The 115,343-nt window shown below is 33.2% G+C and carries 104 protein-coding genes and 1 pseudogene (2 of these 105 only partly in view); 42 read left to right on the top strand and 63 right to left on the bottom strand.

Annotated features, from left to right (window positions below; translation table 11 throughout):
• The 4 genes from OF897_RS08135 to OF897_RS08120 form a co-directional block, all read right to left on the bottom strand.
• A protein-coding gene (locus OF897_RS08135; protein WP_267265195.1) for a DUF2911 domain-containing protein crosses the window boundary here: on the bottom strand, window positions 1–295 show its 5' portion. Its footprint begins 224 nt before the window's first position; only the first 295 of its 519 coding nucleotides appear in the window; it begins with the start codon at window positions 293–295; the stop codon falls past the left edge of the window.
• 49 nt (window positions 296–344) lie between these two features.
• A complete protein-coding gene (locus OF897_RS08130) occupies window positions 345–2,036 on the bottom strand; it encodes a sodium:solute symporter (RefSeq protein WP_267265194.1) in 1,692 nt (563 codons plus the stop codon).
• Between the two features lie 100 nt (window positions 2,037–2,136).
• Complete coding sequence (locus tag OF897_RS08125) at window positions 2,137–4,641, bottom strand: PIG-L family deacetylase (RefSeq protein WP_267265193.1); 2,505 nt, start codon at window positions 4,639–4,641, stop codon at window positions 2,137–2,139.
• Window positions 4,642–5,055: 414 nt separating this feature from the next.
• Window positions 5,056–5,832: a glycosyltransferase family 32 protein gene (locus OF897_RS08120; RefSeq protein ID WP_267265255.1), complete on the bottom strand. Its 777-nt coding sequence runs from the start codon at window positions 5,830–5,832 to the stop codon at window positions 5,056–5,058.
• A 223-nt stretch (window positions 5,833–6,055) separates the two neighbouring features.
• Between OF897_RS08120 and OF897_RS08115 the strand changes: the two genes are divergently transcribed.
• On the top strand, window positions 6,056–7,390 hold the full coding sequence (locus tag OF897_RS08115) for an alpha-amylase family glycosyl hydrolase (protein ID WP_267265192.1): 1,335 nt from the start codon (window positions 6,056–6,058) through the stop codon (window positions 7,388–7,390).
• An 11-nt stretch (window positions 7,391–7,401) separates the two neighbouring features.
• Here OF897_RS08115 and OF897_RS08110 read toward each other — a convergent pair whose 3' ends face one another.
• The 4 genes from OF897_RS08110 to OF897_RS08095 all read right to left on the bottom strand — a co-directional run bounded on the left by OF897_RS08110 (window position 7,402) and on the right by OF897_RS08095 (window position 10,576).
• Window positions 7,402–7,755 carry a response regulator gene (locus OF897_RS08110; RefSeq protein WP_267265191.1) on the bottom strand — a complete coding sequence of 118 codons (354 nt, stop codon included), beginning with the start codon at window positions 7,753–7,755 and terminating at the stop codon, window positions 7,402–7,404.
• Window positions 7,756–7,936: 181 nt separating this feature from the next.
• The gene (locus OF897_RS08105; RefSeq protein WP_267265190.1) at window positions 7,937–9,403 is read right to left on the bottom strand and encodes an OmpA family protein; all 1,467 of its coding nucleotides are present in this window, start codon (window positions 9,401–9,403) and stop codon (window positions 7,937–7,939) included.
• A 269-nt stretch (window positions 9,404–9,672) separates the two neighbouring features.
• On the bottom strand, window positions 9,673–9,912 hold the full coding sequence (locus OF897_RS08100; RefSeq protein WP_267265189.1) for a hypothetical protein: 240 nt from the start codon (window positions 9,910–9,912) through the stop codon (window positions 9,673–9,675).
• A gap of 211 nt (window positions 9,913–10,123) precedes the next feature.
• Window positions 10,124–10,576, bottom strand: coding sequence for a PA2169 family four-helix-bundle protein (locus tag OF897_RS08095; protein WP_267265188.1), 453 nt, complete (start codon window positions 10,574–10,576; stop codon window positions 10,124–10,126).
• Between the two features lie 233 nt (window positions 10,577–10,809).
• Here OF897_RS08095 and OF897_RS08090 point away from each other — a divergent pair, with 233 nt between their 5' ends.
• Entirely contained in the window at window positions 10,810–12,597 is a 1,788-nt protein-coding gene (locus OF897_RS08090) for an FAD/NAD(P)-binding protein (protein WP_267265187.1), read from the top strand.
• A gap of 81 nt (window positions 12,598–12,678) precedes the next feature.
• Here OF897_RS08090 and OF897_RS08085 read toward each other — a convergent pair whose 3' ends face one another.
• From OF897_RS08085 to OF897_RS08070, 4 genes are all read right to left on the bottom strand, one after another.
• A complete protein-coding gene (locus OF897_RS08085; RefSeq protein ID WP_267265186.1) occupies window positions 12,679–13,164 on the bottom strand; it encodes a DUF4385 domain-containing protein in 486 nt (161 codons plus the stop codon).
• 10 nt (window positions 13,165–13,174) lie between these two features.
• Window positions 13,175–13,360, bottom strand: a complete 186-nt coding sequence (locus OF897_RS08080; protein ID WP_267265185.1) for a hypothetical protein — start codon at window positions 13,358–13,360, stop codon at window positions 13,175–13,177.
• A gap of 112 nt (window positions 13,361–13,472) precedes the next feature.
• Window positions 13,473–15,473, bottom strand: a complete 2,001-nt coding sequence (locus tag OF897_RS08075) for a PAS domain-containing sensor histidine kinase (RefSeq protein ID WP_267265184.1) — start codon at window positions 15,471–15,473, stop codon at window positions 13,473–13,475.
• Between the two features lie 158 nt (window positions 15,474–15,631).
• Complete coding sequence (locus tag OF897_RS08070; protein ID WP_267265183.1) at window positions 15,632–15,913, bottom strand: hypothetical protein; 282 nt, start codon at window positions 15,911–15,913, stop codon at window positions 15,632–15,634.
• Window positions 15,914–16,015: 102 nt separating this feature from the next.
• Between OF897_RS08070 and OF897_RS08065 the strand changes: the two genes are divergently transcribed.
• Window positions 16,016–17,146, top strand: coding sequence for a serine hydrolase domain-containing protein (locus OF897_RS08065; RefSeq protein ID WP_267265182.1), 1,131 nt, complete (start codon window positions 16,016–16,018; stop codon window positions 17,144–17,146).
• A gap of 170 nt (window positions 17,147–17,316) precedes the next feature.
• Here the strand turns inward: OF897_RS08065 and OF897_RS08060 are convergent, their stop codons facing one another.
• Window positions 17,317–17,808: a phosphatase PAP2 family protein gene (locus tag OF897_RS08060; protein ID WP_267265181.1), complete on the bottom strand. Its 492-nt coding sequence runs from the start codon at window positions 17,806–17,808 to the stop codon at window positions 17,317–17,319.
• 275 nt (window positions 17,809–18,083) lie between these two features.
• Window positions 18,084–18,653 carry a CinA family protein gene (locus OF897_RS08055; RefSeq protein WP_267265180.1) on the bottom strand — a complete coding sequence of 190 codons (570 nt, stop codon included), beginning with the start codon at window positions 18,651–18,653 and terminating at the stop codon, window positions 18,084–18,086.
• Between the two features lie 252 nt (window positions 18,654–18,905).
• Between OF897_RS08055 and OF897_RS08050 the strand changes: the two genes are divergently transcribed.
• From OF897_RS08050 to OF897_RS08035, 4 genes are all read left to right on the top strand, one after another.
• Window positions 18,906–21,032 (top strand): ATP-binding protein, encoded by a 2,127-nt coding sequence (locus OF897_RS08050; RefSeq protein ID WP_267265179.1) that lies wholly within the window; start codon window positions 18,906–18,908, stop codon window positions 21,030–21,032.
• A gap of 213 nt (window positions 21,033–21,245) precedes the next feature.
• On the top strand, window positions 21,246–22,754 hold the full coding sequence (locus OF897_RS08045) for a sensor histidine kinase (protein WP_267265178.1): 1,509 nt from the start codon (window positions 21,246–21,248) through the stop codon (window positions 22,752–22,754).
• Window positions 22,747–23,112 carry a response regulator transcription factor gene (locus tag OF897_RS08040; RefSeq protein ID WP_267265177.1) on the top strand — a complete coding sequence of 122 codons (366 nt, stop codon included), beginning with the start codon at window positions 22,747–22,749 and terminating at the stop codon, window positions 23,110–23,112. The genes OF897_RS08045 and OF897_RS08040 overlap by 8 nt, the downstream gene beginning before the upstream one ends.
• 142 nt (window positions 23,113–23,254) lie before the next feature.
• Window positions 23,255–25,762 (top strand): hypothetical protein, encoded by a 2,508-nt coding sequence (locus OF897_RS08035; protein WP_267265176.1) that lies wholly within the window; start codon window positions 23,255–23,257, stop codon window positions 25,760–25,762.
• 103 nt (window positions 25,763–25,865) lie between these two features.
• Here OF897_RS08035 and OF897_RS08030 read toward each other — a convergent pair whose 3' ends face one another.
• Window positions 25,866–28,619, bottom strand: a complete 2,754-nt coding sequence (locus OF897_RS08030; RefSeq protein ID WP_267265175.1) for a fibronectin type III domain-containing protein — start codon at window positions 28,617–28,619, stop codon at window positions 25,866–25,868.
• 175 nt (window positions 28,620–28,794) lie between these two features.
• Between OF897_RS08030 and OF897_RS08025 the strand changes: the two genes are divergently transcribed.
• Window positions 28,795–29,235, top strand: coding sequence for a contact-dependent growth inhibition system immunity protein (locus OF897_RS08025; RefSeq protein WP_267265174.1), 441 nt, complete (start codon window positions 28,795–28,797; stop codon window positions 29,233–29,235).
• Between the two features lie 51 nt (window positions 29,236–29,286).
• Here OF897_RS08025 and OF897_RS08020 read toward each other — a convergent pair whose 3' ends face one another.
• Both OF897_RS08020 and OF897_RS08015 read right to left on the bottom strand, forming a co-directional pair.
• Window positions 29,287–29,868 carry a TetR/AcrR family transcriptional regulator gene (locus tag OF897_RS08020; RefSeq protein WP_267265173.1) on the bottom strand — a complete coding sequence of 194 codons (582 nt, stop codon included), beginning with the start codon at window positions 29,866–29,868 and terminating at the stop codon, window positions 29,287–29,289.
• A 73-nt stretch (window positions 29,869–29,941) separates the two neighbouring features.
• Window positions 29,942–30,643: an SDR family oxidoreductase gene (locus OF897_RS08015; RefSeq protein WP_267265254.1), complete on the bottom strand. Its 702-nt coding sequence runs from the start codon at window positions 30,641–30,643 to the stop codon at window positions 29,942–29,944.
• A gap of 321 nt (window positions 30,644–30,964) precedes the next feature.
• On the opposite strand from OF897_RS08015, the gene OF897_RS08010 reads away from it, so the two are divergent.
• Both OF897_RS08010 and OF897_RS08005 read left to right on the top strand, forming a co-directional pair.
• Window positions 30,965–31,252 carry a mismatch-specific DNA-glycosylase gene (locus OF897_RS08010; RefSeq protein WP_267265172.1) on the top strand — a complete coding sequence of 96 codons (288 nt, stop codon included), beginning with the start codon at window positions 30,965–30,967 and terminating at the stop codon, window positions 31,250–31,252.
• Complete coding sequence (locus tag OF897_RS08005) at window positions 31,249–31,467, top strand: uracil-DNA glycosylase family protein (RefSeq protein WP_267265171.1); 219 nt, start codon at window positions 31,249–31,251, stop codon at window positions 31,465–31,467. The genes OF897_RS08010 and OF897_RS08005 overlap by 4 nt, the downstream gene beginning before the upstream one ends.
• 21 nt (window positions 31,468–31,488) lie before the next feature.
• On the opposite strand, the gene OF897_RS08000 is transcribed toward OF897_RS08005, so the two are convergent.
• A complete protein-coding gene (locus tag OF897_RS08000) occupies window positions 31,489–32,094 on the bottom strand; it encodes a DNA-3-methyladenine glycosylase (protein WP_267265170.1) in 606 nt (201 codons plus the stop codon).
• A gap of 258 nt (window positions 32,095–32,352) precedes the next feature.
• On the opposite strand from OF897_RS08000, the gene OF897_RS07995 reads away from it, so the two are divergent.
• The 10 genes from OF897_RS07995 (at window position 32,353) to OF897_RS07950 (ending at window position 42,103) form a co-directional block, all read left to right on the top strand.
• Window positions 32,353–32,829, top strand: coding sequence for a Dps family protein (locus OF897_RS07995; protein ID WP_267265169.1), 477 nt, complete (start codon window positions 32,353–32,355; stop codon window positions 32,827–32,829).
• Between the two features lie 54 nt (window positions 32,830–32,883).
• Entirely contained in the window at window positions 32,884–33,579 is a 696-nt protein-coding gene (locus OF897_RS07990) for a LytR/AlgR family response regulator transcription factor (RefSeq protein WP_267265168.1), read from the top strand.
• Window positions 33,580–33,839: 260 nt separating this feature from the next.
• Window positions 33,840–36,047: a hybrid sensor histidine kinase/response regulator gene (locus OF897_RS07985; protein ID WP_267265167.1), complete on the top strand. Its 2,208-nt coding sequence runs from the start codon at window positions 33,840–33,842 to the stop codon at window positions 36,045–36,047.
• Between the two features lie 163 nt (window positions 36,048–36,210).
• A complete protein-coding gene (locus OF897_RS07980) occupies window positions 36,211–36,759 on the top strand; it encodes an antibiotic biosynthesis monooxygenase (RefSeq protein ID WP_267265166.1) in 549 nt (182 codons plus the stop codon).
• 411 nt (window positions 36,760–37,170) lie between these two features.
• Entirely contained in the window at window positions 37,171–37,728 is a 558-nt protein-coding gene (locus tag OF897_RS07975; RefSeq protein WP_267265165.1) for a hypothetical protein, read from the top strand.
• A 455-nt stretch (window positions 37,729–38,183) separates the two neighbouring features.
• Window positions 38,184–39,230: a cupin domain-containing protein gene (locus OF897_RS07970; RefSeq protein ID WP_267265164.1), complete on the top strand. Its 1,047-nt coding sequence runs from the start codon at window positions 38,184–38,186 to the stop codon at window positions 39,228–39,230.
• A 25-nt stretch (window positions 39,231–39,255) separates the two neighbouring features.
• Window positions 39,256–39,957, top strand: a complete 702-nt coding sequence (locus OF897_RS07965) for a YoaK family protein (RefSeq protein WP_267265163.1) — start codon at window positions 39,256–39,258, stop codon at window positions 39,955–39,957.
• A gap of 4 nt (window positions 39,958–39,961) precedes the next feature.
• Window positions 39,962–40,423: a redoxin domain-containing protein gene (locus OF897_RS07960; protein ID WP_267265162.1), complete on the top strand. Its 462-nt coding sequence runs from the start codon at window positions 39,962–39,964 to the stop codon at window positions 40,421–40,423.
• 3 nt (window positions 40,424–40,426) lie between these two features.
• A complete protein-coding gene (locus tag OF897_RS07955; RefSeq protein ID WP_267265161.1) occupies window positions 40,427–40,945 on the top strand; it encodes a DsbA family protein in 519 nt (172 codons plus the stop codon).
• Window positions 40,946–41,281: 336 nt separating this feature from the next.
• Window positions 41,282–42,103 (top strand): alpha/beta fold hydrolase, encoded by an 822-nt coding sequence (locus OF897_RS07950; protein ID WP_267265160.1) that lies wholly within the window; start codon window positions 41,282–41,284, stop codon window positions 42,101–42,103.
• A gap of 248 nt (window positions 42,104–42,351) precedes the next feature.
• Here the strand turns inward: OF897_RS07950 and OF897_RS07945 are convergent, their stop codons facing one another.
• Window positions 42,352–42,543 carry a cold-shock protein gene (locus tag OF897_RS07945; protein WP_129536735.1) on the bottom strand — a complete coding sequence of 64 codons (192 nt, stop codon included), beginning with the start codon at window positions 42,541–42,543 and terminating at the stop codon, window positions 42,352–42,354.
• 555 nt (window positions 42,544–43,098) lie between these two features.
• Here OF897_RS07945 and OF897_RS07940 point away from each other — a divergent pair.
• Window positions 43,099–45,189, top strand: a complete 2,091-nt coding sequence (locus OF897_RS07940; protein ID WP_267265159.1) for an outer membrane beta-barrel protein — start codon at window positions 43,099–43,101, stop codon at window positions 45,187–45,189.
• Window positions 45,190–45,272: 83 nt separating this feature from the next.
• On the opposite strand, the gene OF897_RS07935 is transcribed toward OF897_RS07940, so the two are convergent.
• From OF897_RS07935 to OF897_RS07925, 3 genes are all read right to left on the bottom strand, one after another.
• Entirely contained in the window at window positions 45,273–46,439 is a 1,167-nt protein-coding gene (locus tag OF897_RS07935; RefSeq protein ID WP_267265158.1) for a zinc-dependent alcohol dehydrogenase, read from the bottom strand.
• Between the two features lie 30 nt (window positions 46,440–46,469).
• Window positions 46,470–48,611: a catalase gene (locus OF897_RS07930; protein WP_267265157.1), complete on the bottom strand. Its 2,142-nt coding sequence runs from the start codon at window positions 48,609–48,611 to the stop codon at window positions 46,470–46,472.
• A gap of 144 nt (window positions 48,612–48,755) precedes the next feature.
• Entirely contained in the window at window positions 48,756–48,980 is a 225-nt protein-coding gene (locus OF897_RS07925; RefSeq protein WP_267265156.1) for a hypothetical protein, read from the bottom strand.
• Between the two features lie 184 nt (window positions 48,981–49,164).
• Here OF897_RS07925 and OF897_RS07920 point away from each other — a divergent pair, with 184 nt between their 5' ends.
• Both OF897_RS07920 and OF897_RS07915 read left to right on the top strand, forming a co-directional pair.
• Window positions 49,165–50,433 carry an NAD(P)/FAD-dependent oxidoreductase gene (locus tag OF897_RS07920; RefSeq protein ID WP_267265155.1) on the top strand — a complete coding sequence of 423 codons (1,269 nt, stop codon included), beginning with the start codon at window positions 49,165–49,167 and terminating at the stop codon, window positions 50,431–50,433.
• Window positions 50,434–50,459: 26 nt separating this feature from the next.
• Window positions 50,460–50,867: a hypothetical protein gene (locus tag OF897_RS07915; RefSeq protein WP_267265154.1), complete on the top strand. Its 408-nt coding sequence runs from the start codon at window positions 50,460–50,462 to the stop codon at window positions 50,865–50,867.
• A 141-nt stretch (window positions 50,868–51,008) separates the two neighbouring features.
• On the opposite strand, the gene OF897_RS07910 is transcribed toward OF897_RS07915, so the two are convergent.
• Window positions 51,009–51,605 (bottom strand): Crp/Fnr family transcriptional regulator, encoded by a 597-nt coding sequence (locus tag OF897_RS07910; RefSeq protein ID WP_267265153.1) that lies wholly within the window; start codon window positions 51,603–51,605, stop codon window positions 51,009–51,011.
• 356 nt (window positions 51,606–51,961) lie between these two features.
• Here OF897_RS07910 and OF897_RS07905 point away from each other — a divergent pair, with 356 nt between their 5' ends.
• Window positions 51,962–52,426: a PA2169 family four-helix-bundle protein gene (locus OF897_RS07905; RefSeq protein ID WP_267265152.1), complete on the top strand. Its 465-nt coding sequence runs from the start codon at window positions 51,962–51,964 to the stop codon at window positions 52,424–52,426.
• Window positions 52,427–52,445: 19 nt separating this feature from the next.
• Window positions 52,446–52,676 (top strand): hypothetical protein, encoded by a 231-nt coding sequence (locus OF897_RS07900; RefSeq protein WP_267265151.1) that lies wholly within the window; start codon window positions 52,446–52,448, stop codon window positions 52,674–52,676.
• Window positions 52,677–52,747: 71 nt separating this feature from the next.
• Here OF897_RS07900 and OF897_RS07895 read toward each other — a convergent pair whose 3' ends face one another.
• Entirely contained in the window at window positions 52,748–53,500 is a 753-nt protein-coding gene (locus OF897_RS07895) for an SDR family oxidoreductase (protein ID WP_267265150.1), read from the bottom strand.
• A gap of 327 nt (window positions 53,501–53,827) precedes the next feature.
• Between OF897_RS07895 and OF897_RS07890 the strand changes: the two genes are divergently transcribed.
• On the top strand, window positions 53,828–54,415 hold the full coding sequence (locus OF897_RS07890) for a YciE/YciF ferroxidase family protein (protein WP_267265149.1): 588 nt from the start codon (window positions 53,828–53,830) through the stop codon (window positions 54,413–54,415).
• 175 nt (window positions 54,416–54,590) lie between these two features.
• Window positions 54,591–56,045: a cytochrome c oxidase accessory protein CcoG gene (gene ccoG / locus OF897_RS07885; RefSeq protein WP_267265148.1), complete on the top strand. Its 1,455-nt coding sequence runs from the start codon at window positions 54,591–54,593 to the stop codon at window positions 56,043–56,045.
• Window positions 56,046–56,109: 64 nt separating this feature from the next.
• On the opposite strand, the gene OF897_RS07880 is transcribed toward ccoG, so the two are convergent.
• Both OF897_RS07880 and OF897_RS07875 read right to left on the bottom strand, forming a co-directional pair.
• Window positions 56,110–56,709: a hypothetical protein gene (locus tag OF897_RS07880; protein ID WP_267265147.1), complete on the bottom strand. Its 600-nt coding sequence runs from the start codon at window positions 56,707–56,709 to the stop codon at window positions 56,110–56,112.
• Window positions 56,710–56,854: 145 nt separating this feature from the next.
• Complete coding sequence (locus OF897_RS07875) at window positions 56,855–56,980, bottom strand: hypothetical protein (protein WP_267265146.1); 126 nt, start codon at window positions 56,978–56,980, stop codon at window positions 56,855–56,857.
• Between the two features lie 1,131 nt (window positions 56,981–58,111).
• Between OF897_RS07875 and OF897_RS07870 the strand changes: the two genes are divergently transcribed.
• The 4 genes from OF897_RS07870 to ade all read left to right on the top strand — a co-directional run bounded on the left by OF897_RS07870 (window position 58,112) and on the right by ade (window position 61,720).
• A complete protein-coding gene (locus tag OF897_RS07870; RefSeq protein ID WP_267265145.1) occupies window positions 58,112–58,705 on the top strand; it encodes a hypothetical protein in 594 nt (197 codons plus the stop codon).
• An 82-nt stretch (window positions 58,706–58,787) separates the two neighbouring features.
• Window positions 58,788–59,501: an ABC transporter ATP-binding protein gene (locus OF897_RS07865; protein ID WP_267265144.1), complete on the top strand. Its 714-nt coding sequence runs from the start codon at window positions 58,788–58,790 to the stop codon at window positions 59,499–59,501.
• Window positions 59,502–59,589: 88 nt separating this feature from the next.
• Window positions 59,590–60,024: a hypothetical protein gene (locus OF897_RS07860; RefSeq protein WP_267265143.1), complete on the top strand. Its 435-nt coding sequence runs from the start codon at window positions 59,590–59,592 to the stop codon at window positions 60,022–60,024.
• A 67-nt stretch (window positions 60,025–60,091) separates the two neighbouring features.
• A complete protein-coding gene (gene ade, locus OF897_RS07855; protein WP_267265142.1) occupies window positions 60,092–61,720 on the top strand; it encodes an adenine deaminase in 1,629 nt (542 codons plus the stop codon).
• 178 nt (window positions 61,721–61,898) lie between these two features.
• Here ade and OF897_RS07850 read toward each other — a convergent pair whose 3' ends face one another.
• From OF897_RS07850 to OF897_RS07755, 20 genes and pseudogenes are all read right to left on the bottom strand, one after another.
• Window positions 61,899–62,705, bottom strand: a complete 807-nt coding sequence (locus OF897_RS07850) for a patatin-like phospholipase family protein (RefSeq protein ID WP_267265141.1) — start codon at window positions 62,703–62,705, stop codon at window positions 61,899–61,901.
• An 87-nt stretch (window positions 62,706–62,792) separates the two neighbouring features.
• Entirely contained in the window at window positions 62,793–63,248 is a 456-nt protein-coding gene (locus OF897_RS07845; RefSeq protein ID WP_267265140.1) for a hypothetical protein, read from the bottom strand.
• 473 nt (window positions 63,249–63,721) lie between these two features.
• Entirely contained in the window at window positions 63,722–64,336 is a 615-nt protein-coding gene (locus OF897_RS07840; protein ID WP_267265139.1) for a PH domain-containing protein, read from the bottom strand.
• A 138-nt stretch (window positions 64,337–64,474) separates the two neighbouring features.
• Entirely contained in the window at window positions 64,475–65,863 is a 1,389-nt protein-coding gene (gene lpdA, locus OF897_RS07835; RefSeq protein WP_267265138.1) for a dihydrolipoyl dehydrogenase, read from the bottom strand.
• Window positions 65,864–65,945: 82 nt separating this feature from the next.
• Window positions 65,946–67,262: a PQQ-dependent sugar dehydrogenase gene (locus OF897_RS07830; RefSeq protein ID WP_267265137.1), complete on the bottom strand. Its 1,317-nt coding sequence runs from the start codon at window positions 67,260–67,262 to the stop codon at window positions 65,946–65,948.
• 262 nt (window positions 67,263–67,524) lie between these two features.
• The gene (locus tag OF897_RS07825; protein WP_267265136.1) at window positions 67,525–67,785 is read right to left on the bottom strand and encodes a hypothetical protein; all 261 of its coding nucleotides are present in this window, start codon (window positions 67,783–67,785) and stop codon (window positions 67,525–67,527) included.
• Window positions 67,786–67,894: 109 nt separating this feature from the next.
• Window positions 67,895–70,552, bottom strand: coding sequence for a glycoside hydrolase family 3 N-terminal domain-containing protein (locus OF897_RS07820; RefSeq protein WP_267265135.1), 2,658 nt, complete (start codon window positions 70,550–70,552; stop codon window positions 67,895–67,897).
• On the bottom strand, window positions 70,552–71,994 hold the full coding sequence (locus OF897_RS07815) for an alpha-L-fucosidase (RefSeq protein WP_267265134.1): 1,443 nt from the start codon (window positions 71,992–71,994) through the stop codon (window positions 70,552–70,554). Before OF897_RS07815 ends, OF897_RS07820 begins: the two co-directional genes overlap by 1 nt.
• A gap of 484 nt (window positions 71,995–72,478) precedes the next feature.
• Window positions 72,479–73,375, bottom strand: coding sequence for a TIGR01777 family oxidoreductase (locus tag OF897_RS07810; protein ID WP_267265133.1), 897 nt, complete (start codon window positions 73,373–73,375; stop codon window positions 72,479–72,481).
• 88 nt (window positions 73,376–73,463) lie between these two features.
• Window positions 73,464–74,182, bottom strand: a pseudogene (locus OF897_RS07805) (YqjF family protein).
• Between the two features lie 33 nt (window positions 74,183–74,215).
• Window positions 74,216–74,674 (bottom strand): SRPBCC family protein, encoded by a 459-nt coding sequence (locus tag OF897_RS07800; RefSeq protein ID WP_267265132.1) that lies wholly within the window; start codon window positions 74,672–74,674, stop codon window positions 74,216–74,218.
• 1 nt (window position 74,675) lies between these two features.
• On the bottom strand, window positions 74,676–75,458 hold the full coding sequence (locus OF897_RS07795; RefSeq protein ID WP_267265131.1) for a fatty acid desaturase: 783 nt from the start codon (window positions 75,456–75,458) through the stop codon (window positions 74,676–74,678).
• A 537-nt stretch (window positions 75,459–75,995) separates the two neighbouring features.
• On the bottom strand, window positions 75,996–76,400 hold the full coding sequence (locus tag OF897_RS07790; protein ID WP_267265130.1) for a hypothetical protein: 405 nt from the start codon (window positions 76,398–76,400) through the stop codon (window positions 75,996–75,998).
• A 7-nt stretch (window positions 76,401–76,407) separates the two neighbouring features.
• A complete protein-coding gene (locus OF897_RS07785) occupies window positions 76,408–76,752 on the bottom strand; it encodes a hypothetical protein (protein WP_267265129.1) in 345 nt (114 codons plus the stop codon).
• Window positions 76,753–76,823: 71 nt separating this feature from the next.
• Window positions 76,824–77,327: a GbsR/MarR family transcriptional regulator gene (locus OF897_RS07780; protein ID WP_267265128.1), complete on the bottom strand. Its 504-nt coding sequence runs from the start codon at window positions 77,325–77,327 to the stop codon at window positions 76,824–76,826.
• A 116-nt stretch (window positions 77,328–77,443) separates the two neighbouring features.
• Window positions 77,444–79,030 carry a vWA domain-containing protein gene (locus OF897_RS07775; protein ID WP_323809033.1) on the bottom strand — a complete coding sequence of 529 codons (1,587 nt, stop codon included), beginning with the start codon at window positions 79,028–79,030 and terminating at the stop codon, window positions 77,444–77,446.
• Between the two features lie 48 nt (window positions 79,031–79,078).
• Window positions 79,079–83,638, bottom strand: a complete 4,560-nt coding sequence (locus OF897_RS07770) for a TonB-dependent receptor plug domain-containing protein (protein ID WP_267265127.1) — start codon at window positions 83,636–83,638, stop codon at window positions 79,079–79,081.
• A 3-nt stretch (window positions 83,639–83,641) separates the two neighbouring features.
• A complete protein-coding gene (locus tag OF897_RS07765) occupies window positions 83,642–86,407 on the bottom strand; it encodes a porin family protein (protein WP_267265126.1) in 2,766 nt (921 codons plus the stop codon).
• 67 nt (window positions 86,408–86,474) lie between these two features.
• Window positions 86,475–88,928: a vWA domain-containing protein gene (locus OF897_RS07760; protein ID WP_267265125.1), complete on the bottom strand. Its 2,454-nt coding sequence runs from the start codon at window positions 88,926–88,928 to the stop codon at window positions 86,475–86,477.
• A gap of 11 nt (window positions 88,929–88,939) precedes the next feature.
• On the bottom strand, window positions 88,940–89,458 hold the full coding sequence (locus OF897_RS07755) for an RNA polymerase sigma factor (RefSeq protein ID WP_267265124.1): 519 nt from the start codon (window positions 89,456–89,458) through the stop codon (window positions 88,940–88,942).
• A gap of 366 nt (window positions 89,459–89,824) precedes the next feature.
• Here OF897_RS07755 and OF897_RS07750 point away from each other — a divergent pair, with 366 nt between their 5' ends.
• Window positions 89,825–91,027 (top strand): C1 family peptidase, encoded by a 1,203-nt coding sequence (locus tag OF897_RS07750; RefSeq protein WP_267265123.1) that lies wholly within the window; start codon window positions 89,825–89,827, stop codon window positions 91,025–91,027.
• Window positions 91,028–91,472: 445 nt separating this feature from the next.
• Here OF897_RS07750 and OF897_RS07745 read toward each other — a convergent pair whose 3' ends face one another.
• Complete coding sequence (locus tag OF897_RS07745) at window positions 91,473–92,534, bottom strand: NADH:flavin oxidoreductase (RefSeq protein WP_267265122.1); 1,062 nt, start codon at window positions 92,532–92,534, stop codon at window positions 91,473–91,475.
• 218 nt (window positions 92,535–92,752) lie between these two features.
• Here OF897_RS07745 and OF897_RS07740 point away from each other — a divergent pair, with 218 nt between their 5' ends.
• Window positions 92,753–93,142, top strand: a complete 390-nt coding sequence (locus OF897_RS07740) for a winged helix-turn-helix transcriptional regulator (protein WP_267265121.1) — start codon at window positions 92,753–92,755, stop codon at window positions 93,140–93,142.
• 27 nt (window positions 93,143–93,169) lie between these two features.
• On the opposite strand, the gene OF897_RS07735 is transcribed toward OF897_RS07740, so the two are convergent.
• Together OF897_RS07735 and OF897_RS07730 are read right to left on the bottom strand one after the other, a co-directional pair.
• Window positions 93,170–93,904, bottom strand: a complete 735-nt coding sequence (locus OF897_RS07735) for a class I SAM-dependent methyltransferase (protein WP_267265120.1) — start codon at window positions 93,902–93,904, stop codon at window positions 93,170–93,172.
• A gap of 108 nt (window positions 93,905–94,012) precedes the next feature.
• Window positions 94,013–96,445, bottom strand: a complete 2,433-nt coding sequence (locus tag OF897_RS07730) for an alpha-ketoacid dehydrogenase subunit alpha/beta (RefSeq protein ID WP_267265119.1) — start codon at window positions 96,443–96,445, stop codon at window positions 94,013–94,015.
• 137 nt (window positions 96,446–96,582) lie between these two features.
• On the opposite strand from OF897_RS07730, the gene OF897_RS07725 reads away from it, so the two are divergent.
• Complete coding sequence (locus OF897_RS07725; protein WP_267265118.1) at window positions 96,583–96,879, top strand: hypothetical protein; 297 nt, start codon at window positions 96,583–96,585, stop codon at window positions 96,877–96,879.
• Between the two features lie 186 nt (window positions 96,880–97,065).
• Here OF897_RS07725 and OF897_RS07720 read toward each other — a convergent pair whose 3' ends face one another.
• From OF897_RS07720 to queA, 5 genes are all read right to left on the bottom strand, one after another.
• On the bottom strand, window positions 97,066–98,043 hold the full coding sequence (locus OF897_RS07720) for a polyprenyl synthetase family protein (RefSeq protein ID WP_267265117.1): 978 nt from the start codon (window positions 98,041–98,043) through the stop codon (window positions 97,066–97,068).
• A 72-nt stretch (window positions 98,044–98,115) separates the two neighbouring features.
• Entirely contained in the window at window positions 98,116–98,994 is an 879-nt protein-coding gene (locus OF897_RS07715; RefSeq protein ID WP_267265116.1) for a hypothetical protein, read from the bottom strand.
• Between the two features lie 69 nt (window positions 98,995–99,063).
• The gene (locus OF897_RS07710; RefSeq protein WP_267265115.1) at window positions 99,064–99,354 is read right to left on the bottom strand and encodes a hypothetical protein; all 291 of its coding nucleotides are present in this window, start codon (window positions 99,352–99,354) and stop codon (window positions 99,064–99,066) included.
• A gap of 137 nt (window positions 99,355–99,491) precedes the next feature.
• Entirely contained in the window at window positions 99,492–100,526 is a 1,035-nt protein-coding gene (gene rlmN, locus OF897_RS07705) for a 23S rRNA (adenine(2503)-C(2))-methyltransferase RlmN (RefSeq protein WP_267265114.1), read from the bottom strand.
• A 74-nt stretch (window positions 100,527–100,600) separates the two neighbouring features.
• Window positions 100,601–101,650: a tRNA preQ1(34) S-adenosylmethionine ribosyltransferase-isomerase QueA gene (queA, locus tag OF897_RS07700; RefSeq protein ID WP_267265113.1), complete on the bottom strand. Its 1,050-nt coding sequence runs from the start codon at window positions 101,648–101,650 to the stop codon at window positions 100,601–100,603.
• A gap of 197 nt (window positions 101,651–101,847) precedes the next feature.
• Here queA and OF897_RS07695 point away from each other — a divergent pair, with 197 nt between their 5' ends.
• Window positions 101,848–102,540 carry an AIM24 family protein gene (locus tag OF897_RS07695; protein ID WP_267265112.1) on the top strand — a complete coding sequence of 231 codons (693 nt, stop codon included), beginning with the start codon at window positions 101,848–101,850 and terminating at the stop codon, window positions 102,538–102,540.
• Window positions 102,541–102,606: 66 nt separating this feature from the next.
• On the opposite strand, the gene OF897_RS07690 is transcribed toward OF897_RS07695, so the two are convergent.
• The 7 genes from OF897_RS07690 to OF897_RS07660 all read right to left on the bottom strand — a co-directional run bounded on the left by OF897_RS07690 (window position 102,607) and on the right by OF897_RS07660 (window position 108,493).
• Window positions 102,607–103,098, bottom strand: a complete 492-nt coding sequence (locus OF897_RS07690) for a DNA-deoxyinosine glycosylase (RefSeq protein ID WP_267265111.1) — start codon at window positions 103,096–103,098, stop codon at window positions 102,607–102,609.
• 176 nt (window positions 103,099–103,274) lie between these two features.
• The gene (locus tag OF897_RS07685; RefSeq protein ID WP_267265110.1) at window positions 103,275–105,269 is read right to left on the bottom strand and encodes a S9 family peptidase; all 1,995 of its coding nucleotides are present in this window, start codon (window positions 105,267–105,269) and stop codon (window positions 103,275–103,277) included.
• A gap of 200 nt (window positions 105,270–105,469) precedes the next feature.
• Window positions 105,470–105,769 carry a hypothetical protein gene (locus tag OF897_RS07680; protein WP_267265109.1) on the bottom strand — a complete coding sequence of 100 codons (300 nt, stop codon included), beginning with the start codon at window positions 105,767–105,769 and terminating at the stop codon, window positions 105,470–105,472.
• Window positions 105,770–105,964: 195 nt separating this feature from the next.
• Window positions 105,965–106,939, bottom strand: a complete 975-nt coding sequence (locus OF897_RS07675) for a 2-hydroxyacid dehydrogenase (protein ID WP_267265108.1) — start codon at window positions 106,937–106,939, stop codon at window positions 105,965–105,967.
• Between the two features lie 146 nt (window positions 106,940–107,085).
• Complete coding sequence (locus OF897_RS07670; RefSeq protein WP_267265107.1) at window positions 107,086–107,481, bottom strand: DUF1801 domain-containing protein; 396 nt, start codon at window positions 107,479–107,481, stop codon at window positions 107,086–107,088.
• 37 nt (window positions 107,482–107,518) lie between these two features.
• Window positions 107,519–107,800 carry a hypothetical protein gene (locus OF897_RS07665; RefSeq protein ID WP_267265106.1) on the bottom strand — a complete coding sequence of 94 codons (282 nt, stop codon included), beginning with the start codon at window positions 107,798–107,800 and terminating at the stop codon, window positions 107,519–107,521.
• A gap of 42 nt (window positions 107,801–107,842) precedes the next feature.
• Complete coding sequence (locus OF897_RS07660; protein ID WP_267265105.1) at window positions 107,843–108,493, bottom strand: protein-L-isoaspartate(D-aspartate) O-methyltransferase; 651 nt, start codon at window positions 108,491–108,493, stop codon at window positions 107,843–107,845.
• A 121-nt stretch (window positions 108,494–108,614) separates the two neighbouring features.
• Between OF897_RS07660 and OF897_RS07655 the strand changes: the two genes are divergently transcribed.
• From OF897_RS07655 to OF897_RS07625, 7 genes are all read left to right on the top strand, one after another.
• Complete coding sequence (locus OF897_RS07655) at window positions 108,615–109,577, top strand: Gfo/Idh/MocA family protein (protein WP_267265104.1); 963 nt, start codon at window positions 108,615–108,617, stop codon at window positions 109,575–109,577.
• Window positions 109,578–109,633: 56 nt separating this feature from the next.
• Window positions 109,634–110,074 carry a DUF5362 family protein gene (locus OF897_RS07650; protein WP_267265103.1) on the top strand — a complete coding sequence of 147 codons (441 nt, stop codon included), beginning with the start codon at window positions 109,634–109,636 and terminating at the stop codon, window positions 110,072–110,074.
• A gap of 65 nt (window positions 110,075–110,139) precedes the next feature.
• A complete protein-coding gene (gene bla-A, locus OF897_RS07645) occupies window positions 110,140–111,018 on the top strand; it encodes a CGA/CIA family class A beta-lactamase (RefSeq protein WP_267265102.1) in 879 nt (292 codons plus the stop codon).
• 30 nt (window positions 111,019–111,048) lie between these two features.
• The gene (locus OF897_RS07640; RefSeq protein WP_267265101.1) at window positions 111,049–111,474 is read left to right on the top strand and encodes a hypothetical protein; all 426 of its coding nucleotides are present in this window, start codon (window positions 111,049–111,051) and stop codon (window positions 111,472–111,474) included.
• The gene (locus tag OF897_RS07635; RefSeq protein WP_267265253.1) at window positions 111,474–112,364 is read left to right on the top strand and encodes a 3-hydroxybutyryl-CoA dehydrogenase; all 891 of its coding nucleotides are present in this window, start codon (window positions 111,474–111,476) and stop codon (window positions 112,362–112,364) included. Before OF897_RS07640 ends, OF897_RS07635 begins: the two co-directional genes overlap by 1 nt.
• Before the next feature lie 115 nt (window positions 112,365–112,479).
• Entirely contained in the window at window positions 112,480–113,763 is a 1,284-nt protein-coding gene (locus tag OF897_RS07630; protein ID WP_267265100.1) for a hypothetical protein, read from the top strand.
• A gap of 39 nt (window positions 113,764–113,802) precedes the next feature.
• Entirely contained in the window at window positions 113,803–114,042 is a 240-nt protein-coding gene (locus OF897_RS07625) for a hypothetical protein (protein WP_007845674.1), read from the top strand.
• Window positions 114,043–114,098: 56 nt separating this feature from the next.
• On the opposite strand, the gene OF897_RS07620 is transcribed toward OF897_RS07625, so the two are convergent.
• Window positions 114,099–114,509, bottom strand: a complete 411-nt coding sequence (locus tag OF897_RS07620; RefSeq protein WP_267265099.1) for an META domain-containing protein — start codon at window positions 114,507–114,509, stop codon at window positions 114,099–114,101.
• Between the two features lie 147 nt (window positions 114,510–114,656).
• Window positions 114,657–115,343, bottom strand: the 3' portion of a protein-coding gene (gene pheT, locus OF897_RS07615) for a phenylalanine--tRNA ligase subunit beta (protein WP_267265098.1). It continues 1,749 nt past the right edge of the window; only the last 687 of its 2,436 coding nucleotides appear in the window; its start codon lies beyond the right edge, outside the window; it ends in the stop codon at window positions 114,657–114,659.

The raw sequence follows: 115,343 nt of genomic DNA, 5'->3' as shown, positions 1-115,343 counted from the left end.
TGTATTTACCAGCAGGAAGTTTTTTACCCTGAACAGTAATGTCTTTACTGGTCTCAAAAGTCGTTGCTTCATTGGCACCTGCACGCCAAACTTTATCATAAGGTACCAAATCACCCCAGATTGTACGACCTTTTACAGACGGACTGTTGTAGGCAATCGTAATATTGGCGTCTTTAATTTTTCCTGTTGCAGTTGCAGGAGGGCTTGCAGGTTTTTTAGTTTCCTGTGCAAATGCGTTCACTGAAATCGTAAGAGCAGCTACAAGAACAGTAGCAGATTTAAGCATTGTTTTCATATAATTTTTGATTGTTTAAATTTCTGAAAAATGTATGATTAATTTTCGGTTACGAATTTACGGCTTTCGGCTTATAAAACAGCAAACCGATGGAAGAAAATAGAATCACCGCCGCTGCACCGATTACGTTAAGCCAAAGGAAGGAAACGATATCGAACTGATAAACGGCAATCACCGCAATTTCTGATAGAATTGCAGAAATAAATACAATCGCCCCGTTGACTTTTTTATAGTAAAATGCAACGAGAAAAATCCCCAATATCGGACCGTAGAAAAGAGAACCTAATACGTTAACCGCTTCAATAAGGGAGCCCATTTGAGTGGCAAACATGGCTACACCGATTGAGAAAACACCCCACGCTAAAGTGTGTAGGCGACTGTACTTCAGTTCGGTGGCTTCATCAGGAATTTCTTTTTTAAATATCAAATGAACATCTTTTAATGAGCAGGCAGCAAGTGAATTCAGCGCTGCGGAAATGGAACCCCAGCTTGCCAGAAAAATAACAGCGAACAGTAATCCAATCATCCCCACAGGCAAAGTGTTTTTTACAAAATACAGGAAAATATAATTCGTATCTGTTTTCTCCGCATTAAAATTTGAATTATTAATAGCTTCCTCTACCCTTCCGTGCAGATATTTCACCTGGATTTGAGTATTTTTAAAATTCTGAATTGTGTTGTTAAGTTGAGGAGACTGAGTTTCTTTTAATTTTAAAATTTCTTTTGATTCTTCATTAAATTTTGCCTGCAAATCCCGATGCTCTTTTTCAAAAACTGCGGCCTGTTCAGGTTTTGTTTCCTTTAAATGTTGGTAAGACCTTACATTAAAATAAATCGGAGCCGGTTTAAGGGAAAAGAATGCAAAAAGCAAAGCTCCAATCAAAAGAATCGCAAACTGCATCGGAATTTTGACCAAACCATTCAGCAGTAAACCCATTTTTGCATTAGTGTTGTCTTTCGCAGTAATGTACCTCCCGACCTGACTCTGGTCTGTACCGAAATAAGAAAGTGCCAGAAAAAAGCCACCAATCAATCCGCTCCAGATGTTGTATTTATCTTTCCAGTCGAAGTCTGTGGTGATGACATTGAGCTTTCCTGATTTCCCTGCCAGATAAAGCGCATCTTTAAATCCAATTCCATTCGGCATATTTTCAATGAGAAGATATCCCGCAAAAGCCATTGTTCCTAGAATAATTAGAAACTGTAATTTTTGAGTGTGAGCAATTGCTTTTGCACCGCCAACGTAAGTGTAAATCAATAAAATTCCACCTGTTAAAACATTTGTAAGATAAATATTCCAGTTTAAAACGCTTGATAAAATAATACTCGGAGCGTAAATACTGATTCCTGTCGATAAGCCTCTTGAAAAAAGAAAAAGGAGCGAAGTCAGTACTCTTGTTTTTTTATCAAAACGGTTTTCTAAATATTCATAGGCCGTGTAGACATTTAAGCGTTGAAAAATGGGAATAAAAGTGATACAGATCACAATCATTGCCAAAGGCAGACCAAAATAATACTGAACGAATCGCATTCCATCTGTGTACGCCTGTCCAGGTGCCGAAAGAAATGTAATCGCACTCGCCTGAGTTGCCATAATCCCGATCAGCACGATGTACCAAGGCATTTTGTTGTCTGCTTTCAGGTAAGATTCGTTGCTTTTCTGTCCACGCCCGATGAATATGCCGTAAACAACCACTGCAACCAGTGTCAAGATAAGAACTGTCCAGTCTATATTACTCATGCCCAGAATTTAGTAAACAAATAATAAAATACAATCTGACCTAATAATGCAATTGCTAATAGCAGGTACCAGATATTCCAGTTTTTAAGTTGATTGTTCATCAGTTTTTCTGTGCAGATAAAAAGTTTAAAAATAATCTTGCCGCTCCCACATTTCCCGCAGGTAACTGTCTAAAAAATGCCAACGGGGTATAAATAAAATTACCCTTCCCGTATTTCGTATATAAAGTTGATCCCTGCAGAGGCTCTTCACCCGAATCGTGCATTTCAAAAAGCGGTTCGTACGCCTTATCCCATTGAACAGGGAAATAAGCACCACGCTCCTGTACCCAACCATTGAAATCTTCCGCAGTAATTTTGTTTGGAAAGTTCAGTAATTTATGATTAGGATTTAAAAACTTAACCTCAGCATTTTCTTCGGTAACACGTTTATTGGCAATGTTGAAACTGTACATTCCCAATTGGTCAACGGTTGTATCTTGATTGGTGTTGTACTGCATTACCAAATTACCACCTGTTTTTACATAAGACCATAAAAACGGCATCCAACGACCCAGTTTTTTCTCTGTATTATTGGCACGAACACCAAGAACGATGGCATCATATTGCGAAAGTCTGTTTAGACTGCTGTTTCCGGCTGATTCATCAGGATTTCCATAAAAATCTTCATCTTTCAGAACATCTACCTGAATACCTGCAATTCTTAGGAACTCAGGAATGAAATCACCTGCACCCTGAACATAACCCACTTTTTTCACTTTCATCTGAATATCACCTTTCATGACAGCAACTGTAGAAGGTGCAAAATATTGTAGTGAAGGCAAATGCGGATACTGAATTAACACCTGTTTTTTATTGTAAGTGACTCCATCTGAAACAAAATTAGCTTCCAACTGTAACTGATTTGATTTTATTGAGGCTAATTTAGCTTTTGGAATGACGTAATCTACTGTAAAATCTTTTCCATTAACTGATTTTAAATCACCACCGCATACTCTTTCTCCGTTAAACATCAGATTTACTTTTCCATTATTGAATTGTTTATCGGAATTCACCTTAAAATTTAAGCTTACATTCAGATCTACATTTTCTTTAACTAAAAACAGCGGTTGGGTAAATTTCAATTCCAAGGCAGGAACAATGCGCAAAGCTTCCACTACATCGCCACGTACAGGATCTAATTTTTTGAAAGATAAAGGAAGTTTAACCTCAAATTTTTCAGAACCTATTTTTAAATCCAGCAAAACATTTAATGGTGATTCTTCTTCGGGCAAACCGACTAAAGTATCATTTGGAACAGAAAATATTGCCGCGTTCGTTGGAGCTTTTGCCAACCAGTAAGGTTCTGTAAGTGCTGCATCAGCTGGAATCTGAATATCGTGCTGAATGGTAATTAAAGAGTCTTTTGACAATTTTCTATTCAAGTTTTCGGATTGACTTAACCATCTTACATTTTCTAAAACGACAGGATTTGTAGCTCTTGAAATCAGATTTAATCTAAAATTGTAATTGTCTCCGGCAACTGCTTCAGCCTGATTGGTCACCACCTCGCCCATGAAGCCTGCACAGCTTAAAATGATATGATCAAGAGATTTAATTTTATCCTTTTTTAAGTCTGTATCTTTTAGAGCCATGACTTTTTTTCGCAAATCAAGCAAAGCAGGTAAGCTGAGATCAGGATTATTGAAATTAAAAGTGGAAATAATTTTATTTAAAGATTGGTCGATATCAGTATTTCCTTTTGAAGTCCATGTTTTAGCTACACCATCAAGAAGAGTTACTTTTGCAGTTTCACCAAGAACGTGGCTGAAATATTCTGTTTTGATGCCGGCTACAGATTGTGTTCCCGCACCCTGACTTTTATGTAAACTTCTGCTTAATCCAGCTAGTTCACCATAGCCCATTCCCAATTGCGCATCGTATTGCCCAACGGTAACTTTCAATTGATTTTCGGCAGTCGTATTTACCGAACCAAAGCGGAAAGTATTCCACAACAAACGTTTTGGTTGCCATACATTGACATATTTTAATTGATCCGGAAAAGCATTTTTATCGCCTGCCAGCTTAAAAGCTTTTTGCGCAAGCACAGCCGAAGCCGCATGTTGTCCGTGACCCGCCGCAGCAGTAGGCGGAAAACGACAAATGATCACATCAGGACGGAATTTACGGATGACCCAAACGACATCTGCTGTAATGAGATCCGCATCCCATTGTTTAAAGGTATCAGTCGTATTTTTAGAGAACCCGAAATCAATCGCCCGGGTAAAAAACTGTTGGGCACCGTCTAACTTTCTTGCCTCTAAAAGCTCATGCGTTCTGATTAAACCCAATGCAGCACCTTGTTCAGTCCCTAATAAATTCTGACCACCATCACCTCTGGTTAAAGACAAATATCCCGTTTCTACATTTTGGTCATTGATTAACCAGGATAGTAATCCTGTATTTTCATCATCGGGATGAGCAGCCAAGTATAAAACTTTAGGCAGGTGTTTAAGGGTTTTGAGTTCACGATAAATTTCAGATGATTTTGAAGGTCGAACCTGTTGGGCCGAACAAAATACCGTAAAAAAGCCAAGAATAAATACAGTGATTGCTTTGTCGAACATTTGAATTTGCTTTGCGGGCAAATATAAGTAAATCGTTTATCTTTCAAACGTAAAAGAAAAAGCAGTTGGTGACTGCAAAAACTCTATAATATAATTTTCCTAAAATCTTTGTATGAAGGTAAAAAGACAATCAAAATAAACTAAAACCAAATTATGACAATTTAGATTGTTCCAAATTCTTAAAATTATATTGCAAAAACTTTATAACTACAAGAAATCCTAAGTGTTAAATTCATGAGAGTCAATTCTTTTTAATATGACTAAAACAAGCTAAGTTATCTATAAAATTGTTGTATAACATGTTTCAAAGTCAAAAATCAACAAATGTCTCCAACTAAAGACAATTGGAGACATTTGTTAATTCCAACACAATAAATAAATCTTATATCAGAGTTAACTTAAAGTACAACAAAACTAATCTTCCAAATATTCTCTAATTTTCTCCTTTGGTAAAAGATCCAATATCTTTGTCACATCAATAATTTTGTGCTCATTGATAATACTGTGAACAGCTTTTTCTGCATTCTTTTCATTCACGAGTCTTTCTAATAAACCGTAAATATTTACCATCGTTTTATGGGTATTTTCTTCATCACCTCCAAACCAAGATCCGTTGAAATGATGACTCACATAATTTTTTGGTAAGTCTTGCGAAAAATAAACTGATGGATACAAAGTTACCCCATGTTTAAGCTTTTGAATGGTATCTGAAAATCGGTCTGCTCCATAATCTTTCTCGAGCATTTCGGAAAAAATATCTGTATTGATTCTTTCTTCAAAACCATCTTGTTTATCGTAATAAGTTACAAAATCTTTTGAAAGCTGATGTCCCGGTTCTGCCATCCAAAATGCCGAGTACGGAACGCCTTTTACTTCAAAACCACATACTGCTTTTTCGTTGAGAAATTCGTCTAAAGGAAGCTTCAATTCCATATCAGTGTCCATATATATTCCACCATGCTCAAGCATTACTTTGGAACGCACATAATCTGAAACAAAAGCCCATTTTCCTTCCTCAAAAGCTTCTTTCACATAGTTATTATCTTGAATCGGAGCATTAGATTCGTTCCATTCTATAATTTCGAAATCAGGGTGAATTTTTCTCCATGTTGCAAAGCAATGTTTTGCCAATTCATCTTTTTCGTTACCGCCAAACCAGCAGTAATGTATTTTTTTTGGTATCATAAAAATATTATTTGGTGTTTCTTCAAGAAGACAAACGTCTCATCAATGTTCAATTATTTACAAAAATTAAACCTAAGTGTCTTTTTAAATATCTTATTTAATTTTTAAATGAAATTTGATTCCTATTGAATAAAATCATTGAAAAAAATTCAATCCCATAAATTGGGTGATTAATTGGTACAGTTATTTCTTGCACAATATTATTCCAGCAAAATCTCCCCTATTATTTATGAAACAAATTACCAATTCCCGATACGAACCAAAAAATTATGTGGAAATTATCACTCCGGAATGGGTGAAAAATGCTACAATTTATGAGCTGAATATACGTCAGTTTTCTAAAGAGGGAACTTTTCAGGCAGTCATTAAACAGCTTTCAAGGTTAAAAAAAATGGGTATTGATATTATCTGGCTTATGCCAATTCACCCGATTGGTGAAGTTCATCGTAAAGGAACATTGGGAAGTTACTATTCTGTAAAAGATTATTACGGAATCAATCCTGAATTTGGCTCAGAAAAAGATTTTAGAGATCTCATAAAGGCAATTCATGAAGCTGGAATGTTTGTTATCATCGATTGGGTGGCAAACCATACAAGTTGGGACAACGAATTGGTTGAAAAACATCCTGACTGGTACATGAAATCCAGAAAAAACACCTTTCAATCTACCCGATGGAGAGATTATGATGATATTATAGAATTTGATTATAAAAATCCTGCTTTAAGAAAATACATGACCGACGCATTAAAATATTGGGTAAAAGAATTTGATATCGACGGTTATCGTTGTGATATTGCAAGCTTTGTTCCGATAGATTTTTGGGAAAATGCAAGAGAGGAATTAGATGCTATAAAACCAGTTTTCATGCTTGCTGAAGCTGAAGACAAAGAACTTCACAGAAAAGCATTTGACTCTACTTACAACTGGACACTTTGGAATATTCTGCATCTTATTTCAGTACAAGGATTAAGTGTAAAGACATTGACGGAAGCTTATTTGGCAGAGCACGTTTCATTTTTTCCTAAAAAAGGAATTCGTATGAATTTCATAGATAATCACGATAAAAATTCATGGGAAGGGAATCAGTACAGTAATTTTGGTGTTGCTTTAAAAGCTGTGATTGTTTTTAATGTGATGATGGACGGAATTCCACTTGTATACAGCGGTCAGGAAGCAGGATTAAACCGCTCGCTCGAGTTTTTTGAAAAAGATCCCATTGAATGGAAAACTCATGAATTTTCAAAACTTTACACAAAGCTTTTTAACCTAAAACATAAAAACCAGGCATTATGGAATGGCCAATACGGTGGTGAAATGGTAAGAATTATGAATGATAAAATGGATCAGGTTATCTCTTTTGTCAGGGAAAAAAATGGGGATAAGGTTTTAAGCATTATCAATCTTTCTAAAGACCATCTTATTGTACAACTCGACACATCCTTCGATCAAGGTATTTACACCAATATATTCACTGGTAAAAAAAGAAATGTTGATTCTACAATGATTGTGACATTAGACGCATGGCAATATACGATACTGCATCTTACTAAAAATCATAATTAATTTTTCCTTCTTCAGAAAAATTTTTCGACTTTAGTTTCCAGTTCTGTAAGATCAAAAGGTTTTGCAATGTAATCATTTGCCTGAGCTTTTTTTGCTAAAGAAACGATATCACTATTTGCGCTTACATAAATCACAGGTATATTTTTGAAATCCTGATGATTTCTTAAAAGTTTTAGTGCTTCTATTCCACCAATTTCAGGAATCCAGTTATCCATTAAAATTAAATCTGGTTTGAATACTTCTACTCTTTCAATAATATCGTGTGAAGTTTCAGATATTTCAACATCATAACCGTTTTCGGCAAAGATGATGGTAAACACTTCGAGAATAGATCTGTCGTCATCAAAAATTAGAATCTTTTTCATAATCGTTCTCATTTATTGCAAACGGTAACAAAGATAAAATTTGTACAGGATTATTTTTTATGATTTGGATAATGTTTTTTGAAGAAATATTATTTAAAGAAATAATTTCTGTGTTTTAATTTGGCTCTGAAAAACAAAAAAGACCGTCATCAATGACGGTCTCACTATAAAATAGTACAATTTATTTTGCTTTAAAGTACACTCTTCTATTTGCTTTATTTTTCCATTCCGGGCATTTTGATGCAGGATCACATTCAGGATATTTCAAATCATTTTTTCCATTTCCTTGTGCGTCTAGCTTTGTAGATTCTACACCGTTTTTAATTAAATAATCTTTCACGTTATTAGCTCTGTTTTGAGATAATTTTTGGTTATAAGCCTCGCTTCCTCTCGTATCAGTAGCTCCTACAACAGTATAAGCACCATTTGATGAATTGATATAACCTACCGCATTATTCAAAATTGGTGTATTATTCGATAAAATCTTGTCTGAATTAAGTTCAAATTCAATTCCGTCTAATTTAGTTTCAGCTTCTGTCACTGATCCTGAATTTGGAGTTTGTGCAGTAGTAACCGGGCAACCGTTATTTTCTACCGGTCCTGGAACTGTTACACATTTATCATAAAGATCAATAACTCCATCCATATCTACATCCAGTGCAACTCCAGATCCGTCAACTCTTGCTCCTGCAGGAGTATCAAGCTGTCTGTCCCAATCATCACAAACTCCGTCATTATCTGCATCACCTGCTTTACAAACTTCTACATCGTTGATTTTAGACTCTAAAACATCCGTTCTGTAATAAATTTCCTGAAGCGGATCATGCCACATTAAGTGAGATTCGTGTTTACCTAATTTCACTGAAAGACCTAGAGTAGCATTGATAAAATTATCTGAATTATTATCTTTTCTCATATTTACCACACTGTCTCCACCATCAAAAGTGTCATCGGTAGTAACAATGTACATTACTCTTCCTTCAATATCTAATCTTCTGTTGATTTTATATTTCAAACCAGCACCTCCTTGTCCAAAAAACGAAAGACCATCTCTAATTGGCTTAACTTCTGTTACCAAACGTTGACCAGTTTCATCTTTCAAATAAGCTCTGTAACCAATAGTTCCTACACCAGCATAACCGTGCAATGCCCATCTGTATGGAGATTTATTATCAACTCTTCTGAAAAGATTTGTTAAATTAAGATCCCCTAAAATAGAGATAGCATCATATTGAGTTCTACCTCCATATTGTCCATTTGCAGAAGCATTTGCAGGAGCTGCATCTCTCGTGTAAAAAGCACCTTGACGAGTTTCTCCACGGTCATATTGTAACTTTAATCCGAAAGTATGACTAATTGCTTTATCAATACTTAAATAAGCAGAGTATCCTACCAAACTTTTTCCTGCACCCTTACCGAATTTTAATGATGTAAGATCTGCATACTGCACTAAAGGAACTCCTGCACCGAAGGAAATTGACCAATCATTAAATCTTTTAGAAGACTGCGTAAAACGCTCTACGTTTGCCGAACCTGACGAGAAGGTATTTGGATATTCCCCATTGTTGCTTACCTTAATTGAATCCTGTGCAAATACACATGATGGTACCGCTATCGCGAGCGATAAAATTGCTAGTTTTGTTTTCATATAAAAATTTTAATTATTTCAAATTGATGATAAATACCAGAATATTTTAATTCTTTTATATCTATCTAATTTTTCCTAATGCACTTTTCAGTACGGGTTTTCAGCTGTGCCTTCCTATATCCAATTACTGTACCAAATAAACAATTTTAGTTAAAATAATTTATTTTTTAAACCTTAAAACACTGATTATTAGAATAATTTAAATTAAAAATGTTATTTAAATTAAAAATCGCAATTTTAAAATATAGGTTTAAAAATAGGTAATGATTTTAAGAATTTTGCAATTCAGAATTATTTGTACCCGACAAAATCTGATGGCCCAAATAAAACAGAAGATGCAATGAATTACTAGGCACGAAAAGCTGTAGATTATTAGAATTAAGCATTTCAAATTTCCATTTATTTTGAGTGCAATAATTCATCATTTCCTGAAGGTCTTTATCTAAAAGTGCAAGTACTACTTTTACAACATCATTACTTGTCACATCTGCATTAACACTTAATTCCATTATATTTTGATTGGTATATTCCCTTTTGCAATCGGTGTGCCATCACAAGTTTAGAAATAAATAATTTTCATTTTATTTTATAATATTTCATTATAATTAACAGAAAATCAACATAAAATAAAAAATCCTAAAAATTTCTTTTTAGGATTATATTTGTAATTAACGATTATTAATCATCGTATTTCAAATTGAATTTCAAATAGATCTTAGATTAATTTTTCAACTCGTTTAAGTTATTAAATTTACTGTATGAAGATTTTAAATGATGAAGCTGATCGCTCACAACTCTTGAACTTTCCGGACAAAGATCTCCGCTGTCTAAAGCATCCTGATAAGCATCAATAGCCGCTCCTTCCCCAAATACAACATTTCCCAATGTTGATTCGGTTTTATCTCCTGAAAATGAATTTTTAACATCAATCCAGCCTCTGTGAATTGCTCCGGCTGTACTTCCTGTATTATCCGGCTCTCCTCCTCTTTCTGTAATTAAATTGATCAATTCTGATTTCATTACCTGAGATTGAGCTACCATTTGATCATAATCTCCTTTTACAGGTGAATAAATATCCCAAACTTTGTCTTCTACTTTTGAAAACCCTTGAATTCTGTCATTTGTGATGTTCAATAAATCGTTTAATACCGATACTGTTTTTTCGTTTTGCATAATAATATTTTTGTGGTGAGCCTTACTTCTTGCAACCACCATACCATTGAAGTGTTAAATAATGCTAAACATATGATGTGTGGTATATTTTGTTTTTTAATCAAAAAAAGGGTTGAATTATCTAAATAAGCTCTTGAATATGTTTGTAATCATAAACACATAATTATTTTTTCAATACAAGAATTCATTTAAGGAACATTATTTGAATTTCAATTAGATCGACAAAAAATTCTATGAATCAAAATATAACCCAAAATATTGCAGTGATTGGCGGAGGTCCTGCAGCATTGCTTTTTTTAAAACATATTACAAAAAGCAGCAATCTTCCGAAAAACATTTTTATTTTCGAGAAAAACGACAGACTTGGAGTCGGTATGCCTTATGGTAAATTTGGATCTTGTAATGAACATGTTGCAAATGTTTCAGCAAATGAATTACCCGAACTTATAGACAGTTTTGAAGATTTTATCCGAAGAAATCCCAGCGAAAAGTTTAATGATTTTAAAGATCCTGAAAAGATAAATCCGTACTTGGTGATTCCAAGGCTTTTATTGGGAGACTATCTTGAAGATCAATTCCAAAAGCTGATTGATATTGCCGAAGAAAAAGGAAGTACTATTATTGTTAAAACAGAAACTGCTGTAAAAGATATTGTTCCAAATTTTAGTTCAGAAAGAAAATTTAAAATCATTCCGGAAAACAATGAAGACGATACAGAGTTTTTAGCTGATCAGGTTGTGATTTGCACTGGTCACGTTTGGCGAAAAAAATATGAGGAAACGGTTAAAGGTTGGTATGACTCACCTTATCCACCTTCAAAATTTCAGGATGCAACTAATTTTGCGGTTGCAGTACGGGGAACTTCTCTCACGGCAATTGATGCCGTAAAAACTTTAGCAAGGCTGAATGGTAAATTTACTGAAGATGGCGACAAATTAATTTATCAACTTAATGATTCATCAAAAAACTTCCGTTTAGATTTATTCTCAAAAGGAGGCTTTCTTCCTGCTTTAAGATTTCATTCTGAAGACGATTCTTATTCATTAAAATGGGCCATGTCGTTGCAGGAAATCGATGAATATAAAGAAAGTCATCAAGGTTTTGTAGATCTCGATTATGTTTTTGAAATTAATTTCAAAAAGCCTTTAAAAGAAAAAGACCCTGATTTCTATGAATTAATTAAAGATTTAACGATTGAAAAATTTGTAGAAAAAATGATCAATTATCGTGAAAAAACAGACAGTTTTGAACTTTTTGAAGCAGAATATTACGAAGCCGAAAAATCAATCACAAGAAAGAAATCAATCACCTGGAAAGAAAAACTTGCAGCATTTAGTTATGCAATGAATTATCCTGCAAAACATTTCTCTGCAGAAGATATGTTACGATTGAAGTCTACTTTAATGCCATTAATTACGATAATTATTGCATCATTGCCACAGTCTTCATACAAAGAAGTGATGGCACTTCATGAAGCCGGACTTGTTACATTAATTGAAGTTGACGAAGAAAGTACCGTTGAGCCCAATATTCAAGAAGGAGCTGATTACATTTATACCGATAAAGAGGGTAATGAAATTAAGAAGCATTATGAAATTTTCGTTGATTCAATCGGGCAGCAACAAATGAATCCGGAAGATTTACCTTTTAAAAGTTTAGTAAATCAAAGTTTGGTAAGTGCAGCTTATCTCCGTTTTAAAAATCAACAAAAAGGTGAAGAATTGTTTATCAATGAAGATGAAAAAGTAATTAAATCTACGGATCAACATAATTATTATCTGAATGTTCCGGGATTAAATATCAACGATTATTTTCAGTCGCTTGATTTGTACAATCAGCCTATTGACGGGTTATTTATTATGGCAGTACCTTTTATTGGCGGATTAAATCCTGATTATTCCGGACTCGATTTTTGTGATACAGCCGCAGAAAGAATTATGATGGCAATTAACAGATCAGAATTTTCAATTTTAAATCAGGAAGATCAAAATCAGAAACTTGAGGAAAGACAAATTTTATAAATTCAAAAAAACAGGAATTGAAATTATTCAGTTCCTGTTTTTTAAATGTATTTCTTGCTTTTAGATTTAATAATTTAAAAACTATCCTTTTTCTTTTTTCCAAATCTCTTTCATTGTAGAATAAATAACGTTTGATTCTGCTTCTTTCCAGCGTTTGAAAAATATTTCTGCCGCTTTTGCTTTTTCAGGATCACCCGTATCTCTTTCTAATGGTTTGTAATTATCTTCAGCATCATATTTTTTACCACCTTTGTAATTAGCATATCTTCTCGCTCTGGTGAATCCCATCTGAAGATATTTTCGAGACATATCTGCTCCTACAAAATCATTTTTTTCTAAATACTCAATAAAAAGTTCAAAAATTTTATCGCTACTCTCTTCAGCAATTTCTGGATTTTTAAAACGCCAAAACTGACCAATTTCGCTTTTATAAGGTTCACAAATAAGAACTCCTTGTTCACCTTTCCCTACTTTATACAATTCGGGATGTTTGCGGTAATCAATATCACTTCTCCATTGGTAATTTTCCCTATCAAAGTTGAGGTAACTCGGTTTCCGGTCGCTCATTTTCACAGGATTAACTTTCGTCTTTTGTATTCTTTACGAGACTGATGCCCGAAGAAAAAAATATCAAGCCTAAAATTCCTATAACTGCTAATGAAGTATATGCAGCACTTTTATTAATAACTTCGTACCCTGTATAAATAAGAGCAGCAACTCCCAACACTGTAAGAACAGTTCCAAAAATTCTTTTAACGTTCATGATAATATTATTTAGAAGTGCCTAATCAAGATACGTGCCTTACATGATTAAAAGTCTAAAATAAATAATTCAAAATTTAGTTTAAACTATAATCATAACGTAGATTTTTTAATTATTTCGGAAGCATAAACCAAAAAGTACTTCCCTCTCCCATTTTGCTTTCTACACCAATCTTACCGGAATGTTTTTTAATAATTTCAGAGCAGATAAATAGTCCTAAACCAAGTCCTGAATAAGATTTCCCGAGATGATCTGCACGATAATACCGATCAAAAACAAAAGGAATAGCAGATTCCGGAATACCTTGTCCAAAATCTTTTACAGAAACTTTGATAAATTCTCCAACAGTTTCAGTTTTAATATGGATTTGCCTAGAATCTTTCCCATATTTAATGGCGTTGTTCACAAAATTAACCACGACCTGATCAATCCTGTGTTGATCGGCAAAAACTTCCAAATTTTTATCTCCGCTGAGAATAATTTCATGATCATCTAAAAATCTTATATGACTACAGCTGCTGTTTAACATTTCGTAAATATTAAAAGTGCTGCATTCAAGATTCAGTTGATCCTGCCCCATTTTACTCATATTTAATAGATCATCAACCAGCATACACATTTTTTCGATGCTTTTATCAGATTGTTCAATCAGTTTTACATGAGTTTCAGAATAAGGACGGTCTTTAATTCGGTTTAATAGTTGAATAGATGCTTTTACAGAAGTTAAAGGAGTTTTCAATTCATGGCTTGCCACACTTAGAAAATCGTCTTTACGCTGTTCTGCCAGTTTTTTATCGGTAATATCTGCAGTCATACCAACCATTCGATTAGCATTCCCGTTTTCATCATATCTTGGTCTTCCATGAGCCTGAATCCAGTGAATAGATCCATCTCGCCATTTTACCGGATATTCGGCTTTATAAATTCCATTGGTCCGAATTGCTTCCTGTACCAAAGCTTTTACATTTTCACGATATTCGGGAAGCATGGCTTCAAAAAGATCAGGATAATTAAATTCTTCATGAGGAAGATACCCATAATTATATTTAAACTGAGCGGTACTCTGCATAATTCCGGTTGCCAATTCAACTTCCGTAGAACCCAATCCGCTTGCATTCATTGCGATTTCTAATCTTGTGTTGATTTCGCTCACTGATTTTCTTGCGGCAACCTGCTCTGTAACGTCACTTGCAACAATTAAGACCGAATTGCTTTTGCCTTTTTCATCAAATATAGGTTGATAAACGAAATTTAAATAACGTTCAACCAAAACTCCTTCTTCAGCAATCAAAGCAAGATCTTCAAGACCGTGATAAGCTTCACCTGTAGAATATACCTTTTTAAGAATTTCAATAAATGGCTGTCCTTTAAGTTCCGGCAAAGCTTCTTCCAGTGGTAGACCAACGACTGAATGATTTTTATTCCAGATTTTTAAAACCATTTCATTGACAATATCTACCTTAAAATCTTCGCCTTTCAATGAAGCCATAGCAACAGGAGCTTTCTCTACTAATGTTTTAAAGCGTTTTTCACTTTCAGCAAGGGTAAAATTAGCAGTTAAAAGATTTTTTCTTGCCGCTTCAAGTTCTGTATTAGAAGTAAATAATTCATCATGTTTGGCAACAAGATCATCATTGGTTGCCATATATTCTTCATTAAGCGCAGAAAGATCATCAATGAGTTTTTGCTCAGATTTAGATTTTTCTTCAATTAAAGTTTCGGCGTTTTTTCTTTCTGTTACTTCAAATGAAGTATGTAAAATATATTCCGTCTTGCCACTTTCTCCAATAATGGCTTTATATTCAAAATCAAAATAGAACTTCTGTAATACGCCATCTATTTCTATAACAGCAGGATAATCTCTTGCATTATAAGTTTCTCCCGTTTCCCAAACTTTTTGTAATAAACCTAAAAATGGCTGATCATGCAATTCTGGAAGTGCAACATCCAAGGTTTTACCAACTACACTTCTGTCTTTTCCCCAAAAGTTGAGCATCGCCTGATTTACACTTAAAATTTTAATATCTGAACCGGAATAAACAGCCGTAGCATTCGGACTATAAAACAAAATTGATAACAGTTTCTCAGGCTGTATAAGGTCAGGAGCATTCATAAATAAAAAATTATTCAAATATAACTATTAATATTTTTAAAGGATCTCAAAACCTTACCTCAATTATCTTTATAATATTATTTTGTAATGATGATAGATTTATGTTTAAAAACTTTTCAAAATAAAATTAATTTTAGAATCTAATTTACGCAAATGTACTACGAAGCAACTTCTAAAGCGATACCGGCTTTTGCACTGTTGAAAACCTCTTCGGCTTCACTATAAAAAACATTCATTGATATTTCAAAACCATTGGCCATGAAAAAAGTTACATTTCCATCAATATTATGGCTGAGAAATCCTATATGATTTACATTAATGATGATTGGTTTTCCTAAAGCTTTTGCTCCTTCAAGAGAATTGGGGCGCTTTAGATTAATAATCACAGACTGTTTTATGTAAATTAAACCGTCGGATGTTGATCGTAATTTGATATTCATTGTGGGTAAAATTACAAATAATAAAACGAATCAATTATGATCTTAGTAGTCGCTTTTTTCAAAACCAATGGCACATGCTTTGAATATTAAATTCCATTACATATGAAAAAAGTATTTCTAGGAATTATAGCGGGAAGCACAGCAATTGCAGGAATAATCTATCTGTCGGGTTATGGATATATCTTCAAAGCCATTGGTATAAATTTAAAGAAAGGACCTTTAACGCCTTCAATTGATGATGTCGAAAAATTTCCTTCTAATATTATTTCTAATTCTAAACCTCAACCTTGGAAAAAAAGCGCTGAATATAATTCCAAAAAAATTTCAGAACGATTGGAGAACGAACTTAAAAAAACAAGAGCTTCTTCACTGATTGTTATTAAAGATAATACGCTCGTTCACGAACAATATTGGAAAGATCACGACTATTCTTCATTGATGAATTCTTTCTCAATGTCAAAAGGTTTTCTTTCTATTTTGGTAGGTTGTGCTATTGATGACGGTTTTTTAGATTCTGAAAATGAATTGATATCTTCAGTTTTTCCTCAATATAAAGAGAGTAAATTTGGTAAACATCTCACTTTTCGTCATCTAATGACAATGCAGGGCGGATTTGATTGGGACGAAGAATACCGACATCCGTTTGCAGAAAATTCAAAACAATATTTTGTTGAAGATCTTGCAAAACAAACTTTTGAAACAGAAATTAATAAAATGCCGGGAATTAATTACGAGTATCAAAGTGTTTCTGCACAACTTTTAGGATTAGCCATAGTAAAAATTACAGGAAAAAGTCTGGCGTCATATCTTTCTGAAAAATTATGGATTCCGCTGGGAATGGAATTTCCTGCAAAATGGAGTACAGACGAAAAAGGAACGGAAAAGGCGTTTTGCTGCATTCATGCAACGGCAAGAGATTTGGCAAAAATAGGACAATTGATTTTGCAAAATGGAAACTGGAACGGCAAACAACTTTTAAATTCTGATTATTACAAGAGAATGCTTAATCCAACCAAAGAAAATGAGGCTTTTTGTTATACAATTTGGGCAAATGACGAAACATCATCTACTACACGATTTTTCTATGGCTTTTTAGGTCAATTTATTATCATTCTTCCTGAAAAAAATATGGTCATCGTGAAAACTGGTTTTTACAACAGACTGGAAGTCGATAAAAAGAAAAGGCCTTTACAAGTACAAATTCTTATTGATGAACTTGAAGGTTTGTATTAAACAATGTAAATTTTCACTTCTATTTTTAGAAATTCGGAGAAAATGGCACAAATATTGAAATTATGGAAATGAACTATTTTAAAATAGCTATTTAAGGGAACCAAAATATTCTCAGCGTTTTGCTGGGAATATTTTTTATATCTATTTCATTTAATTGATTAGCTTTTCATTTAATAAGAAGCAGTTTCCGTTTTTACATTTTTTTTTAGATACAATGAAGCTGCGACAATAATAAATTGTAATCCTACAATAAAACCTCCCATCACATCTGTAAACCAATGTGCACCGAGATATATTCTCGACATTGCTCCTAATATGAGCATCAAAACCATCAGAGAAATAAAAACTGTCTTTTTCGTTTGATCCAATGTTTTATCATACCCGATAATAACAGAAAGCAATCCGAAATAAACCGTATAAAATAGAACATGACCACTTGGAAAACTCTGAAAATGCGTTTCCTGAACTATTCTTACAAAATCGGTTCCCGGTCTTGGTCTGTCGATCAACATTTTTAAAATCCAGCTGATTCCTCCAGTAAGAATTGTAGATAAAATCAGATAGGCTTCTCTCTTTTTTTTACTAATAAAAAAAAACAAAGACGTGAAACAAATCAGCAGAAATGCTATCGGAGAATAACCCAACCAACTTAAACCTTTCATTAAATTTTCTAAAAAAGAATGTTCATACTTTTGAAAAGCCGAGGATACGTAAATATCCCAAGAAAGCAATGAATCATTTTTTATAAAAGACGTCAACAAAAGAAAAACACAGAGCAAAAGAATAAAAAAAATGATATTTTTTCGATATAAATTATTGATGAAAGAATGTTTTTTCAGATTATTTTTCTGCATGAATGTACATTAAAGAAGATGAAAAATTTAAAACGTCAAAGTTGAAATTATATTATTTTTTTTAATTTTAAACTAAAGCTGATTTATGATTGAATAGACATTTTATCCAGTTCAAGTTTAAAACAGCCTAAAATAAATTCGCTGTAATACAACTGTGCTTTCAGAGACATTGTTCTCGAATGCAAATCAAGTTTTTCAGAAAGTATAATATTTCCTTTGTACGATATAGCAAAATACGCAAATAATTTATTTTTTGAATCTTCTACAGGTGTTGCATAGCCAGTAACGCCTATCGACCAGTCACTTTTAAAAATTTCAGCAGCTTCCAATGCCATATTTTCAGCTATATTCGAAGAAACGCAATCATTGGCAACTGCTTCTTTTTCATTAATATCGAGAAGCGAAATTTTCTCTTCCAATGTATAAGCTGTGATTCCGCCTTTGAAGAATTTTGAAGCATCTTTCATCTGAGAAAAAGAAAACTGCAAAAATCCCGATGTTACGCTTTCCGCAACAGAAATAGATTGATTGGACGGAAGTAATTTATCACCAATATAATCTAATAAATTCTGCAGTTCGACCAAAAAATTTACAAATGACCGAGCGTTGAGATGCTCTATAGTAATGTCAATCTTAGAATGTTTTAAAATCATGGTAATAATATTCTGTACTTTGCCAATCTAATATTAAGCCAATGTTAAGAGTTATCATCTATCAGTTTCTATGAGACTAAAATTCAAATTGATAGATTTCTAAATTCAAATTTTCGAATCTTTTTTTCATACAATTTAAAAATAAACAATTATGTTATGTGATTTGAAATTATAATTGAAGAATTAATTTATATTGCATAAAGCATTATCTTTACACCCCTAAGAAGTATTACATCTATTAGGATTGCTGCTATGATAGAAAATACTTTTGGAATCAACATCATTCCCGAAAATGAAGTTCAGCGACTGGAAGCTTTACAGCGTTACAGAATAACAGATACTCCATCGGAGGAAAGTTTCGACGGAATTGCACGACTTGCCGCTCAGATTTTTAATGTTCCCATTTCGCTTTTATCTCTTGTAGATTCAGAATCTGTATTTTTTAAAGCGAATATAGGAATGGGGAATGCAAAAAAGGCGAATCGTGGGAAAAGTCTTTGTGCATTAGCTATTTTAGATAAAGATGTTACCGTGTTTGAAGATGCTCTGAAAGAATCTTGTCTTCAGGCAAACCCAAATGTAATTGGTGATTTTGGATTACGATTTTACGCTGGAGCTCCGCTGATTACTCATGACGGATTTCTTATTGGCACATTATGTATCATAGACCAAAAACCAAGAGAATTTAGTGATTCAGAAAGAGGAATTCTTGAAGGCTTGGCCAAAACAGCTATGGATCAGATTGAGCTTCGCAGATCATCTTTAGAAACCATTGAGCAAGTTCAGCACGTTAACACACAGCTTCTTACAACCCAAGAAGATCTTAAAAAAGCAGTTCAGAATTTAGCTGAATTCAATGTTGAAATGGAAGCAACCAATGAAATGCTGAATTCCACGAATATTGAACTGACCAAATCATTTGATTTGACGATATCATTAAATCAGGATCTTAAAAAAAGTCAGCAGCGTTTACAGTCATTTATCAGCAAAGCGCCAATCGCATTCGGAATTCTTACCGGTCGTGATTTGGTTATAGAAGTTGCCAACGAAATGATTTTAATGGTTTGGGGAAAAACATCAGCTGTTTTAGGGTTACCTCTTGCTGAAGCCCTACCTGAATTAAAAGGTCAACCTTATCTTTCAATTTTAGACGATGTTTTCACTTCGGGAAAAACATATATTGGAGATACTGCACCTGTAAAACTAGAAGTTGAAGGAATTCTCAGCGATTGTTTTTTTGATTTTATTTATGAACCACTCAAAAATGATTCTGATGAAACCATTGCTATTATTGTAATTGCAAATGAAGTAACTGAAAGAATTAATAAAAAGAAAGAGCTTGAAGATTTGAATCAACAGCTTGAAATTGCTTTGAATGCAGGACAACTAGGTTCTTACCATCTTAATATTCAAAATCAGGAATTAACTGGTTCTTCTATTTTCAAAACTATTTATGGACTTAAAGATAATGAAGATCTACAGTTTGATGATATTATGAACATCATTATGCCTGAATATCGAGAGCCTATTTATGATAAAATTAATCAGTCAATAGAAAGCAGAGAACCATATAACGCAGAATATAAAATTAAAAAGAAAGACCAATCGATTCATTGGATTCACTCTTCAGGACTGCCAAGTTATGACGCAAATGGTCTAGCAATCGGCATGACCGGAATTGCATTAGATATAACAAAAAGAAAAAATTACGAAACACAAAAAGATGATTTTCTTGGTATTGCAAGTCATGAATTAAAAACGCCAATTACAAGTCTGAAAGCAACCATTCAATTATTAACAAGATTAAAAGAAAATCCGAATCATCCGATGATTCCGAAACTTATTGATCAGTCTTCCCAAAGTTTGGAAAAGCTTAATACTTTGGTTGATGATTTATTGAATATGCACAGAATCAGTGAAGATCAATTACAGTTAAAAAAACAGAACTTCAATATTTCAAAAATGCTTGAAGGTTGTTGTAATGACATCAGACTTGATGGTAAATTTAAATTAATCATCGATGGAGATCTTTCAACAACCGTTACAGCCGATGAAAACAGGATTGAACAAGTTGTAGTCAATTTTGTAAACAATGCTGTAAAGTATGCTGCAGATTCTGAAAAAATTCACCTTATCATTGAGCCGACAGAGAAAAATGTAAAAGTAACCGTAAAAGATTTTGGAGCTGGAATTGATCCATCAGTACAACCTTACCTTTTCGACCGTTATTATCGTGCTACTCATGAAGGAAGAAAATATTCCGGACTAGGATTAGGTCTTTATATTTCATCAGAAATCATTAAAAAACACGGCGGAGAAATCGGTGTAGAAAGTACTGTTGGTGAAGGAAGCAGTTTTTGGTTTACACTACCATTATAATTTTATTGTTTGTTTAATAAATCATCATAGATTAGTATATCAGACGATCATTTTCAATCACAATATCAATATTTAACAGCTATAAAAATAAGCGAGGCATAATAGTTGTATAGCAGTTATCACAACTAAGTCTATCATATAAATGCCTTTCAATATGAACATTCAATGTTATTTGGAGGCATGATTTAGAAACTTCAAAAACAGCTTATTGTAATGCATAATAATATTGAAATTTATCTTCAGGCTTTAAATTCTGCCAATTCTGGGATTATCATCACCGATAATACTCAGCCTGATAATCCTATTATTTATTGTAATAAAGCATTTGAAATCATTACAGGATATTCTCACAGCGAAATTATTGGTCACAATTGTCGTTTTTTACAGCAGGAAGATCGCAATCAGGAAGAAAGACAAATCATCAAAGATTGCATTTCTCAAGAAAAAGAGTGCAAAGTTGAAATGCGTAATTATAAGAAAAACGGTACTCTTTTTTGGAATGAACTCTATATTTCTCCCGTAAAAGATGCCGATAATAAAGTTACTCATTTTATTGGTGTACAAAATGATATTACTGACCGAAAACGTGCAGAAAATGAGCTCAGAGAAGAAAAACTTTCGGTTGAAAAAAAGATAAAGCAGAGAACCAAAGAACTGGTAGATAAAGAAGCTTTTCTTTCCAGTATTATTCAAACCGTTCGTGAAAGTCTTTTGGTTTTAGATAATGACTATAAGGTTTTAAGTGCAAATACACACTTTTTAAATTCATTTAAAGTTACCAACGAAGATACAGTAGGGAAACTGCTTTTCGAATTGGGAAACCATCAATGGGATATTCCTTCTCTGAAAAATTTATTGACAAAAATATTACCAACTAACAATCCTGTAATTGATTATGAAGTAGAACATATTTTCCCATTTATAGGAAGAAAAATTATGTTGCTTAATGCTTACAGAATTGAGTTTGAAGGACAATACAAAGACCGAATTTTAATCGCTATTGAAGATATTACAGAAAAGAAAGAGCTCGACAGACGAAAAGATGATTTTCTTTCAATTGCAAGTCATGAATTGAAAACTCCTTTAACGACAATTAAAGGTTTGGTGCAACTTTTACAAAGAATGATGCCGGAAAATTCTACGGAGCGATATATTTCTACTTTAGATAAAATTTCCATTCACGTTGACCGTTTAAACGAATTGATTAACGGGCTTCTTGATACCTCAAAAATTCAATCAGGAAATATTGAAATTCATAAAGAGCCTTTCGAAGTAGACAAACTTTTAAAAGATACTATTGAGACCATCTCAATTTCTCATCCTAGGCATAAAATTAATTTGGAAGGAATTACAAAAGCCACGATAATGGGCGATGATCTGCAGGTTACGCAAGTAATTAATAATTTGATTTCAAATGCAGTTAAATATTCACCAAATTCCAAAAACATTGATATTTATGCAAATAAGGTTGGAAATTATGTGAAAATATCAATTAAAGATTATGGTATTGGAATTAATAACCAAGATAAAGCAAAAATATTTAACCGGTTTTTCAGAGCCGGAAACATACAGAAAAAATTTCCCGGATTAGGAATTGGTCTTTATATTTCTCACGAAATTATTGCCAATCACAACGGTACACTTTGGGTAGAAAGCGAACCGGGACAAGGTTCCACGTTCAGCTTTACCCTTCCAATAATGAAAACTAATGATAATGAATAATAAGAAAATAATGGTCTGTGATGACGACCAAGGAATACTGGATGTGATTCAGATGCTGCTGGAAACGGAAGATTTCACAGTATTTACGGAAATCAACAGTCCGGATCTTATCGATAATATAAAAGAAAACTCTCCTGATCTCCTGCTTTTAGATTTATGGATGCCGCTTTTATCGGGTGATCAAGTGTTGAAAACAATTCGTCAAATGGATGATATTAAAAATATTCCTGTGATTGTTTTATCTGCAAGTGTTGATGGCAGTGATATCGCTTCAGATGCAGGTGCAGATGCGTTTGTTGCAAAACCGTTTGATTTGGATGATCTGGTTTCTAAAATTAAAGGATTGCTGATGAATTAGTTATATTTTCACACTTAAATTTTTCGTTCTACTAAATTTTCAAATCCTGTAATTGTATAGGATAAATCTTCTTGTGTTTCCAATTTCAAGCTACTCTGCTTAATCTCAGGCACCAAAAATCACTTTGGAATATGTTTTGTTAATGTCCTCAATAATAGCCAATAACCAAATGAAAGACTCAACCGTAAAAAAGAAAACGCTCAAAAAAAAGATACTTTGGACAGTCGGAATTTTTTTCGCCATTGTTTGCATTTTTCCATTTGCATTGGATTATTATCTGCAAAAAAAACTTCCCGATCTTATTAATGACAAAACACCTTACAAAGTTGAACTGAAAGGATTTAATTTAAGTTTAATAAAAGGTAATCTTAAAGCATCTGATCTTAAAATCACCACTAAAAATCCTAAAGACACTTCAGTAACACAAATAAATGGTACAATAAAAAGCATTAATATTGCAGATGTGGCTATTATGAAAGCTATTTTCAGTAAAAAATATCATGCTGAAAGCTTTCTCCTTACCGATTCCAACATTAAAGTAAAGTTGGCAAAGCCTAAAAAAAATAAAGAATCTAAAAATTCAAAATTAGATTTGCACATCAATAATGTTACCATCAACAATGTTTCTGCAGACATAGAAAACTTTATTGGAAAGCCCGTTTTTAAAGGTAAAAACATTATTGTCCAGCTAAAGGACATTAAACAGAGTGATCAAAAATCTAAAATTCCTTTGGCTTTTTCAGAGTTTAAAATAAATGCTGATGAGGTAAAAATTGGCGTAAATGATAATTATGAAATTGTAGCCGATAAAATAAATGCAGCAAACAAAAAGCTGGAATTATTACAATTTCATCTTAAACCTTTAAAACCTACCCATCAATACAATTCAAAAAACGTATTTGATTTTTCTACTCAAAATCTAAGTGCTGAAAACTTCAACGTCAGTCAGGATTCATTGATTGTTTCAAATATCACTTTTGAAAATCCAGATTTAAAAGTATATTCAACAGGAAAAAACATCGTCGATAAAACCGATAATCCAAAAGAAATTGATTTGAAAATAGGTTTAAAAAATATCTATTTCAAGAAAGGAAAAATTAATGTTTTTCAGAGTAATAAAGAAAAAACTGCTTCCGTTGACAATTTCAATTTTAATTTGAGTGATATTGTTTTCGATAAAAATACGGTAAAAGAAAAAATTCCTTTCCGATTTACAAAACATGATATTGAAGCTCAAAATATTTATTTTAAAGCAGATCCGCTTCAGGCTATTAAAATTAAAAGCATTTCTTCAAAAGACTCAAATATTACTATTGACGGATTTGAAATGATTGCTTTGAGCAAAAGTTCTACTAAAGACCTTTTTAACATCAATACAAAACAAATCAAAATACTGAACAACCAAAGTAAATATATCGGGCAAAAACTGAGTATTAAATTTCAAGGAATTGAAGTGAATAATCCTGAAATTAAAATTATTTCTGCAGTAAATAAGAAGAAACAAGCAAAAAAAACTACTACTCCACCAGAATTTACTGCAAATATTGGATTTTTGCATATCAATAATGGGAAAATTTCGCAAAAAGTTCAGAATTTGGATAAAATGTCCATCGGAAAGTTGGATGTGAAACTTGATCAGATTGTTTCAAACACTCAATTATTAAAAAGTAGTTTTCCTTTTGCCACGCAAAAAAGCGATATTAATGCCGAAAATATTTATTTGGATGCAGGTAAATACTACAAGCTAAAATTAGGTCAAGTAAAAAATAATGGTAAAACGACTGAAATCAACAGTTTTAATTATCTTCCAAAATATTCTCGAGCCGGGTTTAGCAAAGTGATTGCAAAAGAAGAGGATTTATATACCATTACTGCGAAAAAAATAAGTATAAAAGACAGTAAATCGATTTTTGAAGAACATAAAAATATAGATTTAAATACAATCGATATTGATGGTTTAAACTGTAATATTTATCATGATTTGGCTCCGCCGGATGATATTGCGGTACGATATCTTTTCAGTAAAAAACTTCGTGACGTAAAAATCCCTTTATTCATCCAAAAAATTAATCTAAAGAATTCTAATCTGGAATATGAAGAAAATGCAGAGAACAGCAATATTCCGGGAAAACTGACTTTTAACCGTTTTAATGCAACTATTTCTAATGTAAATAATGCGAAGATTAAAGGTAAACCAACCACAATAAATACCGATGCATCTTTTGATTTTTACGGAACTGCACCTACGAAAGTTAATTGGAAATTTGATGTAACCGATCCTGCCGATAAATTTACCATTAAAGGCAGTATTGAAAAGCTTTCTGCAGAAAATGTAAACCTTTTTGTACGTCCTTATCTTAATATTACTTTAGATGGAAATATTGATTACCTGAAATTTGATTATTACGGAAGCAATGCAGGAATTGCGGGGAAATTTTATTTCAAATACAATGAGATGTATGTCAATTTCCTTAATAAAAAAGGAAATGAGAGAAAACTTTTAAGTAAGGTTGCCAATTGGTTTGTAAAAGACGAATCGACTGGTGAACCCAATCACGTAGTTATCGAAAAGAAAAGAGAGCCGGAAAGAAGTTTTTTCAGTATGCTTTGGCAAGGCTTGATGGAGGGTTTGAAGAAATATCTTATTTAGAAATATACAATCTATCCCAAGAAGAATATTTATTAATTTTTAAAGAAAAAAAATCCAACCTGTAATAGCTCAGGTTGGATTTTTAGATAAAATAATTTTAGTTTTATTCTACAATAAGCTTTAAAGTAAATAATTTTCTGGTATGTACTTTTACAAAATAAACACCTTTCGGTAAATTTTCGTTTACTAAAGAGAATTTCTGGTCATTTACGTTTTTAGTTTCGTATAATAATTGTCCTGCAGCTGATAAAAGCTGAATTTTTTCAATAGGATAATCACTTTTAATGAAAGTCGGTTGTCCTGGTTTTGCAGGGTTTGGATAGAGAATTACATTTTTCTCAGTAGCATTGTGTGTCTCGTTTGTGCCTAAAGTTGCACCCACTACCTCAAAAGAAACTCTATTTGAAACTTCGGTATAGGAATCATTAGTAAACATTACCATATAATAATTTCCGGTCGTTGTTGGAACACCATTTACATTTCCGGTAATTGTTTTTGTACCTTGTGTAACTCCGTCAAAATAAGTGTATGATGTAAATTGATCATTTGGCACTTGCACACTTTGAGGATAAATCCCTAACCAATCTTTGATGATTCCCGGAGAATCCGTCCATGATGCTGTGATATTTTCTCCTAAAGTGTAAACCGGTTTATTGATCCAAAGATCGGTAACAATGTCACCTACTTTAAAGAAAACCTTCTCACCTATTTGCGTGTAACCATCTTCTAAAAGATAAGTTGCATAATAATATCCTTTTGGCAATCCTGTAAAGTTTTTTGTTCCGGCTGCAGTAGTTACATAACTCCAAGCTGCAGAAGGATTTGCTGATCCCGGTACTTGTCCCATTTTGTAGATTCCTATCCAGTCATTCGTAAGATTGGGTCCGTTAGAATAATTTACTACAACAGTTCCACCAACAGGATAAGAATCTGCTGTCGTCTGTAAAACAACTTTTGGTCCTACGTAGAAATTTTTTCTACCGGTAATTTCTGTATATCCATTATTAGCAAAGAAGCCTGCAAAATACTGTCCTTTTGTAGCTAAACCTGTATTGAAATTGGCTGTTCCAGAAGTTTGTCCGTCAGTATATTTATAAGTCTGGGAAGTTACTGCGGTAGGATTTTGCCCTTTTTTGTAAATTCCTATCCAATCCTGCTGATTTCCGGGACCATCTGTGTAGGTTGCAAGGATGGCTTCGTTTTGAAGATATTCGGTTTTGTTTAAAACCAATTGAGGATTAGAAACCACACTTCCGGTTATCTGAAAAGATTTTACATCACTCCAATCGCTCCACTCCAGATTTCTGTCTCTGTAACGTACTTTCACGTAGTAAACCCCGTTTGTGATAGAATTCGCCGGAATAGTTGCTTTTGTAATATCTACTCCTGCATTTATATTCTTTGTAACATCAGGATTTCCGGTACCGTCTTTTCCGAACCAGTTTTCATAATCACGGTAAAATTCTTTATCAATTACAGAAAAATCTGCTGTCTTACTGATAAGGAACTGAGAAGTATTTAAAAGTTCTGAAGTTGTAGTTGAAAAAGCACTTCCGTTTAAAGTCAAAGGTAAAGTTACAGGTGCTGTAAATACATTGTTAACAGCAGGTTTTGTAGGTTTTGCTAAATTTTTATATCTGTGGAAGCTGTCAACCAAAACACTGTTTTTTTGGTTATAAATACTTCCTATTGAATAGCTTTCAACATCAACTTTTCCGTTGGTAACATCAACTTCAATAATTTGATACGTCCAATCAGTCAGTGTTTTTTGCACGTCATCGAAATCCTGCTCGTTAGACATTCCCCAATATTGATCCCACGCTGTTCCACCAGAAATAATTTGATAGTTAGGTGAATTTTTAAGCTGTCCTCTGTGATAAAGGTGATGGTGAGCGCCAACATGCATTAAATATTTGTCTGAAGCGGTCAACATTGGTACGGCTGTATTTCTTACCCACGTAGAAATATCACCAACATATTGTTCAGCCTGATAAGGTCTGTGACTTAAAGAAATAATCCAATGTACCGTATTATCTGTAGCAGCGGCAGCAAGAACCTGTTGAAGCCAAGTTTGTTGTGCAGCACCTGTATGTTCTGAACTTAAACTTACGAATAAAACATTTCCAGCCTGTTGTGCATAGTAGTTTTCGTTTCCTGAGCTTATATTTTTGTAGCTCAATTCATCAATAAAGAAGTGAGCGTAGTAAGAACTCATTCCTAAAGTTCCGTAAGTTTCATGATTTCCCACAGTAGTTTGAATGGGAAGATAAGGCGAAAGCTTTTGGTTTTTCTTAAAGTGAACATTTTCATAATGGTCAAGTGTTCCTACGTCTACTTGATCTCCCACCATAAAAGTTAAAGCGATATTGTCTGAAGGATCGTTTGTTGCACCAAATCTTTCTTTAATTTTTTTGTAAGCATGAAGATTAAGAGAGTCGTATCTCGGCTCATTTTTGATTTGATTATCTCCCATAATCAGAAATCTGATTTTCCCATTTGCCGTTACAGGCTGCCCTGGAAGAGGAAGTGTACGAAAATTATATACCGCAGATTCGTTGGTTCCTGTTTTAGTTTTGTAATAATACTTTGTATTCGGCTGAAGATTCGTAATTTTTGCCGTGTGATAAAAGTAATTGTTACTATATCCGGTATCAGAAAAAATATTAGTTGTTCCGGTAACAGTAACACTTAGATTCGTAGGAGAAGTTCCGTAGTAAACGGTAGTTTCGTTATTGGAAGATGTTTTCCAATTCACAATCATCGAGTTGGGAGTTGGGTTCTGCAGATAAGGAACCAACGTTTGCCCAAAACAGATTTGTGTGACAAAGCAGCAAAGCAGCAGTAAATAATGTTTCATAAGATGGAATAATAGGATTAGGTTTTTGATGCGGCAAAGCTATGTACTTCCTATTATCACACTATTAATGGTCTGTTAACTATTATTTACATTATCTAATCAGTTTAAATTGAATCTTAACCTATATTTAATAAAAATTTCAAACCAAATGTTAAAATTTCAATAGAAATTAATCATGGAAAACAATTATAAATTTAAAACATTAGAGAATCTTGAAAAAAAGATTTGGCAAGAATTAGATGCTGATGAAAATTCATATTTAATTGTAACCTGCAATCGTTTACGTAAAAAACCTCTGAATGATTTTTCTATTGAAGATTTAAGGATTATGATTGGTCAAAATATAGGTTTAGACTATTTAATCCCGATTGCTACTGAAAAATTAAATGAAAATATTCTTGCTGAAGGAGATTTCTACGAAGGAGATTTATTGAATACAGTTTTAGAAAGTAACATTGAATATTGGAAAAACCACAAAGAAAACTATTCATTAATCTGTGACATTTTTCAACGAAATGAGTCTTTACTGAAAGAACTTGATACAACTTGGGAAATTAAAAAAAATTGGTTTGAATCGTTTAAAAACTTCAAATCAATTAACAAAACAAATAATTAAAAAAGCCTCAATTAAAATTATAATTGAGGCTTTTTATTGAAAATAATTATTTTAAAGGACAGAGAAAACGCCCTTAATAATATCATCATAAACCTGTTTATTTCTTTCTCCACTTCGAGCCAAAACCCTAATTCCTGAATAGTTATTAAAGATAAATCTTGCTAAAATTCGGGCTTCCAGTTTTTTAGAAATATGACCTGAATCCTGACCTTTTTGTATTGCATTTGTGAAAATATCTTCCATAACCTGTCCATTATTTTGAACGATTTTTGCGATTTCTTCGTCGTGCATGGCTAATTCAACGGAAGAGTTTACCATAAAGCATCCTTTAGTAATTCGATCTTCCAGACTTTCGATAACTGCTTGTTTGAAAACATCTTGCAATGTCTCTTTTATATTTTCTGATGTATCGAAAAGATTTGCTATTGCATCTTGATTCTGATTTTGATACCTTTTTAAAGATTGCGAAAATAATTTTTGTTTATCCCCAAAAGTATCATACAAACTGGAACGGCTTAAGCCAAGATGTGTAACCAAATCCTGAGCAGAAGTTCCATTGTAACCTTTGTGCCAAAATATCTCAATTGCTTTGTCTAAAGCTTTCTCCTCATTAAATTCTTTAGTTCTTGCCATGATTTCAAAATTAAATAACCCTACAAAGATACAAAATTACGGAATGATTATTCCGTAATTTGAGAAAAAAATTTTACATTACAGAATTAACAGTTAAACCACCATCGACAACGATTTCTGTTCCTGTAGTAAATGATGAGTCATCTGAAGCTAAGAATCCAACAGTTTTTGCAATTTCATTGGCTTGTGCAAAACGTTTCAATAAGATTTTTTCTCCTAAAGCCGCTCCAAGACCTTCAACTTCTTCTTTTTCCAATCCTAATTTACTATAAATCGGTGTTTCGACAGGACCGGGAGATACAGCATTTACTCTGATTTTTCTTGGTGCTAATTCTGTAGCGAAAACTTTGTTTAAAGATAATAAGGCTGCTTTACTTGCCGCATAAACACTTGAATTTGGCATTGCAAGATGAGCGTTAACTGAAGTATTAAAGATAATAGAAGCACCATCGTTTAGAATTGGCAATAATTTCTGAATAGTAAAATAAGTTCCTTTTACATTGATATCCATAATACTGTCATAATGCTCTTCAGATGCTGAATCTAAAGGTGCAAATGCAGCGATTCCGGCATTTAAAAATACTACATCCACTTTTCCGAACTGAGAAGAAACTTGCTCAACTAAACTGTCGATAGATTTTAAATCTGATTGATCTGCCTGAATTCCTATTACATTCAATTCAGCCTCAGCTTGTTTCAAAGATTCTTTGTTTCTTCCTGTTACAATTACTTTTGCACCTTTTGCTGATAATTCTGATGCTGCTGCAAATCCGATTCCGCTATTTACTCATGTTACGATAGCTACTTTGTTTTCTAAATTTTTCATTTTAAATTGTTTTAAATTATTAATTGTTGAATTATTATGATGCAAATGTACAATTACGGAACGATCGTTCCTTAATAATAAATGTTAAATTTTTTTTAATTTTTTTTCAGTTTTATTTTATTCAAAATTTCTAAGAATGATTTAGGATATTTTATGCTCAAGCGATAAATGTAATAATCAAAAAGTCGACATCTTTCAAAATTTAAGAATCATAAAATTCGTTTGCAAAAATTCAATAACATTCATTAATATTATATAATCATTTTTATCATGTTAACAGATATTATCAATACAAATCTTGAAGTTATTTTTGTCGGAATTAATCCTGGCTTAAAATCCGCTGAAGACGGACATCACTTTTCCGGAAGAAGTAATCGTTTTTGGAAAGTTCTTTATCTTTCGGGGTTTACTTCTCATCAAATTGAAGCCGAAAATGATACTACTATTTTAGATTTCGGATATGGCTTAACTACAGCTGTAGCTAGAGCAACTTCTCGGGCAGATGAACTTTCAAAAGAAGAATTTGATCATTCTCTTGAGTTTTTAAAACCAAAATGACAAAATTTCACCCAAAATATATTGCATTTTTAGGCAAGATTGCTTACAAAACATTTTCCGAAAAAAAACAGATTTCTTGGGGATTGCAGTCTGAAGAATTTTGTGGCTCAAAAGTTTGGGTTTTGCCTAATCCAAGTGGTTTGAACCGTGGATTTTCTCTTGAAGACCTTGTCCACTCCTATCAAGACCTTTATCTGGAAATTCAAAAGAAATAAAAAGGATTTTTTTGCTCAAATTTAAAAATTATTCGGCTTACTTACATATTTATTGCCTTTTACAAAAAATCGCCACGGTAAAAATGCATCTTCTTGAGCGTAAGCAACTCCTACTCGTGGTACTTCAGCAATCTCATCAGAATTGTATCGGATATGATGATCTTCAAGCCAGATTTCTTCTCCGGTTAAGTCTTTTTTATTGAAAGATCCATCAATTCCCAAAGCTTTTGATACAGAACCAGGTCCTGATGAAATTGTAGTTTTCGTAATAGGCATTTTCCTTCTTGATTCAATGATCTCTTTGCCTATTAATGGTTCAACAGTTCTTATCAATATTCCGTGAGGTTCGCCTTCAAAAGAAGTAACAATATTGAACAGATGATGAATTCCGTAACATAAATACACATAAGAAATACCGCCTTTGCCGTAAAGAGTTTCGGTTCTTTTGGTGCGCCGACCTCCATACGCATGAGATGCTTTATCTTGCTCACCAAAATATGCTTCGGTTTCTACGATGATTCCTGCGGTTATTTCATCATTTATATTTGTAAAAAGAACTTTTCCCAAGAGATCTTTAGCCAGAAAAAGAACATTCTGATTGAGATAATATGATAATGGAAGTTTCAAATTAAATTATTTTGCTGATTACAAATTTACAATTCAAATTTATATCCGAAATGATGAGAATTAATGGAATAACTGCCTAAATTCCAAAGGCAGTAAATCCTTTTTTACTTTTAAATAATTTATTGAAACTTACTCTATACCAATTCCACCGACTCATTTTGCCCATTCACCGAAAAACCCATCATTTCCATAAGATTCTTACAGACCTTTACACAAGAATTAGAGCAACAACGCTCTGAAACTTAAAATCTCAATATTATGAAAACAAACATCGGACTTACAGAGCAAAACACAGAAGCAGTTGCAGAACAATTGGCAAAATTATTGGCTGACGAAACTGTACTTTACATCAAAACCAGAAACGCCCACTGGAACGTGACTGGCGACAATTTCCACGCCAACCACATCTTCTTCGAAGAACAGTACAAACAATTAGATGAATTAATCGACAGCGTTGCAGAACGTCTTCGAAAAATCGGGCATTACGCACCTGCCACAATGAAAATCTATCTTGAATTGACGCATCTTACAGAATACAGCGAGAGAACCAACGACGGATTGGGCTTTATGAAGGATTTATTAAAAGACCACGAAAGCATTATCGATTTTCTAAGAGGAAATGTGACGTCTTTCGCCGACAAATACAAAGATTACGGTTCCAGCGATTTCATCACAAGCCTGATAGAAACGCACGAAGAAATGGCTTGGATGATTCGTTCTTACTTCAGAAATTAAAGAAAATAAGAAAAGGAATAATTATATTTGTGTCAACCATAATAAACTATCCCTATGAAAGCCTTGATTGTTGATGACAACGATATCGCAAGAACCACACTCGCACACTTAGCAAAACAAGTCCCGAATCTGACGATTGTCAATGAATATTCAAACGCGATTGAAGCTTACAATCATTTGCAGAACAATCAGATAGATTTGATATTTTTGGACATCGAAATGCCGGAAATGACAGGAATCGAGCTCACTAAAAACCTTTCTGGGAAAGACATTATCATTATTTTCACCTCATCCAATAAAGATTACGCACTCGAAGCTTTCGAACTGAATATCGCAGATTACATCCTGAAACCTGTGATGCCAGCAAGATTTTTACAAGCCGTGAGCAAAGCACAATCGATTTTGGAAAGCAGAAAAGAAGATGTGGAAGTCACCAAAGATGAGTTCCTTTTCGTGAGAGATTCTAATATCACAAGGCGTTTGAAGCTCGATGATATTTTTTATGCGGAAGCAATGGGCGATTATGTAAAATTCTACACAAGAGAAAAAATGTTCGCCATCCACGGCAAGATGAAAACCGCAGAAGAACGTTTGCCAAAAGATGATTTTATCCGTGTTCATAGGTCTTTCATCATTGCGGTCAACAAAATAGACACGCTTCAGGACGGCGGAATTATGATAAACGGAAAATTCATTCCCGTTGCTGATGCGTACCGAAAAGCGCTCAACACAAGAATGAATGTCTTTTAAATTTTTATTTGACTACGTCGAACCACTTTGTTAGGTTTGGGCAGCTTAATCCGCCTTCCGCTCCCAATCTTTTTTGCAGACAATTTCAGTCTAAATAGAACTAAAGAACAAGCAAAAAAGGATTTCCGCTCAAGTCGGGCTGCGACAATTCGACGTTCTAATCAGAGCGCAAAAATTCCCCTCCCTTGGAGGGGTGACGAAAATTCGAAAGAATTTTTGACGGGGTGGTTTTCAACAATTCAAAATAAGTATAAACGCTTATGAAAAAAATATCCTCAGTAATGGGAAACAGAAGGTTCAGTTATTTCATCATCGTCACATTTATTGCGGGCTCTATCCTATTGATTGCGGTTCAAATCAATTCGGCTAAAAATACCAAAGAGCTTATTCAAAATAACAACCGACTTCTCAACGAGTTGCGTTCCAGCAACCATTTGCGTGAAATCGACCGTGATATTCTTGGCGTTGAAAGCAGAATCAGAGCTTCCATAGCGACCAACGACACCACTCATCTCGAAGGAATCGACCAAAAAATAAATCAGATAGAAAACTTTCTCGACTCACTTTCCAAAGACAATTCTGATGATGTTGAAGAAAAGTGGATTCACAGACTGAGCGTTCTCGCGATGGAAAAGAAAACGACGAAGGATAAATTACTGCTTCGTTATCACACTCTCGGAAATATGGACGACAATACTTCTATTGCCAATCCAAGAGCTCGAAAAATTTCGAACGAAATCACTTCCATCACTTCAAAAATCTACGAAAGCCGGAAACTTCATATGGTTGACCTCAGTAAAGAAACTGAAGCGATGGGACAAAAAGCGAGATTGTATGATATTTCCCTATTGATTCTTTTGATTTTAAGCGGTTCCATTGTCGGTTATCACATTCTTCGTCAGTTCAAACGTCAGCGGTTATTGATTCAGGAATTGGATGTTGCGGAGAAAAAAGCTTCGGTCGCTGCACAAACAAAAGAAAATTTCCTCGCCAATATGAGCCACGAAATCCGTACGCCCCTGAGCGGAATTTTAGGCTTTACCAACCTTTTGCAGAAAAGACCTTTGGATGAAACTTCGAAAGAATTTGTCTCGTCAATTCAACGTTCTGGGGAAAATCTGATGGCGATTATCAATGATATTTTAGATTTATCAAAAATCGAAGCCGGAATGATGCGCATTACCAAAGGAATATTCAGCATCAATGGATTGGTGAATTCTGTCGAAACATTTTTCGTAGAAAGAGCCAAGGAAAAAGGATTGACGATTTCAAGCAAAATAGATTCGTCCATTCCTGATACTTTGAATGGCGACGCAACAAGACTGACTCAAATTTTGGTCAACCTCATCGGAAATGCGATAAAATTTACGCATCAAGGAAATATTAATATAGAAATTTACAATAAACAGCAGACAGAAAACGAAGTCATTGTCGGTTTTAAAGTTTCTGACACCGGAATCGGAATCGATAAAGAAAAACTCATTGAAGTCTTCGAAAGATTCAATCAGGGAGAAGATTCTACAACCCGAAATTACGGCGGAACCGGACTTGGTTTATCGATTGTGAAAAGTCTGATTCAGTTGCAGAACGGCGATATCGAAGTCATCAGCGAACAGAGAAAAGGCACGACTTTCCATTTTTATATTCCATACACAATTGCAAAAGAACAGCTCAATGTAGTTCCAAAAGTTGATACTGATTATTTTAAAGATAAAACAAATGCGCCTTTGAAAGTGTTAATCGTGGATGACAATGCCATCAATCAAAGTCTAATGAAACATCTTCTTTCACAATGGAACATCGATTTTGAAACTGCCAACAACGGTCTGGAAGCGGTAGAATTTCTCAAAAATAATGATTGTGATTTGGTTTTAATGGATATCCAAATGCCACAAATGGACGGTTATGTAGCTACGCAAACCATCCGTGAACAATTGAAACTGAGCACGCCCATCATCGCAATGACCGCACACGCTTTGGCCGGTGAACGCGAAAGATGTATGAGCCGTGGAATGAACGAATACATTTCCAAACCAATAAAGGAAGACGAATTATTCAAATTAATCTCCAATTTTGGATTGAAAGAAAACGAAAAAACGGAAACAAAAGCTGAAGAAATCACTTCTAATTATGAGTTCATCGACCTTACTTATTTGAAGTCTATCAGCAATGGCGACAAGGATTTTGAGAGAACCGTGACGCAACAGTTTTTAGATAAAGTCCCAACTCATTTGCAGGAACTGAAACTGGCTTACGACAACAAAGATTTCAAATTGCTAAAATTGAGAGCGCACGATTTAAAATCGAGTGTCGCGATAATGGGATTACTTCCTTTATTGGAGGAAAAACTAAACGTTTTGGAATTAACCCAAGAAGAAAATCCAGAATCGAAACTAGCTCTGGAAGAAGTGAAAGATGTTTTGTTGAAATCTTTTTTTGAAACTAAATTATTTATGCAATCAATTTAAAAGCTCATCAATTGCGTCGGGTTTTAGCCCGATGATTAAAATATTAATAAACTCGGCTTTAGCCAAAATTTAGATTAAGTTTTGGCTAAAGCCTAACCTATTATTTTTCAGGAACGAACGGGCTAAAGCCCATTCCTATTGATTTTTAAAGACCAAAATTATTATGGAAACTCAAGGCGCATCCGTAGTCATCACGCACCACGTTCTCGACGGTAAACAAACCGAATATGAAAATTGGTTGGATGAAATTCTACCCGTAGCTAAGAATGCAAAAGGTTTTTTCGATTGGCAGATTGTGCGTCCGATTCCAAATCTTACTTTTGTTTACACCGTCATTATCCGATTTGACACCATTGAAAATCTCAGAAACTGGATGGAATCGGATACAAGAAGAAAACTGATTGACAAAGCGCATCCCTTATTCACAAAAGAAGACAATTACGAAATCAAATCTGGTCTGGATTTTCTTTTTTATGGCGAAAAAGAAAACAAAGTTCCTGTTCATTGGAAACAATATTTAGCAACTTGGTCTGCTATTTTTCCTTTATCATTATTGATGCAATTGCTGTTATTGCCCTCTTTAAGATTAATGAATATTCCTGCCAATCGTTATTTTGATACTTTCATCAGTACAGGATGTCTGGTGTTTTTAGTGATTTTTGTAGTGATGCCGAATTATACGAAGCTGATTAGGAAATGGCTTTATAAATAATTAAAATTAATTATAAAATAAAATCCGTCTCAATTTTGTTTGAGACGGATTTTTTGTTTGAGAGCTTTTCTTAAAAAACAACTTGTTTAAGCTCAAACTCAACTTGTATTTCCTCTGAACAACCTGTTTAAACTAAAACACAATTTGCATTTTCTCCAAACAATCTGTTTCAAACAAATATACTTTGCAGTTTGTTTCCCACAATTTGTTTGAGACAAAAAAACATTGCAGTTTCTTTCCCGCAACTCGTTTGAAATAAAACAACTTTTATCTCCGGAATATTACAATCTTATTTTTCTCATTTAACGACAGTTTCTGCCTGCTCATCGAAACCTAATTGATTTTGAAATTTGTTGAATGTAGCTTTACACCATCAAATTAACAAATACAAACAATTAAACTTTAAACATTATGGAAATTATTCAAACACCAGAAAACGCATTATCTCACTCTATAGTTACAGCGATTATCAATGCCCCAATCGAAAAAGTAAACATCGCAGATTGGTTACTCAATCTTCCCGACGCTGAATATCAGAGATGTTCTACGCAGCATATCGGAGCAGCTATTTCTACCACTTATGATGGCGAACCGGTTTCTTTAAACGTCGAAACAATCGGAGATGCTTTGATGGTTCAGCATTATGTAGCGGTAGAGCACCGTCCTGATTACTGCAGAATGTTATCTATCTCAGACTCTATTACCAAAGGCGGAAGAACAAAAGTTCAGGTTTTATGGGAACTGAAAGCTACTAAAATCGATGGCAACACGACTTTGTACACCAACGAAATTCACGCAACTGCAACGCCTGAAATGTTCGAATATCTAAAAGAACACAATGTTAATCTTGCTGATGCTGCCGCTTCAAGACAAGCCGCTTCCGACGCTCACAATCACGAAGAAACACCCAACTTTGCGAAAAGCATCGAAAACAAAGCATTGACAGGCAAATACAATCAGCCTTTTTAAAAAATCAACACATTATATTTTATTAAAATCATTGGAGCTGTCCAGTGATTTTTGTGTTTAGAATTGGTGTTTTATTTTCCGTAGTTTGTTTAAAACCAAGAATCTTGTTAAATTTTAAATTTTCTAAGGCTGTCATTTTGAGCGAAACGAAGTGGAGTCGAAAAATCTCAAATATCTGGATTTTAAAAGATTCTTCATTTCATAATGCTTCGCAAAATTCCATTCAGAATGACAAAAATAACTATTCAATAAGATTGAAGTAACTCTAAAAGATTGAAGTAACTCTAAAAAATTTTCATTTTGGTTTAAAAATATTCATCATCTACTCCATCATAAAACTCAACGACTCATTTTGCCTATTCACCGAATAAGGTCTGAAAAACCGCTGATTCAGGAGTAATTTTACAATAGAAATAAAGACAAACACTTATTAATAATCACTAAAAAATAATATTATGAAAACAGAATCTTTGAGTTTCAAATACGAATTAGAAAAAAAAGAACCAAGAACCAACGACGGCGGAACTACAAGAGGCGCCTCTGTAAAAGATTTCCCTGCTTCTATCGGCATTGCAGGCGTTTCTATGAGATTGCAACCCGGAAGTATGAGAGAATTGCACTGGCACGCCAATGCTGCTGAATGGGCTTACGTGATTTCGGGAACAGTTCGTACCACAATTATCCATCCCGACGGACACAGTTATACAGACAATTTTGAACCGGGTGACGTTTGGTATTTTCCAAAAGGTTATGGCCACTCGATTCAGGCGACGGGAACGGAAGAATGTCATTTCATTTTGATTTTTGATAACGGTAATTTTTCTGAAGACCATACGTTCAGTGTGACTGATTTTGTTTCGTCTGTACCGCCTGAAATTGTTGCGCAGAATTTAGGTTTAACTTTAGAAGAAATTGCGGCTTTACCTCAAAAAGAAGCCTACTTCGCAGCGGGAATTGTTCCGGATGAGATGTCTTTCGTTGCAGAAGCTCGCCCAAATGAATCTGATATTGAATTAACCAGTTTTCACCGTTATCCTTTGCATTCACAACAGCCGAGAATTGTTCCGGGCGGAGGTTTGCAGAGATTGGTTACGAGTAAAGAATTTCCTATCAGCAGTACAATGTCCGGTTCTATTTTAGAATTACAGCCGGGCGCTTTGAGAGAAATGCACTGGCATCCGAATGCGGACGAATGGCAATATTTTATTTCAGGACAGGCGGAAATGTCGGTTTTCTTAGCAGAATCTACTTGTGTTACAGAACAGTTCAGTGCCGGAGATGTGGGTTACGTTCCGATGGGAGCCGGACATTACATCAAAAATACAGGCGATACCGTTTGCAGAATTCTGATTGGCTTCAACAGCGGAAAATATGAATCGATTGATTTGAGCGAATGGCTGGCTGGAAATCCGAAAGATGTTGTTGTAACGAACTTTGGTTTGAAGGAAGGTGAAATAGAAAAATTCCCGACTGAGAAAGTTTTCATTCAGCCTAAGAAATAAGATTAGAATTAAATCTCTCTAAATAATGGATAATTCTGCCATCAAAACAAACCCTTCCGCTTCATCTGATTCGATTAAGATGCAAGAGAGATTGGCGATATTTTTAGCTTTGATTGCAGGATATATTGATGCAACAGGATTGATACAATGGAAAACATACGTGTCTTTTATGAGTGGAAATACAACTTCACTGGGAGCCGCCATTTCAACGGGTAAATCTGGAATTATTATCACATCAATTACAGTCATAAGTTGTTTTTTACTAGGAATTTACGTTGGAACCTGCCTGTCATTGTGGAAGAGAATTAAGAACCAAATATTAACATTTTATATAGTTTCCGTAATTCTTATTTTCTATTCGATAATTGCTTATTTTTATGATATTAATAATTTGTTTTCCATTGCAATTGTCGGATTTTCAATGGGAATGTCGAACACGATTGTGACTTCAGTAGGAAACCAAAAGGTAAATACAGATTTCGTGACTGGAACTCTGAACAGCCTGGCAATGAATACCGCAATGCTGACGATGGCAGATGATAAAGTAGAAAAACAAGAGTATAAATCCAACACTATTCATCTTTTGCTTTTGTGGATTGGCTTTTTATCAGGTGCGTTTATCGCCCCTTTCCTACTCGATTATTTTGGAAAATGGACCTTGATGATTCCTGCATTATTACTAATGATTTGCGGATTATTGATTTCAAAAAATAACTTTAAAAACTAATACTATGTTACAAAAAAACGATGTTGCCCCAGATTTCACTTTGTATGCAACGCCAGACCAGAAAATTACACTCTCAGAATTCAAAGGAAAGAATGTCATTCTCGCCTTTTATCCCGCCGACTGGAGTCCGGTTTGCAGTGACCAGATGGCTTTGTACAATGAAACTTTGAAGTTTTTCAAGAAATACGATGCAGAGATTTTCGGCATTTCTGTGGACAGCAAATGGTGTCATTTGGCATTTTCTCAATCAAGAAATTTACATTTTCCTTTGTTAGCCGATTTTGAAGCCAAAGGAGAAATCGCAAAACAGTATGGTGTTTATGATGATGAAGAAGGTGAATGTAAAAGAGCACTTTTCGTCATCAACAAAGATGGCATCATCGAATGGAGTTATCTGTCACCAACGGCCATTAATCCTGGTGCAGACGGAATTTTAGACGCTTTAGAAACCCTTAACACAAAATAAATTATGTCACTAAAACCAAACGTCAGCAACACTGACCACGCACAAGGCAACCTAGAAGCCGACCTCGTTATTGTAGAATACGGCGATTATCAATGTCCGTACTGTGGCGCCGCTTATCCGGTTCTGAAGGAATTGATGAAAGAATTTGCAAGTCAAATCAAATTTGTTTTCAGAAACTTTCCTTTGTCGGAAATGCATCAATATGCAAGACCAGCAGCAATTGCAGCAGAAGCAGCCAATCTTCAGGGGAAATTCTGGGAAATGCACGATGCGATTTATGAAAATCAAAGAGATTTGAATGAAAACTTACTGATGAAGCTGGCGGAACAATTAAAACTGAACATTCTGCAATTTGAAAAGGATTTGGAAAGTACCGAACTGGCAGAAAAGGTTGATTCAGACTTCGAAAGTGGAATCGTAAGCGGCGTGAACGGAACACCTTCTTTCTTTGTGAATGGAAAGAAATTCGATGGTGGCGCTGAGGATTTGTTTGAGCTTTTGAGGGAGAATACTGAGAGTTAAACCACAAAATGCATAAAAGATTTTTGACACTTAAGTAAATTATAAGTTCTTTTCATAACGTAAATAAGAACACTTAAGCTAATTTCTGAATTAAAATCGTGTTTTACACTGAATCTGCAGCCCGACTTGAACGGAGCTCATTTTTTGCTGGGGATTTAGCTTGGAAAAAAATAGCGGGAGTGGAAGGCGGAAATAGCTGCCCAAAATAAAAATTATCAAAAATGTACGATATTAAACTAGATTAACGAGAAACGAATTGAACCATCCTACATTTGCTAAAGAATTAAGACAACAAAATATAAAATAAATTAATCACAACACTTAAAAAATTAAATTATGAGCACACTAAAATTAAAAGACGGAACAGAGATTTTTTACAAAGACCAAGGCGAAGGACCAGTTTTGATGTTTCACCACGGATGGCCTTTATCATCAGACGATTGGGATGCACAGGTGATTTTCTTCCTGCAAAGAGGTTACAGAGTGGTGACGCACGACAGAAGAGGTCACGGTCGTTCCAGCCAGGATATTTACAATCACACGATTGAGCAATATGCTTCTGACGCAGCTGAATTGATTGAATTTTTAGATTTGAAAGATGTAGTTCACATCGGTCACTCAACTGGTGGTGGTGAAGTAATCCGTTACGTGAATAAATATGCTAACGGAAGAGCTAAAAAAGCAGTTTTAATCAGTGCAGTTCCGCCAATTATGGTAGCGAGCGACAGCAATCCTGATGGTGTTCCGATGTCGGTTTTTGATGGCATCAGAGATCAGACTTTGAACAACAGACAACAGTTTTACATTGATTTGACTTTCCCTTTCTACGGTTACAACAGAGAAGGTGCAGCTGTGAAAGAAGGTGTGCAGAGAAACTGGTGGAGACAAGGAATGATGGGCGGAATCGTTGCTCATTACGACGGAATCAAAGCGTTTTCTGAAACTGATTTCAGAGACGATTTGAAGAATGTTGATATTCCAGTTTTAGTTCTTCACGGTGAAGATGATCAAATCGTCCCTTACCAAAATGCGGCTTTGAAATCAATTAAATTATTGAAAAACGGAACGATAAAAACGTATCCGGGTTTTCCTCACGGAATGCCGACAACTCACGCAGATGTTATTAATAAAGATCTTTTGGAGTTTATTGAGGCTTAAATTGATTTAGAAGTATCAAAATATTTGATCAGATTCTAAGTTTTAAACTCAATAGTACTTTTAAAATTTATTTATCAGTTTTATGGATTTATGTTTTGATAGGTTCATAAAAAGCAAAATGACTTCATTTTAGATTAAAATGAAGTCATTTTTAATGCTTATTGTTTAAACTGTTATAAATAACATAAAAAAGAGCAGATAAATAAATTATCTGCTCTTCCTATATCATAAGTGTTAATTAAATGAAGTTACGCTATTTTAACGTTAACTGCATTAACACCTTTGTTCCCATTTTGTAAATCGAATGTTACGACATCATTTTCACGAATGTTATCTACCAAACCTGAAGTGTGTACGAAAACGTCTTGTCCACCTGTAGATGGAGTAATAAAACCAAATCCTTTAGTTTCGTTAAAGAATTTTACTGTTCCTTGTTGCATTGTAATATGTATTAAAAAAATTATTGTATTCTATTTTTAGGATTAATAAATCCACTGCTTTGATCAAAATCAAAACGATAATAAATTTTTGAAAGAAAAAAATTGGATGTATAGAATTTAAGAGTGAAAATCGAACTTCTTAAAAGGTAGAGCACCTAAAATATTAATGACAAAATTAAGCAAATCTTTTAGCAATAATTAATAAATAAACTAATTTAAATTTTAAATATGCTCAGACAAGCGTCTTATTATTTTACAAATATATGGTAAATAATTTGATTCTGCAATTATTTTATTAAAATACTTATATAAATTTTATTAATTTAACAATACGGTCTTTAATTGTTAGGGTAAATTTATCTGATATTGACTGTTACTATTAGATTCTAAGAGATATTCAGTAATAATTTTAAAGCATAAATTGACCAAATTTTCATGATTATGCTAATTTATAAGTTTGAATCACACCAATTATTCCAAATAATGTGAAATTTCTTTTGATAAAACGTTAACTTATTCTAAATTTGACGCCGATAATACTTGGAGGAAATTACAATGAAAAAACAAATAAGTTTAGCCTTATTTATAATAGGCAGCTTAGCTTTTGCACAGGAAAATACTACTACAGCTGTAAAAGATTCGGTTCACAATACAAAAGAAATTCAGGAAGTTCTGATTAAATCTCAACGCAAAAAACAATTTGTTGATAAAGCAGTTTACAGTTTCGATGAGGAAGCTTTAAAGAAAGCCCGGTATGCAAATGATTTATTACAAACTTTGCCAGAACTTCAGTTTGATCCTATCTCAAGCAGTATCACAAGTATAAAAGGCGGTAAATTTTTACTTTTAATTAATGGTGTCGAGTCTACAGAATTGCAGGCAAGAGGTATTCGACCGGAAAACGTTGTAAGAGTTGAATATTATGACAATCCTCCTACCAGATGGGCAACAAGAGCAGATACAGTAGTGAATATTATCACGAGAAATCCTGAAGTTGGTTTTGCAGCGGGAATTTCGGCAAGTACAGCTTTGACGACAGGTTTTATCAACGGACAAGCCTACGCCAATTATACGAATGGAAGAAATAATTTCGGACTTGAATATGGAATGAATTTCAGAGATTATGACAACCGTATAACCAACAGAGTGTACGATTATATCTTACAAAATTCACATTATAACACAAACGAAACCAAAAGAGATCATTTCGGATATACCTATCAGGATATTGCTTTGAGATACACCAATTCTTTGATGGATAATTATGTTTTTCAGGCAAAATTTTCGATGAATATTTATAATTATTTCTCTAAAGGAAACGGACAAAGTATTTTCACTAAAGACAATTCTTCAGAACTCCACGGAACTTCGCAATACAGCGGTGAAAATTATAATCCGCCAAAACTTGATTTATATTTCTCTAAAAAATTGGGTAAAAAGGATGAAATCAGCTTGAACGTAGTTGGCTCTTCTTACACAAGTGAAAGTTTTCAAATTGATAAAGAATGGGTAATCGGGTCCGGAAATGTCGTTTTTGATAATGATATGAATTTAAAAGCCAAGCAGAACAGCATTGTAGGTGAAGTTGCTTACACCCATGATTTTAAGGCTGGAAAATTAAGTTCAGGATATAGAATTGATAACAATAACGTAGACAATTCACTCCAGAATTTAGCAGGAAATTTTGATTATTCTGTTAATTATTTAACCCAATATTTTTATTCTGAATTTGCAGGAAAAAGCAAAAAACTGCTGTATCGTTTAGGTTTAGGTTTAACGAATATTCACAATAAAACAGCATTAACCACAGAAAATGATTGGACGATTACTCCAAAATTGATTTTAGGATATGAACTGAAGAAAAATCAAAGTCTGAGATTAACGAGCAGTTATACTCCTTACAGTCCCGGAAGCGCTACATTAAGTCCGAATATCAATCAGGTTGTTCCTAATATTGTCTCCACAGGAAATCCTTTGCTGAAAATACAAAAAGCATGGAACAATAATCTGAATTATGCTTACAACAATAAGTTTTTTGATTTTAATGCCTATCTTTTTTACAATTATGTAGACAATGCAATCAACAGCATGTATGTTTTGTATAATAACAATACTCAATATGCATTAACTTACGAAAATGCACAGTTCAGTTCACGTACAGGAATTCAATTGACGGGTTCTGTAAAGCCATTCGGAAGCAGATTATTGGTAATAAAAGCCAATATTTACCCAACAATGCAACGTGTGAAAACAAGTAACGGAGATTTGCTTAAAAATAATTATTTCGGAAATAATTTTACCATTTCATCAGAATACAAAAACCTGAGTTTGTCTTATATGTTTAATATCCCTGTTTACACTTTAAGCGGAGCATTTTTAAATACCAACGAAAACCAAAACCATATTTTTGCGAATTATAAAATGAAAGACTGGACGTTCACCACAGGAATGTACTGGCTAGGAATGCCATCAAGATACAAGACAAAAACGCTTGATGAAAGTTTGGTAAGTTATACCGGCACAACCAATATTTACAACAACAGAAATATGTTTATTGTAGGTATAGGTTACGATTTTGCCAAAGGTAAAAAGAATGAAGTCAACCGAAAACTGAATAACGATACAGCTCCTGCAGCAACTTTCTAAGAGTTTTATAAAAAAACATAAAAATAAGTCATGCATAATTTTATACATGACTTATTTTTTATTATTTGTTCTAAAATAACTGGTTATATCCAAGGATCAAGCACAACTTTCACACAGCCATCCTCTTTTTTATCAAAAATTTCATAACCTTTCGCAACATCATTTAAGGATAATCGATGAGTAATAATATCATCCAGTCTTACTTCTCCGTTTTCAACATGTTTCATCAATTTATCAATAATGGCATGAACAGGAGCTTGTCCGGCTCTTAAAATAATTCCTTTGTCAAAAATTTGTCCGAGTCTGAAATTATCATAATTTACAGCATAAACTCCTAAAACAGAAACAGTTCCACCTCTTCTTACGGCACTCATACAAGCTTCAAGAACTTTCATAGAACCTTTTTCAAAATTAATAACTGCTTTTGCTCGGTCTAAAAAATTACGTTCAGGCTCAAAACCTACTGCATCAATACAAAGATCTGCTCCCCTTCCGTTCGTCATTTCTCTGATTTTCTCCACAGTGCTTTCTGCATCTTCCCAAAGAATAGTTTCGCAACCTGTCAATTTTTTAATCTGATCTAAACGATATTGCAAAGTATCAACAATAATAACTTTACCGGCATTGTGAAGGATGGCACTTTTTACTGCCATTGAACCAACGGGACCTGCTCCAAATATTGCCACTGATTCCCCACCTTTCAATTCACCCCACATTACACCGGTGTAGCCGGTTGGGAAAATATCTGTTAAAAACAAAGCCTGCTCATCAGTTAAAATATCGGGCACTTTTCGGGGGCCAAAATTCGCAAAAGGTACTCTTACATATTGTGCCTGTCCGCCATTATAACCTCCATACAAATCTGTATAACCAAACATCCCTCCTCCTTTTTCGGTTAAAATTCCACCTTCAGGACCGTAATTTTCAGGATTTGAATTTTCGCATCCACCTGGAAGATCATTTTCACAGAAATAACAACATCCACAAGCTATAGGAAATGGTACAACCACTCTGTCGCCTTGGTGTAAATGGGTTATATTTCTTCCTGTTTCCACAATTTCACCCATAAATTCATGCCCCATTACCATGGGTCTGGGTTGCGGAATTCCGCCTGAATACATATGAAGATCGCTTCCGCAGATTGCGGTAGAAGTTACTTTTAAAATGATGTCATTTTCATCCTGAATAATAGGATCATCGACGGTATCACAGGTAATTTTACCTGGTGCGTGAAAAACTGCTGCTTTCATAATAATTATATTTTGTGATTGTGTGTAAGTTTATTTTATTCCGTTTCTCTGTTTTTCAAATTCCCAAGCACGGTGTGAAGCTACGGCACTAATAAAGTTTTCGTCTTTATTACTGTTTTCTTCAAGAATTACAGCATAATCTTTATGATTTAATTTAAAAATATCAGTCTGCTCAAATATTGGTTTTGTTTTTTCATCAAAAAAGATCGCTTTACAATGTCTGAATGCTTCATTTACAAACTCCAGTACGCTGTTTTTATAGTCAGGCTGAAGCCAATTCTGCGACGAAGTTTCTCCCGGTGCTATATAAACTGCATCAAAACATACACTCATTGTGCTCGAAATAGAATGTAACGGAACAATCAACGATCCGTCATCTGCTTTTACTGGTGCAATTTCTGGTGCAACAAACTGAATGACTCCTCCCTCTTTTTCAATTTTATTAAGGAACTCGCTTACTCTTTTCCCATCGCACCCATCTGCAACAAGTACAGCAATTATTCTTGATTCTATCGAATTTTTAGCGGTGTTTTTCATGCTTAAAGCCTCTGAAACTTTAATTTTCGGTTCACGTTCCTCACTTTGTAACGTTGCAGGATCCGCATCTGCAGGAATACTTCCGTTTGGTTGTGAAAGTATTTTTACTTCAACACCTAATTTTTTGGCAACGACCTGCGCTAATTCCTGATTAACGAAATTAAGCTGACCCACTACTCTTTCTCTGATTGCATGAATTGTGACTTTTGTCAATTCAAATATCAAAGCTTTTTGAAGGTGAGTTTTTTCAGGATTTGACTGGCTGTTATAAAACAATTTTGCCTGAGAATAATGATCTACAAAGGATTGGCTTCTTGCTCTGATCTTATTTCCGCTGATTTTTTCTCCATAAGAAGCAAATCCGCCATCTTTCATCATTGCCTGAAACGGACAACCGCCCCCAATAGAATTTGGCTCGTAGCTTACTTTTCCTTTTGCAATCTGCTGTCTCATATGACCGTCACGCTGATTGTTATGAACTGTAGGAACTGATCTGTTGATCGGAATTTCATGGAAATTTGGCGATCCTAATCTAGAAAGCTGTGTATCTGTGTACGAAAAGAGTCTCCCCTGTAATAAAGGATCATTTGTAAAATCAATTCCAGGTACGATATGTCCGGGATGAAATGCAATTTGCTCTGTTTCAGCGAAAAAGTTGTCAGGATTTCTGTTTAAAGTTAAAGTTCCGAAAGTTTCTACAGGAACTAATTCCTCAGGAATAATTTTAGTTGGGTCTAAAAGATCAAAATCGAAATCGTGCTCGTTTTCTTCAGGAACAATCTGTACTCCAAAATCCCATTCCGGGAAAGCACCGTTTTCAATAGCCTCCCAAAGATCTCTTCTGTGGAAATCGGGATCAGCTCCGGAAATTTTCTGTGCTTCCGGCCAAGCTACAGAATGAACTCCTAATTTTGGTTTTAAGTGAAATTTCACAAAGAAAGCAGTGCCTTCACTATTAATAAATCTGAATGAATGAACTCCAAAACCTTCCATCATACGATAGCTTCTAGGAATTGCGCGATCGCTCATCAACCACATAATCATGTGCATACTTTCCGGCATTAATGAAATAAAATCCCAAAAAGTATCGTGTGCAGAAGCAGCCTGAGGAATTTCGTTATCCGGTTCTGGTTTTACTGCATGAACTAAATCTGGAAATTTCATCGCATCCTGAATAAAAAACACAGGCATATTGTTCGCTACAAGGTCATAATTTCCTTCTTCTGTGTAAAATTTAATCGCAAAACCTCTTACATCTCTGGCCAAATCTGTACTACCTCTACTTCCTGCAACAGTAGAAAATCTTACAAAAACAGGCGTTTCCTTACCTGCTTCAGACAAAAATTTAGCACGGGTATATTTTTCCATGCTTTTGTGAAGTTTAAAAACTCCATGAGCTCCTGATCCACGAGCATGAACAATTCTTTCCGGAATTCTTTCGTGATCAAAATGCGTAATTTTTTCTCTTAAAATAAAATCTTCCAGAAGCGAAGCTCCACGTTCTCCATCTTTTAGAGAATCCTGATTGTTATTAATTTTAAGTCCTTGGTTGGTTGTGAGTTTTTCATCTGAATTATCAGTTTTGTAGTAATTTAACTGATCTAATTTTTCATTTTGGGGTCTGTTCTTATCCATATTAATTGCTTGATTTAAATTAGTAATCCGGAAATTGAATATATTATCCAAAATCTAAAAAAATGCGCCCCATCAATAAGGTATAAACTTTTTAAGTGAATAAAATGAGGCGCAGAAGTATAATAAAATTGTGTTACAAAAAAATTATCTGTTTGTAGAAGTACCGGCTGAATCTTTTGTTGCAGTTTGTGGTTCAGCATTTAACGGTGCATTCATGGCTGTAGAATCAGATGGAGGTAAAGCCATTGATGTATCTGATGGCAATGTATTTGAAACCGTGGAATCGTTGTTTTGAACATCAGTTTTCTCTTTAGAACAACTCATAACTATTACACCAGCGACAATAGTCATTAGAACGTAAGTTTTCATAATTTTATTTATAATGATTGGTTTAACCAAATATAGATGTTTAAATTTCACTTCCGTTATGACCAGAATCATAGGTCTGAAAATCATTTACAAAATGTACCACACAAAGACACATGTTTAAAAAATTGATTACAGTGGTCTTATTCTTGAAGGAAGGATATTACACCAAATCAAAATATCTGTAATGAAAAAACATATTGTAATTGTAGGAGGAGGCTTCGCAGGTATTAATTTTATCAAAACTTTAGGCAAATCAAAAGACTTTCATATTACTTTGGTTGACCGAAATAATTACCATTTTTTTCCGCCCCTGATTTATCAGGTTGCAACTGCTTTTATAGAGCCCTCTCATATTAGTTTTCCGTTTCGTAAATTATTTTCAGATTATCCCAATGTACATTTTCACATGGGCAGTTTTTTGAAAATTAATACCGAACAGCAGATGATTGAAACTGATACCGGCAATTTAGAGTATGATCATGCTATTATCGCTCTGGGAACCGAAACCAATTTTTTCGGAATGGAAAATGTACAAAAATGTGCACTTCCAATGAAGACTATTCACGAAGCTTTATATCTAAAAAACCATTTGCTTTTAAATTTAGAAAAAGCTTCCAGAAATGAGGATGTTGAAAAAGCAAAAAGACTACAAAATATTGTCATTGCAGGAGGCGGACCGACCGGAGTTGAATTGGCTGGAATGATTGCAGAGATGGGAGTTTATGTTGCAGAAAAGGAATATCCTGAAATTAAAATGAATCTTTCTCATCTTTATCTTGTAGATGCGCTTCCGTCATTACTTGCTCCTATGAGTGATGCTGCTAAAAAAACAGCTTATGAAAATTTAAAAAAATTGGGAGTTAATATTTTGCTTAATGTTTCAGTGAAAGATTATATCGACGGAAACGTAATTTTATCAGACGGAAAAAAAATTAAAACAGAAACGCTGATCTGGACTTCCGGAGTCATTGGACGAGAAGTGCAAGGAATTCCTGAAACCTGTATAGGAAAAGGAAGAAGAATTTTAGTAGACGAGTTCAATCGGGTTTTAGGTTTTGAAAATATTTGGGCATTAGGGGATATTTGTATGCAATTGACCGATAAAAATTTCCCAAAAGGTCATCCTCAATTGGCACAAGTTGCTATTCAACAAGCGAAATTAGCTGCTAAAAATATCCAACAAAATCAAACTGGAAATGCGATGAAACCATTTGTTTATAAGGATAAAGGAAGTATGGCAATTATTGCAAAGTACAAAGCAGTAGTTGATTTACCTAAATTTTCTTACACAGGATTTTTTGCATGGTTAACGTGGTTGTTTATCCATATTATTCCATTAACAGGTTTCAGAAACAGAATCAGATTGGCTTTAGAATGGTTCAGATTGTTTATCACCAATAATCCATCAATCCGGATGATTTTACAGCCAACAAAAAACAGTCAGGAAAAATAAATATCAAATCTTTAAAAATAAATATTATGCTAAAAAAAATGTTAGCGGGTTTAGGAGGTGCAATCGCACTTAATCTACTCCACGAAATCGTAAGAAAAAATTTTGACAACGTTCCTCACATTAATGAAGTGGGTGAAGAAGCTTTAAAAAAAATGACAGATTCTACGGCTCTTGAAATCTCAGATCCCGATAAACTGTATGCTGCAACATTAGCCGGAGATATTGTAAGCAACGCTATTTACTACGGAACAACCGCCACAAATCATGATTTTACAAGCGGACTTGCAGCCGGAATCGGAGCTATTGCTTTGCCACAAAAAATGGGCTTAAATGACCAACCGGTTGCAGAAAACAATAAAAAGAAAGTAATGACAGTCGGATATTATCTCTTCGGTGCTTTGGTTACCAAATTTATTTATGATAAAATCAAATAAAAATTTCCCTCTGAAATCAGAGGGAAATCTTTATTTTAACATAAAGCCTAACTATATGGATGATATATCTTTATGTAACTGTAAATTTAAGTATTCAACAACATTATTCTATATGCTTTGAATCATAGAAACATTATTATTTTAAAGACAGATTCTTCCTTCACAAATTTTAACCAAATTTTGCTGCTCTAATTTTTTCACCGTTCTGATTACTGTTTCTACTCTCAATCCTGTAAGATTGGCAATCTGCTGTCTCGAAAAAGGCACAACGAACTTAAATGGTTCCGTAATCTTATGATGGGTTTTCAGAAATTCAAGTACCTTATAAATCCGATGAGATGGAGCATTGATAGACATTGTAGTAAGCATTTTATGTCGATAAAACATTCTCTCGGCATTATGGCGAAGAAGATTCTGCATGAGATTCTTGTTACGATCAAGCATTGCCATGAAATCAGATTTTCCCTGTTTAATGATTAAAGAATCGTTCAGACATTCCGCATTGATGCAGTATGGAACTTCATAATGAAGAAATGTTTCCGAAAAACAGTGTCCTGCTGAAGGTAAACTGTGAATAAATTCTGATCCGTCGTCTCTATATGTATTGAGTTTAACGAGTCCTGATCGAATTTGAAAATAATACTTTGGCATCGAGCCCTCATAAAAAATAATTTGTCCTGCTTTGTATTCGCTAATTTCCGCTCCATTTTTAAGAAGAACATCTTCGTCAATTACCATAAAAAAATTTGTAATAAGTTGATAAACAAAATCTCATTAAAGTGAAACCGTATTCCCACTTATGCGATTTGTCCACCGTAAATATAGACTTATGCATTGCAAAAGTTTATGATTAGTAACATAAACGTAATATTTAGTTTTAATATAATTAGACCACAAATTTCAAGAATAGATACCACATATTCTATGTGCGGCATAGTAATTGAATAATATGTAATACACCACTACATATCACATATTATTATGATTTTTAAATTGCCTGTTTTGCGGGCAATTTTTTTTTTTAAATCAATACTACATACCACAATGTTTTATCAGGGCATATTTGTTGTTTAATCTTCACTAAAAAAAGTATTATGGAAAATTCAAAAACAATGTCGGTACTGAATGATTTATTACAGATTACCAATGACCGAATTCGAGGTTTCGAAAGTGTAGAAGGAAAGGTTTGGGAAAGTTATTCTGATTTAAAAGGTGAATATGACAAGATGATTTCACAATCAAAAATTATGAAAAATGAAATTATTAATCTCATCACAGAACGAGGCGGAAATCCTTCAGACAGCGGTTCTGTTGCAGGAAGTCTCCACAGAGGTTGGATTGATATTAAAAATTCTCTCCCAGTGACAAACAATGATCAGGAAACTTTACAAAATGTAGTTTTTGGAGAAAAACACGCCATTGAAGCTTATGAAAAAGCCTTGAAAAGTGGAGATTTATGTTCTGAAAGCTCATCAGTAATTGCCGATCAGCTTCACAGTTTGAGAATTTCCTACCATCAGTTTAATAATATTGAACATTACAAAGGCAAAGAAGATTAATTATTTAAAAACAAATTGTATGAACTACCAAGAAGCTTTACAACATAAAAAAGAATCATTAAAAAACGCAGATGAATCTGTTCTAAAAATGTTTCACCTCGTCATTGCTCCCGCCAATACTGATGAAAGTAAAAAATTCATCGATGACTTTCTTGAGAATCCCGAGAAATTTGATGATGAAAGCTGTAAAAAGTATTCATCAGACGGGCTTTTTGAAGTGGTGAGTTTTAATAAAGAAGAAAACAATTAGAATCAATTATAAGAAAAACGGTAAGAATCAACTTACCGTTTTTTTGTAAAAATCTAAATTAAATTTTTGATTTATCCATTGACAATAATTCCGCCATTTGGGTGTAAAACCTGTCCCGTAATTTGTGCTGAATCTTCTGTTGCAAGGAAAAGATAACTCGGTGCAATTTCTTCAGTAGAAGCATTTCTTTGTAAAGGCGGTTTGTTTTCATTCTCTTCTTCTTCGCCAAAAGTTTCTTTCGTTAACGGCGTTGCAACAGGACCTGGTGCGACTGCATTTACCCTGAATCCTTTTGGTTTTGACTGCAATGCCAATGATCTGGTGAAAGAAACAATTGCCCCTTTTGTAGCAGAATAATCTAAAAGTTCTTCGTGACCTTGATAAGCAACCGCAGAAGTTGTGTTGATAACACTGCTCCCCTCTTTTAAATATGGGAAAACAGCTTTGGTAAGCAAAATCATCCCAATAATATTTGAATTAAAAGTGATTCGAATATCTTCTTCTTTTAATTTTGAAATATCATCTTGCGGCGTTTGCGTTCCTGCATTATTAACTAAAATATCAATTGCTCCAAATTTTTCAACAACCTCTTTCGTAGATTTTTCGCAGAAATCATTATCGTTGATATCGCCTTTCATTATAATACATTTGCTTCCCAAAGCAAGAATTTCTTTTTTAGTTTTCTCAGCGTCATTATCATCACTGTGATAAATAATGGCAATATTTGCTCCTTCTTCAGCAAAAAGGAGAGCTACTGCTTTACCAATTCCACTACCGGCTCCTGTAATGAGGGCTGTTTTGCCTTCAAGTTTCAATTTATTCATAGTTCTATTGTATGGTTTGATATATTTTTTTAAAAATAATTGGTGATTTTTATTCCAAATGAGTTTAAAGCATTCCAAAATAAATTCGGAATAATAAACCTGAGTATTCAGAATGTAACTCAAGTTCTATAAAATATATTTAAATAAACGAGGAAGAACTTTCCTTTGTTTTAAATATTATCCAATTTAGAAATTAAAAATCTTTTGTATTATGTTTGTAGTCATTTTAAAAATAAAAAAAAGATTAAATACCACATCTTGGTCGTTTTATCATTGATGGTCTGAAAATTGTAATTTTAACATTCATAAACCAATCAATAAAATATTATGGCAACTAAAAATGTACCTGCTAAAAAAAGTACAACTGCAAAAGCATCAACAAAGGAATCAAAAACAGCTTCTAAAACTCCTGCCAAAAAAGATGCCGCAAAAGATCTGAGCGATTTGTTTGAGGACGGATTAAAAGATATTTATTGGGCAGAAAAAGCACTTACAAAAGCGTTACCCAAAATGCATAAAAATGCAACAGAACCGAAATTGAAAAATGCAATAGCAGATCATTTGGAAGAAACCAAAGAACATGTAAGAAGATTAGAAGGATGTTTCAAAGCTTTAAAAAAACGAGCACAGGCGAAAAAATGTGATGCAATGGAAGGACTTTTAGAGGAAGGAAAAAGCATTATGGAAGAAACAAAACCAGGTGCAGTACGTGATGCAGGAATTATTGCAGCGGCGCAGAAAGTTGAGCATTACGAAATTGCAACTTATGGTACTTTAGCAGCTTATGCAAAAGTTTTAAAAGAAAAAGATTGTCTGAAATATTTGCTCTCTACTCTGGATGAAGAAAAAAACTGTAACAATCTGCTCACGAAAATTGCAGATACCAATCTCAATTCAAAAGCGATTAATAATTAATTAGAAAGATCCGATAGCGGATCTTTTTTTTGCTCTATTCCTTAATATTTTAAAATTATGATAAATATAAGGAATAGATTATCAATATTGCAAATTAGTGTAATAGCATTGTATCTGTAAGTTACAATACGATTAAAAATATTTTTGAAGAACCATTTCACAAAAAAAATTAATCATGTCTTTAAATGAAAATACAGAAATCCGTGGTGGACAAGGACAGGTTCTCAGCCCAGAAACTTATCGTGACTCGATTGGAACAATGGAACAATCGGGAAAAAGAAAATGGGTTTTTCCGAAAAAACCAAAAGGTAAATACACCAATTACCGAACTATTGTTGCGTACATTTTATTAGCTTTTTATTTGGCAGTTCCGTTTGTTAAGATAAATGGAAATCCTTTAATACTGCTCAATGTAATCGACAGAGAGTTTTTTATCCTGGGGCAGCCTTTTTATCCGCAAGATTTTTTCCTTCTAACAGTAGGAGCCATCGTTGCATTAATCTGCATTATTATTTTCACCATCGCATTTGGCAGAATTTTTTGTGGATGGATTTGTCCACAAACCATTTTTTTGGAATCTGTATTTCGTAAAATTGAATTTGCCATTGAAGGTGACCGAAACCGGCAAATGAAACTCGACAGACAGGAATGGGATACCGAAAAAATATGGAAAAGATTATTAAAATGGACAATATTTTTTATTCTTTCACTTATTTTCACGCATTTTATGATGATGACCATTGTTGGTTATGAGAAAGTTTTCCAAACGGTTACGGAAGGTCCTTTTGCACATCCAACCAATTTTATTGTAATTATACTTTTTACTATTGCTTTTTATTTTGTTTTTGCATGGTTTCGAGAGCAGGTTTGTACATTGGTTTGCCCTTATGGAAGACTTCAGGGTGTTTTAATTGATAAAGAAACCATCAATGTATTTTATGATTATCATCGTGGTGAAAACAGAGCTAAATGGCGAAAAGGCGAAGACCGTGAAGCAGCTGGAAAAGGAGATTGTATAGACTGTTATCAATGCGTAGTTGTTTGTCCGACCGGAATTGACATTCGGGATGGTCAGCAATTGGAGTGTGTAAATTGTACAGCCTGTATTGACGCCTGTGATGAGGTAATGGAGAAAGTAGGACTTCCAAAAGGACTAATTCGCTATGCTTCAGAAAAAGAAATTGAAACACGTCAACCGACCCGATTTACAACAAGAATGAAAATTTTTATGATTGTTTTGGTTGCATTACAGCTTTTACTCGCATATCTTTTATACAGTCGAGGCGATCTTGAAGCTAAATTTATAAAACCTGCAGGAAGCACATTTTTTGTGAGAGATAAGATGATTGTCAATACCTACAATTATACTTTTTTAAACAAATCGAATGATAAGAAAATACTGACAATTAAAGTAATCGAACCTTCTCATGGTGAAGTTATTTACAGTGGATCAAGTAAAATAACGGTTGATAAAGATAAAATAACAAAAGGAACTGTAAACATTACTTTCCCGGAAAAAGAAATGAATTTAAGCAAACAAAATATTACAATTGGTGTCTATGATTTGAAGGGAAATCTTGTTGATTCTTATGATACTTATTTTGAAGGTCCATTTAAACTACAGTTTTAATTTGAAAAAGAGGAACACTAAAATAGTGCTCCTCTTTTTTTTATATGAACAATGATAAATTTATTTAAAAATCTACGAATCCTTCAGCAAGACATTTCCATTGTACTTTTGACAAACCGAGCATTCCTCCAACTGCAATCATAATATTTCTGATTGAATTAAAAAATCCCGCTTTTAAATTGGGATATTCATTTCTTCCGTAGATACCGGCTTTTATCCCATCTTTTTCTTTTGAAATGATAAACGTTGAGGTTGCATGACTAGAATAAAAATGAGCAATTTTTTTGGTGTTTTGTTTTACAGGATCTTTTGAAGGTCTACATTGAATGATAATCATATCAGAATTTGCAAGATCAATTGATATAATCTGAACCCAATCAAACGACCTTCCTTCACTTCCGCCTGGTCCGGGAATATCAATTCTTATGTAATCTCCAAGTTGGGGTAAACGTTCTACATTTTTTCCTGCAAAATCGAAAAGCCGGAAGTCAGTTGCACTTTCCTTACAGTAATCCCGCCATTGATTAATTGATAAAAATCGTTTTTTCAGAATAGTAAATTTCAAATCAAGATCACTGGAATTTCCAACCTCTTTTTTGCTTTCGGTATCGTGAAAGCTTCCTTTTACATGTTTAGGAACTCCCGGTATATTTTTAGGTTTCATTATAATTTATTTTTGATTTAGAATTTACTGAAATTCGTGATGTTGCTTTGAGAGTATAATTTTATAGTTGAATTTTCCTTAAATGCCTTCCTATAAATTATGTAAGACTCTTTAATAAAATCTATTGCTCAACTTGAATTTTCTTTCACGAAACTGATAAATCATAAATATTTTTGATTCCTCTAGGATTGAAAAGTTTTTCGTACGTACTGCTTTTTCTTTGATCATATCTGAAATAACCTGTGAACTGATGGTGAATATTGGAATTCATGATTAATATAGAATTTCCAAATTATGTGCAATGTTATCCTCCCTTGATATTTATTTTCAGTTAACATTAAGTTTAAATCTTAAATAAAATTATTGTGAATAAAAATTACTTAATAAAATTTATTGCAGTAAATATTCACATGAATAAAATGATCCCGATGATAATTTGATGTATTTAAAATGAAATTTTAAAGAATTTAAATATTCTGTACGAAAACTTTTGGCAGCAGAGAGATTTTGATGCATCTAATGAGTTCATAATATATCTTGTTTGGTATTTAGTAAAGCTATGAATATATTTTAGAAGATAGTTATGAGCCTGGTCATAGAATGAAATGTTTTATAAAAACCCTATTTCATTTAACTGATAAAATTAAAAAGTACTTACATTAAGGTTTTAAGCTGTTTATTTATAGATAAATGCTTAAAGGTATTAATTCCAAATAAATTGATATAAAATATATTTATCAAATTCATTCTATTCAAAAATAACCGATGTATTATAAACCAATAAATGATGAATGCTATAAGTTATTTTTATGTTTGAAGATTAAAAAAAACAAAGCTTTTAGTGTTTTAAAGAAGATTTTGAGGAATATAAAAATCGTTTGACGAAAATACAAAATGCTATAAAGTCAAAATAAATTTTAAGCATTAAATGAAATCCGAACTTTTAAATAAGAAATGATAAATGATGAATTATTTTAATATTAAATTTTCTTTAAAACTGGCACCGAAACAAATAACACCTTATTACTTTAAATAACAACAGCTTACCAATCCTAAACTATAAAATAAATCTAATTTTTTAAGAGAGTTTATTTCTAATTGTTTTTACAATTTCAGAATGAAACTTAAAATATAAACTTTGAAAAAATAAAAACTTAACTTATTGAAAATCTAATGCATAAGTTCTATATTTTTCTAATTCATATCTAATAATCATCTTTAAATTCACAATATAAAACCATTTTTTAAGAAATTTTACCTTCAATATATATTAAGGATTACATAATAATCAAAAATTGAAATTAAAAAAAAAGATTATTTTTGCGTCAATAAAAAAAATTGGTTATTATAATTTATTATCTTTAAATTAGCATTACCAACCAAAATATTAAATAAATATCACATGAAAAAGATAATTTTACTCCTTACCTGTTTTTTAGGATTCTCGGCTTTCTCGCAGATTAAAGTTTTGAAAAACGAGACATTAGTAGAAATAGGAAAAGATAATTCTGTGGGCTTATACAAGAAAGAAAATAAGTTTACTTTTAATTATCAGGATATTAATACAAGTAATCTTAATACATTCAGATCGTTTTCATTTAATGATATTAATGGTGACGTACACGAACTTTATAAGATGATTACCGATGGTTTTATTGATGCTCCGAGCGGAAATATTTCTTTAGAACTTCCTAATGACATTATTGAGCTTCAGTACGAAAAAAACTACGGACAGCCGACTGTACAGATTATTCAGTATATCAATAAAAATAAAAAATACGTTGGGAAATCCCAGTTTTTGAATAAAAAACAAATTGATAAAATTTTCGGAATCGGAACTCCAAAAGCCGGACTTTATAAAGCATCCGTAAAACAAACTCCGGTAAATCCTGTGAATAATAATACAGTGCAAACTCCGGTGAATACAGTTCAACAAAATAATAATGCTGTACCGGCAACCAAAACTCCGGTAAAACCTGCGAAAAAAAGAAAATAAATTTCCTTTTTTTAAGATATATCAACTCATTCTTACCGAATGAGTTTTTTTATTTCTATTTTTGTCAAAATATTTCAGTAATATGTCTCTTCAGGTAATTAATTTAACAAAGAAATTTGGTGAGCAAACTGCTCTTAACGACATCAATATCTCAATCGACAAAAACGAAATCATCGGTCTTTTAGGTCCAAATGGAGCTGGAAAATCTACTTTAATGAAGTCTATTGTCGGAGCTTTAAAAATTGATGAAGGCGAAATTATTTTCAACGGAAAAAATATTACCGAAAACGAAATTGAGAGCAAAAAGAACATAGGTTTTCTTCCTGAAAACAATCCTTTGTATCTTGAGATGTATGTGAAAGAATATCTTCAATTCGTAGCCAATATTCACAAAATTTCTGAAGCGAGAGTTGATGAAGTTATTGAATTAGTCGGAATTACTCCTGAAAAATCAAAGAAAATAGGACAGCTTTCTAAAGGTTACAAACAGAGAGTTGGTTTAGCTCAGGCTATTATTCATCAACCCGATTTGTTAATTTTGGATGAACCAACAAACGGTTTAGATCCGAATCAGATTCTTGAAATCAGAAATGTGGTAAAAGAGATTGGTAAAGCTAAAACCGTTTTACTTTCCACACACATCATGCAGGAAGTTGAAGCGCTTTGTACTCGTGTAATTCTTATTCACAAAGGAAATATTCTTCAGGATTGTAATATTGAAGAGTTTAAAGGGAAATTTAATAGTTTGGAAGAAGCTTTTGCGCATTATACTCAGGATTTTGAAGTTGAGGCTTAAAAATAACCAGATTAAGGCAAATTTTCTAATCATGAACAATTGGCTCTAAATTTGATTCCCCTTTTATAATTTTAAAAACAAATAAAAAATGATTAAGAAATTATTATTAGGAACTTTATGTATTGCTCAGTTTTCCTTGATTTCAGCAAATGATTTAAAACCAAATCCTATTAAAGATAACGGAACCGGATATTTTCAAAATGTTCCAAAAACCGTTATCATTAAAACTAAAAAATTCAAAGTAAGAATCGATAAACAACCAAACGGAAATTATCTGTATCAATCTTGGGGCGCAAACACAAAAATTACCTCAAAACCAAGCATGATTATCAGTGACGGAGAATTAATTCCGGACGGATCCGGAGGTAATTATTATTTCGAATTTAATAACAACGGAACATTATATCAGGTTTGGAGAAATTATCTGACCGCATCTGCTAAAAAAGCACCTTACACTTTAGTAGTGATTGATGGAAATGGTGAAACTTTAGTAAGACAAGACGCACAGGTCGTTAAAAATTAATTTTAAACAAATCAAATAATAATTCCTAATTTCACTATTAGGAATTTTTTATTTATCAAAAAACATCATGGAATTTACACTTAAAGCTAATTTAATCGATCTTATTTCAAGAGAAACTTTTCCGGCAGAAATAGTTGTTTCAAATAAAAAAATTGCTTCTGTAAAAAGAATCGATGAAACTTTAGAAACGTACATTCTCCCAGGCTTTATTGATGCTCATGTACACATTGAAAGCAGTATGCTTGTTCCATCTGAGTTTGCCAAAATTGCTGTAAAACACGGAACTGTCGGAACAATTTCAGATCCGCACGAGATTGCCAATGTTTTAGGAATCGAAGGTGTAAATTATATGATTGATAATGCTAAAAAAGTTCCTTTTCATTTCTATTTTGGCGCTCCATCTTGTGTTCCTGCAACACAATTTGAAACAGCAGGAGCTGTAATTGATTCTGATGACATCAACGAATTATTAAGCAGAAATGAAATTGTTTATTTAGCTGAAATGATGAATTTTCCAGGTGTGATTTATAACGATGAGGAAGTTCTAAAGAAAATAGCTTTTGCCAAAAAACATAATAAGCCAATTGACGGTCATGCTCCCGGATTAATGGGTGAAGGAATGAAAATGTATTTTGATGCAGGAATTACTACCGACCATGAGTGTTTCGGTCATACAGAAGCTCTCGAAAAACTGAAACATGGAGTAAAAATCATGATCCGGGAAGGAAGTGCTGCAAAAAATTTTGAAACTTTAATTCCCTTATTAAAAGATTTTCCGGAGCAGATTATGTTTTGTTGTGATGACAAACATCCTGATAATTTGATTGAATCTCACATCAATGATCATGTAAAACGAGCGTTAAAAGATGGTTATAATTTGTATGATGTTTTACGGGCTGCGTCTTACAATGTAATACAACACTATAATTTATCAATTGGATTATTGCAAGTTGGTGATCATGCAGATTTTATTGAAATTGATAATGTTGAAGATTTTAATATTTTAAAAACTTATATCAATGGTGAGTTGGTTGCCGAGAATGGAAAATCTTTCATTCAATCTGTTGAAGCTCCAACTGTAAACAATTTTAATTGCAGTTTAAAACAACCTTCTGATTTTAAAATTAAAAGTGAAAGCGATACCATTCGTGTGATTGAAGCTCTCGACGGACAATTAATCACTCATGAAATACAGGCAAAATCTCTTGTGAAAGATGGTTATTCTGAATCAAATATTGAAGAAGATATTCTGAAAATTGCAGTTGTAAATCGTTATAAAGATGCTCCAATTGCAACTGCTTTTATTAAAAATATAGGTTTAAAAAATGGAGCCATCGCTTCTTGTGTTGCCCATGACTGTCATAATATTGTCGTTGTAGGAACGAATGACGAGGATATTTGCAAAGCTGTAAACGCCATTATCAAAGCAAAAGGTGGAATTTCTCTTGCTACAGAATCCGAAGAATTGGTTTTAGAATTACCAATTGCAGGAATTATGACTCATCTTCCTGCCGAAAAAGTTGCAGAATTATATATTAAATTAGATCAACGAGCTAAAGAACTGGGAAGCCAATTGAGAGCGCCTTACATGAGTTTATCTTTCATGGCACTTTTGGTAATTCCAGAATTGAAATTAAGCGATAAAGGTCTTTTTAATGGTAAAAGTTTCGAATTTACGGATGTTTTTATTAGATAAGGGATACTTTAAATCTTTCGTCAGGTCGAGTGTTTTTAGTAATAAAATGAAGAAAAATGTATCGAGAACTTTTAATTAAATTGAACTTCTCGATATGATTTTTTTTCAAAAATCTACTCGAAGGGACGACCAGCATATCGAAATATTAACCTTAAATTAAAGATTGAGGCTAAGTTTTTTAAACAATTCGTTTTTCATTTTTCAATGCTGCGTAAAATTGGCTTTCATTAAAACTATCTTTGGCGGCACGATAACCGATATTGAAAATTTGTTCTAAACGGTCTTTTTTACGCTCAAAAGTTCCATAACTTGATAAATCTTGTGAAGATATTAACCAGTCACAATGCTCAAATTTAATCTTTTCAATACGGTAGGAAAGCAAATCATAAGATCGGGAAACAATCGCTTTAATAGACTTTAAATCGTTGATTTTAATATCATGAGGAGGCGAAACAAAAACGCCAATCAGTTTATCACAATCATCACGGATAATATCTGCCGGAAAATTATTCAGAACTCCACCATCGCAGAACATTTCTTCTCCTAAAATATAAGGGGTTGTAATTCCCGGAATTGAACAGGATGCGATAATTGCATCGGTTACCAGAAAATCTTTATCGAAAATCTTCTCTGTTCCACCAACTAATTCTGTAGCAACAATCTTGATTTCTTTATCTAAATCTCCAATTTTCATATCACGAAAAATGGGTTTCAGATAATTATTAAAAATCACCGAAGAAACCAAACCAGGTTGATTGAATGCAAAATGTTTCCAATTGAAAAAGTATACTGACTGAAAGAAATCTAAAATCTCCTCAGGCTTTTTACCAATTGCATAAAGACATCCAACGATTGAACCTGCACTGCAACAAGCCAAAATATCGACATCAATATTCTGCTCGCCAAGAAATTTTAATACTCCTGCATGAGCAATACCTTTGGTACCGCCACCCGATAAAACCAATCCCGTTTTTTCAAAGTTCATTGAATAAATTTATGAAAACAAATGATGATGATAAAGAATTTTTTCCATTTTATTATTGTTGTGTAAATGTTAATATTTCTAAACCGATTATCTAAAATAATACCATTCTATCCCAAAAAGACCTTTATGTTTTTCAAAATCAATTTTATCACCTTTATTAAACTTTCGATAGATTCCAGTGTTTACTTTAAAAATAGTTGGCTCGACATATTCTTTCAGTGTAATGATGTAAATAAATTTTTGAGTTTTAATATTAAATAAGGACTGCGTATTAATTAACTCATAATCAAAACCTTTTAAATTAACCAAATTATTTGAACGTATTTTTGCTGATTTTAACAGCATACTTTTATAATCATTCTCAGAGAGTTCTTTTTGGAAAAATGGTTTAAAATAAATAATTTTTGGAACTACTTTTAATTCATAAAAGGTATATTCAGAATATTCTGTATTGAAAGATCCAAATGAATTCTTCTGTTTATCAATAACCACAAATTCTTTTATAACAGGTTTTGAAAAGTCAAAAGAAAAATTCAAAGCCATAAAAAATGGAATAAAATAATAACATATCAAATTCAAAAATATTTTTTCGCCTGTTGAAGGATTTCTTTTAGAATAATAATAGAAACTATAAACGATGGGTATAATAAACAAGAATATTTTAATATAAAAATTAATTTGATACACCTCAAAAATCTTACTGCACAAAAAGAAATATAAGATTGGTACAAAAAAAATAAGATACCAAAAAGAATGTGTTGAATTAAATGCTGTTTTTCTAAAATAATACCTTAAAAGCTGAAGACTGAATACACACAAAACCAATATTTTGAAATATATCGACAAAATTTCAACAAATAAAAGCAAAGTGCACAAAACAATTTGTGTAAATGGAGAAAAAATGATCTTATAAATAAGCTGTGTGTATTTTTTGTTCAACTTATGTGTTTTTATACTTTAAATATATAAAAAACCACAGATTTTATCTGTGGTTCTAACATATAAATTATTGAATCTTAATTATTAATATACTTCTCAAAAATCTTAGAAAAATCTTTTTGGTTGTATCGGTCGAAACTATTCGTGTTCCAAGCAAAAATATATTCGTTGATTGCTCTTAATTCCTGGCTTTTTGAAACATTTTCCTGCTTTCCTGATGCTACACTCGTAATTGCTTTCTGAATGCTGTCATTAGAAAAGTTCAACAAAGAATGATTGTGATGAACTTCCTGCTGAATCGCCAAAAGTGCTTTGTATAAGTCTTTCAACTGATCAACCTGACCTTTTGCAACGCTGATCATTAAAGGAACATTTCCGATATTGAATGAAATTTCAACATCCAGATCGATCGTTCCCGCAGTCTGCAAAACCACATTCGAGAAAGGAAATTGATAGTATTCATACCTTCTCAAAATTCTTTTTCTGTCAATCGCACTTGCACCGTCGATATGAATCAAAGCTCTGTTTGTAAAGCAGTATTCATCTCTTTTAGATTTAATTAAAAAGAATATTTTCTCATTATCTTCAGATAAAATATAATCATCCGAATCTACTTTATCATAATCCTGAGAAGGAATAATCTTCCCGATATCACCTAATCCTAAAGCTTCCGCAGCTAATTTTTTGAACATAATTTATTTTAATTTGTATTTTTTATTAACGGAATAAAATTAAGAAAATAAGTGAGATAAAAACAAAAACCACAGAAAAAATCTGTGGTTTTAATATTGTTAAACTTGTCAAAGATCTACATCTTCGTCAAAGCAAAATTAAATGTGAATCACTTCACCGTATGCAGCAGCAGCAGCTTCCATAATAGCTTCAGAAACCGTTGGATGCGGGTGAATAGATTTGATGATTTCGTGACCTGTAGTTTCAAGTTTTCTTGCAACAACTGCTTCAGCAACCATATCAGTTACACCTTCGCCAATCATGTGACAACCTAACCATTCGCCATATTTAGCATCGAAAATTACTTTGATGAAACCATCAGTATTTCCATTAGCAGTCGCTTTTCCACTTGCAGAAAGAGGGAATTTACCAACTTTGATTTCATAACCTTTTTCTTTAGCTTGTTTCTCTGTAAGACCAACAGAAGCAACTTCAGGGTGACAGTAAGTACATCCAGGAATATTGCCATAGTCGATTTTCTCAACGTGCATTCCTTTGATTTTTTCTACACAAGTAATCCCTTCAGCAGAAGCAACGTGTGCCAAAGCCTGAGTAGGGATAATATCACCGATTGCATAGTAACCAGGAACTGAAGTTTCGTACCATTCGTTTACCAAAACTCTACCTTTATCTGTCTGGATGCCCACTTCTTCAAGACCGATATTCTCGATGTTTGCAGCGATTCCAACAGCAGATAACAGGATGTCAGCTTCAAGAGTGATATTTCCTTTTGCTGTTTTCACAGTTGCAACTACTCCATTTCCACTTGTATCTACGCTTTCTACAGAAGCGTTGGTCATAATTTCAATCCCTGTTTTTTTCAAAGATTTCTCTAAGTGTTTTGAGATTTCTTCATCTTCCACAGGAACGATGTTTGGCAAAAATTCAACAACAGTTACTTTCGTTCCCATTGTGTTATAAAAATCAGCAAATTCTACTCCGATTGCTCCAGAACCTACAACAATCATAGATTTTGGTTGCTCAGGAAGAGATAATGCCTGTCTGTATCCGATTACTTTTTTACCGTCTTGAGGTAAGTTTGGTAATTCTCTAGAACGAGCTCCTGTAGCCAAAATAATGTGAGTTCCTGTATATTCGGTAACTTTTCCTTCTTTATCTGTTACAGAAACTTTTTTACCTTTCTGTACTTTTGCAGTTCCTAAAATAACATCGATTTTATTCTTTTTCATCAAGAATTCAATCCCTTTGCTCATTTTAGAGGCAACACCACGGCTTCTCTGAATAACGTTAGGAAACTCAAAACTAGCTTCCACTTTATTCAAACCATAGTCTTCTGCATGATTAATATAATGAAAAACCTGAGCCGATTTCAACAAAGCTTTAGTAGGAATACATCCCCAGTTAAGGCAGATTCCTCCTAAATTTTCTTTCTCGATAATTGCAGTTTTAAAACCTAATTGTGCCGCTCTGATTGCAGTAACATATCCACCAGGACCACTCCCGATAACAATAATATCGTAATTCATTAGTTTAAAATTTTTATGCGAATTTAAGGAAAAATATTGATGAAAACGAAAAGCAACCTTATCAAGTTGCTTTTCCTGTTTTTTACTTATTCTTGTTCTGAGAAACCCTCCAGACAATTCCGCTGACATCGTCTGCAACGAGTAAAGATCCGTCTGCGATCTGCAAAACACCGACTGGTCTTCCGTAGACATCACCTTTCTCTTTATCTGCAATAAAACCTGTAAGAAATGGCTCATAACTTCCCGCAGCTTTACCATTTTTAAAAGGCACAAAAGCTACCTGATAACCAACCAATGAAGACCGGTTCCAAGATCCGTGCTGTCCGATGAAAGCTCCATTTTTATATTTTTCCGGAAACTGTTGACCTGTATAAAAAGTTAAGCCTAAAGATGCAGTGTGAGCTCCCAATGGAACATCAGGAACAATTGTTTTTGCTAACAAATCAGGTTGTTCTCCTTTCCTTCTCGGATCTTCGTGCTTTCCGAAATATGCATAAGGCCATCCGTAGAACGCATCTCTTTTCACACTGGTCAAATAATCGGGAACTAACTCATCACCTAATTCATCTCTTTCATTCACGACAGTCCATAATTCTCCGGTTGTAGGATTCCAACTCATTCCAACAGGGTTTCTAAGTCCTGCTGCAAATATCTTTTCTCCGCTTCCATCAGGATTTACTTCCAAAATATTGGCTCTTCGTACTTCATACTCCATTCCGTTTTCACCGACATTACTTCCCGATCCTACTGAAATATATATTTTAGAATTGTCTTTATTTGAAATTAAATTTCTCGTCCAATGATTGTTATAACCTCCTGCCGGAAGATTGACGATTTTCTTACCGGGTTTTGTGATTTTTGTTTCGCCTACTTTATAAGGATAAACCCAAAGTCCATCGGTATTTGCTACATAAAATTGATCTTTGATAATCAACATTCCGTAAGGCTGATTTAAATTATCCAGAAAAACAGAAGATGATTCTGGCACTCCATCTTTATTGGCATCTCTGTAAAGAATAATTCTGTTAGCTGATTTTCCGCCAACTTCGGCGTCACTTTTTCCGCTGATGTCATTTTTGATCTTTTCTTTTATTGTCCGTTCAGAATTGGAAAGCACTACAAAAATATCTCCGTTGGAAGTCTGAATCATATTACGAGGACTTTTAATATTCTCCGCAAATCTTGTCACTGTAAATCCTTCTGGAGCAATCGGGGTTTTTCCTGATGGCCATCCGATAACATTACTGAATTTATTTTTAGCACTTTTTTCGTCTGGAGCAGGTAACTGTAAAGTATCGGTTTCGATTTTCACCACCTCTTTCTGCGTATTTTCAGAACTTTTCTTGTCTTTGCAACTTACAACCAGCGCAAGTACAATAGGTAGAATAAATTTTTTCATAAATTTTATTGAGTGATTTGATAGATTAGCTAAAAATGATTTCTTTTCATTTCTACATTTCACGAACAAAAACTATTCCTTTTAAAGCTTCACAACAGCTTTTATGAGATAAAACTAGATTAGAATATTTAAATTATTTTTAGCAGAAACAAAGCATTACTGTTTTATTTAAACAAAAAAAAGAGAACACAAAATGCATTCTCTCATTCGATTTATTTAAAAATAAGATTTTCTCAGTAGTAAAAATCATAGATTTAGTAATTTACCTTGTACTATTCAGTAATTTTCTTTCATTCTGATATCTCATATTCAAAGCTTTCAATTGCTGTTGTTTCATCTTTTTAGTCGCAACCGGATGATTCATAATCATTTTCTTCTCTGAATTATATCTTTTCTGCAATTCTCGGGATTTGCTCTTTGTGAGTTCAGTTTTTGAAGGATGTGGCGGTGCAGGCGGACGTTTCTGTCCGTAAGTGAACGATAATCCTAATAATAAAACTGTTGATATCAATAACTTTTTCATAACATTTATTTTTTTGAATGACTTTAATAAATTAATGATTATCAATTAAATTCATTCAGATTTAAAATAAATATTACATATATCATACCAACATTTTCTGCACAATATTTTACTGGACTTCAATATTTTGCTTTAATATCAGATTTTTAGAAGAATTTCCAGCCATGATTCTGTACGTTCCTTTTTCGACAATCCAATTCATTTTTTCGTCTAAAAACTGTAATTCTTTCACAGGAACTTCAATCGAAATTTGCTTTGATTCTCCCGGTTTTAGCTCTACTTTTTGAAAACCCTTCAATTCAATAATCGGTCTCGAAACCGAAGCCAGCAAATCTTTTACATATAATTGAACGACTTCGCTTCCCGCTTTTGAACCTGTGTTTTTAACATTAACTTTAGCAACAATCGTTTCGCTTTCAGAATATTTTGTTTTATTTAATTGTAAATCCGAAATTTCAAACGTTGTGTAACTCAATCCAAAACCAAACGGATACAACGGTTCGCCGCTCAAATCATAATAATCATTTCCGCGTCCTGTCGGGTGATGATTGTACGTCAAAGGCAACTGCCCTTCCTCAATCGGAAACGTAATCGGCAATTTTCCCGAAGGATTTTCGGCTCCGAAAAGCACCTTTGCAACGGCATTTCCACCCTCTTCTCCGGGATACCACACATCTAAAATCGCACCGACTTTATCTTTCCAATCAGTAGTTTTTATCGCTGAACCACCAACCAAAACTACGGTTGTCGGCTTATTTAATTTTGAAACTTCATGAATAAATGCTTCCTGATTTCCGGGAAGGCTCAACGAAGAACGATCTTGAAATTCACCTTCATGAATTCCGGCTGTAACGATGATGTAATCTGCATTTTGAGCTAATTTTAAAGCATCATTAAAATCTTTCTGATAATCATTTAAGCCATAATTCCAGATCAATTCAATATTTGCTTCTCCTCTATTTTCATGAAATTCAATGACAATATCAGATTTTTGACCTTTAATAAAATCTACATCAACAGTTTTTGTGGAATAACTCAACTTTTCCCAATTGTCGATCATTAATTTTCCATTTAAATATAATCTGAAACCGTCGTTTCCTCTTAAACCTAACTGATATTTTCCCGAATTTGGAGCTTCTAATTTTCCTGTCCATCGAACGCTGTAATTGTCTGGTTGCAGTTTTTCAGGATTTGGAGAATATAAAGTCCATTTGAAATTCAATTGTTCGTCCTGTTTTTCAAAAGCGGGATTTCCTTTTAAATCTGAATTGGAAAAATAATTTCCTTTCAAACCTTTTTGATTTTCAAAAGATAAAAATTCGGATGAAACGGTCGTGAAATTCTTTAAACTCCAGTCGATTCCTTTTGAATAATTTACTTCAACATTTTTATTTTTAACGAAATTTTTAATTCCATCCAAAATACTTACTTTCTTGTTTCCCGGTCCGGAATAACCGCCTAATCTCGCATCAACAGCATCGGTTCCAACTACCAAAATCTTTTTTACGTTATCCGAAATCGGAAGCGTTTGATGATTATTTTGAAGCAAAACAAAAGATTCAATAGCTACTTTTTCGGCTAACGGTTTATGATTTATTTTCTTTAATTCTTCAATATTTTTATTTGATACGTAAGGATTTTCAAACAAGCCCAATTCAAATTTCGCTCTCAAAACTCTCGAAACCGCATCATCAATTCTCTCTTTCGAAATTCTTCCATCCAAAAACGGTGGCATAAATAATTTGTAATGATTGTATTCTGTCTGGAAAATCACATCAAGACCCGCATTGATCGCCTGCGCAGAAGCATCATCGTAATCTTTTGCCGTAAAATGTAGAACATTCGCACCACCAACCGCACTCGCATCACTAATGACAAAGCCTTTAAAATTCCACTCTTTTTTTAATTTTTCGGTTAGTAGCCAATGATTTGCCGTTGAAGGTCTACCGTCCAACAAATTATAAGAAGTCATTACCGAACGGCTTTTTCCCTGTTGAAAGGCTTTTTGGAAAGGAACTAAATGCGTTTCCTCCAAATATCTTTTGCTCCAGTGAATCGGATAAGAATCCCTTCCACCCTCACCAACATTCGCTAAAAAATGCTTGGGAGTAGTAATAATTCCCTGACTTTCAAATGAACTGACAAAATTCACCCCCATCTCTGAAGTCAAAAACGGATCTTCGCCGTACGTTTCTTCTGTTCTCCCCCATCGAACATCACTCGCCAGATTCACAACCGGAGTCAGAATCTGCCGGATTCCTCTCAGTTTTGATTCTTTTGCAATCGCGGTCGAAACCTCTTTCATCAGATAAGGATTGAACGTCGCCGACAAACCAATCGCTTGTGGAAAAGCGGTTGCCCCTTCTCGCATTAATCCGTGCAAAGCTTCATCAAAAGGGATAATTGGAATTCCCAACCGGGATTCTTCCACAAAATATTTTTGAATAGCATTGATTTTTTTCGCCAGTCTTTCCGCATCTTCATTGGCATTATATTTCAGCAATTGTCCGGCAACTCCACCGTCTTGATTTCCCGCACTTACCTGCAATCCGAAAATTCCGTGAGCATATTGACCTTTCGGAACATTATCTAAATCACCGGGAATCATGAAACACTGCCAGAATTTCTCTTCGGGCGTCATGCGTTTCAGCAAATCCTGAATTCTTACTTCAACAGATTGTTTCGGATCTTTGTACAAAGGTTTTTGAGCGGATATAAATACCGAACTCAGCAATGAAATTCCAATTAATTTTAATCTAAATTTCATTATTGCATTATTTGAATTACCGTTGAATATTTCAATTGAGCTCTCTCTTTTGGTAAAGTCATTTCAATTGAATTACCTGATTTTTTCCATTGAATTTTATTTTTTAAACCTAAAACTTTTAATGATTTTGGTTTGAAATTTTCAGGAATTGAAAAGCTTAAAGTTGATGGAGCCTGATAATTCGTTTTTTCATCCAAATGAAAAACATTCACCGTTTTACCATCTTTACTTTCGGTATAATAAAAATTCCCGTCGTGATAAGGTGCGACTGCTCTTGTTGCAAAAACAGCCGATTGATTGTCATCCATCCAACCAGAAATTTCATTTAATCTCTCATAAACAATCGGATCGTAATCTCCGTTTGGTCCGGGAGCGATATTCATCAGGTAATTTCCGCCTCTTGAAATAATTTTAACTAAAGTTTCAATGATTTTTTGAGATGATTTATAATTGTCATTCGGAACATACGAAAACGAGTCACCCATCGTAATACAGCTCTCCCACGGGATCGAAAGCGCATGCTCAGGAACGGCTTGCTCGGGCGTCACATAATTTTCCCACTTTCCGGGAACGGTACGGTCAACAACTATTATACCTGGTTGATTTTTGCGAGCCATTGTTCCTATTTTATCCATGTCGATGTCCTGTTCGACCTTGATGGTTCTTTGCCATTCTACACTTTGGTCGATGGTGTGGAACGGACGAACCCAGCCTCCATCAAGCCAAAGAATGTCGATTTTACCATAGTTGGAAGTGATTTCGTTGAGTTGATTGAATGTGAAATTTTTAAAACTGTTCCATCTTTCAGGATATTTTTTCGGGTCGTAATTTACATTTCGGTCTTTTGGCGGAAAATAAGACCACCAATAATCATCAGAATGCCAATCGGGTTTTGAGAAATAGGCTCCAATTTTAAAGCCTTCTTTTCGGAATGTATTGAAAATCTCCTTCGTCACATCTGCTTTGGGATTTTTTGAAAATGGAGTTTTGGGTGAGGTTATTTTATAATCAGATTCTTTGGTATCAAACATCGCAAAACCGTCGTGATGTTTTGTAGTTAAAACCACATATTTCATCCCAGCTTTTTTCGTTGCATCCGCCCATTTTTGTGGATTGAACTGAGTCGGATTGAAAGTCGTCTGAAGATTTTCATAGTTTTTCACGTATTCATCGTAAGATTTTCCGTGTTCGGGCTTTCTTTTCGTCCAGTCTTCATCTTCCGGACAAAGGCTCCAACTTTCGACAATTCCCCATTGGCTATACGTTCCCCAGTGCATAAAAAGTCCGAATTTTAAATCCTGCCAGTTTTCAAGATTCTGTACGACAAGTGGATCTGTTGGTTTTTGGTAACCGTCTGAAACATTGTGTGCCTGTGAGAAAAATGTGCTGGAAAGAAGTAAGGATGAAAGAAAAAGAGTTTTCGTTTTTGGCTTGGTGAACATTAAGTTTAGTTTTTGCTAAAATAATATTTAACCGGAAATTTTCTACCACAAAAGGCACAAAAGTTTTTTTGACACATGAGTCACATTAGTTTTAGGTTTAAATGATTGAGAATATTCAGAGCACATAATATTGAAAATCAAAGATTTTCTGTGCGAAGACAAACATGTGTGGTGTAATTCAAACAGAAATATTTTTAAATACAATCAACCTTATTTTGATTAAAAAAGTTTTGTGTGAGAGTCCAAACACCAATGTTTATACTTTATGTAAAATGACTTTTAATTAAAACACTGTTGTTTTATCTAAATGTAAAATGATTTTGAATACAAACACTCTTGTTTCAATTCAATGTAGATTGATTTTGAATACAAACACCCCTGTTTGGACTTAATGTAAGTTTTATTTGACTATAAACATATCTGTTTGTACATAATGTAAAACGACTGTAAGCTAAAATACACCTGATTTAATTCAATGTATAATTTATTTAATCAAGTTTTGAAAAGCGGTGTCTACCGTTGAATAATTGAATTGGAATTTGTTTTGAATGAGTTTTTCGGGGTAAACATTTCTGCTTTTTAAGAGTAATTCGGTTTCGGTTCCTAAGAAAATTGAAGCGATTTCCAATTGCCACACTGCTGCGTTGAGGCCAAAAGGAATTTTCATTTCTTTTCTCAGTTTCCGCATAAATTCTTCGTTGGATAAAGGTTTTGGTGCGGTGACATTGATTTTTCCTGAAAGATTTTCGTTTTCAATAATATATTCAATAGCCCTGCAGAAATCTTCAATGTGAATCCAGCTTATATTTTGATTGCCTCTACCCTGTTTTCCACCTAAACCTAATTTTGTAATTATCTTTAATTTGGTGAAAGCACCACCGTTATTTCCTAAAACGATTGAAGTTCGTAATGCTACTTTTCTGACGTTAGCAGTTTCTGTTTTAAAAAATTCCTGCTCCCAGCTTTTACAGATATTCATGGAGAAATCGTCTCCAATTACACCGTCACTTTCTGTGTTTAAATGTGTTTCAGAATGGGTATAAATAGTTGCCGAGCTGGAATTAAGCCATACTTTTGGTTGGGTGATACATTGATCAACGGCTTCCTGAAGAACTTTTGTACTGTTGATTCTTGATGTTAGGATTTCTTTTTTATTTTCTTCTGTATAACGGCAATCAACAGATTTTCCTGCAAGATTGATGAGGACATCAGCATTTTCAAGCGAATTTTTCCAGTTGCCTAATGTTTTTGCATCCCAGTGAATTTCGTTTTTTTGTTTTGGATTTCGGGTTAAAATATAGACTTCATTTCCTTTGTAATTAAAGTATTTTTCAAGGTTTTGTCCGAGAAATCCGGTTCCAGCAGCAATGATTATTTTCATTTTGGTTTGGTTGTTTATTGATGTTTTTTAGTTTGAGATGCTTCGACAGGCTCAGCATGACATTACGAACAAAATTTCACCTTATTTTTTAACTTTTTACTTGGCTCTTGAGATACTTCTTCATTCTTACTTCAATTTCAGAACCTTCGGCGAGCATTACAGAGAGTGGTTTTTGATGATTTAGGCATTCGAAATCTTTTCCGTAGACTTGTTTGAAATCTATTTCGAGTTGATGACTTTTTACCGGATACCAATCCCACTTTGGATGACAGACTTCGTATTCTGAAGTTTTGTCTCTGCGTTTTGTGAAGCCCCAGTAATGTTCTGTGATGAACTCAAATTCAGATTTGTTTTCCATTTTCTGAGATTGACTTTCGGCGGTGATTTGTATGGAATTCCAATGGTCTTCTTTCCAAGAATATTTTACAATCAGGTCATCTTCACTGTAATGCATTTCGTTTTTCATTTTCCGGGTTTTATAATTTTCCTGATAAACGGAGTTGGCAACGATACTCAGTGCATATTTCGGTACAATTTCTTTGATGAAAACCACGCCTCTTTTCCATTCATTTCCCTCTTTTTTCTTGACGTAAAACCTGAGATTTACTTCTTCAAAGTTCTGTGGAAAGGAATGGGCAATCCGAGAAGTTTGGTATTTAAAAACATAAAACCTACCAGACTCACATAGCATTTGTCTTTATAAAAATCGAGTTCAGTTCCAGCAGGAAGATACTTCTTTAGAATTTCGGGATTGATTTCGTAGTTGATAATAGCGAGCTTACGCCATTCGGCTTGCAGGAATTTCATTTTATTTGGATGTTAAATGTTAGCTTATGGGTTTTACTGTGAAACTATTTCAGCGGTGGTTTTGATAACTTTATTGCGTTCCAAGAGAAAGTTTTTCATATAATTTTTAAGAAAAAATCTGTTGAAAAGCTTTCCGATAATTCCGAAAGGTGATTCAAATTCTAAAATATCAATCATTATTGTGTTTTTACCTTCTTGTTTAAAAATATGCTGATGTTTAAATGATTTAAATCTACCTTTCAACATCTCATCTGTAAAATGAAAAGGTTTTTCCATCTGTGTAATTTTGGATTGATGGGTTTGAAAAAATCCTAAATGTTTGCCGCGCCAAGTTACTGTTTCATCTTTTTCAATTAATCCTGATGTCCGTCCGGCGATTGCCTTCTCACGGGTCTTTGAAACTGATTTTTGGTGCAGATCAATATCTCTTGACAAATCGAAAACGGTTTGAATGTGGGCTTTGATGATGGTTTCTAAATAGATCTTTGACATTTTAAAATGTTTGTTTTTTATTTAATTCCGGGAGAACTTTATCTATTCTTTCTGCAAGTTCGGGTAATTTTATGGTCGGAATGGCAGGAAAAAGATGATGTTCCATGTGATAAAACATACTGAAAGTTAATTTATTTTTCCAGAATCCGCGCTGTGTTCTTGCGATATTTGGATTTTCATGGGTATCATGATGAACGGTCCAGACTGCGAAAAATGCCATTAAGATTTCTCCGAAGAACATAATTAAAATATGATAGATGAGAAAATCAATTTTAAAATAAAACGTTACAAATACGAAAACAGAAATTGAAATCAATTCAAAAACCATATTCTTTTTATAATTTTTATTAGCCAATTTAAAAGTCATCCAATGAATGAGAAACATATGTTTTGGTCCATATAAAATCGCTTCGTACCACTTCATCGACGCAGATTTCCCTTCATAATCTTCCTCAGAAAGACAGTATTTATGATGTCTTATATGATTAAATTTTACAGCATGAATTGACGTTACCATTGAAATACTATTTAAATACATCGAAAGCCAGGTGAGAAATTTTCCTGTTCCCAAAGAATTGTGAAAACCGTTGTGAACCTGTCTTAGAGCCGTCAGAAAATAAAATCCTGAAAAAGGAAGTGCAGCCCAATAATATCCTTTGTAAGCCAAAAACAACGAGATAAAAAACCATGGCAAATTGATATTGTTTTCAATCAACATTTCCTTTATTGAAAGAGATTTCAGGTCTTTCCATTGTACTTTTTTTATTAATTCAGTATGATTCATTTTTTTAGTTTTTAATGGTAGATTCTAAGTTATGTACATGAAATTCAATTTGATATACTTAAAGCTTCATTTTATAATCATTAGATTTATCCCGACAGTAAAATATATAGGCAATTGCAAAAAAAGGACTTATAAATAATCCATAAAAAGGAAGTAAACTTATGAGATCAATATTGATATTAAAACTATTTAGTAAGAAGGCAAACCAGATTGGTAAAATCATAATTCCATAAATTTTCATAAAAAGATCAGACCAAAATCCTATGAAAAGTTTAATGATATAACTGAATAACTGAAAGCCTCCAACAATGAAATAAAAAAGCATCCACATGTAAAAAAATTTGTCCTCAACTAGGCTATATATAAAACTTACAAGTAGATATCCAACCAACACTATAAGTTGCAAATAATAATCAATTTTTAAAAAAGTTTTCATGGTACTAAAATTTTAAGGAGTTACTCTCTTGGTTTTTCCACCAAAATAAAATATGAGAAATAAATGAATGATTAAATTTTTCATAACAATCAATTTTAAATTTAAGAATTAACTACCTCTTCATTTTGAATTTTATCTTTATTCATGGCGTGTTTACGGCCTTTCAGAAATAAAAGTAAATTCAGAAGCATCATCACACCAAGATAAATTGAAAATCCACCAATCTTTTTACTTAAAGCAACGACCAATCTTTCAACAGTTTCGATTTGGAAAAACTCAATGATACAAAGAGCAAAACCTATATTTAAAAGGTAAAATCCAATTTTGAATAGTGAATTTGTTGCCATGGCAATATCTTCTTTCTGATGAAAAATATCGATCATAAAAGTTTTTGAATTTTTAAATAAAAACTGAGAAACAAAAATCGTCAACATGATAACAATCGGTAAATAAATCATGTACGCTGAAAAGTTGTAGGTTGCTGTGGTTAAAATAGTTGCCGTCATAATTGTATTATTTTATGGTTAAATTTTTTCTTAAAAAGTACAGTGCGAAAATATTCGTGAAATGTAAAAAACAAAGAATCAAAGTGATATATCCAATTTTGATTGCCGTTACAGCCAAAACTTCTTCCATTGTATTTACTTTATTCCAAGTCGACAAACTGATGGCAATGTATCCGAGATTAATCAGATAATAACATCCCAAAAGAATTCTGTTAATCGTCAAGCAGAGATTTTTGTCATTAAGCAGATATTCCAAATACGTTTTTCCTGCGTTGTAACATCTTCTTCCGACATCAATCGTGATATACGAACTGATCGCAAGAAAAAACAGATATGAAATAAGATTAAACATTTTATAAATATTGTATTTTCAGTAATTTTTGAAACTTAAATCGAAATAAAACAAGGATTTTAAAGTCCTTTCTATTTCAGTAAATTGGTGATCTTTCCGACCAGCCAATGATCATCACTTTTTATGGCGAGATCCATAATATTGTTGATTTTTCCTGTTACGGAACTGAAATCATCCATTAACTTGATAAATTCTTTAGCTCCTTCAGAATCTTTGTCTTCAATATTTTTAAGTTCTTCTAAAAAAGAAATTACAGGTTCTATTTCTCTTTTTCTACGCTCTTTCGTAATCTGTTTGAACAGGTACCAAACATCTTTCTCAGCTAAAAAATACTCTTTTCTTTCACCTTTTACGAATTCTTTTTTCACAATTCCCCAATCCATCAAAGCTCGAAGATTCATATTTGCATTTCCTCTTGAAATTTTAAGCTGTTCCATCACCTCATCGGTAGAAAGTGCCTTTCCACTTGCCAAAAGTAAAGCATGAACTTGTGCCATAGTTCGATTGATTCCCCAATTGGTAGCAAAAGTTCCCCAAGTTTGAATATATTTTTCTTTAGCTTCTGAAAGTTGCATTTTCTTATATTTTAATTTCTATTACAAATGTAATAATAGTTTTTGAATTTTCAATAATTATTGAAAGTTTATTTTAAATAAAAACAGACATCTTTTTAAACGTCTGTTTTTATTGATTAATTTACTGACTTATATTTTTGAACTAGTTTGATAAACTCTGATCTATAGCCATCTTCATCTCTGCTAATTCCTTGTTTTGCCAGACTTTCGATTTCGTTCAGTCCTTTTTTAGTAATAAGTTTTGAATCTCTTAAAACCAACCCGAACCATGCAACAGATGTAGCAAATTTAAAATCAGGGCTAGCTGTAGCCATTCTGTAATCTGAGTTTTTAACAATCTGACTGATTTCCGTGCTCTTATTACCGTCCGGCTTTTTGTATCTGAATTTTACGGTTGCCAGTTCATCCCCGAAACCTGTAGAATTGTTGGATTTAGAATATTTTGTCTTTATTTCTTTAGGTACAAATTCAGAATTAACATCTGAGGGAATGATTTCATACAAAGCCGTTACGGTGTGACCACTTCCCAATTCTCCGGCATCAATCTGATCGTTTTCGAAATCTTCATTTTTCAGCATTCTATTTTCATAACCAATCAGACGGTAAGATTTTACGTATTTGGGATTAAATTCTATCTGAACTTTCACATCTTTTGCAATCGTATAAATATTTCCGGCAAACTCTTTTCCCAGAAATTTATTGGCCTCCTGAATATTGTCTATGTAACCATAATTTCCGTTTCCTTTATTGGCTAAAGTCTCCAATTTATTGTCTTTGTAATTTCCCATTCCGTAGCCAAGACACGTAAGAAAAATTCCAGATTTCCTCTTTTCCTCAATCAAAGACTGGAGATTAGCTTCAGAAGATGTTCCAACATTAAAATCGCCGTCCGTTGCCAAAACTACTCTGTTATTTCCGCCCTTAATGAAATTTTCTTTTGCCAGTTTGTAGGCCAGCTCAATTCCTTCTCCACCTGCAGTACTTCCTCCTGCTTCAAGTTTGTCAAAAGCTTCAAGAATTTCACCTTTTTCTGAAGCTGATGTAGAGGGTAGAATGACACCTGCGCTTCCTGCATAAGCAACAATTCCGACTTTATCTTTAGAACTCAATTGGTTTAAAAGTATTTTTAAAGACTCTTTCAACAACGGTAATTTGTTATCGTCACTCATCGAACCCGAAGTATCGATTAGGAAAATAATATTAGAAGGTGGCAAATTATTAATTGGCACATTTTTACCCTGAAGCCCAATTTTCAATAATTTATGCTTAGGATTCCAAGGCGAATCGCTGTATTCTGTATTGATAGAAAATGGATGCTGAGATTGTGGTTGCGGATAATTGTACTTAAAATAATTGATCATTTCTTCGATTCTCACGGCATTTTTATCTACTTTTTGACCTTCATTAATCATTCTTCTGATGTTAGAGTACGATGCGTTATCCACATCGATGGAAAAAGTAGAAACAGGCTGGCTTTTGGTGAGCTCAAAAGGATTTTCGATTAGAGATGCATATTCTTCGTTTTCTGTATCTATTTCAGTATTTGTTACCTGATTATCTTGAGCAGTTTTATCAACTTTCATTTCTTTCGCCACCATTGGAGCTTCTGATATCATATCCATTGAAGTAACAACTTCTTCCTTTTGCTTTTGACAACTTACAATGATCGATAATGATAAGATTGCGATAATAATTTTATTCATAATGATGTGATTTTAGTTATTTAAATATAAAAAATTTAATCTAAATGATTAAGGCTCTATTACAGCTTTAATACCTTCATTCCAAAACTTAGATTCTGGCATATAATAAAGATATACGTTGCTTGCTTTTCCTGTGTATTCTCCAGCAAATTCCACTTTTAAATCGAGATTAATAGTTTTCGTTTCATTCGCATCAAAATGTTCCCAGTATAAAACCAGATAATTATCAAATATTTCATAATAAGAAACCTGTTTTTTATCAACCATATCTTTCAACAAAGCATTTTGTAAAGTCAATCCGGCAGGAATTCCGATTTTTGCTGTGGTCATTGGTAGATCTCCGTTGATTTTATTTTTTAACGTCACTGTCATTCTGTTAATCTCTCCTACTTTTGAAATTTCAGATTTCAGTTTTGTTTCTAAAGTCACTGGAATATTTTCACTTTTCGGAGCTTCTAAAGTATAATATTGATAATCTAATTTGTAGGGTAAACCTCTATCGCATAAATACTCCACGTTTAATTCATTTTCACCTTTCTTAAAAGCTGAAGAGAACATGATGTTTGGAGATACTTTTGCGTTATTGATTTTAATTTCGGGTTTATCTATTCCAAATAACTGTTCGTTTTTTGCGAAAAAATCTGATAATGCCTCTAAAGCCACAGTCGTAGCTTGTGTCGAACCAAATCCGTAATATCCGTTGTAATTAATCAATTCATCTGCAACTTTTGCAATTTCCAACTGATTATTTTTTTCACTTTTCTGCAACGCCATCATATATAAAGAAAGCGTTTCTGCATTGGCTGAAATTCCACCTGAACCTGTAAATGTTGTCTTGGTTTTTACCTCTTTATTCCTATATTGATCATTTAAAATTGAAATTAAATGAGCATAATCATTGCTTTTCCCAAGATTAGAAGACGCATTCGCCATTAAAGCCAACTGATAAGAATCTTTCGTTGCCAAAGCTCTTTTTAAGCTGGTTTCATAAGTATCCTGAATTTCATTTTTAAAACCAAGCTTCGACAAAACATACAAAACATACATATTTCTCGACCATGAATATTCAGAATAAGCTGATTGAGATTCATAACTTCTTCTCACTTCAAAAAGTCCGTTAGAATTTTTCTTTGACAATATAAATGAAGAAAGATTCTGAACCAATTTGGCATCAACATTTACATATTTCTTTAAATCTCTGAATTGCAGTAAAGCGAATGCAGACAAAGCAACGTCAGACTCATTTCCGTTGAAATAAGAGAATCCACCGTCTTTGTTTTTATAAGAAAGCATTTTTTCAAATCCTTTTTTCATGTTTTTCACAACAGTAAATTCCGTTCCTGAACTGATTTTGTTGGTCGTTTTTAAATAATTCAAAATAAAAACATTGGGATAAACTGTAGAAGAAAGCTGCTCGAAACAACCGTAAGGTTCACGTTTTAATCTTTCAATATCTTCAAACATTTGTAAAGCAGAGTTTTCGTAAACATAATATGATGCTTCAAAACTTCCATTTACATATTCAGGAATGTCGATTTTCGTATTTTCAGGCTTGTTATTTACGATAGAAAAATGATGCAGAAAGCCTTTTTCTTCAACTTTCAATGGCAAAATCATTGTTTCTCTGAATTCATTTGATTTTACGGTAAACTGAATATTTGAACTGATTAATTTATCCGTCTGCATTTTCACAAATAATCTTCCGGATTCTAATGGTTTTAGCGTAATCAAACTGTCTGCTTTCATCAGCTTAATATGATTCGGAACAATGACATTCATCGTTAACGTTTTTGTTTCCGAAGAATTATTTTTAATGACGACAGGAATCGTCATTTGGTCAGTTCTTGTTAAATATTGCGGAATTTTTGCATCGATTGAAATTAAACTTTGTGCTGCATACGTAGTTTCATCTCTACCGATTAATCCTGAAGTAGCAATTCCTTCTGTCATAATTCTGAAAGCAGAATTGGCATCAGATTGATAAAATTCTACTTGAGCTTTTCCATTTTTATCGGTTTCTAAAATTGGATTCCAATATAAAGTTTCTCGGTAATCGTGGCGATATGAAGTGTTTGTGGTTTTATAAATTGGATAAGAAAATTTTCTGTAGCCATCATAAAGATAAGATTCACCGTAAATTGTCAAACTATCTCCAGGAATATTTTTTACTGCAAAATAAGTTTCAGGGGTGATGTCGAATTTTATATTTGAGTTTCTTCTATTTTTTGAATTGATAATAATCACTCCGTTCGAACCTCTGTTTCCATAAATCGAAGTTGCTGCTGCGTCTTTTAAAACAGAAACAGAATTGATATCACCCGGATTTAAATTTCTAAATTGAGTAGCATTAGAAATAATCCCATCAATAACATATAAAGGATCAGCATGCGCTGTTATTGAAGATATTCCTCTAATCACAACATCTATTTTACTTGAACCAGGTGAACCGGAAGAAGAACTTATTGATAATCCTGCCACTTGACCTTGTAAAGATTGTAAAAAAGATACATTTGGTCTATTTTCAAATATTTCTGAGCTAACAGTTACAGTTGCCGCAACAGATTTCGATTTTGTTTGTGTTTTACTATAACCTAAAACGACTACTTCTTCAATACTTTTCTCAGTATTACTCGAGTCTGATTTTCTAATTGATGGTAATTTTTTTAAAATATCTTGAACACCTTGGGAAATTGAAGGCTTTTTCTCTTTAATCTCTGCATCTTTTATAACCTCTTCAATATTAATATTTTCTAAAGATTGCTTTTCTAAAGGATTAATATTCAATTTATAAGAAAGCATTCTAACATTCACTTTCTGTTTTTTTGCTAAAGATTTTGCAATAATTGTATGTTGATAAACTCCGTCTAAATCTGAGAAATAAAACAATCCGTTTTCTGAAGTAATCTGTTTTTTAATCTTAGAATTTCCTTCAACCAAATACACTTCTGCTTTTACCGGTTTTTTATTCTCATCTTCTACAATACCATAAATCGGGTTGATTTTTTCAGGTAAATATTTATAATTTCCGGTTTTTTCAACATCAGGATTCATTTCAAAATATCGGTAACCGTTGGTCAACATCACTAAGTCTAAACTTTTGGTTGCTTTTTCTTCTTTTTTATCAAAATAAAACTGTGGTCTTTCTATTTTTCCTCTCAGTTCAGAATCCAATAAAATCCAGGAAAGAATATGGTTTTGTTTATCATCTGCATAAGTCCAGAGTTTATCATCAACTACACTCATTGAAAGATTGGCTGGAATAGGCTGATTGTTTTCGTCGGTTGTTTCAACATTGACAATTACTTTTTCTCTCGGCAAATAATTTTTCTTTGTTGGGGTAATTTTCACCTTCATCTGCGTATTTTCATTCGCAAAAACAATTCTTTCCGCTAAAGGAATCTTGTTTTCAATGACCGTAAATCTGATAATCCCAATGGAAAGTTCTTTTTCTGAAATATCTATAACGTTTAATCCCTGTTTTAAACTTAAAGATTTAGAAAACACTTCTTTCTCTTTAAAATTTCCAATGATTAAAACATTTTTCGCAGAAGTTGAATTGATCATTAACTTAACATTCTGATTCTCTTTTTTAGCATTAAAAACAATTCCGTCATCTTTTGCGGTGGGAAGTTGGTAGATTTTATCAATATTTTCGGGCTTGAGAACTTTGGCGTAATACATTTCACCTATTTCCGGAGTAAAAAGAAAACTTCCCATGCCGAAATTATAGGCTGAAACTTCAGTCAATTTCTGATGATTCTGATTATAAATTTCTAAAACTGCATCAACAGGTTTTTCAAATTCATCCAAAGCCTTAAAAGCGACATTTTGTTCGATTCCGTTAATAAAAGTTCCGCCTTCAGGCATAAATTTTAAATCTAAATTATTCAGAACAATCGGGATGTTTCTCGAAATAGATTCTGTAAAACCTTCGTAATTGACTTTTATGCTCAATAAAGCATCCGAAGATTTCAGTACCTCAGGAAGTTTAAATTTTAATAAATATTTTCCTTCTTTATCACTAATCAATGATCCTTCTGTAATTTTTTCACCATCATGACTCACTGTAAAAAAAGCTTCATAAAAAGGAATCGGAAGATTACTTAAACTTCTCATCGAGAAATCGGCCAGAACCTCATCTCCTGCTCCATAACCTTTTTTAGGAAAGTCAAGTTTCATTAAAATTCTTGGCGAAACAATTTTTTGGAGGGTAATTTCTTTTTCAAACACATTTTTTCCGGTTTCATTCTGCATCCAGGCTGTAAAAGCTCTGATTTTGTAGATTCCGCCTTTCATATTTTCCGAAAAACTGAAAGCACCTTCTGCATGACCATTTTTTATTGCATATTTACTTTTTTTCACAACAGCTCCGCTTGGATCAACCAATTCTACATTCACGGTCCTGCTTTGATTGGCGGGAAGATTATTTTCAGCCTGAATAATAAATATTTTGAAATACATTTCCTCTCCAGGTTTATAAAAAACATGGTTGGTCTGTATGTAAGTTTTCTCTTTTTTAAAATCACTAAATTTAGTCTGCCCATTGAAAAACAGACATGAAAACAGAGTAAAAACAAAAGTTATATTAAATAAAAATCTAAAGTTCATCGTTTAAAATTTAAAAGAAACTGTACAACCATACGTTTTAAAAGATGGCAAATTGAAAAAATCCAAACCTCGGCTGTTATCAAAATCATAAAAATTTTGATTAGAATCTACCCCGCTGTTTGCCTGCCAAAGGAAAATATTGTTCACATAAAAACTTAGTCCTAAAGCTCTTCTGAGTTTTCCAATATCAAAATAAGCTGAAAGTGTAATATCATTAATCCTGACGTAATCTGCTTTTTCAACATAATCTTCAGCAACGCCGAGAAAACCATATCTCGTCCAACGGTTCTCGCTTACCGGTTGATTAGGATTGTAAAAATTCACCGGAGTTTGGTTGACATTTCCATTATAATTGACGCCTTCAAAAACATAATTTTTAACATTTCTTTCATCTGCTGAAGTTTGGGAACGACCGTAATAATCGAGAACAGCCCGAGTTCCGTTCCATATTTGTCCGCCTTTTTTCCATTCCCAATTGATGTCTAAAGCAAACATTTTGTAGGTGATATTGTGAGAAAATTTCATAACAAAATCCGGAGTGGGATCTGCAATCATTTTCATTCCGGAAGCTTTCACGGGATAACCATAATCATCGATAACGATTTTTCCTTCTGTATTTCTTTCATAATAACTTCCCATCACAGCTCCTAAAACCTGACCTTCAGACAATGTTTTATAAATATCATTAAAACCTGAAATCATTAGATTATTGTAACCGGAATTTACATGGTCAACGATATCTGTGTATTTAAAAAATGAAGCTCTACTGCTTAAAGAAAAATTTTGGTTGGTGATTATTTTGTCATAATTAAAATTTACTTCGTATCCTTTATACGTGTGATCTGCTAAATTTTTTAAGACTAAATTCTGTCCTTCAAAAACCGGAAAAATATCATCAGAAATTTTACGATTGAAATATTCTGCACTTAAATCTATTTTTCGATTAAGCATTAATTTAAAACCAGTTTTCCATTCTTTAATCTTAATATTTGAGAGATTTTTAAATGTCTCTACTTCATTTAATGGAAAATATTGATAAAAATTCTGAGCAGAAAATTGTGTTGTCGCATAAGAGGAATATGATTTTGCTATTTCCGGTTCTGCGGCTAACTGCGTGTATGCTCCAAGAAGTTGAAGTTTGCTTCCGTAATTATTAAATAAATTTTTAAAAGTGAAATATCCATTCGCTTTCGGAAGCCAATAAGCATTTTTTGATGAGGTATTTGAAGTGTAAAAAGAATTTCCAACGTTTACCCCAAATTCTATATCATCATAATCATCGTAATCCAAATTATAATTAAAAATATAATCCTGTGACGTTCTCTGATAAATATAATTTCTTCCTAAACTGTGATTAACACTTACTTTTCTATCATTAAGAATATGATTTAAACTAAACTTGTTTTTCAAATCACGATCTTTCATTTCATAAGTTGCCAAAATATTCGAATTGTAAAACTCGTTTTTCTGATCTCTTCTATTGTACAATCCGTTGATAAAACCATTGGTTGAAGGCTTGTAAACATCACGATGCATTATGTCCTGATTATCGTAAGCCTGACTGATATTCAGTTTAAAATCATCCCAGCTTTTACTTACATCAAAATTAAACTGGCGGATATTTTCGTAATAATTGTATTTGTTTTCCTGTTTAAAAAGAAAATCAGGATTGTCTGCATACAAACTGTAACTTCTCTGCAAACCATTGCTGAGATAGGCATTCTGCTGATTAGAAAAAGAAACCGGAGTCAGTAAAGAGTTTTGATAAGCTCTGTTAAAAAGCCCTATTCTATTGGTATTGGTTGCTTTATTTTCTTCATAATTAAATCCTGCATTGACATCAAAATTTAGAATTTTTGTACTGAATTTAGTCTTAAATGAATTGACAATATCATATTGATCCACAAAATACATCTGATCTTTTTGCTGACCAATAGTAAAAGAAAGTCGAATATCATCATTGTAACCACCATTCTTAATAATTGCATTCAGATTCAACTGATTGCTGTAACCAACCGTTGTCTTAAAAATATTATTATTGTAAGCTTTTGCAGGAGAAACTGCATTAGATAAATCAACCAATTGTCCGTTGACATCATATTCATACGGCTGTCCGTTGAACCCTAAAGTTGAAATATCAGGTCCGAAACTGAACATTTCGCCTGTATCCGGTTCTTTCCAAACGAGCAAACCATTTTCAGATCTTCCCTGAACATAACGACTTTGTGTCTGTGGAATTCTGTTTCTGTTTTTTATATCTAAAGAAGTGCTGAAACTTCCGTTAAAAACAAGATATTTTCTGGGCTGACCTTTAATTTTATATAAAGAATCTGACTTCAGTTTAAGCTTTCTCACCGCAGAAAATTGACGGTCTGAATTTTTACTTAAAGAATCGTAAGAATGTTCTATACTGAATTGATCATTTAAAGGTTTTTCCAACAGACTTTCATAATCTTTGGAATTGATGTCTTTTACAGTTTCTCTTGAAATTTGTCTTTCTAAAAGATATTTTAACTCATAAACTCCCCGAACAACCTCAATACTTTTTCCGTTATTCCAAACTAAAGTGTCGTATTCTTTTGCGGCAATAATTGCATAGCCTTTTTCATCGGTTAATTCATAAACTCCGCTGTTTTTGTTGAAAATTTTCAGAAAACTCTGAGGCTTTTTCTTTTCATTAAAAAACGTTCCCGAATAATAACGCTGAGAATCCTGCGCAAAGGCAAACTGTACCGCAAATACAGGCAATAACAGATAAACTTTTTTCATCTTCAATAATATTTCTAAAAATAGAGAAAAAAAAGAAATCTCCGAAGAAATTTCTTTTTTTGAAATGTTATTTTTGTGTCGACCTGTATGTTTCCACTAATCTCACAAACTCAGCTCTGTAACCTTCATCATCTTTCCCTCTACCCTTTTTAGCAAGATTTTCTATTTCTTTTAAATCCTTATTTTTGATTAAAGCAGAATTTCTTAAAACCAATCCGAACCAAGCCACAGATGAAGCAAATTTGAAGTCATTGCTTGAAGATGAAAAAGATTGATTGGTATTTTTAACTACCTGAATAATTTCAGAACTTTGATCACCATCAGGTTTTTTGTACCTGAATTTTACGGTTGCCAATTCATCATTAAAATTTTCATCATTTGTATTTTTAGTATACTTTAAATCATTTTCTTTTGGTAAAAATTCAGAATTCACATCATTCGGGATGACTTCGTATAAAGCGGTAACGGTATGTCCGGTTCCCAATTCTCCCGCATCAATTTTATCGTTGGTAAAATCTTCATTCTTCAGTTTTCGGTTTTCGTAACCAATCAAACGGTAAGATTTCACATATTTCGGATTGAATTCAATCTGAATTTTTACATCTTTAGCAATCGCGTACATACTATCGGCAAACTCTTTTCCAAGAAATTTATTGGCTTCCTGAAGATTATCGATGTACGCATAATTTCCGTTGCCTTTATTCGCTAGAGTTTCCATTCGATTGTCTTTGAAATTTCCCATTCCGAAACCTAGACAAGTAAGAAAAACTCCCGATTTTCTTTTTTCTTCCACCAAACTCTGAAGGTCGTCTGTAGAAGATGCTCCAACATTGAAATCTCCGTCTGTTGCAATGATGACACGGTTGTTTCCATTTTTGATGAAATTTTCCTGAGCCAATTTATACGCCAGTTCAATTCCCTGTCCGCCTGCTGTACTTCCGCCTGCCTGAAGTTCATCTAAAGCTTCTATAATTTTGTTTTTTTCTTTTGCTGAAGTGGGAGGTAAAACCATTCCTGCACTTCCGGCATAAACAACAATTCCTACTTTATCAGTTGGTCTTAACTGCTCTAAAAGAACTTTAAAAGAAGATTTTAGAAGCGGTAATTTATTCGGTTCATCCATCGAACCCGAAACATCAATCAAAAAAACAAAGTTTGAATTCGGAAGTTTATCTGTCGGAATTTCTTTTCCTTGCAAACCAATTTTCAATAACTTATGTTTGCTATTCCAAGGAGAATCGTTGTATTCTGTATTGATAGAAAATGGCTGATCATTTTTCGGTTGAGGATAATCATATTTAAAATAATTAATCATTTCCTCAATTCTCACTGCATTTTTATTCACATATTCTCCATTGTTAATCATTCTTCGAATGTTGGAATACGCCGCTTTATCCACATCAATTGAAAATGTAGAGACTGATTGATTTTTCGTTAACTCAAAAGGGTTTTCTACGAAAGCATCGTATTCTTCATTATTGATTTGCTGAATTTGTTTTGATGCATTAATACTGTCATGAACTTTTTGTAGTTTTTCAAAAGCTTTTCTTTCTTTTCTCGAAAGTTTTTTAGTTTTGATAATAATAACTCCGTTCGAACCTCTGTTTCCATAGATTGCTGTTGCGGAGGCATCTTTTAAAACTTCCATACTCTTAATTGAATTTGGATTTAATTTTCTGAATTCATCAGCATTTTGTGGAATACCATTAATCACATATAATGGCTGTGTATTTTCGTTTAAACTACTAAATCCTCTAATCATAACAGTCGGTTTTGAACCAGGTTGACCACTTCCAGTACTAATATTGACTCCAGCTAGTTGACCTTGAGCTATATTCAATACATTAGCACTTGGACGATTAATATATCCGTCAAATTTTGATTGATCAAGATAATTTTTTCGTTGTGAAGATGTTGTATTGTTAGCAGATAATTTCATTGTGCTAGTTACAGCAGATTGTTTAGTCGTAGTTTTATAACCAATTAACACCACTTCTTCAATCTTGGTTTCTTTATCCTCTTCATCCAAAACTCCATCATGGTTTGGTTCCATGTAAACAATATTATCTTTTGTAACATTTGAGCTTTGTGGAGGTATTTCATTATGGTAAATAGGAGAAATTTCAGGTACAGGAACAACCGATTCATAAGCCAAAACTTCAGGTTTCTGAATATCTTTTTGAGCATGAATTTCCTTCTCAATATTAGATTTTACCGTACTGTCAATTGCTCGGATATCTGAATTAACTTTTGGTAAAACTGTATTCTGAGTAATTTCATTTTTATTAATTTCAGAAACATCATTTTTATTAATAAAATAAAACGCACCCAAACCAATGATCAAACTTGCAGCAATTCCGTAGGGAAACCAAATTGGGATTACTTTCTTTTTGTCGTCTTTTTTATCTAATTTTTCTTCAACTTTTGCCCAAACTTTATCAAAACCCGGAAAAGTCGCAGGTTCTTCCAAAGATTGAGAAGCCTCATTGAATTTTTTATCTATATCGTGATTATTTTCCATTGTGTAAAAGTTTAAATGTTGTGATTGACCAAGAGTTCCTGCAATTTTTTTCTTGCAAAATTCAGTTGAGATTTTGATGTCCCTTCGCTTATTGAAAGCATCGTTGCAATCTCCTTATGAGGATAACCTTCAATCGCAAACAGATTAAAAATCGCTCTGCAGCCTTCGGGTAAAAAATTGAGCAACTTCAGAATATCTTTTTCAAAAGAAATACTGTCTGTAGGAGAGCCTGTCGATTCCATAAACTCTTCTTCCAAAGAAACGTCGAGCGCTTTCATACTTCTTAATTTCTGGAGACATTCATTTACCGCAATTTTCTTTGCCCAGGCTTCGAAAATATCATGATTTTGTAGTTGATTAAGTTTCGTAAAGATTTTATAGAAAGTATCGGCCAATACCTCCTCGATGTCTTCATCGTTTTTCAGATAGCGTTTGCAGACTGAGTACAGCTTGCCCGCCATTTTTTCGTAAACCTTCCGCTGTGCGTTGCGGTCGTTCCGTTGGCATTCTATCAGTAATTCTTTTTCCATAGTCAGGCTTTATACTCTTATAGATGCAGGAAATTTCTCGCAGGTTGGAAACATTGTAAACTTTTTTTAAAAATAGGAAAAGTTGTTGATAGTTTTTAGTTGATAGTTGGTAGATTTAAACTCAATGTAATGTTGAAAATTAATATTCAAATAAGGACAAGCAAAATTTGTATAAAAGTCTAAAAACATTATTTCTTTAATTCGCTAAAACTCTCGCATTTAATTTTAACCCTTTTTTAACATTAAATCTTGTAACATATCCTTAACATTGCAGACTATTTAGAATATAATTTAAAGCTGAAAAAATTTCATTTAATAATTAAGAGAAATTTAAAACCATCTTTAAAACAAATAGATTCGTTACTTATGAAAAACAAAAGATTTGCGTCACTACTTTTTGTTTTATGCGCAGGAAGTATGATGTTTGCTCAGGATGACCTGATCAACAAGTTGAAGAACAATCAGTCTCAAAATGCTAATTTCCAGTTTACTACATTGAAAGATGTAGGAGCAACTTCGGTAAAAAACCAAGGTTCGTCAGGAACTTGCTGGAGTTATTCAGGAAACTCTTTCCTTGAGTCTGAAATGCAGAGGATGGGTAAAAAACCAGTTGATTTGGCTGAAATCTTTACTGCAAGAAATTCTTATCACGATAAAGCAAAATTGTACGTTTTAAACAACGGAGCAATCAGTTGGGGAGACGGAGGTGAGCTTCACGATGTGGTCAATATGTACAAAAAATATGGTGCAGTTCCACAAGATGTTTATACTGGTTTGAAAGCAGGACAATCTTTAAATAATTTTAAAGAAATGCAGGGAAAACTGAAACCGGTTTTAGACAGTCTGGTTGAAGCTTCTTCAAAAGGAAAACTATCTGATAACTGGATGGATTCTGTAGATGCAATTCTGGATGAATATTTAGGAAAAGTTCCGACAAACTTTACGTATGAAGGGAAAAATTATACTCCTAAAACTTTTGCTAAAGAAGTTGTAGGAATAAATCCTGAAGATTATGTTGAAATTTCTTCATACAAAGATTATCCTTATTATCAGAAATTCGTAGTTCCGATTCCTGATAACTGGAGCCACGATTCTGACTGGAATGTTCCGATGAAAGACCTTACTGCAATTATTGATAATGCCGTAACTAAAGGATATTCTGTAGGTTGGGCAACCGATGTTTCTGAACCTTATTTTTCTTATAAAAACGGAGTTGCTTATGTTCCGGATACAGATTTGGATCAAATCAACAAAAACAACAGCGGAACATTATTCACAGAGCCGAAAAGAGATAAAACCATTACGGAAGATATGCGTCAGAAAGCGTTGAATAACCTTTCTACAACCGATGATCACGGAATGCACATCGTAGGTTTGGCAAAAGATCAGTCTGGAAAAGAATATTATATGGTGAAAAACTCTTGGGGCGTAACCAACGATTTTGAAGGATATTTGTACGTGACAAGACCGTATGTTGAGTATAAATCGACTGCAATTTTAGTTCACAAAAATGCAATTCCGAAAAATATCAGAAAGCAATTAAAACCAACGAAAAGTATTGGTTTATAAAAAGAAATCATGATTGTCTAGGTGACAATTAGATATTTAAACTTGTTAATAGGCCGTCTGAATTTTTTTCAGGCGGTTTTTTGTAGTTCTAAACGCAGAGTTCACAAAGATTTTTTTGAAATTATTGAAAATATTTTTTGTTCGCAAAGGCGTTTCACTCAGCAAAGAAATTTAAGCCTTAGCTGAACGAAGTGCCTTTGCGAACGGAAAATATGCAGCAAGTGATAACAAAAACCTTTGCGGACTTTGCGTTTAAAAAAATCAATTTAATAAAAACAAAACCGTTCTCAAAATTTGAAAACGGTTTCTCTAAAATCAAAAAAATATTAGGTAAAATTATGTGTAAAATAAAAGTGAACTGCCCATTTTATTTCGCAGGTGAATAGTGGAAATAAAGTTTAAATAATAAAATTGACCACGAAATAAACAACAATTCACTATGTTTTTAGTAAAGAACGCCTAAGCTTGAACCTTCAAAATTGGCAAGCTCTTCTACTCTTCCATCTTTTATTTTCTTTGCCCATTGATAATCGCTCAACAAAGCACGACCAACTGCAACCAAATCAAAATCCTGACGTTCAAGCCTTCTCAACAATTCTTTCAAATCTGCTTTTTCAGAACCTTCTCCAGCAAAAGCTGCCATGAAATCACCGTTCAATCCTACGGAACCTACCGTAATTGTCGGTTGACCTGTAATCTTTTTCGCCCAACCTGCAAAATTTATGTCAGACCCTTCAAATTCCGGTTCCCAAAAACGTCTTTGTGAACAGTGAAAAATATCAACTCCAGCTTCTTTTAAAGGCAGCAACCAATCTTCCATTTCAGTAGGATTTACAGCTAATCTGCTTTTATAATCCTGCTGTTTCCATTGAGAAAGACGAATAATAATCGTAAAGTCTTCACCAACCGCAGCTCTCATTGCTTTAACGACATCCACTGCAAATTTGCTTCTTTCTTTCAACGTTTTTCCACCATATTCGTCGGTTCTCGTGTTGGTAACTTCCCAGAAAAACTGGTCAATCAAATATCCATGAGCTCCGTGAATTTCTAAAACATCAAATCCTAAATCTTTGGCTGATTTTGCTGAAGCTGCAAACTGAGCAATCGTATCCTGAATATCTTCCAAAGTCATTGTGGATGCTTTTTCCATATCAACCAAAGGATAATCTGCTGAACTTCTTGTATCTCCAACATGCCAGATTTGCGGTCCCATTTTTCCTCCATTTTGATGAACTGCATCGATTACGTTTTTCCAACCGTTTAATGCTTCTGTTCCATAAAAATCAGGAATGTTTTGAATATTTTTAGAACCCGGTCTGTTGATTACTGTTCCTTCAGAAAGAATTAATCCCACTTCTGAAGCAGCTCTTCTTGCATAATAATCTGCAATTTGCTGAGTTGGAACTCCATTATCAGATTGTGCTCTCGTCATCGGAGCCATTACGATTCTATTTTTAAGTGTTAAATTCTTGTATTGAAAAGGTTTAAACAATGATTCTGTGCTCATTTTTTAAGTAATTTTTATAATTGTTACACAAAGTAACTAATAATAGTTCGTTTTTGTATCTTTCAATAAGAAAATAGTGGTAACTTTGCAGTAACTTACATTAGTAACCTGAAAGTAACAGGTACTTTTTAATTACAAATCGAAGATTCGATGAAGTAAAAAAGGAACAAAAGATTTTATTTTTAAATTTTTTATAATCTGATTAATTGGATTCTACTATGAAAAAGAACGAATTGATGCAATACAGCTGTCCTTTAGGCAAAGCAATGTCTGCTTTAGGAAGCAAATGGAAACCAATTATTGTATTGGTTATTAAAGACCGAAAATTACGTTTTGGCGAGCTTGCCGTGAGAATTAATGTGATTTCCAGAAAAGTTCTGACCGACCAATTACGAGAAATGGAAAACGATGGTTTAATTATCCGTGAAGAGTTTAAAGAGCTTCCGCCAAGAGTTGAATATTCGTTGACAGAAAAAGGTTTGGCGCTTTTGCCTATTTTATATCAATTGGAAGAATGGGAAACAAAATATCATGTTTATGATCCTGAAAAAGCTAAGGATTGCAAGAATCTTTTGGAAAAAAAGGAAAAGAAAAAGGCGGTTGTTTAATATCTTTCTTTTCGAATAGTTATTTCCTTATTTTTTAACAATCAACATATTTGCAAAAGGAGTAATCTTTTTATTTTCAACAATCTTCAAAACTGCCTCAGAAATAGCTGTTTTCCATTGTTTTTTACTTAAAAAATGAAAAGCTCCGATGTTGAAGAAAACAAAATTGGTAAAATCTCTGAACTGCTCTGAAAGGATAATTAAACCGTCATCTTTTAAAACTCTTTTAGCTTCTTTAAAAAACAGAACTCTTTGGTCATGTTCCAAAATTTCGTGAAGTGCAGTTACGGCAAGAATTACATCTTGAGATTTATCTTCAAAAGGTAATTGATGAGGTTTTATTTTTATTTCTTTAGGATTCGGAGGAAATATTTTCTTTGAAGTTTCAATTCCTTTTTCCTGTTCATGGCGATTTCCGAAAATATCACAAACTGTTAAATTTAAATTGGGGTATTTTTCCTCCAAACTCTTAGACAGAGGGTCAAAACTGGCGTGTACTAAAATTGCATTCTCGGTTTTATTCCAATCTATAATTCCTTTTAAATTATTTAATTCATATAAATCTGAATTGTCATACAAAATATAGGAAGCAAGAAGTGAAGCAAAAATATTTAAAATAATCAGTCCGCTTAAAATTCTTAATATTAAAATAATTGGAGTTGAATTAATCCAAAATGATAATGCCAAAAGTACCGCTGAAACAACTATTCCTAGTAAGATTTTTTCATAGTTGAAAAGGATGACAAGTTTGGTGATTTTCATTATTTGTGTTTTTATTTTAAAATTATATCAAATGACTAATTTACGAATTATTCAACAAAAAACCGCCTCCCAAAAGAAAGCGGTTTCAAAATTTATCTAAAATCTCAATTAAAATATCGCAGGATATTTCTGAGGATTTGTTTCATTAAATAGTGCATAAATTCTTTCAACCATATCGTCTGCAGAAGGTTTTGAGAAATAATCTCCATCACTTGCATACGCAGGTCTGTGATCATTTGCAGCAATCGTCAACGGATCAGAATCTAAGAATCTGAAAGCTTTTTGTTTTTCTAAAATCTGTTGAAGAATAAACGCTGAAGTTCCACCTTGAACATCTTCGTCGATTACGACCAATCTGTTTGTTTTCTTCACCGATTCAGCAATTTCATGAGTTAAATCGAAAGGAATTAATGACTGAACGTCAATAACTTCTGCAGAAATTCCTAATTTTTCTAATTCATTTGCTGCTTCCATTACAATTCTCCAAGTCGAACCATAAGTCACCAAAGTAACGTCTTTACCTTCTTTTGTAACCTCTATTTTTCCTACAGGAACAGTGAATTCACCAATATTATCAGGTTGTTTTTCTTTTAATCTGTAACCGTTTAAACACTCAACAATGACAGCAGGATCATCACTTTTCAACATCGTATTATAGAAACCTGCGGCAATTGTTAAACTTCTCGGAACCAAAACCAAAATACCTTTTGAAAGATTCAGAATTCCCGCCATCGGCGAACCAGAATGCCAAACTCCTTCCAATCTGTGACCTCTTGTTCTGATGATTACAGGAGCTTTCTGACCACCTTTTGTTCTGTACTGAACCGTTGCCAAATCATCACTCATTCCCTGTAAACAGTACAAAATATAATCTAAATACTGGATTTCAGCGATTGGTCTTAAACCTCTCATCGCCATTCCAATTCCTTGTCCAAGAATGGTAGCTTCACGAATTCCGGTATCGGCAACACGAAGTTCACCATATTTTTCCTGCATTCCTTCAAGACCTTGATTTACATCACCGATATTTCCGGCATCTTCACCAAAGACCAAAGTTTCAGGATATTTTTCAAATATTTTATCGAAATTATTTCTAATCACTACTCTACCGTCAACATCTTCCGAAGCATCAGAATAAACAGGTTTAATTTCCTGTACATTTTCAGCTTTCCACTGAGACTGAGAATATAAATGAGAAGAATAGTTGTCTTTTTCAACTTCAAAAACTTCGTTATATTTATTCATCAACGCAGTTCTCTCTGCAGATTGAGTTCCTCTTGTTTCCAATAAAGATTTTCTGATCAAGTGGAAAACATCTTTTTTAGCTTTTGAAACCAATTTATTATATTGATTAACATACTCTTCAATCTCAGCATGTTTTCCTTTTAAATTTTCAACTAAAGGTAAAACTCCGAAAGCCAATTCAGTAATCGTTTTCTGATAATTTTCCCAAGCTAATTTCTGTCCGGTTTTTACTTTTTTCTTTGCTTCTTCATCGATCGTATCCAATTCCTCGATTGAAGCAATGATTTCTTCTTTACCTTCAATTTCAATCGAATAATTTAAAATCCACTCTCTGAATTTCACCAAACCGTCGAAATCAGCTTCCCAAGCTAAACGATCTTCGTTTTTATACCTTTCGTGAGAACCCGAAGTCGAATGACCTTGAGGTTGCGTCACTTCAATTACATGAACAACTACAGGAACAGATTCTGTTCTTGCAAAATGTTCAGCTCTTGCATAAGCATCCAATAATGAAGGATAATCCCAAGCTTTTACCTGAATAATTTCGCAACCTTGGTTTTCGCCTTCTTTTCTTTGGAAACCGCTCAACATTTCAGAAATATCAGCTTTTGCTCTCTGCTTCATAGTAGGAACAGAAATTCCGTAACCATCATCCCAAATAGAAACAATCATCGGAACTTGTAATGCACAAGCAGCGTTTAAAGTTTCCCAGAAATGACCTTCTGCTGTAGAAGCATCTCCAATGGTTCCGAAAGCGATTTCGTTACCCTCTTTCGAGAACTTTTCAGAACCGTCAAATTTTACTGATTTATATATTTTTGAAGCTTGTGCTAAACCTAATAATCTTGGCATTTGTCCTGCAGTAGGAGAAATATCTGAAGAAATATTTTTCTGAGCCATTAAATCTTTCCAACTTCCGTCTTCATTTAAACTTCTTGTTGCAAAGTGACCGTTCATCTGTCTTCCCGCAGAAGCTGGCTCTCTATCAACATTTGTATCAGCATACAATTGTGCAAAAAAACTTTCAACAGATAATGCATCAACTGCCAAAGCAAAAGTCTGATCTCTGTAATATCCTGAACGGAAGTCACCATTTTTGAAAACTTTCGCCATTGCCAATTGCGGCAACTCTTTTCCGTCACCAAAGATCCCGAACTTCGCTTTTCCGGTAAGTACTTCTCTTCTGCCCAAATAAGACATTTCACGAGAAATTCTTCCTAATTTATAGTCTTCAAGTATCTGATTTTTAAAGTCCTGAAAGGATATTTGTTGAGTTTCAATATAGGTTGTCTGCATAGCCAAATATTAAATTTTTTTTATGTTGAAGTATTTTGCTAATATACACTTTTTAAATTAATTTTAATTTTCAATAATCTTTTTTAAAAATTTGATAATCAAGATTAATCTGTCTTAATTTTACATAATATTGAAAAATGGAAAAAAAATCACCTCATATTTTGAATGCTTCCAGCAATTTGTTGGGATTTTCAATGCTTATTATTACTTCACTAAAGATTACAAAAGTGAGCCACAATACGTATTTGGATGAGTTTGCCGGAATTGCCTGTGTATTTTTTGCGTGCAGCTGTTTTTTTTCGTTTATGGCAATAAGAGCAAAGAGAGAAAAGTTTGAGAACAAGTACGAACGTATTGCGGATTATTTATTTTTAATCGCTTTATTTTGTATTGTATTGTCTGTGATTATGATAACAACTATGATTCTCGATTAGAATCATTCCACCTTAATTTAACTAAAAAATTTTAAACATTAAGGAAATGAATTTTTTAAGAATAAAATAATGTATATTTTTAAGATTCATTAAGCTGTATCCTTAAATCAATCTTATTGATTCTTAAAAAACTTAAAAATTTGATTTTCTTAATGGTAAATAATTTTCTCGCTGATTTTGCAGATTTTAAAACTTTCTTTCAATAACATAATCCAGCATCGTGTATAAAGATTTTCTGACTTGTGAATCAGGAAATTCATCCAGAATATCTTTTGCTTTTTGCTGGAAATCTTTCATTACGCTGATTGCATAATCCAAACCTCCAGAACTTTTTACAAAAGCGATGAGTTCTTTCACACGCTTCTGGTCGTTGTTATAGCGTTTAATAGTATTGAAGTAATATTTTCGATCAGTTTCGCTGGCAATTTTTAAAGTATGAATCAAAGGCAAAGTCATTTTCTGCTCTTTAATATCAATTCCAACCGGTTTTCCGATTACGTTTGAACTTAAATAATCAAATAAATCATCTTTTATTTGAAAAGCCATTCCGGTGTACGTTCCGAACTGCATCATTTTTTTAGCTAAATTTTCATCAGCATCATTTGACAAAGCTCCGATTTCACAACACGCTGCGATTAAAGTCGCAGTTTTCTGACGGATTATTTCATAATAAACATCTTCTGTAATATCTAACTTTCTGGCTTTTTCCAATTGAAGAAGTTCGCCTTCAGACATTTCTCTGATGGTTCTTGAAATTACAGATAGTAAATCGTAATCTTTATGGTCTGTAGAAAGTAAAACCGCTTTTGAAAGCAAGAAATCCCCTACTAAAACGGCAATTTTATTCTTCCATAAAGCATTGATTGAAAAGAAATTACGACGTTTAAAACTTTCATCAACCACATCATCATGAACCAAAGTAGCCGTATGAATCAATTCAATCATTGAAGCACCACGATATGTTTTTTCATTGACTTCTCCGATCAATTTAGCACAAAGAAACACAAACATCGGACGCATTTGCTTTCCTTTGGTCGTAACGATAAAACGGGTAACTTTATCCAATAAAGCGACTTTGCTCTGCATTGATTCATAAAACTTTTGTTCGAAAAGTTTCATTTCTTCATTGATCGGCTGCTTGATTTCTTCTACAATGTTTGCCACGAAGTAAGAATGATGGGTGAGTATTTATTAATTCTCACAAAGATAATTTTTTTAAACCAATTTTAACAAAAATTAAAGTTTGAGTTTTTCAATCGGAATAAAATAAAAAAACGGTTTTGTTTTCTTAATGGGTGAATAGAATTTTTCTCCTGAAATATAGATTCCTTTTTCGTCTACAGCAACTCCTTCAATTTGTCCGATAGTCAATGCGCTGCCTAAATAAAGATGTTTTGGATTTTCTTTAAAGAAGATTCCAGGTTCTGTTTCATTAAAAATATCCAAAAAAACTTCAGTTTTTTTGGTATAGCCAACAACGTAAAGTCTCTTTTCGTAATAATAAGAATCAGTAACCACAAAACCAGTTTTATAAGTTTCTACTTTTTGTGCAGCCTGATTTTCAAAATTATTGGGATCTAAAGTATAATGAGTTGTCGATTTTGAAGCCCATTCTTTGGTGAAAATATGGATTTTTCCGTTTAAATAAATCATCGATTCCAAATCGAAATCTGTGTTGATATTTTTGGGTGTAAAATCGTTTTGTTCAGGATAATAAAACGAAATAATTTTCATTGAATCATTCTGCAGCTGATTATTTTGAAAAGGAATCTTGTAGATTTTCAAATCTTTTCTTATTCCGGCATTATTTCCAAAATCTCCGATGTAAAAGTTTTTTCCGTCGTTGGTTAGTGCTTCCCAGTCTTTGTTTTCAGCATTTGTTTTTAAAGTATTTAGAATTTTCCCTGAAGTTTTATCTATTTCATATAATTCGGCAGGATTTCCACTGTCATTGAAAGTGTAGAGTTTTCCATCAAAGAAATTCAATCCGGAAGTTTCCTGAATAGAATCATTTAAAACAGCAACTCTGAATTTTTTAAGCTTAAAAATTTCTGCCTGTTGAGCATTAGAAATAATAGAGAAACAGAGAATAAATAGCAGAAAAAGCTTCCTCATAGAATAAAAATAATTTGATTATAAACCTATTATAATAACTAATCTAAAATTTATAATTATAGAACACAATTACTCAACAAAACCAATTGCATGGCTTCTGCTGTAGTAGTATTTACTATAAAACACCCAATATTTGTCGTTCGAAAAATCTTTTTTTATAATCAAATCATCCTTCGAAGGCAAAACCGTCACAGCGTAAGTTTTTTTAGAATAATTATGCTTTCGAGAAGCAATTTGCAAATTATAAACATTTTGATTGGTTAAAATATTATTGTTTTCTAAAACCAATCTTCCGCTTTTTAAATCAGAAATAATTTCATTTAAAATGGAATTACATAATCTGTCCTGCGAAAAAAACATAATGAAAAGTGAAAACGATATCAGAAAAAAACCTTTGAATCCCTCTTTCTTTTTTATTTTTTCATAAAAAAGATACAGTATTGAAAAGATGGCTAAGATGATATTTGAATAGAAAATAATAGTCCAGAATATGACCATTATTCCACTGTTTTATTCGCCAATTGTCCACAAGCTGCATCAATATCACCGCCACGACTTTTTCTAATCATAACAGTAATTCCCGCATTTTCAAGTTGACGAACGTAGTTATCTTCAGCTTTTTTGTTGCATTGATCGTATTTTCCGTCACCAATTGGGTTATACTGAATCAAATTCACTTTAGAAGGAATCTGTTTACAATATTTAATTAAAGCTTTAATATCTTCATCGCCGTCATTAATTCCTTTCCAGACACAATATTCAAAAGTAACTACAGAACCGGTTTTTTTGTACCAGTATTGAAGTGATTCCATAATATCTGTTAATGGAAATTTATCTGAAAAAGGCATAATTTCGTTACGTTTCACTTCAATTGCTGAGTGAAGTGACAAAGCCAATTTTACACGCAAATCGTCATCTGCCAACATTTTAATCATTTTCGGAATTCCCGATGTAGAAACGGTAATTCTTCTTGGTGACATTCCCAAACCTTCCGGCTGAGTAATTTTCTTGATGGCTTCAACTACATTTTTGTAATTCATCATTGGCTCTCCCATTCCCATAAAAACTATGTTGGTAAGCGGTCTATTGAAATACATTTTACTTTGGCTGTCAATTAAGGCAACCTGATCTACGATTTCTGCAACTTCAAGATTTCTCATTCTTTTGAGTCTCGCTGTTGCGCAAAATTCGCAGTTTAATGAACATCCAACCTGTGAAGAAACACAAGCGGTCGTTCTGGTTTCGGTAGGAATTAATACAGATTCTACCAATAATCCGTCATGAAGTTTCACTCCATTTTTAATCGTTCCGTCTGTACTTTTCTGCAACTGATCAACGGAAACCGGATTAATCGTGTATTCTTCTGAAATTCTGTCTCGAAGAGGTTTCGAAAGATTCGTCATCTCATCAATCGAATGGAGATTTTTACTCCACAACCAATCGTAAACCTGCTTCGCACGAAACGGCTTTTCTCCCAAAGAAACAAAATATTCTTTGAGCTGGTCGAGTGATAAAGTTCTGATATCTTTCATTGTAGGAATAGGTTTCAGATAATAGGTAACAGGTGCTAAAACTACGACCTGCTACCTTATATCTAAATATCTTATTAAATAATTAACATTGCATCTCCGTAAGAGTAGAATTTATACTTCTCTCTCACAGCTTCTTCGTATGCTTGCATTAAGAAATCTTTTCCAGCAAAAGCTGCAATCATCATCATTAATGTTGATTTTGGCGTGTGGAAATTAGTAATCATTGTATTCGCAACTCCGAAATCGTGAGGTGGATAAATAAATTTATTCGTCCAACCATTAATCGCTGAAATTTTTCTGTTTGAAGAAACTGAAGTTTCAATTGCTCTCATCGTAGTTGTCCCTACCGCACAAACTCTTCTGTTTTCCTGAACTGCTTTGTTGATGATCTCAGCATTTTTCTCGTCGATCATGATTTCTTCAGATTCCATTTTGTGCTTAGATAAATCTTCAACTTCAATCGGGTTGAAAGTTCCTAGACCAACGTGAAGAGTAACCTCAGCAAAATCAATTCCTTTGATCTCTAATCTTTTCATCAAATGCTTAGAGAAATGCAAACCTGCAGTTGGTGCCGCTACAGCTCCTTCTACTTTTGCATAAATTGTCTGGTATCTTTCAGCATCTTCCGGCTCTACCTCTCTTTTGATATATTTTGGAAGTGGAGTTTCTCCCAATTCTTTTAATTTAGATCTAAATTCTTCATAAGGTCCATCAAATAAGAATCTTAAAGTTCTACCTCTTGAAGTCGTGTTATCAATAACTTCCGCTACCAAAGATTCATCTTCGGTAAAGAATAATTTGTTACCAATTCTGATTTTTCTTGCAGGATCTACCAAAACATCCCAAACACGAGTTTCTTTATCTAGCTCTCTCAACAAAAAAACTTCAATTTTAGCTCCTGTTTTTTCTTTATTTCCGTAAAGACGTGCCGGGAAAACTTTAGTATTGTTGAAGATGAAAAGATCTTTCTCATCAAAGTAATCTACAACGTCTTTAAATGTTTTATGCTCTATAGTTTGATTTTTTCTATCAAGAACCATTAACCTAGACTCATCTCTATGTTCAGACGGGTGCTCTGCCAACAATTCTTCAGGAAGGTCAAAATTAAAATCGGATGTCTTCATTTTTTAAATTACGGTTTAAAAATTATAAAAATTACGGATGTAATTTTTCGGACTGCAAATATACAACATTCTATACCCCTTTGTCAAGTGTTTATTTCACTCCTCTTTATTCATGGTGGTTACAGGCTTGAATTTTATCATTTTTAATTCATTTTAATTAAAAAAATGACTATTTTGGCTAAACAAAAATATACCCTATGAATAAATATTCTATTGAATCTTTTGTGAATGAAACAAAAGAAAATCCTCTAGAAAGAGATTATTTCGAACTTGAAAAACCTGCACTTTTAGAAATCAACCTAAATAATCAGGCGGTCTGGACAAAAACCGGAAGTATGGTTGGTTATATCGGAAATATCAACTTTGAAAGGCAGGGAATGCTTTCAGGCGGATTGGGAAATTTATTAAAAAAAGCAATTAGCGGTGAAGGTTCTAAACTAATGAAAGCCGAAGGAACCGGAAAACTGTACGTTGCAGACGACGGAAAAAAGGTTAGAATTTTATATTTAAATAACGAAACCGTTTGTGTAAACGGAAATGATGTTTTAGCGCACGAGCAAAGCATAAAAAGTGACATCACGATGTTGAAAAGTATCGCTGGAGTTATGTCAGGCGGATTATTTCAGGTTAAACTTTCCGGAACGGGACACATTGCCATTACAACTCACGGAGAACCTTTAACTTTATTGGTAACTCCGGATGCACCGGTTTTCACAGACCCAAATGCAACGGTTGCATGGTCGGGAAATTTAAGTCCTGAACTGAAAACGAATGTTTCCTTTAAAAGTTTAATCGGAAGAGGAAGTGGTGAAGAGTTTCAAATGAAGTTTTCTGGGAATGGTTGGGTTTTGATACAGCCTTATGAAGAGGTTTATAGAGTTGAGAAATAGGCTTAGCTGAATTGTAAATAAGCCAATTGTAAATAATAAGAAAGCAACTTCAAAAAGGAGTTGCTTTTATTTTATATAATCTAATATCTTTTTCCAGTCCTCAAATTTCCTTTCAAAAGAGATCGTGTGAAGCGGACTTGTCGAAGGCAATAAGTAAATTGGAATTCTAAAGTTTTTTCCTAATAATTTTTGTAAGTTTTTATAAGACTTTCCACCGTTGCAAAATATTGCTGTAATATTTGGATGTTTTTCTAATAACTCTTCAATCTGATTTGCTTCTTCATTTTTTATTTCTGAGTCTAAACTTCCTTTTCTTTCGCAAGAATCAATAACATCCCAAAGTGCAATATGATTTTTGTTTAAAATATTAATTTTTTCATCATAATCTTCTGTAAATTCTTCATGAAATAATTCAAAAATAATTTTCCAGAATTTGTTTTGAGGATGACCGTAATATTGCTGTTTTTCTAAAGATTTTACACCGGGAATTGAGCCTAAAATTAAAACTTTAGAATTATCATCAATAATTGGAGGAAATGAAGAAATTCTATTTTGCATGCTTCAAATATATGAATTTTGGCTAAAGACATTCTTGACTCAGAAACAAAAAGCGGGCTAAAGCCCGCTCCTATTGATATTCATTTTGATTGTTCGAATATTTTAACCACCCCGTCAAAAATTCTTCGAATTTTCGCCACCCCTCCAAAGGAGGGGAATTTTCAGCGTATTATATCTTATAATGTTTCTTTCAACCAATCAAAAAATTCTCTCTGCCAAACCAAACCGTTTTGCGGGTGAAGTACCCAGTGATTTTCGTTCGGGAAATAAACTAATTTAGATTTTAAACCTCTCAGTTTTGCAGCCTGGAAAGCTTCCTGACCTTGCTCATAGCCAACTCTAAAGTCAATTCCACCTTGGAAAATCATGATTGGCTTGTTCCATTTATCAACAAAGTTGCTTGGGTTGAATTCAGTATATGCTTTTGGCAAAGGTTTTTCCCAAGGAGAACCCAAATCCCAATTAGCAAACCACAACTCTTCTGTTGTTAAATACCAAGATTTCATATCAAACAATCCGTCGTGAGCGATGAAAGTTTTAAATCTGTTTTCATGAACTCCAGCCAACATAAATACACTGTAACCTCCATAACTTGCTCCAACTGCCGCAACTCTTTCTCCGTCAACATACGGTAAAGTTTTAGCATAATCTGTCGCTGCCAAATAATCTTTAATAGGTTTTCCACCCCAATCTTTTGAGATTTCTTCGTTCCATTTTGTTCCCCAACCCGGCATTCCTCTTCTGTTTGGTGCAACTACAATGTATCCGTTTGCTGCCATTAAAGAGAAGTTCCATCTTACGCTGAAGAATTGTGTTAATGCAGATTGTGGTCCACCTTGACAATATACTAAGGTTGGATATTTTTTATTCGGATCAAAATTCGGCGGATAGTGGATCCAAACTCCCATTTCTTTTCCGTCTGAGGTTTTCACCATTTTCAGCTCAGATTTTCCTTGAGAAATTTTAGCATAAACCTCTTTATTTGCATCTGTAATTTGTTTTAATTCTCCGTTTTTAAGATTGACAGAAAATATTTCAGATGCGTGGTTGATGTCTGTTTTTGAAACTAAAAGTGAACTTTTTTGATCTGCAAAAATTTCATTAATATCAAAATCACCTTTTGTAATCTGCTGAACTTTTGAATCTTTAGGATTTAAAGAAAATAATTGTTTTGTCCCTCTGAAAGCCGCTGTAAAGTAAATCGATTTTGAATCGCCACTCCAGAAAACATCACCAGTAACAGATTCATCCCAAACTTTTGTAAGATTTGAAGTTTTTCCTGATTTCCAGTCCATCAATTTGATGTCGTTCTTATCAGCTTCGTAACCGTCTCTTTCCATACTTTGCCATACCAAAGACTGTCCGTCTGGACTGAATTTTGGATTAACATCATACCCCTTATTAGATTCAGTTAAATTTTTTGTAGTTCCTGAAGCTAAATTGTAAGCAAAAATATCCGTGTTGGTACTTGTAGAGTATTCTTTTCCACTTTTAGGTTTTGTAACATATAAAAGTTGCGTAGAATCTGGGCTGAAAACAAAATCTTCTGCTCCACCGAACGGTCTTTGCGGAGAATCCCAGGTTTTTCCTTCCAATAGATCTTTAGCTGAACTCACATTAGCAGAAGTTTCTACTATAAAAACGTGATTGTATTTTCCTTCATTGAAATAATCCCAATGTCTGTGATTCAAATCTGTATAAATTTGCGCCGTAGTTTTCGGAGTATCAGAATATTTATCTTTCCCCATTAATTTTTCAACTAAAACTTGCTTGCTGAAAGCGATTTTCTTTCCGTCCGGAGAAATAACAATGTTATCAGCTTCCCCAATGGTGTAAAATTCTGTCCAAGTTTTTCCGCTGTCTTTAGAAAGGAAAATCTTTTCGCCTTCCTGAGCGTAAATTCCGTTTTTATCCCACTGAATCAAAGCTTTTTTACCTAAATCAATTTTTGAAGCTTGATTATTGATAACATTTAAGAAATAGTTTTCGTTTTTCGTTTTCTCAGTTTTCAAATCGGTTTGCCCGATCTTATAAATAAGGGATGATTGATCTGGTGAAACTGCCTGAACACCAACTTTTTTCAAAGTCCAAAGAATTTCGGGAGTCATTACTTGTTGTGCATTCATTAAAAGAGGTGCTGCCAAAGCAAGCAGACTATGTTTTAATTTCATATAATTTTATTTTAAAAGAATTTCAGAACATACAATATTCATTAATTCTTATTTAATTAAAAGATTGCCAAAGTTAATATTTAATATAAAACCAGCGAATGAATTTAGAAAATAGTTTTTGCATTGTAATCATATTAAATTCAAAAGAAATATTTAAAAATTAAGCATAAAAAATCCCGCTTGAAATTGCGGGATTATATTTAAGAGACGATGTCGTCATTTTCTTCTTCGTGGTCGTCTTCATTATCGCTTCGACTGTAAAGATTATTTTCTTCATCGGGAAGTTGATCGGTGATTTGTTCGAAATTATCATCATCTTCCGCTCCGGGAACATCTAAACCATAAGGCATTCCGTCGTTGACGTGAGCCGGATTTGTAATTGGATTCCCATCTCCATCCAAAGGAATGTGTTCTTCTCTGTTGAAGATATCTTCACCGGGATTATAATCCATTTCCTCCAGTTTTCTGTCCTGCTCGTTTTTGTTATCTTCTGGTGTCATAATATTGTATTTAATGTGATGTGTTAAAGACAAAAATGAGTCCAATTTTTAAAAGAGCCAAGGAAAAAGTTAAAAAAAACAAGTTGAAGAGATTAGTTTACAATTTGTATTCTGTAAAACGAAAACTTGCAATCTTGAATTTAATATTTAAATCTTAAATTTCTAATCTTGTATCACAAGTTCTTATTTCAAACATCAAATCTCGTACACTTCCGGGTTTGCGATGTGTGGCATTTTTTCTCCTTTTGAAAAAGCAATTAAATTTTCTGCTGCCAATCTTGACATTCCGTTTCTTGCTTCAACGGTTGCTGAACCAATATGCGGCAAAACACAAACATTTGACAACTTCAAAATAGGGTCATTCTCTTCAATGGGTTCCGGATTGGTAACGTCTAAACCTGCTCCCCAAATTTGTCCTGAAACTAAAGCTTCGTACAAATCTTTCTGATTGTGAAAACCTCCTCTCGCCGTATTCACAAAGATTGCATTCTTTTTCATTTTCTCAAAAACAGAAGCGTTGAAAAGATTGCTTTGTTCAGGTTTAAAATTTGCGTGAATACTCAAAACATCCGACTGCTCAATTAATTCATCAAAAGAAACATATTTTGCAACGAGCTCTTTTTCCGCTTCTTCATTATGGTTTCTGTTGTGGTAAATAATATTCATTCCGAAAGCTTTTTTACACTTTTCAGCCATTTCAAAGCCAATTCTTCCTAAACCGAAAACACCCAAAGTTTTACCGTATAATTCCTGACCAAGCTCATACATCGGATCAAAATTTCCCCAATCGTTATTTTTTACTTTCTGAAAATAAAAACTCGCCCGTCTAGCAACCGATTGCATCAATAAAAATGCGACATCGGAAGTAGCTCGACTCAGAACATCAGGTGTATTTCCGATTGGAATATTTCTTTTTGTAGCTACTTTAATATCAACATGATCAAAACCAACACTAAACAGTGCAATTGCTTTTACATTCGGACATTTTTCAAAAAAATTCTGATCGTATTTATTGTGCCCTACATTTAGGATAACATCTGTATTTTTGCAGTATTGAAGCCATTTTTCATACGATAAATCATCAGTTTCGGGAATTGTAATTTCTAAACCGGCTTCTTTCAGCATCGTAATTCCTATTTCGGGAATTCTTTTATTTATAAAAACTTTCATTTTTTAGATTTTATTTAAATGAAAAAACCTCACTAATTTCACAAATGAGGTTTCTTTTAATTATTATTGAATTATATTTTTGATTTCATTCAATTTAAAGTTCAATTTTCATTCCGAAAATGCGAAGATTAATTGTTTTTAATAAATCATTTCAGTCTGAGTAATTCTCCTTTTCTTTTTACAATATTTTTATAATCCCATTGAATCTCCTGAGATTTTTTGACCCATCTTTTAATATCATCTTCATTAATTTCATTGACATCATTATAAAATACCGAAGCATCCTGAAATTTTTCTCCTTCTATATTCAATTGTTCTTCATTGAAAGACTTCCCACTCCAAAACATCAGGCGAATTCCTTTTTTCTGCTTACTAAAGCCAACAATCGGATTTCCATCTAAAAACCAAACAGGGTGTGCGTGCCAGATTTTATTTTCGGCATCATTGAGCTCTGCATCAATTAATTTAGAAAGAAAAGTACAGATTTCTTTATCTGAATCTAGCTGCTTTTCATTATAACCCAGAATATCAGGATTTATCATATTTTAATGGGATTTTAGATTGATAACAAATTATAATTCAGATCATTTTACAATTAAATACAATAACCCAAATTAGTAGCGCCACAAAATGTACAACAACCGAAAGTCGTGTCTGCTTTTTCATAACGAATGCTTTCACTATATTAACAATCAATAAAATAACATTTAATGCTACAACGGCAAAAACTGACAAGACATCCAAGTTTGGAGTACAAGGTCCAGATTTAAATTTTCCTGAAGCGTTTATTACAACTATCGTCAATATCGCTATTACATAAAATATTATTGACTTTAGCGCATTCTTTTTTTCTTGCTTCATTGCATTCAGGCTTTGCTCTAAGTTACCAAAAAATTGGGATAATTACTGATTCGTATTATTCAACATCGGCACAAATTTATACGCCCCAAATTCTTCTTTCTCAATTTCTGTAGGAGAAATTTTTGTAAATCGGTATAAAACCTGTTGATCAGTCGGACCTAAAGGAATCACCATTTTTCCGCCTACTTTTAGCTGTTTTAATAATTCTGTCGGCAAAACGGAAGCTCCGCAAGTCACAATAATTTTATCGAAAGGAGCAAAAGTCGGAAGTCCTGCAAAACCATCTCCAAAACTTTGAAATTTTGGGTATAAATGCATTTCTCGTAATTTCTTTTTAGAAAAATCGAAAAGGTCTTTTTGTCTTTCAACCGTAAAAACCAAAGCTTTCATGGCTAATAAAACTGCAGTTTGATAACCACAACCAGTACCTATTTCCAATACTTTTTCGCCTTCTTTTACCTGTAAAAGCTCAGACTGTTCTGCAACGGTTGATGGATGCGAAATAGTCTGATGCGCCAAAATAGGAAAAGCGCGATCTTCATAGGCATAATCTTCAAAAATACTTTCTATAAAGAGATGTCTAGGAACTTCATTTATCGCAGAAAGTACATTTTCATCCGTGATCCCGATTCTGTGTCTGAGATATTCAACCAAATTTTTCCTTTTCCCTTTATGTACAAACGAATCATGCATTATCAACAGTTATAATAGTAGTTTCTACAAAAGTAAAAAAACAATCAATATTTATCAACCTAAAAACTATCATCTATTCTCTAATACCTAAAATTATTATCTTTACAAAAATTAAAAAGCTATGTTAAAAGCAGGTTTGGTTGGCGCCGGACATTTGGGGAAAATACATTTAAGACTTCTGAATCAGTCTGATAAATACGAATTTATTGGTTTTCATGATAAAGATGCAGAAAATGGCAGAAAATTAGAAGCCGAATTCGGATATAAATATTTTGAAAATTTCGACGAATTATTAGATCAGATTGAAATGTTGGATATTGTAACTCCCACACTTTATCATTACGATTATGCTTTAAAAGCCATTGAAAAAGGTCTTCATTTTTTCATTGAAAAACCCGTTACCCAAACTCTTGAACAGGCTGAAGAAATTTTAAAAAAATGTCGTGAAAACGGTATCAAAGCGCAAGTTGGTCACGTTGAAAGATACAATCCTGCATTTATTGGAGCAAAAGATTACATTCAGAATCCAATGTTTATCGAAATTCACCGTTTGGCAGAATTTAATCCTCGTGGAACTGATGTTTCTGTAGTTTTAGATTTAATGATTCACGATTTGGATATTTTATTGAGCGTTGTAAAATCGCCAGTGAAAAACATTCATGCAAGTGGAGTTTGTGTAGTAAGCAAAACTCCGGATATTACCAATGCTAGAATTGAATTTGAAAACGGTTGTGTTGCCAATTTAACAACTTCAAGAATCTCTATGAAAGCAATGAGAAAAAGTCGTTTTTTCCAGAAAGACGCTTACGTTTCTGTTGACTTCTTAGAGAAAAAAGCGGAAGTAATCCGTATGAAAGATGCGCCTGAAAATCCTACTCCATTTGATATGATTATTGAAAATGCAGAAGGTGAAAAAAATCAAATCTTATTTGAATATCCGAATATTCAGCCCAATAATGCGATTTTAGATGAATTAAATTCTTTTGCAGACGCAATTCTTCAAGAAAAAAATGTAGAAGTTTCTTTGGAAGACGGAACTGAAGCATTGAAAGTTGCTTTGAAAATTATGGAATTGATTAGCTAAGAATAATAGTCAATCTTATTCCAATAATTTTAATTATTTTGCCAAAAATATAAATAATGGAAAAATCTCCTTTCGAGCAGTTTGAAGAGCTGAGAATCGACAATGCTTCTAAGCTTTTTCTAACAGAAACAGCAAGATGGGCAACATTTTTATCAATTTTAGGTTACATCGGTATCGGTTTAATGGTTTTGGTGGCAGTTTTTGTTTTGATAATTGGTTCATCAGTTAGTATGGGACCTTTTAGTGGCGGAACATTGATCTCGTTGTTTTATTTTGCACTCGCAGCATTTTATTATTTACCAATTAATTTCCTGTACAGATTTTCCTCAAATATGAAAGAGGCTTTGCGTACAAATAATCAAGCTACTCTTACCAAGTCATTTGAATATTTGAAATCTCACTATAAATTTATTGGAATCCTTACCATCGTTTTGTTTGGACTATACATACTTATAATTATTGGCACAATCATTACTGGTTTTGGCAGCTACTTTTAGATTAAAATTTTATATTTGAATATACATCCTTCTTGCTTAAGAAGGATTTTTTTAAACAAAATATTATGAAAAAAATAATTTTGCTCTTTTTTTTAATTTCAACATTTAGTTTTGGACAAAAATTGAGTTTACATGATAAAATCAATATAGTTCTTCTGAATAAAAAAGCTACAGTAGGGATTTCCATATTAAGTTTTGAAAATGGATTTAAATACAATAGAAATGCAGACAGAAAACTTCCCACTTTAAGTGTTTTTAAGTTTCATATTGCTGCTGCTGTTTTAGATTTGGTAGATCAGGGAAAATTATCTTTAGATCAAAAAGTAGTATTAAAAGAATCTGAATTATTACCAAAAACATGGTCTCCGATAAAAGAAAAATATCCAACTGGAGATATTGAATTAACTTTAGACGAAATCATCGATTATACCGTTGCATTGAGTGATAATAACGGATGCGACAAATTATTAAAAATGATTGGTGGAACAAAAACCGTTCAGAAATTCATGGATTCTAATGGTGTGAAAGGTTTTCAGATAAAAGTAAATGAAGACGAAATGCATAAAGATTGGAAGAATCAGTACAAAAATTACAGCACAACGGAATCTGCCGTCAATCTTCTGAAAAGTTTTTATGATGGAAAAGTCCTTTCAAAAAAATCTACCGATTATTTAATGAAAATTATGCTCGGAACAAAAACCGGTGCCAATAAATTGGTTGAACAGCTTCCAAAAAATACTCCTGTAGCGCATAAAACGGGATCTTCAGGGAAATATGATAATGATTTAACGGTTGCAGAAAACGATATGGGAATTGTTACTTTACCGAATGGCAAACATTATGCAATGGCAGTATTTGTGAACAATTCTACGGAAACAGATGAAGTGAATTGTAAGATGATTTCAGACATTTCAAAGATTGTCTGGGATTATTTTAATAAGTAAAATTTAAAGCTTAATTTTAAAACCATCAAAATGAAAAAGATATTTTTAACTCTAGGAATTTTTAGCTGCGTATTTTTTTATGCACAAAAAAGTGAAAACTTCTATGAAATAAGTTACAACAGTATTTGTTGCGGTCCCCCTTCAACAGCTCCTGTAATGAATTATATTGAAGCTTTTAAAGCCAAAAACAAAGGAAAAGAGATTGAAGTTTTTAGACAATCCGGTTTGGGAAGAGAAGGTGAATTCAGATTATATATCGGGATTGATTCTTTAACGAGAAGCAAGAAAAAAAAGTTTGTAACCGGTCTTGAAGCTGCTGTAAATTCTCAAAATAATGCGAAAAACCAAAGCAGTGACGGAACAGTAAATTTCCAAAGTACAGGATTGGTAAAAAAGGAAGATTTAAAAAAAATAAATAATCTAACTGTATATAATAAAAAAGAAAAATTAAAATGATCAAAAACATTGTCGTTATCGGAGCCGGAACCATGGGAAATGGTATTGCACATACTTTCGCACAAAGCGGTTTTAGTGTAAACTTGGTAGATGTTTCTCAGGAGGCTTTAGACAGAGGTTTGAAAACGATTACAACCAACCTTGACAGAATTATTGCAAAAGGAAATCTTACAGAAGAACAAAAAGCAGAAACTTTAGGGAATATCACCACTTTTACACAACTGAAGGATGCAGTAACAAACGCAGATTTAGTAGTAGAAGCTGCAACTGAAAATCAGGATTTGAAGCTTAAAATTTTCGCTCAAATGGATGAATTTGCTCCTGAAAACTGCATTTTATCAACCAATACTTCTTCAATTTCTATTACTAAAATTGCTGCCGCAACAAAAAGAGCAGATAAAGTAATCGGAATGCACTTTATGAACCCTGTTCCAATCATGAAACTGGTAGAAATCATCAAAGGTTATTCTACTTCTAAAGAAACTTTCGACTCAATCTACGAGATGAGCAAAACTTTAGGAAAAGTTCCTGTTGAAGTTAATGATTACCCTGGTTTTGTGGCAAACAGAATTTTGATGCCAATGATTAACGAATCAATCGAAACACTTTACAACGGAGTTGCGGGAGTTGAAGAAATAGATACGGTTATGAAATTAGGAATGGCTCATCCAATGGGACCGCTTCAATTGGCAGATTTTATCGGTCTTGATGTTTGTTTGGCTATTCTAAATGTAATGTACGATGGTTTTAAAAATCCTAAATATGCTCCAAATCCACTATTGGTAAATATGGTAATGGCAGGAAAATTAGGAGTAAAATCTGGAGAAGGTTTCTATGATTATTCTGAAAGCAAAAAAGCAGAGAAAGTAGCAAAAATGTTTGCAAAATAGATTTTAAATGATGAGTTGTGAGTTATAAATTATAAATTTGAGTGTCAAACCTGTAAACTATAACCTAATAACTTCAACCTTGTTAAAATTTAAAGAAAAATATATCCAAATATCAATGGTCATCATTACTTTAGTGATGACCATTTTGCGTTTTTTACTGAATGAAAAAGGACGAGTAACGCCCGATGGAATAAGATTCATGAGATCGGCTCATGTTTTCCCGGAGATTGATAATACAATTACACCTTTAGGATATATTTTCAGTATTAAATTTTTTACTTTTTTTGGTTTAGATGAATTCTGGAGCAGTAAACTTGTAGGAGTTTTTTCGTTTTTGCTCATCATTTTAATTGCTAAAAAAACAAAATTTTATTTAAGGGAAGCTATTATTACCTGCTCTTTATTTGGTTTTGTGAGTGTTTTTGCAGCAACATTCAGCGAAACATTAACTTTACTTTCTATATTTATTTTATTATATATTGCTCATTTGATTATAAAAGAAAGACTTACAAATAAAAAGGCACTGCTCTATTTATCGCTGAGTTTAATTTTAATTTTTAATATTCGATACAGCGCACTTTTTATTATAGGAGCAACAGGATTATTTGGTTTACTGAGTTTTAAAAAAAATTACGGAAGAACATTTGTCTTTTCAGCCATCATCGCTGCATTTTATATTGTTTTATATAAATTATTCTTCATTGATTTGTTTAATAAAAATTATGTCGATGATTTTCTTGAAATAGGTCTAAAGCCAACTTCCCTTTTAATTACAGAATTTGTACAAGGTATAGCAACAAGCTTCAATCCTTTTGTACACATCGCAAATCCTGGAGGTGGAATCATCAATTGGGGAATTTATGGAATTGGATTAATCAATATTTTAGTAATTACCTTTCTTTTTATCAGAACAAAACTTTCAGAAACCGAAAAATATATGATTCTAATCGGTGTTTCAGGAATTATATGTTCATTTTTAATTCAATATTTCTATTCAACAGATGCTCTAGGATATCGATTATTAGTACCTTTTACATTTTCTATTTGCCTGGTTTATTTTAAAAAATTATTTAATATTTTCGGAACAAAAATTTATCTTATGGGAGCTTTAAGTCTTTTGACAGGATTCGCTTTTACTTGGCTTTCAAAAGGGAATTATCTTAAAAATAGAAAAGAAATTTCTAATTATTTAAAAACAGAAAAACTGGATAAAGTTCCGTTAAAATTTTACGTTAAAGATCTTGAAGACTTAGAAAATGTTCAGATTTCTGAATTAATTGGTACTGTAAATTCAGATATTGATTTCACTTTTAAGGCAGAAGATACCTTAAAAAAGTCAACGTTAACGCCACATAAAGTTTTACAAAAAATTAAGCTCGACAAGAACAAATACCAATAATTTTATTATCTTTGATTTTAAAGTTAAAACAATAAAAAAATGAAATTACCAAAGTTTTTATTAGCAGACAATTCGGAATTTCCTGAAGATTTATTCGTAGTTCATACAGAATATCCAAGATTCATCTTAAACGTTGAAGAAGAGGAAGTAGAATGGCTTGATGATTTGGAAGGTGACGATGAAGAAACTATGGCAGACGAAGCTACAAAAGTAGTGGAAGCAGCTTTCAAATGGTGCGACGAAGAGTTGGCTAAGTACGACGAAGAAGAGGAAGAATAAGAAAAATCACTCATAAAAAAAGGAACTCAGTTTGAGTTCCTTTTTTATTTTATACTTTATTCAGATTTATTGAATTTTAATAGCAATAAATTATCCTGATATAATTCTAAAGTAGTTCCTGAAACTACATATTTATTAGCTTTCTGCATCATATCGAGAAAGTTTTTCTCAACACTCATATTATCGCAAGCCATTTTTGTAGAACCAATTCCTGAAGGTGTAAATTGTCCAGAAGCAGTTTCCATTACAACAGAACCAAAATATCTGTTACAACCAGAGTTTCCGCTTACTTTTGAGCCTTCGATATTCAATGTAGGAGCTTGTCCTTTTACATTGTCTGCTAAAGTCCATTTTGTATTGGCAATTGAAGGTTGCGCTTTACCAACTTTCGATGAAGACGGACTTTTCATTGTTCCGCATGATGCTAAAACAGCAAATGTGCATATACTTAAAAAAAGATTTTTCATTGTTAATTTTGATTTAATTCAAATTTACGGAAATTATAATAATTCATTTCTAAAAATATAGATTTATGTTAAATCAAATTTCATCGAAAGTGATTGTGCTAAAAAAAAACGGACAAATGTCCGTTTCTATTGTGTGAAAATTTTTTTTTATCCTCTCAATTCTGCATTAAACTCTTTTTGGAAAGATTTAATCAAAGAATCCATTACGTGAGAAATTTCTTTTTCTTCTAAAGTTTTTTCTTCGTTTAATAACTCAAAACTCATTGCGTAAGACTTCTTACCTTCCGGAAGATTTTTCCCTTCATAAACATCAAAAAGATTAATGTTTTTAATGAAAGGAGATTTGTTCTTTTTAGCTGTCTGATACAGTTCCTGATACGTAATATTTTTATCAATTAGTAAAGCTAAATCTCTTCTGATTTTGTTGAATTTAGGAATATCTTTAAATTTCAATTCATTCTTAGAACGTAATTCCTGAGCAAATTCAAGCTCGATTTCTGCATAGAAACATTCTTGGTCTACATCAAAATCTTTCAACATTTGAGGAGATACTTTTCCGATTCTTACCAAGGTTTTATCTCCAGATTCGTAAGCAATTGCATCAGAGAATCTTTCATCTTCCAAAGCAACTTCTTTGTAATCAATTGCCAATCTTTCCAACAAAACTTTCACATAAGCTTTCAGATTATAGAAATCTGTAGCAGATTTTGGCTGTAACCAGTTTTCAGCAACATTTCTTCCCGAAACTAAAATTGCCAACTGTTTTCTCTCTTCGTAAGTTTTTTCCCTTTGGTCAAGATACGCTTCGCTTAATTCTTTTTTATGATAAATTTT

It is taken from the genome of Chryseobacterium formosum (assembly GCF_026460885.1).
Classification (GTDB): Bacteria; Bacteroidota; Bacteroidia; order Flavobacteriales; family Weeksellaceae; genus Chryseobacterium; species Chryseobacterium formosus.
The sequence above is the reverse complement of the archived record's forward strand: the minus strand, read 5'-3'. Positions and strand labels throughout refer to the sequence as shown.

Excerpts from the sequence above, each read along its gene's own strand:
- OF897_RS08130 (WP_267265194.1), bottom strand. The coding sequence starts at position 2,036 with ATGAGTAATATAGACTGGACAGTTCTTATCTTGACACTGGTTGCAGTG.
- OF897_RS08125 (WP_267265193.1), bottom strand. The coding sequence starts at position 4,641 with ATGTTCGACAAAGCAATCACTGTATTTATTCTTGGCTTTTTTACGGTA.
- OF897_RS08115 (WP_267265192.1), top strand. The coding sequence starts at position 6,056 with ATGAAACAAATTACCAATTCCCGATACGAACCAAAAAATTATGTGGAA.
- OF897_RS08110 (WP_267265191.1), bottom strand. The coding sequence starts at position 7,755 with ATGAAAAAGATTCTAATTTTTGATGACGACAGATCTATTCTCGAAGTG.
- OF897_RS08105 (WP_267265190.1), bottom strand. The coding sequence starts at position 9,403 with ATGAAAACAAAACTAGCAATTTTATCGCTCGCGATAGCGGTACCATCA.
- OF897_RS08100 (WP_267265189.1), bottom strand. The coding sequence starts at position 9,912 with ATGGAATTAAGTGTTAATGCAGATGTGACAAGTAATGATGTTGTAAAA.
- OF897_RS08095 (WP_267265188.1), bottom strand. The coding sequence starts at position 10,576 with ATGCAAAACGAAAAAACAGTATCGGTATTAAACGATTTATTGAACATC.
- OF897_RS08090 (WP_267265187.1), top strand. The coding sequence starts at position 10,810 with ATGAATCAAAATATAACCCAAAATATTGCAGTGATTGGCGGAGGTCCT.
- OF897_RS08085 (WP_267265186.1), bottom strand. The coding sequence starts at position 13,164 with ATGAGCGACCGGAAACCGAGTTACCTCAACTTTGATAGGGAAAATTAC.
- OF897_RS08080 (WP_267265185.1), bottom strand. The coding sequence starts at position 13,360 with ATGAACGTTAAAAGAATTTTTGGAACTGTTCTTACAGTGTTGGGAGTT.
- OF897_RS08075 (WP_267265184.1), bottom strand. The coding sequence starts at position 15,473 with ATGAATGCTCCTGACCTTATACAGCCTGAGAAACTGTTATCAATTTTG.
- OF897_RS08070 (WP_267265183.1), bottom strand. The coding sequence starts at position 15,913 with ATGAATATCAAATTACGATCAACATCCGACGGTTTAATTTACATAAAA.
- OF897_RS08065 (WP_267265182.1), top strand. The coding sequence starts at position 16,016 with ATGAAAAAAGTATTTCTAGGAATTATAGCGGGAAGCACAGCAATTGCA.
- OF897_RS08060 (WP_267265181.1), bottom strand. The coding sequence starts at position 17,808 with ATGAAAGGTTTAAGTTGGTTGGGTTATTCTCCGATAGCATTTCTGCTG.
- OF897_RS08055 (WP_267265180.1), bottom strand. The coding sequence starts at position 18,653 with ATGATTTTAAAACATTCTAAGATTGACATTACTATAGAGCATCTCAAC.
- OF897_RS08050 (WP_267265179.1), top strand. The coding sequence starts at position 18,906 with ATGATAGAAAATACTTTTGGAATCAACATCATTCCCGAAAATGAAGTT.
- OF897_RS08045 (WP_267265178.1), top strand. The coding sequence starts at position 21,246 with ATGCATAATAATATTGAAATTTATCTTCAGGCTTTAAATTCTGCCAAT.
- OF897_RS08040 (WP_267265177.1), top strand. The coding sequence starts at position 22,747 with ATGAATAATAAGAAAATAATGGTCTGTGATGACGACCAAGGAATACTG.
- OF897_RS08035 (WP_267265176.1), top strand. The coding sequence starts at position 23,255 with ATGTCCTCAATAATAGCCAATAACCAAATGAAAGACTCAACCGTAAAA.
- OF897_RS08030 (WP_267265175.1), bottom strand. The coding sequence starts at position 28,619 with ATGAAACATTATTTACTGCTGCTTTGCTGCTTTGTCACACAAATCTGT.
- OF897_RS08025 (WP_267265174.1), top strand. The coding sequence starts at position 28,795 with ATGGAAAACAATTATAAATTTAAAACATTAGAGAATCTTGAAAAAAAG.
- OF897_RS08020 (WP_267265173.1), bottom strand. The coding sequence starts at position 29,868 with ATGGCAAGAACTAAAGAATTTAATGAGGAGAAAGCTTTAGACAAAGCA.
- OF897_RS08010 (WP_267265172.1), top strand. The coding sequence starts at position 30,965 with ATGTTAACAGATATTATCAATACAAATCTTGAAGTTATTTTTGTCGGA.
- OF897_RS08005 (WP_267265171.1), top strand. The coding sequence starts at position 31,249 with ATGACAAAATTTCACCCAAAATATATTGCATTTTTAGGCAAGATTGCT.
- OF897_RS07995 (WP_267265169.1), top strand. The coding sequence starts at position 32,353 with ATGAAAACAAACATCGGACTTACAGAGCAAAACACAGAAGCAGTTGCA.
- OF897_RS07990 (WP_267265168.1), top strand. The coding sequence starts at position 32,884 with ATGAAAGCCTTGATTGTTGATGACAACGATATCGCAAGAACCACACTC.
- OF897_RS07985 (WP_267265167.1), top strand. The coding sequence starts at position 33,840 with ATGAAAAAAATATCCTCAGTAATGGGAAACAGAAGGTTCAGTTATTTC.
- OF897_RS07980 (WP_267265166.1), top strand. The coding sequence starts at position 36,211 with ATGGAAACTCAAGGCGCATCCGTAGTCATCACGCACCACGTTCTCGAC.
- OF897_RS07975 (WP_267265165.1), top strand. The coding sequence starts at position 37,171 with ATGGAAATTATTCAAACACCAGAAAACGCATTATCTCACTCTATAGTT.
- OF897_RS07970 (WP_267265164.1), top strand. The coding sequence starts at position 38,184 with ATGAAAACAGAATCTTTGAGTTTCAAATACGAATTAGAAAAAAAAGAA.
- OF897_RS07965 (WP_267265163.1), top strand. The coding sequence starts at position 39,256 with ATGGATAATTCTGCCATCAAAACAAACCCTTCCGCTTCATCTGATTCG.
- OF897_RS07960 (WP_267265162.1), top strand. The coding sequence starts at position 39,962 with ATGTTACAAAAAAACGATGTTGCCCCAGATTTCACTTTGTATGCAACG.
- OF897_RS07955 (WP_267265161.1), top strand. The coding sequence starts at position 40,427 with ATGTCACTAAAACCAAACGTCAGCAACACTGACCACGCACAAGGCAAC.
- OF897_RS07950 (WP_267265160.1), top strand. The coding sequence starts at position 41,282 with ATGAGCACACTAAAATTAAAAGACGGAACAGAGATTTTTTACAAAGAC.
- OF897_RS07945 (WP_129536735.1), bottom strand. The coding sequence starts at position 42,543 with ATGCAACAAGGAACAGTAAAATTCTTTAACGAAACTAAAGGATTTGGT.
- OF897_RS07940 (WP_267265159.1), top strand. The coding sequence starts at position 43,099 with ATGAAAAAACAAATAAGTTTAGCCTTATTTATAATAGGCAGCTTAGCT.
- OF897_RS07935 (WP_267265158.1), bottom strand. The coding sequence starts at position 46,439 with ATGAAAGCAGCAGTTTTTCACGCACCAGGTAAAATTACCTGTGATACC.
- OF897_RS07930 (WP_267265157.1), bottom strand. The coding sequence starts at position 48,611 with ATGGATAAGAACAGACCCCAAAATGAAAAATTAGATCAGTTAAATTAC.
- OF897_RS07925 (WP_267265156.1), bottom strand. The coding sequence starts at position 48,980 with ATGAAAACTTACGTTCTAATGACTATTGTCGCTGGTGTAATAGTTATG.
- OF897_RS07920 (WP_267265155.1), top strand. The coding sequence starts at position 49,165 with ATGAAAAAACATATTGTAATTGTAGGAGGAGGCTTCGCAGGTATTAAT.
- OF897_RS07915 (WP_267265154.1), top strand. The coding sequence starts at position 50,460 with ATGCTAAAAAAAATGTTAGCGGGTTTAGGAGGTGCAATCGCACTTAAT.
- OF897_RS07910 (WP_267265153.1), bottom strand. The coding sequence starts at position 51,605 with ATGGTAATTGACGAAGATGTTCTTCTTAAAAATGGAGCGGAAATTAGC.
- OF897_RS07905 (WP_267265152.1), top strand. The coding sequence starts at position 51,962 with ATGGAAAATTCAAAAACAATGTCGGTACTGAATGATTTATTACAGATT.
- OF897_RS07900 (WP_267265151.1), top strand. The coding sequence starts at position 52,446 with ATGAACTACCAAGAAGCTTTACAACATAAAAAAGAATCATTAAAAAAC.
- OF897_RS07895 (WP_267265150.1), bottom strand. The coding sequence starts at position 53,500 with ATGAATAAATTGAAACTTGAAGGCAAAACAGCCCTCATTACAGGAGCC.
- OF897_RS07890 (WP_267265149.1), top strand. The coding sequence starts at position 53,828 with ATGGCAACTAAAAATGTACCTGCTAAAAAAAGTACAACTGCAAAAGCA.
- ccoG (WP_267265148.1), top strand. The coding sequence starts at position 54,591 with ATGTCTTTAAATGAAAATACAGAAATCCGTGGTGGACAAGGACAGGTT.
- OF897_RS07880 (WP_267265147.1), bottom strand. The coding sequence starts at position 56,709 with ATGAAACCTAAAAATATACCGGGAGTTCCTAAACATGTAAAAGGAAGC.
- OF897_RS07875 (WP_267265146.1), bottom strand. The coding sequence starts at position 56,980 with ATGAATTCCAATATTCACCATCAGTTCACAGGTTATTTCAGATATGAT.
- OF897_RS07870 (WP_267265145.1), top strand. The coding sequence starts at position 58,112 with ATGAAAAAGATAATTTTACTCCTTACCTGTTTTTTAGGATTCTCGGCT.
- OF897_RS07865 (WP_267265144.1), top strand. The coding sequence starts at position 58,788 with ATGTCTCTTCAGGTAATTAATTTAACAAAGAAATTTGGTGAGCAAACT.
- OF897_RS07860 (WP_267265143.1), top strand. The coding sequence starts at position 59,590 with ATGATTAAGAAATTATTATTAGGAACTTTATGTATTGCTCAGTTTTCC.
- ade (WP_267265142.1), top strand. The coding sequence starts at position 60,092 with ATGGAATTTACACTTAAAGCTAATTTAATCGATCTTATTTCAAGAGAA.
- OF897_RS07850 (WP_267265141.1), bottom strand. The coding sequence starts at position 62,705 with ATGAACTTTGAAAAAACGGGATTGGTTTTATCGGGTGGCGGTACCAAA.
- OF897_RS07845 (WP_267265140.1), bottom strand. The coding sequence starts at position 63,248 with ATGGCTTTGAATTTTTCTTTTGACTTTTCAAAACCTGTTATAAAAGAA.
- OF897_RS07840 (WP_267265139.1), bottom strand. The coding sequence starts at position 64,336 with ATGTTCAAAAAATTAGCTGCGGAAGCTTTAGGATTAGGTGATATCGGG.
- lpdA (WP_267265138.1), bottom strand. The coding sequence starts at position 65,863 with ATGAATTACGATATTATTGTTATCGGGAGTGGTCCTGGTGGATATGTT.
- OF897_RS07830 (WP_267265137.1), bottom strand. The coding sequence starts at position 67,262 with ATGAAAAAATTTATTCTACCTATTGTACTTGCGCTGGTTGTAAGTTGC.
- OF897_RS07825 (WP_267265136.1), bottom strand. The coding sequence starts at position 67,785 with ATGAAAAAGTTATTGATATCAACAGTTTTATTATTAGGATTATCGTTC.
- OF897_RS07820 (WP_267265135.1), bottom strand. The coding sequence starts at position 70,552 with ATGAAATTTAGATTAAAATTAATTGGAATTTCATTGCTGAGTTCGGTA.
- OF897_RS07815 (WP_267265134.1), bottom strand. The coding sequence starts at position 71,994 with ATGTTCACCAAGCCAAAAACGAAAACTCTTTTTCTTTCATCCTTACTT.
- OF897_RS07810 (WP_267265133.1), bottom strand. The coding sequence starts at position 73,375 with ATGAAAATAATCATTGCTGCTGGAACCGGATTTCTCGGACAAAACCTT.
- OF897_RS07800 (WP_267265132.1), bottom strand. The coding sequence starts at position 74,674 with ATGTCAAAGATCTATTTAGAAACCATCATCAAAGCCCACATTCAAACC.
- OF897_RS07795 (WP_267265131.1), bottom strand. The coding sequence starts at position 75,458 with ATGAATCATACTGAATTAATAAAAAAAGTACAATGGAAAGACCTGAAA.
- OF897_RS07790 (WP_267265130.1), bottom strand. The coding sequence starts at position 76,400 with ATGACGGCAACTATTTTAACCACAGCAACCTACAACTTTTCAGCGTAC.
- OF897_RS07785 (WP_267265129.1), bottom strand. The coding sequence starts at position 76,752 with ATGTTTAATCTTATTTCATATCTGTTTTTTCTTGCGATCAGTTCGTAT.
- OF897_RS07780 (WP_267265128.1), bottom strand. The coding sequence starts at position 77,327 with ATGCAACTTTCAGAAGCTAAAGAAAAATATATTCAAACTTGGGGAACT.
- OF897_RS07775 (WP_323809033.1), bottom strand. The coding sequence starts at position 79,030 with ATGAATAAAATTATTATCGCAATCTTATCATTATCGATCATTGTAAGT.
- OF897_RS07770 (WP_267265127.1), bottom strand. The coding sequence starts at position 83,638 with ATGAACTTTAGATTTTTATTTAATATAACTTTTGTTTTTACTCTGTTT.
- OF897_RS07765 (WP_267265126.1), bottom strand. The coding sequence starts at position 86,407 with ATGAAAAAAGTTTATCTGTTATTGCCTGTATTTGCGGTACAGTTTGCC.
- OF897_RS07760 (WP_267265125.1), bottom strand. The coding sequence starts at position 88,928 with ATGGAAAATAATCACGATATAGATAAAAAATTCAATGAGGCTTCTCAA.
- OF897_RS07755 (WP_267265124.1), bottom strand. The coding sequence starts at position 89,458 with ATGGAAAAAGAATTACTGATAGAATGCCAACGGAACGACCGCAACGCA.
- OF897_RS07750 (WP_267265123.1), top strand. The coding sequence starts at position 89,825 with ATGAAAAACAAAAGATTTGCGTCACTACTTTTTGTTTTATGCGCAGGA.
- OF897_RS07745 (WP_267265122.1), bottom strand. The coding sequence starts at position 92,534 with ATGAGCACAGAATCATTGTTTAAACCTTTTCAATACAAGAATTTAACA.
- OF897_RS07740 (WP_267265121.1), top strand. The coding sequence starts at position 92,753 with ATGAAAAAGAACGAATTGATGCAATACAGCTGTCCTTTAGGCAAAGCA.
- OF897_RS07735 (WP_267265120.1), bottom strand. The coding sequence starts at position 93,904 with ATGAAAATCACCAAACTTGTCATCCTTTTCAACTATGAAAAAATCTTA.
- OF897_RS07730 (WP_267265119.1), bottom strand. The coding sequence starts at position 96,445 with ATGCAGACAACCTATATTGAAACTCAACAAATATCCTTTCAGGACTTT.
- OF897_RS07725 (WP_267265118.1), top strand. The coding sequence starts at position 96,583 with ATGGAAAAAAAATCACCTCATATTTTGAATGCTTCCAGCAATTTGTTG.
- OF897_RS07715 (WP_267265116.1), bottom strand. The coding sequence starts at position 98,994 with ATGAGGAAGCTTTTTCTGCTATTTATTCTCTGTTTCTCTATTATTTCT.
- OF897_RS07710 (WP_267265115.1), bottom strand. The coding sequence starts at position 99,354 with ATGTTTTTTTCGCAGGACAGATTATGTAATTCCATTTTAAATGAAATT.
- rlmN (WP_267265114.1), bottom strand. The coding sequence starts at position 100,526 with ATGAAAGATATCAGAACTTTATCACTCGACCAGCTCAAAGAATATTTT.
- queA (WP_267265113.1), bottom strand. The coding sequence starts at position 101,650 with ATGAAGACATCCGATTTTAATTTTGACCTTCCTGAAGAATTGTTGGCA.
- OF897_RS07695 (WP_267265112.1), top strand. The coding sequence starts at position 101,848 with ATGAATAAATATTCTATTGAATCTTTTGTGAATGAAACAAAAGAAAAT.
- OF897_RS07690 (WP_267265111.1), bottom strand. The coding sequence starts at position 103,098 with ATGCAAAATAGAATTTCTTCATTTCCTCCAATTATTGATGATAATTCT.
- OF897_RS07685 (WP_267265110.1), bottom strand. The coding sequence starts at position 105,269 with ATGAAATTAAAACATAGTCTGCTTGCTTTGGCAGCACCTCTTTTAATG.
- OF897_RS07680 (WP_267265109.1), bottom strand. The coding sequence starts at position 105,769 with ATGACACCAGAAGATAACAAAAACGAGCAGGACAGAAAACTGGAGGAA.
- OF897_RS07675 (WP_267265108.1), bottom strand. The coding sequence starts at position 106,939 with ATGAAAGTTTTTATAAATAAAAGAATTCCCGAAATAGGAATTACGATG.
- OF897_RS07670 (WP_267265107.1), bottom strand. The coding sequence starts at position 107,481 with ATGATAAATCCTGATATTCTGGGTTATAATGAAAAGCAGCTAGATTCA.
- OF897_RS07665 (WP_267265106.1), bottom strand. The coding sequence starts at position 107,800 with ATGAAGCAAGAAAAAAAGAATGCGCTAAAGTCAATAATATTTTATGTA.
- OF897_RS07660 (WP_267265105.1), bottom strand. The coding sequence starts at position 108,493 with ATGCATGATTCGTTTGTACATAAAGGGAAAAGGAAAAATTTGGTTGAA.
- OF897_RS07655 (WP_267265104.1), top strand. The coding sequence starts at position 108,615 with ATGTTAAAAGCAGGTTTGGTTGGCGCCGGACATTTGGGGAAAATACAT.
- OF897_RS07650 (WP_267265103.1), top strand. The coding sequence starts at position 109,634 with ATGGAAAAATCTCCTTTCGAGCAGTTTGAAGAGCTGAGAATCGACAAT.
- bla-A (WP_267265102.1), top strand. The coding sequence starts at position 110,140 with ATGAAAAAAATAATTTTGCTCTTTTTTTTAATTTCAACATTTAGTTTT.
- OF897_RS07640 (WP_267265101.1), top strand. The coding sequence starts at position 111,049 with ATGAAAAAGATATTTTTAACTCTAGGAATTTTTAGCTGCGTATTTTTT.
- OF897_RS07630 (WP_267265100.1), top strand. The coding sequence starts at position 112,480 with ATGGTCATCATTACTTTAGTGATGACCATTTTGCGTTTTTTACTGAAT.
- OF897_RS07625 (WP_007845674.1), top strand. The coding sequence starts at position 113,803 with ATGAAATTACCAAAGTTTTTATTAGCAGACAATTCGGAATTTCCTGAA.
- OF897_RS07620 (WP_267265099.1), bottom strand. The coding sequence starts at position 114,509 with ATGAAAAATCTTTTTTTAAGTATATGCACATTTGCTGTTTTAGCATCA.